Genomic DNA, 112,958 nt, shown 5'->3' with positions numbered 1-112,958 from the left:
GGCCCCTGCCAGGCCCCGCATGGATGGCAAGCAGGGCCTCGCGCTGAGCGATTTCTTTGACTTCTCCATCTACGTTGACGCCAAGACCTCCTACATCGAGGAGTGGTACGTGGACCGGTTCCGAAAGCTCCGCACCACAGCCTTCGCGCAGCCAGAGTCCTATTTCCACCGGTACGCCACGCTGTCCGACGAAGATGCGGAGTCAACAGCCCGCGGCATCTGGAAGCGCATCAACGAGCCGAACCTCGAAGAGAACGTGCTCCCCACCCGTGGCCGCGCCCAGCTGGTACTCACCAAGGACGCAGACCACTCCATCCGTCGCATGCTTTTGCGGAAGGTCTAGCGTGGACACCCAACCTCAGCTGATGCCCAGCCGCAGGGCATTCGCGGGTTTCCTCACAGCTGGCGCAGGCTTGGCTGCTCTGACTGCCTGCACTCCGGATGACCCCGCCGTCTCCCCTGCCGGGACCTCACCTGCCGGGGCTTCGGCGACACCGTCCGCCGCTGCCTCGGGCGCCACGCCAACTCAAGTCACTGCCGTTGCGCCGGCTGCGGCTACCGAGCCTTCCAGCGCTCCGCCAAGCGCTGCGCCCTCACAAGCCGCAGCCAAGCAGTTCTCGCTGACCGATCCAGCCAGCCCATGGGTGGTGGTCAACAAACATCGGCCGTTGAATCCGCAAAACTATGTCCCGGCGGATTTGGTTCAGCCAAACATCCGGCTCGCCGTCACCGGCGAAGCAACACTGATGAACAGCACGACGGCGGCTGCCGCAGAAAAGATGTTCGCCGCAGCGGCGGCCGAAGGCGTCAACATGGCATTGGCATCCGGGTACCGTTCCTATTCCACCCAGGTGGTCACGTACAACGGCTACGTCGCGAGCAGCGGCCAGGTTGCAGCCGACCGGGCCTCTGCACGCCCCGGTCATTCCGAACACCAAACAGGCTGGTCCTTTGACATAGCCGACGGCGGGGGTGCCTGCAGTTTCCAGCCCTGCTTCGCCGACCAGCCCGCGGCTATTTGGGCCAAAGCCAACGCGCACAAATTCGGTTTCATCGTCCGCTATCCATGGATGTTCCACGAAACCACCGGATACTTCTACGAGTCCTGGCACCTGCGCTATATCGGCGTCGAAGCAGCGACAGAGATGAACACGCGTGGCATCGCAACGCTTGAGGAGTACTTCGGGTTGGAAGCAGCCCCGGACTACCCGTAGCGCCGGTTCTATTAAACGCCGGTCCTTTTAAACCAACTCGGCCCGCTCTCCTGGAAACCAGTAAACCGGTCATCAGGAAAGCGGGCCGAAATTGCTTGGGTACTTATACAGCCAGCTCGCTGGGAGCGCTCAGGCGTTCCTTGACTACGGCAGCCAGGCTGCTGCAAATTCGCTCGGCCGTCTCCATATCCGCAGCTTCCACCATGACGCGGACCAGGGCCTCGGTTCCGGACGGGCGCAGCAGCACACGGCCGGTTTCGCCCAGTTCCAGTTCAGCAGCGGCTACCGCAGCGGCCACGCCTTCGTCGGTGCCCGCACGGGCCTTGTCCACGCCCTTGACGTTGATCATGAGCTGCGGGAGCTTGGTCATCGCAGTAGCGAGTTCCTTCAAGCTACGGCCAGTCAGGGCCACCTGTGCAGCAAGCTGCAGGCCGGTGAGCACTCCATCGCCAGTGGTTGCGTAGTCGGAGAAGATCACGTGGCCGGACTGTTCGCCACCCAGGTTGTAGCCGCCGTCGCGCATTTCCTCCAACACGTAACGGTCGCCAACAGCGGTTTCGCGGATGGTGATGCCGGCGTTGCGGAGGGCAATCTTGAGTCCGAGGTTGCTCATGACCGTTGCAACCAGGATGCTGTCCTTGAGCTTGCCCGCTTCATTCAGTGCCAGCGCCAGGATCGCCATGATCTGGTCGCCATCTACCTCGTTGCCTTCATGGTCTACAGCAAGGCAGCGGTCGGCGTCGCCATCGTGGGCAATTCCGAGGTTCGCGCCATGCTTGACCACGGCTTCCTTCAACGGACCCAGATGGGTGGAGCCCACGCCGTCGTTGATGTTCAGGCCGTCCGGCTCGGCGCCAATGACGACTACGTCTGCGCCGGCGTCCTTGAACACCTGCGGCGAACAACCACTAGCAGCGCCGTGAGCGCAGTCCAGGACAACCTTCAGGCCCTCGAGGCGCTTGGGGAGGGTTCCGAGCAGGTGGACAATGTAGCGGTCCTCAGCGTCGGAGAAGCGCTGGATGCGTCCGACGTCGCCGCCCACGGGGCGCTGAGGCTCTTTGCCCAACTGCGCTTCGATGGCGTCCTCGACGTCGTCCGGCAGCTTCTGGCCGCCGCGTGCGAAGAACTTGATCCCATTGTCAGGGGCCGGGTTGTGGGAGGCCGAGAGCATAACGCCGAAATCGGCGTCGAGGTCTGCCACCAGGTAAGCCGCAGCCGGGGTGGGCAGCACCCCGGCGTCATAGACATCGATGCCGGAGCTGGAAAGCCCCGCTTCGACGGCGGCGGCAAGGAACTCGCCACTCGCTCTGGGGTCCCGGGCGACTACGGCGCGAGGCCGCTTGCCATCGGTTGTGCGGTCATGGCCGAGTACGACGGCGGCGGCCTGGGCCAGCTGCATAGCCAGCTCGGCGGTGAGCAATCCGTTCGCGAGACCGCGCACGCCATCTGTTCCAAATAATCTAGACATCGGCTCAAGTTTAGACGACGACGGGACACCACCCGTCCAGCAGCGTGTCGGAACGTCATGTGCGCAGGTCAAATCCGGCCCACACCACGCCTCTTCGAACTGGGTAAAGCGAAACTTCTTAAACGGCGAAAGCCCGCCCCGCCGAAACGGCGGAACGGGCTTTCGAGCAAGCGCAGATTAACGCTTGGAGTACTGCTGAGCCTTACGTGCCTTCTTGAGACCAGCCTTCTTACGCTCGATGACGCGGGCGTCACGGCGGAGGTAACCGGCCTTCTTGAGGGTGGCGCGGTTGTTGTCGACGTCGATCTCGTTCAGCGAGCGGGCAACACCGAGGCGCAGTGCACCGGCTTGGCCGGAGATGCCACCGCCGTGGATGCGGGCGATGACGTCGTAGGCGCCTTCAAGATCAAGGATCTTGAAGGGCTCGTTGACATCCTGCTGGTGCAGCTTGTTCGGGAAGTAGTTCTCCAGCGTGCGGCCGTTGATGATCCACTTGCCGGAACCCGGGATGACGCGAACGCGTGCAACGGCTTCCTTGCGGCGGCCAACAGCTGCACCGGCAACGGTCAGTGCCGGGCGTTCCTTCTTGGGCGCATCTTCAACAGATGTGCTTTCAGAGGTGTAGCTGGTGAGGGTTTCCTCAGCCTCGACGGCTTCGGCGGTCAGTTCTTCGTTCTGAGCCACGGTTCTCCTTGTAATAAAAAGTTGTTTGGTGGCCAGGACTACTGGGCGACCTGGGTGATTTCGAAAGTCTTCGGCTGCTGTGCAGCGTGCGGGTGCTCGGGGCCTGCGTAGACCTTGAGCTTGCCCAGCTGCTGAGCGGCGAGGGAGTTCTTGGGGAGCATGCCCTTGATGGCCTTCTCAACGGCACGAACCGGGTTGGATTCCAGCAGCTCGGCGTAGTTGACGGAGGTCAGGCCGCCCGGGTAACCGGAGTGGCGGTATGCGCGCTTCTGCTCCAGCTTGGCGCCGGTGAGGGCAACCTTTTCAGCGTTGATGATGATGACGAAGTCGCCCATGTCCATGTGGGACGCAAAGGTCGGCTTGTGCTTTCCGCGCAGCAGTGTTGCGGTCTGGCTGGCAAGACGACCAAGGACAACGTCGGTGGCGTCAATGACGTGCCACTGGCGGTTGATATCGCCGGGCTTCGGGGTGTACGTACGCACGGTTTTGCCTCGTTCTTGTTCTGGCGTTCATGTTTTAGGCGACACGCAGTGAGGCGTGTACCTACTATGTATGCGTTACCGGAGCAGAGGTGAGGGCTCTATAGACCAGTCATCCCAGAATCTCGATATGCCCCTCGAGTTAGCGACCCTGCAACTGGATCCCCGAGAAGGCATGTGTCATCGAGATAGGACACGCACAACGACTATAAACAATACCTTCAACGGGCCGTCCGGGTCAAAATGGGGTATCCGCCCCTCGGGGTCGCATGCGCTTTGAGGGAGAGTACATGACCAACGGTCCCGTTTTCCTGCTCCTGCTCGCCGTTGCCGGCTTGCTGTTGAGCCCGGCCGTCGAGTTCGTGGTCGCCCGCCGCCTTCCGCGACTCGGCGGACTCCCCTCCCTTACCGTCCGGATCACGACGGCGGCAGTCACCGCGCTGCTCTTTGCCCTGCTGGGGTGGCGCTTTGGTTTTACGGCGGAATTGCCGGCGTTCCTTTTATTGGCACTTCTTGGGGTGCAGCTTTCGAGAATTGATTTCACTCTCCATTTGCTGCCAAACCCCCTCGTTTTGTTCCTGCTAGGGGGCGGTTTTGTTCTCCTTGCCACGTCCGCGGCACTGGATCCCGCCTGGCCCGAGCTGCTCCGAGCACTCGCCGGAGGCCTCATACTCTTCGTTTGCTACCTGATTCTGGGACTTATTTCGCCGAGAAGCCTCGGAATGGGCGATGTGAAGCTCGCAGCACCGGTCGGACTGTACTTGGGGTACTTGGGTTGGAAGCAAGTACTCTACGGCGGACTACTGGGATTCGTGGTGGGCGGGGTGCTCACGGTGCTGATGTTGCGCCTGAATCGCAAGGAAAAGACAGTGGAAACGGCGCACGGACCGGCCATGGTGCTTGCAGCGCTGGGCGTCACTCTCCTACTCCAGTAGGGCTGGGCCCCCTGGCATTTCCTGGGCGCTGTTTGGGCTCAAAATTATAAGGTTACTGTCGATTTCAAGTAGTCGTCCGCCTTTTTTGATCTCTGAACTAAGTACTCCGCTGCCGTTCTACGGGTGACCACGTGATACACGCTGCCGGAATTCGAGTACGACTACGCATTGTTCAGCGGCACGTCCCGGGTGAATTCTTATCTCATCGAATTCCGAACCGCTAACGCGTCATGGGGGTAGTTCGGGAATCGAGGCAAATTCCGATAATTTGCTGGACCTATATCCATTATTTACCAAACCCAAAATTCATCTGGGAAGGATTTTCCAATGTCTGCACTTATGTTCACCATCACTTCGTACATCGCCGGCGTCAAGGCCCGCCTCACCTCCGAGGAGAAGGGCGCGACGATGGTTGAATACGGCATCATGGTCGCGTTCATCGCCGTGGTTGTCATGGCCGTCGTCGTCATCCTTGGTCCACAGATCGCGGCTCTTTTCCAGTCCGTCTCCGACGCACTCCCAGCTGCCTAGCACCAGGATGGTTGGCTGCAATGGCTGGTCAGGCCGGCGCAGCCAACCATTTCTTTAACCAAAGCATTGTGTCGGCATCTGGGACAGGGAGACACCTTGAATTCGAAAAAGAAAGAACGCGGGGCCGTCGCCGTGGAAATGGCGATTTTGTTACCTCTTCTACTGCTGATCCTGATTGGAATCGTTGAGTTCGGTCGTGTTCTTAACGTGCAAGTGTCTCTGTCTGAGGCGGCGCGCGAGGGTGCCCGCTACGCAGCGGTTCACTATCAGGATGGTGGCCTGGACGTGGAAGGCACTGCCCTCGCAGCGGCACCGTCGCTCGACGGATTGGGTGTCACAGTGAGCGACAACGCCTCCAGTTGCTCCCCTGGATCCAACGTAGAAGTGACGGCCAATGTTTCGTTGCCCTCGCTGACAGGCTTCCTTGATGCCGGATTCTTCGGACAACCCGGCATTTTTCCGCTCAGCATGTCCGGAGTTGGGGTGATGAGATGCGGTGGCTAACGAAGGCTAGGGCCCGTTTCATCACGCGTCCAACTGGTACGGATGAGTCCAATGAAAGTGGGGCGGCTACCATCATGGTCGCAGGTCTCATGGTGGTGCTCCTGGGCTTCGCCGCCTTGGCTGTGGATGTCGGTGCCCTCTACGCGGAAAAGGCGCAGTTGCAAAACGGTGCTGACGCAGCCGCGTTGGCGATAGCAACCGACTGTGCCGGCGGTAGTTGTGGAAACACCACATCGACGGGAAACCAGTTCGCCAATAGCAACGCCAACGACAACACCAGCGGAGCTGTCGTCACGTTCCCTGCTGCGACCACTGTGCGCGTAGTAACGAACGCCCGGGATACGGGGGGTCAGAACAGCTTCTCGTTGTTCTTCGCCAGGGTCATGGGATTCGAGACTGCCACCGTGGATGCAGCTGCGGAAGCGTCCTGGGGCGCCCCGTCAAGCGCAACCACATTGCCTTGGACCGTCAGTGAGTGCGTCTTCAAGAAGTACCTCTCGCCAACGCAACTTGCCTCACTCAATTCGACTGGCACGTTTACAGGCGATCCAATTCCCACCCACGTCACGCTTCGCTACGACACAAACGCGCCGGCGGTTGGTGGCTGTGTAGCACAAAATGGCTATCAACCAGGCGGTTTTGGCTGGCTTGAGACGACCTCGGGGTGTTCGACGGACATAAGCATTAGCACGATAGTTCAGGGCCAGCCCGGTAACCATTTCCCTAACGCGGCAACCTGCGATTCAGTGCTTGCCCACATCATGGACGAGCCAGCCTTGATACCGCTCTTCAAAACAGCAGCGCAGAACGGCAACAAGACAAAATACACCCTCGTTGGTTTTGCAGCCTTCCAGGTCACTGGATACAAGTTCGATGGGGGCCAGCAACTGGATCCTGCAGCACCCAGCTGCACAGGCAATTGCCGAGCTCTCCAGGGCTACTTCTCCCGCTTCGTATCACTCGAAGAAGGTACTCAAATGTCGGGTGGCATTCCCAACTATGGAGCGTCCGTAGTAACGCTCACCGAATAGACGCCCGTTGGGCGTCCCCTATCAACCTCACGAAAACTCGAAGGGAGTTACAAAGTGAAAACACGCCTACTGGGAGGCATTGCAGCACTGCTACTAGCAGTCATCGGCACCGTCTTGCTGGTCACCTACGTTCAGGGGGCCGACAAACGGGCGCAGCAAGGGCTTGATCCCGTCAGCGTACTTGTGGTGAAGGAACGTATTCCGGCCGGCACCAAAGTCGAAGAAATTCAATCGAAGGTCAAGTCGGAGACGCTACCGCAATCCGCGGTTGCACCGGGCACTATCAACGCCCTCACCGACCAAAAAGGCAAAGTCACCTCAGCGGACCTGCAGCCCGGCGAACAACTATTGGGAGTCAAGCTGGTAAACCCCAAGGATCTGGCTCCTGGAACGGTGCCTGTACCGGAAGGTTTGCAGGAATCAACCTTTGTTCTGGCACCTGAACGCATTCTGGGCGGTCGGATCGAGGCCGGCGATACAGTCACGGTCTTTGCCTCATTCAAGTTGGACGACGCAGTCCCCGCAGGAGCCAACCTCCCGGCCAACATGACGGGTTGGAAGGACTTCACGGAGCTCCTTTATCACGATGTCTTGGTCACTGCAGTCCAACAGGCCGCACCTGACGCGGAAAAATCCGCCGGAGCAGACAAGGGAGTAGCCCTCCCGAACGGATCCGCCTACGTGACCGTGGCTTTGAGCGATGCTAATGCGGCCAAAATGGTCTTCGGCGCCGAATTCGGAACACTATGGCTGTCCAAGCAGACCGACAAGACCGTGAAGAGCGATCCGCCAACAACAACCTTCGGAGGGCTGGTCCAATGAGCCGCTTTGTAGCCATCACCGCAGTTCGGGATTTTGAAGCCCGTGTGCGCCAGGCCATCACCGGCGCTCTGCACGGCGATTTGCAAACGCTCTCCCCCGAAGTGCTGAAGGGCGGAACGGACGACGTCTTCAAACAACTCATCGGGGCGCCACCGGAAGTCATGATTCTGGGACCCGGCGTCAACCCTGATGACGCCTTGAAGTTGGCGACTGTTTTCGATCTGCAATTCCCCGAAATCAGCCTCTTACTTGTTGCTGAGCCCAGCCCGGACATCGTTCTCCGGGCAATGCATTCGGGCGTGCGGGATGTGGTCACCCCCGAAATCGAAATCAACGACTTACGAATTCTTCTCGAGCGGGCCTGCCTGGCTTCTGCAAGCCGCCGGCGCGGAATGCAGCCAGCCGCGGAATCTGGACAGGAAAGGGGCAGGGTCATCGCGGTCATGTCCCCAAAGGGTGGGGTAGGCAAAACGACCGTAGCCACTAACCTTGCCGTGGGCCTCGGGGCCATGGCACCGATGAGCGTCGTCATTGTTGACCTGGACCTCCAATTTGGAGATGTCGCATCGGGCCTGTTGCTGGAGCCTGAACATTCGATCACAGAAGCGGTGCATGGCGCAGCTGCTCAGGATTCTATGGTCCTGAAAGCGTTCCTGACCGTCCACCCGTCGGGTATCTACGCTCTTTGTGCCCCTAAAAAACCCTCGGAGTCGGACTACATCACAGCTGATCACGTCACGAGGTTGCTCAACCAGCTGGCCACTGAGTTCAAATATGTGGTGGTGGATACGGCTCCTGGCCTCGGGGAACACTGCCTCGCCACCCTGGAGCTAGCCACTGATGGCGTCTGGGTCTGCGGAATGGATGTCCCCAGTATTCGTGGGCTCCGAAAGTGCTTCAGCGTGCTGAGGGAGCTACAGCTCCTGCCGCAAGGAAGGCACACGGTGCTCAACTTCGCGGACAGGAAGAGTGGTATCTCAGTGCAGGACGTTGAGTCCACCATCGGTGTGCCCGTTGACACCGTCATACCGCGGTCGCGGAATCTTCCGTTTTCTACGAACCGTGGCGTTCCCGTCCTCCAAGGAACCACCCGGGACTCGGCGACCAAGGGTCTAAAGAAGCTTGTTGAGCGTTTCGATCCTCGGCTTGAAACGGTGCCTCAGAACAAGCTTCATCGAAGGGTGGTCGTGTCATGAAACTGTCCGAACGGCTCTCGAAAAATGACCCGCAAGCCGTCATAGCCGTGGCGGCTGGTGAAAGCGGGGGGCAGAACATAGCCAGCGGGACTGCATCCGCTCAGACCTTAGCGCCAATGGCTGGTCCAATCTTGGGCGGGGCCCCGTCTACCCCTGCCGTTGACGCTCTTGCCGGCCTAAAGCAGCGGGCTGCTTCCGCGTTGTTCGAACGCATGGGGAGCAGGATGGGGGATACATCGTCATCTGAAGAAGATCTTCGTTCTTTCGCCGTTGAAGAACTCTCCGCCGTCATCGACGACGAGCAAGTTCCCCTCACCCCTGAGGAACGGCGACGCCTAATACGCGAGATTGCAGACGAAGTGATGGGCTTTGGTCCCCTACAGCGCCTGCTGGAGGATCCCTCCGTGACGGAAGTCATGGTGAACCGCTTCGATCAAATCTATGTTGAACGGCATGGGCACCTCGCGCTAACAGACCTCCAGTTCAGCTCCGATGCTCACCTCAGGAAGGTCATTGAGCGCATCGTTTCCAAAGTGGGGCGGCGAATCGATGAGACGTCGCCGCTCGTCGACGCCCGTCTCGAAGATGGCTCCCGCGTCAACGCGATTATTCCGCCCCTGGCCGTGAACGGACCTTCGCTGACCATTAGAAAGTTCAGCCACGTCCCACTTACGGTTCGCAACCTTATCGAGTGGGGCTCCTTGAGCCATGAGATGGCCGAATTGCTGAGTGCTTGCGTACTGGCTCGACTCAATGTCATCGTTTCCGGTGGCACGGGCACCGGCAAGACGACCCTCCTGAATGTGTTGTCGTCATTCATTCCAGAGTCCGATCGCATTGTCACTATCGAGGACGCCGTGGAGCTCCAGCTACAGCAGCGCCATGTGGTCAGGTTGGAGAGCCGCCCACCCAACATCGAGGGTAAGGGCGCCATCAGCATTCGAGATTTGGTGCGCAACTCCCTCCGTATGCGGCCCGACCGAATAATCGTGGGCGAGGTTCGCGGCGGAGAGTCGTTGGACATGCTTCAGGCCATGAACACAGGCCACGATGGTTCACTATCGACCGTGCACGCAAACTCGCCTCGTGATGCGATCGCACGTTTGGAGACGCTCGTACTGATGGCGGGGATGGACTTGCCACTCCGGGCAATCCGGGAGCAAGTTTCCTCGGCCGTGGATGTCATCGTCCAAGTGACGCGTCTGCGCGATGGAAGTCGCAGAGTGACCCATGTGACTGAAGTCCAAGGAATGGAGGGCGACGTAGTGACTCTGCAAGATATCTTCCTCTTCGATTACTCCGCCGGACTCGATGCCCAGGGCCGGTTCTTGGGCAAGGCGCTACCCACTGGGATCCGGCCACGCTTTATTGATCGATTTGCGGAGCTGGGCATCGCGGTGTCACCAGCAGTCTTTGGAGTTGCTCCGGTTCCGACAGGGAGGCGGTGACCGTGGAGAATCCATCTTTGTTCATTGTTGCCACTGGCCTATGTATCGCCGCTCTCCTGATCGTCATCGTGGTGGTCCTGAAACCACGTAACGGAAGCATTCCTTTTGAACGGCGGCGCCTGGGCACGACGCCGGACGACTCAGCCTTGGGCCGTGTGTCTCAATCGGCGGTCCAGGTGGTTGGTTCGGCCATTGGTCAGTCAGGCGGACCCTTCAACCGGGAGGTGCTGTACAGGGCCGGCGTGAAACAGGCCCCCGCCGATTTCACCGTCATCGTGACCATTGGAGCAATCGTCGTCGGCGTGCTGGCAGCATTGTTGATCCACCCTTTCATCGGCATTTTATTTGGTCTTGCTTTCCCGTTCGGTGCCAAGCTATTACTCGTCATCAAGACTGAGAAGCGCCGGGCAAAATTCGAAGCGCAGTTAACGGACACCATTCAAATGCTGATCGGGGGCCTTCGGGTCGGGCACAGCATCATGCGCTCCTTTGAAGCCGCTGCCCAAGAATCCCAAGCCCCCGCCTCCGAGGAACTAGCCCGGATTGTCAACGAGGTAAGAATCGGCAAAGACGCTCGGCAGGCTATCGAGGACTGCTCGGAACGCATGGACAGCGAGGATTTTCGTTGGATTGGCCAGGCTATTCAGATAAACCGGGAGGTCGGCGGCGACTTGGCCGAGGTCCTGGAGCAGGTGGCCGGTACTATTCGGGAGCGCAGTGAAATAAAGGGGCATGTACGCTCCCTTAGCGCCGAAGGGCGTATGTCTGCCGTCGTCCTCATCGCTTTGCCGATCGGGGTGGGATTGGTTCTTGCGGTGATCAATCCCCGATACCTCCGGCTATTCGTCGAACATCCCGTAGGCATTGGACTAACAATCTTGAGCCTTGTCCTCATTGTCACTGGCGGGTTCTGGATGAGCCGCACCGTGAAGATCAAGTTCTAGGAGGAAGACTAATGACACTTCTTGCATGGCTAATAGTCGCCATCATTGTTCTTCCCCTCGCCTACTTTGCGTGGTCCTTGGCAACCATAGACCGAAAGGGAATAGTTGCAATCCAGTCCAATTTGGGTTCTGGTTTCGCGCAGGGAGCCGGTGTCATTGTTCGGCGTCCTCCGCTGCTCCTTGGAGTTGCGAGAAAGCTAATGCCGGGCAGCTACGAAGCCAAGCTAGACCGATGGTTGGCCCTAGCCGGCCGTCCAAAATCGATGCCACTGACCAAACTCATTGCGATCAAGCCCATCCTGGGAGTGTCGGGGGCGGTCTTTGGAGTTTTGCTCGTCGCCGGCGGCCCTAGCCCGGTAAGCATTGGCCTGGGCTTGTTTCTGACAGTCTTCTTGTACTTCATCCCGGATCTGCTGGTTTACAACACGGGGACAAAGCGCCAGGAGGCCATCAAGCTCGAATTTCCAAACACGTTGGACCAAATGCTCATCTCTGTCGAGGCAGGTCTTGGGTTTGAGTCGGCGATGGAAAGGGCCTCGCTTAATGGGGCGGGACCACTTGCCCACGAACTAATGCGGACCCTCCAGGACATCCAAGTCGGTCGTCCTCGACAGCAGGCCTACGAGGCTTTGGCAGAACGGTGCAGCGTGCCGGACGTTCGTAGCTTCGTCTTGGCAGTGATCCAGGCCGATAAGTACGGCATCGGCATCGCCAACGTGCTTCGTGCTCAAGCCAAGCAGGCCCGCGTCAAGCGGCGCCAGAGCGCTGAGGAAAAGGCGATGAAACTGCCGGTAAAGGTGCTCTTTCCCTTGATTTTCTGCATCTTTCCAGTGTTGTTCATAATCCTTCTGGGTCCCGCCGCGATCAGAACCTTTCAAGCGTTCAGCTGATCCGTAGCGCGGGAAATAGACCGGCCGTTCACGGATCCCAGACCGCGGACGGCCACAACGGCCCCCTTCCGGTACCCAGAGCCGGGAGGGGGTCCTCCAATGTCCGGACTTACTCGCGCCGTGCCCTCGTCAGCTCAGCCCGTGCCAGCAGCTCGCTGTCCGACGGGTACGCTACTTCCTCCAACACCAACGGGTGCGGTGCGGCCAAAACGGACTTCGCATCACGTTTACGTTCCAGAAGACGTTCATGCAGCCAGCCCGGTTGCTCCAGGCCTTCGCCCACACGCAGGGCCGAGCCCACCAGGGACCGGACCATGTTATGGCAGAACGCGTCGGCCTGAACAGTAGCGACAATGACCCCGTCGCTCCCCCGTTCGAACTCAAACTTCTGCAGTTCACGGATGGTCGTGGCACCTTCCCGGGGCTTGCAGTAGGAACGGAAATCCTGGAGCCCCAGCAACTGGGCGGCGCCCTCATTCAACAGCGCGACATTCAACGGCGCCTTATGCCACAGCGTGATGCCGCGCAGCACCGGATCCCAACGTTCCGTGCCATCGGCAATGCGGTAACTGTAACGACGCCACAAGGCGGAAAAGCGGGCGTCGAAACCTTCCGGCGCCAGACCGGCGTCGTGCACTTCTATGGCACCGGTAAGATCGCCGAGAATACGGCTAAGGGCACCGCGAAGGCGACGTAAAAGCGCGACGGCGGGGTCGAGTTCGTGCCCACGCGGAAGTCCAAGCCACTCCGCTTCCGTCAGATCCAGATGGACCACCTGGCCGCGGGCGTGGACACCGGCGTCGGTGCGACCAGCAACCGTGACCCGGACCGGACGCCGCACGAGGAGGGCCAATGCCTCCTCAAGTGCTCCCTGCACGGTGAGCAGACCGGGCTGGAGTGCCCAGCCGTTGAAGGGGCCTCCGTCATACGAAAGATCCATGCGGACACGCAAAAACCCGCCGCCCCCCAAAGCGGGGGCAGCGGGTTTTCGTTCGTTCATAGACTTAAGTCTACTGTGAAGAATTCAGTGAATTACTTCTTGTCCTCAGCGGCCGGAGCCTCTTCGGTCTCAGCAACTTCAGCGTCAGCAGCCTCGGCCTCAGCGGCCGGAGCCTCTTCGGTTTCAGCAGCTTCGGTCTCTACAGCCTCGGTCTCAACAACCTCTTCCTCAGCAGCCGGGGCAGCCTTGGCAGCAGCAGCGGTTGCTTCAGCAACTACGGCCTGCTTCGGGGAAACCGGCTCGAGGACGAGCTCGATGACAGCCATGGGAGCGTTGTCGCCCTTACGGTTGCCGATCTTGGTGATACGGGTGTAGCCACCATCGCGGTTGGCGACAGCGCCGGCGATGTCGGTGAACAGCTCGTGGACGATGCCCTTGTCGCTGATCAGGCCGAGAACGCGGCGGCGGGAAGAGAGGTCGCCACGCTTGGCGAAGGTGACCAAACGCTCTGCGTACGGCTTCAGGCGCTTGGCCTTGGTGACCGTGGTGGTGATGCGCTTGTGCTCAAACAGAGCAGCTGCCAGGTTCGCGAGCATCAGGCGCTCGTGAGCCGGGCCGCCTCCGAGGCGCGGACCCTTAGTGGGGGTAGGCATAATAATTTCTCCTGTTGTGTAAGCCGGTCAGATCCATTGCTGGACCTGACGGCCAAGATCTGCTTTTTAGAGCTCGTCGTCGCTGAACGCGGCGTCGTCCTCTTCGATGGCTGCGGCGCGGGCTGCGAGATCGAAACCGGGAGGGGAGTCCTTGAGGGACAGACCCAGTTCGACGAGCTTTGCCTTGACCTCGTCAATGGACTTCGCACCGAAGTTACGGATGTCCATCAGGTCAGCCTCGGAGCGGGCAACGAGTTCACCCACGGTGTGGATGCCCTCACGCTTGAGGCAGTTGTAGGAACGGACGGTAAGGTCCAGATCCTCGATCGGCAGAGCCATGTCCGCTGCCAGGGCAGCGTCCGTCGGCGACGGGCCAATCTCGATACCTTCAGCTGCGGTGTTCAGCTCACGAGCCAGACCGAACAGTTCCACCAGGGTGGTGCCTGCAGAAGCAACGGCGTCGCGCGGAGCGATTGCCTGCTTGGTCTCGACGTCGACAATGAGCTTGTCGAAGTCGGTGCGCTGCTCAACACGGGTAGCTTCCACGCGGAAGGTTACCTTCATGACCGGCGAGTAGATCGAGTCAACCGGAATACGGCCGATCTCGGAGTCGCCGGACTTGTTCTGAGCTGCCGAAACGTAGCCACGGCCGCGCTCGATGGTCAGTTCGAGTTCGAACTTGCCCTTCGAGTTCAGAGTGGCAATGTGCAGATCCGGGTTGTGGAATTCGACGCCGGCCGGCGGAGCAATGTCCGCGGCGGTGACGACTCCGGGGCCCTGCTTGCGCAGGTAAGCAACAACCGGCTCGTCGTGCTCGGAGGAAACCGAAAGGTTCTTGATGTTCAGGATGATCTCGGTGACATCTTCCTTGACACCCGGAACCGTGGTGAACTCGTGCAGCACGCCATCGATCCGGATGCTGGTTACAGCGGCACCGGGGATGGAGGAGAGCAGGGTACGGCGGAGGGAGTTTCCGAGGGTGTAGCCGAAGCCCGGCTCCAGGGGTTCAATGATGAAACGGGAGCGGTTCTCGGATACAACTTCTTCAGACAGGGTGGGGCGCTGTGCAATGAGCACTTAGGTTTCCTTTCGGCGAGCATCCGCTATATGACGCAACACAGGTGGTGGAAATCGGCTTCGGTTTCCAGCCTGACCAGCCGGGCCATGCTTGTAGATGGTCTAAACCATGTACAGCAGGCCCGGCCGGTCAGACAGGGAATACCTAATTAGACGCGGCGGCGCTTCGGCGGGCGGCAACCGTTGTGGGCGCTGGGGGTGACGTCCTGGATGGAGCCAACCTCAAGGCCAGCAGCCTGAAGCGAACGGATTGCGGTTTCGCGTCCGGATCCCGGACCCTTGACGAATACGTCAACCTTGCGCAGACCGTGCTCCTGAGCGCGCTTTGCAGCAGCTTCAGCAGCCATCTGGGCAGCGAACGGGGTGGACTTACGGGAGCCCTTGAAGCCAACCTCACCGGCGGAAGCCCAGGAGATTACAGCACCGTTCGGGTCCGTGATGGACACGATGGTGTTGTTAAAGGTGCTCTTGATGTGCGCCTGGCCAAGCGCAATATTCTTCTTATCCTTGCGACGCGGCTTACGAACCGCTCCACGAGTCTTCGGGGGCATTGTTTCTCCTACAGAAAGTTATCGGGGGAAAACCAGGTCAATCCCGAGGGATTAACGTCCGGCCTTCTTCTTGCCGGCGACGGTGCGCTTCGGGCCCTTACGGGTACGAGCGTTGGTCTTCGTACGCTGACCGCGTACGGGCAGGCCCTTGCGGTGGCGCAGGCCTTCGTAGCTGCCGATCTCAACCTTGCGGCGGATGTCAGCGGCTACCTCGCGGCGAAGGTCACCCTCAACCTTGTAGTTGCCTTCAATGTAGTCACGCAGCTGGACCAGCTCGGCGTCAGTCAGGTCCTTGACGCGAACGTCAGCGCTGATGCCGGTGGCAGCCAGGGTTTCGTGTGCACGGGTCTTGCCCACGCCGTAGATGTAAGTAAGCGCAATTTCCAACCGCTTTTCGCGGGGAATGTCTACGCCAGCGAGACGAGCCATAGTGGCGGTACTCCTTGAATAAACCGGAGGTCGTAGGCAGTACACCCACACGATCCGTGTGGCCCCAGCCTCCGACCGGGGGTACGTTGACCAGGCTCTGTAATGCAGTCCTGGCACAACTTGTGCTGCCTTTATTTACTTGCGTGGGCTAGCAACCCAGGTTTGCCCTTGCGGGCGCTGATTCCCTGAAGGGGAATTAGCCCTGGCGCTGCTTGTGGCGCGGGTTCTCGCAGATCACCATGACCCGGCCGTTACGGCGGATCACTTTGCACTTGTCGCAGATCTGCTTGACGCTCGGCTTGACCTTCATGGCGTTCCTTTGCGTGTTTTGCAGTTGATCTGCTGGAGCGGCTTGGCACTATTGCCTGGGCCGCCCAGCAATTTACTTGTAGCGGTAGACGATACGACCACGTGTGAGGTCGTATGGGCTCAGCTCCACCACTACCCGGTCCTCGGGGAGGATTCGAATGTAGTGCTGACGCATCTTCCCAGAGATGTGTGCGAGAACGACGTGCTTGTTGGTGAGCTCAACACGAAACATCGCATTGGGCAGCGCCTCAGTCACAACGCCCTCGATCTCAATGACCCCGTCCTTCTTGGCCATATCCTCCGCTAACTGTTGTTTGCCGCTGTCCTCCGGTTAGGCACCGAAAATCCAACGGACGTTTTTTGTTTGCTTGGCCCTCTTGGAACCACGACACTAAAAAGGGCGTGGCTGCACAGACAACCAACAAATAACTCTACGCCAATGGGGCCGGAAAGTTAAATCCGTCCATGGTAGCGCACGTACCGCCGCCCGTCACTCCCCTACGGTTCGGTAAGCAGGGAAGTCTCCTGCCGCCGTCGTGACACTTTCGGCTGCTTCAACACCGTCCAGGATCGCCAAACGCACGGCTTCGGCTGCGGCACTTTGGAGCGTTATGAGCGATACCTGCCGCGCCTGCTCGGTACTGCGATCAAGCCCGACGGCGCCCGTCGCCAGGGCGAAAACGGTGTCACCGTCCGCCAAAGTATGGGACGGATCCAAGGCCCGCGCCAGACCGGCATGCCCGGAGCTGGCGGTCCGCTTGCACTCGGCAACATCAAGCACAGCATTCGTAGCGATCACGACGAGCGTGGTATTGAGTCCTTGCGGAGGGGCCGGAACCCGGCCGCGCGCGTCTAAGGTGGGGCCACGACGGCCGGGGTCCCCGGCCGAGCTTGCGAGGTTGGGGACCTGTTGGGGAGGAACGACCGAGCGCGCAGAGGGTTGCTGCCCCTCCGCACGGAACAGTGGCGTCCCGAGTGCGTTCACGACGGCAAGGGCTCCAACGATCACCCCACCGTCGAGCGTGATCGAAGATGTTCCGACCCCACCTTTGTATTGCCCGCGCGCAATCACAGCGCCCGTGCCGGCACCGACGTTTCCGCGTTCGACGGCGGCATGGTCACCTGAGTCGAACGCTGCGGCGGCTGCCTGGTAACCCATGTCGGCGTCGGGCCGCGCTTTCACGTCACCACCGCGTCCGAGGTCGAAGATAGCCGCGGCCGGAACGATCGGCACCACGGTCCCGGGAACCGCAAAGCCCCGGCCCTGCTCCTCACACCAGAGTTGGGCACCAGTAGCGGAGGCCAGCCCAAAAGCACTGCCACCCGTCAGCACGATGGCGTCGACCGTGGATACCAACGTCGTCGGATCAAGAGCGTCAGTTTCGTGCGTACCGGGGCCTCCCCCGCGTACGTCCACCGACCCCACGGTTCCCACAGGCGGAAGGACGACTGTCACGCCACTGAGCCACCGGCCGTCGTTCTTCTGAACGTGACCAATACGAATGCCCGGTACATCGGTGATTTGGGACGCCATGAGGCCATTCTGCTCCACGTGAGCCCGGAAGCCTACGTACTTCATTGGCTTCCGGGCGGTCACGTCAGCGCGCGATGGCACCCTCCGCAATGCCGAGACGACCAAGAGTGGCGCGCAGGGATTGGGCCGAATCGTGGATGAATCGTTCACCGTCATACGGGATGGCACGTAGCTCGCTCAGCGGAAGTGCCCCGCCATCCTCCACCCGCGCCTGGTATTCGGCGGCCATTTCACGGATCCGGGCAACCTCCCGCTGGTCCAGATCCGGATGCACGGCCAGCCATTCGGGATCCTCCAAGCCAATTGGCAGGTGCAGGGCCGGGCCGGCGTTTTCGATAGACAGCGGAAGGCCCGGATTCGCCTCGTGCAGAATGCCCAGAATGGCATCCCAATCGATGCTGCCCTGTCCGATCGGGGCAAACACGCGCCCGAATACCCCGTCCTGGTCCCCGAGAACGAAGTCCCTGAGGTGGGTCGCCCTTGTATAGGGCGCCACGCGCCGGGCCGCGGCCACGGGATCCTCGCCGCGGACCACTACGTTGGCGGTGTCGAAGGTGACGCCCAGGACGTCCGGACCTACGGATTCCACCAGGCGAACCACCTCGTAGCTGGTGATCTCTTCATGGGTTTCAATGTTCAGATGAACCCCATGGTCCCTGGCCACGGGTGCAAGCAAGCGAAGGAATTTCTCGATCGCAACGAGCTGGTCCGGCCAGGGGGCATCCGTACGGAAACGATCGAACACGTAGTAGCCAGGCATGCCGCGCTGGTAGTTGGCGCACGCCACCCAGAGCTCGGTAACCCCGGCGGCTTCGTGTGCAGCCTCGATCATCCGGACCATACCGCGTGTGTAGTCACCGTCGCCGAGCCTGCGCACCTGCGGTGCCTCGGCGGAGGCGTAAGGATTGACCTTGGCCAAACCCATCTGCAGGTAAAGGCCCAATTCGTCGGCGCAGGCCCGCACCTCCCTGAGCACCCCACGGTCCAGTGTGGGTGAAACGTCCATCACAGTACGGAAATACACACCTTCCATGCCCATCGCGTGGGCACGTTGGAGGATACTGACCGCAGATTCATCGGCCTCGTGGGGAATCTTGCTTCCATCAACACCAATTCGCATTTTTTGTCCTTAATAAGTTCTGGATGTCTTCTCTTTGTCCGCGTACCGGCACGGCTACCTGAGGCGGGGCGCCGCTAACGTCCCCAGTTGTAGAAAGAGAAAGTCGGCGAGTAGTCGAAGTGCTTGACCGAATCCGAGAGCACCGCCGTGAACTGCGCCCGGTAGAGGATGATGGTGGGAGAATGGGCCCGCCAGGAATCCACGAGCGCATTGATATAGGGCAACTGCGATTCGAGGTCCGGTGCCCCGTTGAGTTTGTCCATGAGTTCAGGGGTTCCGGCAATGCAGATGTGCTGGTTGTTGAAGGAGCTTCCGCAGGTCATCTTCTTGCGCAGTTCGTAGGCTGCAACGGCTCCTCCGGTTTCGAACAAGAGCGCCGACTGGTATTTGCCGGTGTTGAACTTGGTGGCGAAAGCCGTGGGTGTCTGCGAGTCAATGTTCACCTGCACCCCGATTTCCTCCCACGACGACTTGAGGATCGTCGCGAGCGTGGACACTCCGGGCGACGAGGGATTGATCATGAGGTCTATCTGCGGATCCTTGAGCCCGGATTCAGCGACCAACGCCTTGGCCTTTTCTTTGTCCAAGGGCCGCGGAGCCGAGCGTGCAGCGTCGAAACCCGGAATACCGGGAACGAAGGGGCCGTAGAAGCTGTCTGCATAGCCGTAGGCCACGCTGGCTTTGATCTGCTCATACGGCACCGCATAGGTGAGTGCCTCACGCAGTTTCGGATTGGCAGTTGTGCCCGAGGAGTTGTCCAGGGAGACGGTCACCGGAGCGAAAGCAGGAGCTGTGGTGACACGGCAGCAATCCTCCTGACTCAGCTGGTGCACCACGTAAGGCGGCAGGCCGAGCGTCACGTCGGCCTCACCACGGCGGGCCTGCAGCATGAGGGTGGGGATTGACGTGATGAAATTTACCCGGACTTCAGCTTCCTTGGCCGGTTCGCCGTAGTAGTTCGGGTTCCGGGTAAGGACGGCGTAGTTGTTGGCCACATATTCGTCCAGTACGTAGGGCCCGCTGCTGCTGGCTGTGTGCGAGGCCAACCATTGGTTCGGGACGCCCTTCTTGTCCTCCCCGTGCTCCTTGATGACTTTCGGGTCATAGATCGAACCGCGGCTCTGTGCCAGTGTCACCAGGATTGCCGGATACGGTCGCGACAATTCCAGTCGTACGGTCTGGGGATCCATCACTACGACGTCGCTGATCAGCGGTGGGTCCGTCAGGCCGATCTGCAACCCCAAGGCACCGCAGCCGCCGATGGTGAGGTTACGCATGATCGAGTACCGCACGGCTTCGGCGTCCAGCGGGTTGCCGTTGGCGAACTTCGCTCCAGGGTGCAGGGAGAAGGTATACGACTTCCCATCCGGTGAGACCGTCCACGACGTCGCGAGGTCGCCGCTGACCCGCTCGGGATCGTTAATGGCCACCCGGGTTCCGTCGGCCTGGGCCTCCTGATCCAGCCTGACCAGTCGCGCATAGAAGTTGGTTGCAAAACTGTTCTCATTACCCGCACATACAAACGCAGGGTCGATGTTGGTCAAGGACGCGGCCCAGTTCACAGTGAATGGCCTGTCGGCCGCATCAGAAGGCACGCCGGGCTGCGCACAGCCGGCGAGTGCTAGCAGGCCCACGGTGGCGAGTGCCGCCGTCGTTCGCCTTATGGCCGTCGTCCATTTCGGGAATGTTTTCATGTCAGCTTCCTTCCATGGCGTTGCCCGATCCCGCCGCTGCGAGCGCCTTCGCCCGTCGGCGGGCACCCGGCACGGCATCCAGCAGTGCACGGGTGTAGGGATGGGTGGTGTTGTCAAAGACCTCTGCGGCGGTACCGGCTTCCACGATCTCCCCGGCATTCATGACGGCGATGTTGTGGCTCATGAGCCGGGCAACCGCCAGATCGTGGACGATGAAGAGGTAGGTAAGTCCGAGTTCGTCCTGCAGGTCGCTAAGGAGGTTCAGGACCTGGGCTTGAATGGAGACATCCAAGGCACTCACGGGCTCGTCCAACACCACAAGGTCCGGGTTGAGGACAAGGGCACGGGCGATCGCGATGCGCTGGCGTTGGCCGCCGGAGAACGCGAAGGGAAAACGCTGCGTCTGCTTGACGCTGATTCCCACAAGATCCAGGACTTTGGCCACCCTGCGCGAACGTTCCGCTGAATCGGAGACGCCGTGCACAATGAGTGGCTCTTCCACCAGGTCCCCCACCGTGAATCGCGGGTCAAGGGATCCGTTGGGGTCTTGGAAGACCATCTGGATCCTGCGCCGCATCTTGCGCATCCCGGGTTTGGAGAGGGTGGTGAGATCTACGCCGTCGAATTCGATCAGGCCGCTGTCGGCGTCGGTGAGGCCCATGACGCAGGCCGCCGTCGTCGATTTGCCGCTGCCCGACTCCCCCACGAGCCCGAGCGTCTGGCCGCGGAGCAGCTCGAAGGAGACATCGTGCAGGATTTGTGTCTTGTGCCGCTTCCCAATTCCTTTGGCGTAGGACTTGTTGAGCTTCTCCACCCGAAGCAGCGGGGTGGCGTTGGCGATGCTCATGCTGGGACTCCTTCAGGATCGTTGGCGAAGTGGCAGCGGACAACTGCGCCGTTGGACAAGGTGCGGGGCTCCGGCCTTTCGATGGCGCAGCGCTTTTGGTCCCGGCCGATCGGGCACCGGGGTGCGAAGGGGCAGCCGGGTTCGTCCACCGAGAGGTCCGGCGGAGACCCTGGGATGGCAGGCAAGGCGCCGCGCCGCGCGGTGGCGGGATCGATGACGCAGTCCAGGAGGGCTTTGGAGTATGGGTGGCCGGGGGCGGCGAACAACGCTTCGGTAGTGGTGGATTCGACGAATCGTCCGGCGTACATGACGTTGACGCTGTCGCAGAGTTCCTCAACGATTCCCAGATTGTGGGTGATCATCACCAAGGCATTTCCGCGCTCGTCGCAGATCTTGGCCAACAGATCCAGCACCTGCGCCTGGGTTGTTACGTCCAGGGCGGTGGTGGGTTCGTCTGCGACCACCACCGAGGGGTCATTGGCGATGGCCATGGCAATCAGGACGCGTTGCCGCATGCCCCCTGAATATTGGTGCGGATAGTCGGAGATCCGGCGGGCGGGATCGTTGACGCCCACTTCGCCCAGAAGCTCACAGGCCAACTTCCGGGCTGCCTTGGCTGAGACATCCTGATGAACTCGGATGGTCTCCACGAATTGGCTTCCGATGGTCTTCAGCGGATCCAGCGCCGCCATGGGGTCCTGGAACACCAAGCTGATGTCCTGGCCACGGACCTTGGAGATTGCGGCGTCATCGAGGCCCACAATTTCCTTGCCGTTGAGCTTTACGCTGCCGCCGACAACCCGGCCGGGTGGGGGCACAAGCCCCATGAGTGACATGGCCATGGCGGATTTTCCGGACCCCGATTCACCCACGATCGCAAGTCGTTGGCCTTTGTGCAGGTCGAAGGAAACGTCACGGACCGCGTGGACGGTCCCCAAAGCCGTCACGAAATCCGTGCGCAATCCTTGGACGCTGAGCACAGGGTCCGGGCCGCCGTTGGACGACACTTGAGGTGCGGGAAGGGACAGTGCATTACTTTGCATCAGCGTGCTCCTACTCGTGTGCGGGGATCGGCTGCGGTCATCAGAACGTCTGCCAGCAGGCTCACAACTACGTAGAGGACTGCTGCCATCAGTAGTACGGCTTGGACCACTCCGAAGTCTTTTTGGATGATGGCGTCCGCGGTCATGGACCCGATGCCGGGCCAGCCGAACACTTTCTCCACCAGCAGGCTTCCTGCGAGGAGGTCTGCGAAGAGGAGCGACGCCGCGGGCAGCAGGGACAGGAGGCCGTGGGGTGCCACGTGCCGGTTGTACACCGGGAACCGGCGGAGACCGTGGCTCTGGGAAACGGCCACGAAGGTTTCCCGCAGGGTGCCCCGCAACTGGTTACGGTAGAGCCTGCTGAGGAAGGCGAAGGGACCGAGTGCCACGATCGTTGCAGGCAGGATCAGGTGCCAGGCTGCGTTGGCGAAGGTTCCCCATTGTCCGGCCAGCAGGGCATCGACGGTGAACATTCCAGTAACGTTCGGAGGTTTGAGCATTCCTGGTGATAGCCGTCCTTCAGGTCCGGGGAAGATGCCCAGCTGGATCGAGAAAATCATCAGTGCCAGCAGCGCAATCCAGAAAGGCGGCGAACCCATGGCCAGGGAGGACGCGAAGCGGACGAGCTGGTCCGGCCACCGGCGCCTTGAGTACACCGCGAAGCTTGCCGCGAGCACCGCGGCGACGATCGCAATAATGACTGACAACAGACCAAGTTCCAGTGTTGCGGGGAGCCGCTGGCCCAGGAGTGTGCCCACGCTGTTGCCGGTGCTGTATGAGAAGCCGAAGTCGCCGCGGAGCAGGGAGCCCATGTAGTTTCCGTATTGGACCACCAGGTTCTCATCCAGGCCCATGGACTTGCGCAAGGCTGCAATGGTTTCCTCGGTTGCGGTGTCACCGGCAATGGCACGTGCGGGGTCGCCCGGAACTTTGCGGAGCAGTATGAACGTGAAGATCGAAGCGCCGAAGACGGTGGCGAGTGCCACGCCCAGGCGTTTGAGGAGTGCGCTGGTCATTGGATCCTCACTTCGCCTGGATGAATTCGCCTCGGGGATCCAGGACTTCACGGGCCCTGTCCGCGATAACTGTGGTGAGGGTGACTGCTATCAGCAGCCCCAGGCCCGGGAATCCGGCGATCCACCACTGCCCGGTCAGGAAGAACTGCTGGCCTTCGGTGATCATTTCGCCCCATTCTGCGGTGGGCGGCTGGGCCCCCAGCCCGAGGTACCCGAGAGCTGCCAGGGACAGCACGGCCGCTCCGAACACGGCAGCCATTTGCAGGATCATGATGGGTATCAGGTGGGGCAGAACATGCCGGAACAACACCCTGGCCGGGTGGGCGCCGATCGCCATTGTGGAGCGAATGAAGTCTTGCCCATAGAGGCGCATCACTTCGCCCCGGAGGGTTCGCATGTACCACGGGAAGGAGTGCAGCGAGAGCCCAATGACCGCCGCAGTGACACCGGGTTTGAGGGCCATTGCAATGGCCATGGCCAGCAGGAGCGCCGGGAAGCAGAGGATGGAATTGGTGAGCCAGGTGAAGACCGTGTCCACCCAGCCGCGCATTGAACCGGCCAGAAGCGCGGTCACGCAACCCACGATTGCACCGATCACGGCAATTGCAAGTCCGGCGAGGATCGAGGTCTGACCACCGGCCAGGAAACGGGCCAGCACGTCACGGCCCGTGTCATCGGTCCCCATGGGGTGGGCGAAACTTGGAGCTTGGAGGACCGCACCGAGGTTGATCGCGTCAGCCTGGAGCCGCCAAAGCAGCGGGCCAAGCAGCGTCACCACAACAAGGGCGGCCAAGAGGGACAGGGTGAGGGTGAGCTTCCGATCGCGCTTGAGGAAACTTCTGAAAGGCCGGCGCCTTGGCGCTGCAAGAACCTGCGGGGCGACTATAGCTGTCATGAGAGTCCTTCCTCTCCGGAAAGGATCGTGGCCGGAGACGCAATGCCGGCGCCGATCGATGTGAGGATTTGCCGCAAAGTTGCGGCGCTGATGAGCAATTGCTGGCGGCGCTCGGCGGGCGTGGGGTCCTCGTCCCAATCGGCAAGCGCTGGAATGTCCCCCCGTGCCACACGGTCGAGCGTTAGCATGCCGAGCCGGGCCAACTGTGCGACTCCTTCGGCGTCAAGGTGGGGCTCATGGCGGAACCATGAACGGTCGAAAATGGGTGTGTCGAACTTTCCGCGATGCTGTTCTACGGTGAAATCGCGCACTCCGGCGGCCAGCAGGCTTCCCAGCAGCGCCTTCCAGTCCAGGACGCCTTCGCCCACGGGGCGCAGCCGGCGGCGGTACCCGTGCGGGACCTGAAAAAGGACAACATCCTCCAGATGGGTCATCCGGATGGAGGGTCCCAGGGCTCTGGCGACTTCGTGCGGGTCTTCCGCACGCACCACGAGGTTCGCCACATCAAGTCCGATGCTGAAGACGGCCGGATCCAAGGTCTCCACCAAGGACAGGACCTCCGTTGAGGCGAGGTCCTCATGGGTCTTCACGTTGATCCGCACGTTGTTGTCCCGGGCCTGTTCTGCCAGGGACTGGAGGTTCGCCCGGATAATCCGGAGCTGTGCAGGGTGGTCAAGAAAGCGGCCCTGCTCCGCAACGCCTTCCCGCACCGACCGCGTGTACACGAAGAACTCCTTGATGCCGAGATCCAGACCACGTGCCAAGGACTTGCTCAGTTCGCGTCGGACCGCTGCAGGTTCGCCCACGGGACCGGCACAGCCGAGTCCCAGTTGGAGTTCGACGCCGGCACGCCCGGCTTCCGCTGCTACCTCGTCCAAGCAGTCCGGCATCTCGCCCGAGAGTTCCGCAGTGATGTTGTTGAGCACGACGAGTGTGAAGCCGTCCTCAATCGCCTGCCGAAGGGAAGCAAGCAGCGGGAGCTCCTCCATCCCCGGGTAGCGGGTGAACTGGACTCCGAGGCGGACGCCGCGGAAATCGCCGTCTTGTGAAGACCTCAAGCCGTGGGTTTGTTGTGTGATCTGGGTCATGCTCAACAAGGTACACTCGTAAGACGTCTTACGAAAGGGTGGATTTTAGAACTTTGATGTGAGACGCTTCGTGGACGCAGGAAAACTGAGGGGGCACCATGGCGGTGAACGGCAAACGCAGTGTGGTCGACGAGGCGATTGATGACATCCGTCATCGGATTCGCCAAGGCGAATGGGGTCTGGGCGACCGGATTCCGCCCGAACCGGAACTCGGTAGGGCCTTGGGACTGAGCCGCGCTCCTTTGCGCGAGGCTCTCCGTGCGCTGGTGCACGCGGGACTCCTCGTGACCCGGCAAGGCGACGGGACATTCGTCGCAGCAGTCGATGAGCAGGAGATCGCCCTTCGAAAAGGCTTCCAGGACGCGGACCCTTTCGAGGCGGTCGAGGTCAGGCGAAGCCTCGACGTACCGGCAGCAGCTTTGGCCGCTCAACGCCGGGACCAGACAGACCTGGACAAGCTCCAGGACGCCCTTGACCGCCGTCGCGCTGCCGCGGAATCACGGGACGATGACGGCTTCCGGGAAGCCGACATCGACTTCCACCGCGCTGTGGTTGACGCCGCACACAACCAACTTCTGGCTGGCATCTACGGTTCCCTGGCCGCCAGCATTGACGGTTCCTGGACCTCCCCCGCCGGCTTGGACCGTGCCGCAAGCACAGGACATGACCATCACGACGACCTCTTCGAAGCCATCCGCGATGGATCAGTGCAAGACGCGATGCTGGTGGCCGGAACCATCCTGGACAACCAGGCGTCCGACCTGGAGAACAAGTGATCACACGCGTCAAGGCGGCGTTCGTGATCGGCTACGCGGACGGCGACCACTGCATCATGCCTGATGCCGAACTTGTCCACGACGACGGAACCGTCCTGTTCGTGGGCCGGGACTACGCCGGGCGTGTGGACGTTGAGATCAACGCCGGGCAAGCCATTGTGTCCCCTGGTTTCATCGACCTCAACGCGCTGGCGGACATCGACCACGCAATCTTCGATTCCTGGCCGGATGCCTCCCGCCGCCTGGGCATGGTGTGGTCTGAGGAATACCTCAAGGACCACGGAGCCGTCTTTACCCGTGAGCAAGCCCGCTTCCGACGCGAATTCGCATTATCCCAACTGGTCCGCAACGGCATCACCACCCTCATGCCCATCGCCTCGGAGAGCTATCACGAGTGGTGCGAGGACTATCAGGACATGGCCGATACAGCCGAGGCTGTGGAGGCAATTGGCCTCCGCGCCTACTTGGGCCCCAGCTATCGCACAGCCGTGCCCTACACGGACGGCAGCAATGTGCTGCTCCACGAGGACGAACGGCGGGGCCTGGACGGACTTGAGGACGCCATCCGCTTCGCCCAGGATTTCGAAGGACGTGCCAGCGGGCTGATCCGCACGGCTTTGCTTCCGTCGCGGATAGAGACCCAGACCGAACAGACACTGCGTCTGACCCGCAAGGCCGCGGATGAGCTGGGCATTCCCGTCCGTCTGCATGCCGCACAGGGACTCTTCGAAATAGAAGTCATGATCGCCCGCACCGGAATGCGTTCCATGCCCTACCTCGCGGATCTGGGCTTCCTCACCGGGAAGACCTTCATTCCGCATGCATGGACGGTTCCGGGGCATCCGCTCATGCCCAAGGCCTTCGGCGCCGGGGATGACCTCCAACTGCTCGCGGAATCCGGCGCGAGTGTCCTGCTCTGCCCCATCCCGATGGCCCACTATGGCGGCATGTTGGACAACTACGACTCTTACCGCGAAAGGGGCATCCGGGTGGTGCTGGGGACGGACTCCGCCCCGCCGAACATGATCCGCGCCATGGATCTGGCCATGGGTATGACCAAGTCGATCACGGGCGACCGCACGAGCGCCCAGGCTGCGGATCTCTTCCGATCAGCCACCCTGGACCCGGCAGAAGCCCTGGACCGCACGGATCTCGGCCGCCTGGCGGCCGGAGCCCAGGCAGACTACTTTGTTCTGGATCTGGCTGGCCAGCACATTGGACCGTATGGCGACCCCATCCGCACCATGGTGATGAACGCCGACGGCCGTGACATCTCGCGTGTTGTGGTGGCTGGCCGCACCATCGTGGAGAACGGTGAAGTAGTCACCATTGACACCACCGGTTACCGGGCGCGCGCACAGGAATTCCTGGACCACTACATCGCTTCACTGAGCCTCTCGGACCATGCCAAGCGGCCAACGCAGCAACTGCTCCCGCCCAGTTTCCCACTGCGCTGAGTCGGCGCAGCACGCCTGGGCCAGGAGCCGGCCTCGCGCGGTTACGGGATCGGGACGGGCACGACGCCGAGCGGCGCCAACTGCTCGGCGCCTCCGCCTGGGGCGGACAGGACCCAGATGCCCTTTTCGTGCACGGCCACCGAGTGTTCCCACTGGCAGGACCGCTTGCCGTCGGTGGTGACAACGGTCCAGTCATCGTCCAAGGTGGCAGTCTCGATGCCACCGCGGACCAGCATGGGTTCGATCGCGAGGCACAGCCCCGGGCGGATCTTCGGGCCGCGGTGATTGGTGCGGTAATTCAGGACGTCCGGGGCCATGTGCATTTCCGAACCGATCCCGTGGCCCACGTAATCCTCCAGGATGCCCAGCGGCTTACCGGTGACGGAAGAAACGTAGTCATCAATGGCATTACCAATATCGCCCACGAACTTGCCCTTGGCCAGGGCAGCGATTCCTCGCCACATGGCGGCCTCGGTGACATCAGAGAGTCGCTGGTCCTCAGGATCTGCCGTGCCAACGATGACGGTGCGGGCGGAGTCCGAGTGCCATCCGTCAACGATGCAGCCGCCGTCGATGGAAATAATGTCGCCATCGTTGAGGACACGGTTCCCGGGGATGCCGTGGACGACTTCCTCGTTGACTGACGTGCAGATGGTGGCGGGAAAGCCGTGGTAGCCAAGGAAGTTGGACTTGGCCCCCGCGTCATTCAGGACTGCCGCGAAGACGTCGTCGAGGTCCTTGGTGGTGACGCCTGCCTTGGCCGCCGCAACGGCAGCGTCAAGGGCACGGCTGAGGACCAAACCTGCCTCGTGCATCTTGCGCATTTGCTCGTTGGTTTTGTATTCGATGCGGGGCTGACCGAACGCCATGTTCTCCTCTGGATGGTTTGCTGTAGGAGCCGATCAGGCCCCGTGCTCCAACCATTTTCCCGCATCGGAGAGCATGGTCGAAATTGGTTCGATTCCCAGCTCTTCGCGGAGGCGGTCCAAACGGTAGGTTCTGTCCCATCCGAGCTGGCTGACGGCATAGCGCGTGAGGCGTGGTGCCCGTCCGGAAACGAGGGCAGCGGCCTCGGAAATACCGGCAAGAACCATGGCAGCGGGCTCGGGGACGTACCTGATGCCCACCCCGGCATGGCCAGTGACAGCAAGCACCTGCCTGAGCACGGTGCCGAGCTCCACAGGCTTCGCGTCGGCCACGTTGATAGCCCCGCGGGCATCGGAATGGCAAGCTGCCAGCGCTGCCCTTGTCAGGTTGTCCACGTGCGTGAGTTGATGACGAATACCGGCATGGCCAACGGTGAGAAGCCGTCCGTGGCGTACATTGCTGACCAGGCGCGGCAGCAGCGTCCGGTCCCCCGGTCCGTAAACTCCGTGGGGCCGAAGAACCACGGCATTGCGATGCCGTCGGGCCTCCACGTCGGCGAGCGCCTTGCTCCTTGCGTAGGCGTTGAGGTGGCGCACAGCCACGTCTTCTTCGCCGCGGTTGGTGCAGGCCTCCCACCACGGGTAGACGCTTGAACTGGAAATGTGAACCAGTCGTGTTGTTGGGTAGGCCTCAGCCACGGCACGGGTACCCATCACATTGGTGCGGTAGAACGTGCGGGCGGGGCCCCAGTCCGCCACGTGCGCGGCGGCGTGGATCACAGCGTCCACGGCCGGCAATCGGCCAGGCGGCACACCATTTAGGTCCCAATACGTCAGGGCAGGGCCTTGGCGCCGTGCGAAACGAACAACTTCCCAGCCTTGGGCCTCGGCGGCAGCAGCGACTGCTCCCCCAATGAAACCGGTGGCCCCGGTAACCGCGATTTTCACTGCGCCCCGGATTTGTCAGCGGACTTGCGGGCAAAGTCGCGTCGAAGTGCTTCCCGGTCCGGCTTTTTGTGGCGCCCGCTATGAGGGATGGCATCAAGGATTTCGATGTGATCGGGGAGAGCGGATTCGTCAATCATCTCCGGGAGGACCTTGGTTAGCTTTGCTTTCAGCTGCCCCACTGATTGCCCCTTTGCCCTTGGGTCTCCCTGCGCCTCTGATTTCCCCTGTGCAGGCACGACCGCCAGCCACACAGCTTCATCACCGATCCCGTCCGGAACCCCCACCATGACGGCCTGCTGAACTCCGGACACGGAATGGATCAGCGGTTCATACAGTGCAGGGTAGATGTTGGTCTTGCCCCGGATGATCATGTCCTTCTTGCGCCCGATCATCACCAAGCGCGCGGGACCCGTTCCGGGGCCTCCCGCACCGTGGTCCAGCCGCACCAGGTCTCCGGTGGCGTGCTCAATCATGGCTTCCTCGCCCAGATATCCGTGACACATGTTCGGTCCCCGGGCGTACAGTTCGTGGTCTTCCCCCACCCGTATGCCGACGGCGGGCAGTGGCTCTCCGAGGAAATCACCTTCGCCGCTGCCGTCCGGCGACGTGAATTCGGCTTCAGCGCCAGACGCGAAGGCCAGCTTCTCCCTACCATCAGCGACGGCGATTGGCAGCAACTCCGTCATGCCGTAGATGAGTTTGAACTCGACGCCGGGAAGCAGCGCCGTTGCCCGTTTCAGGAACGGAGCCAGCACCGGCGCGGCTCCAAGCATTACTGTCCGCAGTGTTCCTGGGAGCCTTACGCTGCCGTCCTCGACCGCATCCAGAATGGGCGCCAACTGGGAGGGCACAAGGAAAAGGTGCGTCGCGCCGTCGTACGAGTCCTCTTTGCCAGCCACCGGCCCAAGCTCGCGTGCCAAGCGAAGAGGATCAATGTGCGCGGAGAAGCCATAGCCGGGCATGGTCCAGTGCGCGCCGGCGATGAGTGCCGGCAAGCCCATCATCAGCTGCTCGGAGTGGATGCGATCCCCCTCGCCAAAGGTACAGCGCTGGTTGAGCTGCTCGAATCCTGCCCCAAGCGAACCCCGTGTATGTACTACGCCTTTGGGCGCACCGGTGGTCCCTGACGTAAAAATGATCACGGCTTCCTGCGCGGAGGAAGCCGATGTGGAAGGCGGAACCTTATCCCTAAGAAGCGCCGCACTGGCTAGTCGCTTCACCGGCGTCGCGCCTCGGGGAACGCCAGGGAGCCAGGGGCCGGAATAGTAGTGCCGGACGTCCATGGCTCCGTAATCCGGCAGCAGCAATCCCCTCCGCCGGGCCAGCGGCCGCAATGGGCCCCTGGTACTCAGCGCGTACAGAAGGGACTCAGCGGCAGCCCAACGCGGGGCAGCCAGCCTGGCCCGATCATGGAAAAGCGATGGTCCGATTCCTGGATCGATGAACACCACAGAACCACCGGCGCGGACGGCCCCCAGGGCCAGGATGAACGCCGCTGGGCTGGGGCGGACCGAGAACAGCATCCGTTCACCGGCACCGAAGCCATCTTCATGGAGATGCCGGGCAGTAGCATCTATACCTTTGACCAGTTCCCGGTATGTGATGGTCCGTCCTGGTCGCAACCGGCCTGGGCGCCGTAGTCGCCCTGGAGCATGGTTCCAAGGGGAAAATCTGCCGGGCGCCGTGATCGCCGGGCTATCTGGCACGCGCCCAGCTGCGGCATGGACGGCCTCGATGAGATCGGTGCCGGACACGGTATCTTCCAACAATGCGTCATCAGGCATTGACCAGCTCCAGCTTCCTGTATCCGGGAATGAGCACACGCTTGCTCACTTGCCGGGACGAGACGACCCACGGATGTCGGGCATACCTGTCCAGGAGCAAAGACAGCGTCGCATTGATCTCGGCCATGGCCAACGGCATGCCGATGCAAAAGTGCGGCCCCGCACCGAACCAAAGCTGACGCGCGTGCGGCGGGGTGGGAATCCCAGGCTCGAATCCGCCCAGGCTCTTGGAGGCGTGAACAGTCGATAGCAAAAGACGGTCTCCGGCCCGGATAGCGACTCCGCCAAGGGTGCAAGGAGAAACAGCATCCCTCAGCATCATGGGGGACGGCACGGTGAACCGGAGTGCCTCGTTCACGGCCAAGGCAACACCGGACCGATCCTCAACGAGGCCCGCAATGCGTCCGCTGTCAGCGAGCAGGGCAGTCAGCCGCGGAACAAAGGACACCAACGTCTCTGTTCCCACCATCACGAACGCGCTGATGATGCCCATGGCTTCCTCCTCGGTCATGCCAAGTGCCCGCAGCCGACCGGGAAACGTTTGGGGGTCGCTCTTCCGGTACGCTTCCGTCGCCGGTCCTGCCAAAACCCCGACGGCGGATCTTCCCTTCGCGATCTGCTTCACCGTCAGCGTGGGGCGCCCCAGACGGACGAGTGAAGAGATGGAAGACCCTAAATTGAAGAGTTCCGTGTCGGGCAGCCGGCCAGGTGCATCATCCGGCACGCCCAGCAGCCTGGAGATGACTCCCCCGGCAAGCTCCTTGACGCAGTCCACCAGATCCACGTGGCCACCTGCGTCCAATCCGTGGTGTAAGCGATCATGAAGCGAAGCAGCAGCCGGCTCGACAATCGCCGCCACCGAGCCTGGAGTGAAGAGGTCGGCGAGTTTGCGCCGCAGCTCCCTGTGCTCGGTGCCGTCCATGTTCACCAGCGCCTTTGGCCCCACTACGGGAGTCCAGAGCGCACCCGAACCCGACGGTCCGTTCTTGATGAAACGCTGGCTATCCATGAGGACGTCACGCACCAAGGCGGCTTCGCTGACGAGGATCCCCAGGCCGGGCAAACGCATCACCGGCCGCATGCTGCCCAGCCCCCGGATCGCCGGGTACAGCAAAGGATGCGCCCCCAGCTGAACACGCTGTTCCCAGCGTTCGGCCTTGCTGATGACGCCACTGGACATCCTGCCGTTGGATATCACGGCGTCACCGGATGTCCACGTGCTCTGGGCGGTACCGGTGGTCCGCATACCAAGCCAGGGTGTTCTTCAAGCCCCAGGCTTTGACCCGCCGTGAGGAGCCGTACACCACAACATCCCGGCGCAACGCGTAATTGCGGGTCAGCTTTCGCACGCGGTTGGACAGTGCGCGATCCTCATGGAGGTCTTCTATGCTGGTCCGCGGGAATCCACCGGAACGGTGATACATGTCTGCCGTGATCGCCATATTGCACCCTGGAAGCATCTGATAAGGTCCCAGGTACCCGTCACCCTTATTGCCGGGGCGGATCCGGCCGAAGAAGGATGCGATCTCGACTGCGAGCAGCATCATCCTCCGCTCCCCGGTACTGATCCCTTCGTCCGCGCGGGGCACAAGCTGGCCGGCGATGAGTTCCAAACCGTCGTCGAACGCCTGAACAATTTTGGCGGTCCAATCCGGCGCAGCGAGGCAATCGGCATCCGTCCGGGCGAGCCACGTTGCGCCGTGGTCCACACCGAAGCGCATGCCCGTGTCTGCGGCCGCGCCTGTCCCCTTCCCGGCTTCATGCACAAGCCTGATATCCATGTAGGGATGAGCCGCGGCGAACTCTGCCACGATCAAACAGCTGGCGTCCGTCGATCCATTGTCGACCACCACCACCGTGAAGTCCTGATGCTCTTGGGCCGCAAGAGAGTCCAGCGTCTGACGGACCAGCTTCTCTTCGTTCAGCATGGGCACAGCGATGGACAGCGGCCGTGTAGGGGCCGTGCTTCCCAGATGGCGTTCCAGCGTCAAAGCCGCACCACCGCCATGCCCAGGCTCACGCCGCCGGCGAGTCCCACCAAGGCCACGAGATCTCCTGGGCCGCAGCGGCCACTGTCCACGGCAAGTTTCAGTTGCAGGGGCAAGCTAACGGAGGCCAAATTTCCGAAGTCCTCTACCGATGGAACCAGAAGCTCCCTCGGAACACCGGCCCGCTCCGCAAAGATTTCCCGGTATGGTGCACTCACCTGGTGCACACAAACCACGGCGAAGTCCGTCCACTGCAGTTCCAGACGATCCAATGTTTCGTCCAGGACGTCGCAGCCCAGATCCAGAAACGCGTCCTTGAGCTTCTCCCCGTCCATGGTGAAGTAGGTCGCTTCCGGATCGCGCGGATACGCAGATCCACCTGCAGCCAAGGTGCCGACCGACCAGTGGCTGCTGCGGGCAGTGAAGCCCATGCCAAGAATGCCTCCCGGACCGACCTCAAGTCGGTTCGTCTCCAGTGCCGCTGAATCCGCAGGTTCGAGCAACACTGCCGCGCCGCCGTCGCTCATGGTGTACCCGGGAAAGCTTGACGCGAAAGTGTCAAAGTCCGGAACCCTCCAACGGATCGCCCGCGACGGCGACTCCCCTGTGACCACCAGGACCTTGGCATACCGGCCCGTGGCAATCAGGGCATCGCCCACCTCCAAGCCGTTCAGGAAACTGTTGCACGCATTCTTCACGTCCATCACAGGGCAGCCGAGTCCGAGTTTGGCGGCGGCCATGTGGCCCGTGGCCGGTTCCACCATGTCCTGGCTGGCGGACGCGAAGATGAGCAGGTCTATGTCCGGAGCTTGAAGCCCGCATTCAGCAAGGAGCTTTGCCGCTGCATTGGCCGCAAGGTCCGATGCTTGCTCGGAGTCCGCCATGACGCTCCGGGAGCGGATGCCGGTAACACGGGAGATCAAGCCCTTGGGCACCCGGAACCCCGGACTCGACTCACCAATACGGCGTTCGACGGCGGAAGTGTCCAGGCGCGCAGGTGGAAGGTAGACCTCCAAACCTGCAATCCTGCTGTGTCCGGAAAGAGCTGTTTGCATGCGGTTCCCCCAAAAACTGCCGCGAAACGAAAAGGGTGTGTCCCGCACCAATGGTACGGGACACACCCTTTTGCTCCAGCGCCGATAAGCCGGCTATGTGGAAAATCCCTGCTAGACGGCCTTGGCCGACTCGATGGCGGTCAGGACGCGGTCGGTGACTTCATCGATGCCGCCGATTCCATCTACCTGCGTCAGGATTCCGCGCTCGGCATACTTGGCGACAACGGCCTCAGTCTGCTCGTGGTAGAGGTCCAGCCGGTGACGGATGACGGCCTCATTGTCGTCAGAGCGCCCGGTTTCCTTCGCACGGCCCAGAAGGCGGGACACCAGTTCTTCGTCGTCGGCAGTCAGCTGGAGCACGACGTCGAGCTCCTGCTCGCCTTCAGCGAGGATCTGGTCGAGGTAGTCAACCTGCGCGGTGGTGCGCGGGTAACCATCCAGAAGGAAGCCATTCTCGACGTCGCTCTGGCTCAGGCGGTCGCGAACCATGTTGTTCGTGACGCTGTCCGGAACGAAGTCCCCTGCGTCCATGTATTTCTTGGCTTCAATGCCCAAAGGGGTTTCGCCCTTTACGTTGGCACGGAAGATGTCGCCGGTGGAGATGGCGACTACGCCGAGGCGCTCGGAAATCCGCTCAGCCTGCGTACCCTTACCCGAACCGGGAGGTCCAATGATCAGCATTCTCGTCATCGCAAAAGCCCTTCGTAGTGACGTTGTTGTAGCTGCGCATCAATCTGCTTGACGGTTTCCAGACCGACACCCACCATGATCAGGATTGACGTGCCACCGAACGGGAAGTTCTGGTTGGCGTTGATCAGGACGAGTGCAACCAGCGGAATCAACGCCACGAAGCCCAGGTAGAAGGCTCCAGGCAAGGTGATCCTGGAAAGCACGTACTGCAGGTAGTCCGCGGTCGGTTTACCCGCCCGGATGCCCGGAATGAACCCGCCGTACTTCTTCATGTTGTCCGACACTTCTTCAGGGTTGAAGGTGATGGCCACGTAGAAGTAGGTGAAGAACACGATCATGGCGAAGTAGAGCGCCATGTAGATGGGGTGGTCGCCACGGGTGAGGTTGTTGTTGATCCACTCAACCCACGGCGCCAGCTGCTCCCCTGCCTTCGGCTGGTTGAACTGCGCAATCAGGCCCGGCAGGTACAGCATGGAGGAAGCGAAGATGACGGGCACGACGCCGGCCATGTTCACCTTGATGGGGATGTAGGTGCTTGTGCCACCCACGGTGCGGCGTCCGATCATGCGCTTGGCGTACTGGACGGGAACCCGGCGCTGGGACTGCTCCACGAAGACCACCAGGGCCACCGTGAGCAAGCCGATTGCCAGGACGATGAAGAACGTTCCCGGCCCCTTCGTCTCCCAAATGGAACCAAGCGAACGCGGGAAGCCTGCAGCAATGGAGGTGAAGATGAGCAGCGACATTCCGTTGCCCACACCCTTCTCCGTAACGAGCTCGCCCATCCACATGATGAGGCCCGTACCGGCCGTCAGCGTGATGATGATGAGCAGCGTCGTAATGATGCTGTCATCAGGAATGATCGGGAGGTTACAACCCGGAAGAAGCTGGCCGGACCGCGCCAAGGACACCAGGGTGGTGGCGTTCAAGAGTCCGAGCGCGATGGTGAGGTACCGGGTGTACTGGGTCAACTTCGACTGGCCCGAGGAGCCCTCTTCGTAGAGCTGCTGGAACCGGGGAATGACCACCCGGAGCAGCTGAACGATGATGCTCGACGTGATGTAGGGCATGATGCCCAGTGCAAAGATCGAGACCTGCAGCAACGCGCCGCCGCTGAACAAGTTAACCAGCTGGTAAATGCCCTGCGAGGTGTCACCGTTGTTCAAGCATTGCTGGACATTCTGGTAGTTCACACCAGGCGAGGGGATGAAAGCTCCCAAGCGGAAGATTGTGATGATTCCCAGCGTGAACAACAACTTGCGTCGCAAATCAGGCGTCCGAAACGCCCGGCCGAATGCGCTTAGCAAGCGTCCTCCTGAGTAGAAAGTACAAGGATGTGGATGGGCTCAATGAAACCCAACAACCGAGTCTAGCTGCTTGTGACGCCGTCGTAATAATCGAGAGTCCACTTTCACGCAAAAAATCCCGGTATACGGGGCCGAAGCCCCGCATACCGGGATCTTTTTTACAACGGGGATCAGCCCCACTGGCTCTTAGAGAGCAGTGGTGCTTCCACCTGCTGCAGCAATCTTTTCAGCAGCGCTGGAAGAGAAAGCGTGGGCGGTGACGTCAACCTTGACGGTGATGTCGCCAGTGCCCAGGACCTTGACGGGCTGGTTCTTGCGAACGGCACCCTTCTCAACCAGGGACTCAACGGTGACAGCGCCACCTTCCGGGAACAGCTCGTTGAGCTTGTCCAGGTTCACAACCTGGAACTCAACCCGGAACGGGTTCTTGAAGCCGCGCAGCTTCGGCAGGCGCATGTGCAGCGGCAGCTGGCCGCCGGCAAAGCCAGCCTTTACCTGGTAGCGGGCCTTCGTACCCTTGGTACCGCGACCAGCGGTCTTACCCTTGGAGCCTTCACCACGACCAACACGGGTCTTGGTGGTCTTGGCACCCGGGGCGGGACGCAGGTGGTGGACCTTCAGAGCGTTCTGCTTCTCAGCAGCCTCTGCGGCGGTCTTGTTCTCGGCCATTACTTCGCCTCCTCTACATTCACGAGGTGCGGAACCGTGTTGAGCATTCCAACGGTCACGGCGTCGGCGTCACGGACAACGGTGTGTCCGATGCGCTTCAGGCCGAGGGACCGGAGGGTAGCCTTCTGGTTCTGCTTGGCGCCGATGACGCCCTTGATCTGGGTGATCTCCAACTTGGCGTCGGAGGGAGTCAGGTTCTTAGCCATGACTAAACACCTGCCTTCTGGTTCTGGAGCGCGCGCACCAGAGCAGCCGGAGCAACCTCGTCCAGCGGCAGGCCACGGCGGGCAGCCACGGAAGCGGGCTCTTCGAGCTGCTTCAGAGCGGCAACGGTCGCGTGAACGATGTTGATCGCGTTGGAGGAACCGAGCGACTTGGAGAGGATGTCGTGGATACCCACGCACTCCAGTACCGCGCGGACCGGACCACCGGCGATAACACCGGTACCGGCGGAAGCCGGACGCAGCAGGACAACGCCTGCAGCAGCCTCACCCTGCACACGGTGCGGGATGGTGTTGCCAACGCGGGGAACGCGGAAGAAGGACTTCTTGGCCTCTTCAACGCCCTTTGCGATAGCAGCGGGAACTTCCTTGGCCTTGCCGTAGCCAACGCCAACCATGCCGTTGCCGTCACCGACGACGACGAGTGCGGTGAAGCTGAAGCGACGACCACCCTTGACGACCTTGGCAACGCGGTTGATGGTTACAACGCGCTCTACGAACTGGCTCTTCTCGGCTTCGCGACCGCCGTCGCGGCCACCACGGCCACCACGGTCGCCGCGGCCCTGGCCACGCTCGCCGCGCTCGCCACGACGTCCGCCGCGGCGGTCATCGGTAGCGGGTGCGGTCTCAGTTGCTTCAGCAGCTACAGCTTCAGTCACCTGAATGTCCTTTTCGTTATTTTCAACGGTCACAGTGCCAGCCCACCTTCGCGAGCACCGTCAGCGACGGCGGCGATGCGGCCGTGGTACTTGTTACCGCCACGGTCGAAGACAACAGCTTCGACGCCTGCAGCCTTGGCACGCTCGGCAACGAGCTCGCCGACGCGCTTGGCCTTGGCAGTCTTGTCTCCGTCGAGTGCGCGAAGGTCAGCTTCCAGGGTGGAAGCGTAAGCCACGGTTACACCCTTGCTGTCATCGACAACCTGGACGAAGATGTGACGGGCCGAACGGTTGACGACCAGACGAGGACGTACAGCCGTACCGGTGATGCGCTTGCGGATACGAAGCTGGCGACGGCTGCGTGCAGCAGACTTGCTCTTGTTCGTACGCTTCTTGTTAATTGCGATGGCCATGGTTTACTTACCAGCCTTTCCGACCTTGCGGCGGATGACTTCGCCGGCGTAACGGACACCCTTGCCCTTGTAGGGGTCAGGCTTGCGCAGCTTGCGAATGTTGGCAGCAACCTCGCCGACCTGCTGCTTGTTGATACCCGCAACAGAGAGCTTGGTCGGACCCTCTACTACGAAGGTGATGCCTTCGGGTGCCGAGACGTTAACCGGGTGGCTGAAGCCAAGAGCGAACTCCAGGTCAGAACCCTTTGCCTGAACGCGGTAACCAGTACCAACGATTTCAAGCTTCTTCTCGTAGCCCTCGGTAACGCCCTGGATCATGTTGGCGATCAGGGTGCGGGTCAGGCCGTGCAGCGAACGCGAGTTGCGCTCGTCGTTCGGGCGGGTGACCGTGAGAGTGTTCTCTTCCAGGGAAACCTCGATCGGGCTGGCTACAGTGTGGCTCAGCTCTCCCTTGGAACCCTTGACGCTGATGACGGAGCCATCGAGCTTGACCTCAACTCCGGCAGGAACGGTGATGGGGAGACGTCCAATACGTGACATTATTCTCTTCCTTTCCCGTTACCAGACGTACGCGAGGACTTCGCCGCCCACGCCCTTCTTGCCGGCCTGCTTGTCAGTCAGGAGGCCGGAAGAGGTGGACAGGATAGCGATACCCAGGCCACCCAGCACGTGCGGCAGGTTGGTGGACTTCGCGTAAACGCGGAGGCCCGGCTTGGAGATGCGGCGGACGCCAGCGATGGAACGCTCGCGGTTCGGACCGAACTTCAGGTCGATGGTCAGCTTCTTGCCAACCTCGGCGTCTTCTTCCTTCCAGCCGGCAATGTAGCCTTCTGCCTTCAGGATGTCAGCAACGCGTGCCTTCAGCTTGCTGTACGGCATGGTCACGGTGTCGTGGTATGCCGAGTTTGCATTGCGCAGACGCGTGAGCATGTCTGCGACAGGATCTGTCATAGTCATTTGGGCTATAGCCCTTCCTCATAACGGTTTCCGCTGCGCCTGCTCTTGCGAGCCTGCGCTGCCGGACCTGTTACGTAGTTAGTTTTCGGTCTTGAACGGGAAACCAAGCGCCTTGAGCAGCGCGCGGCCTTCGTCGTCGGTCTTGGCGGTGGTGACGACCGTGATGTCCATACCGCGAACGCGGTCGATGGAGTCCTGGTCGATTTCGTGGAACATAACCTGCTCGGTCAGACCGAAGGTGTAGTTGCCGTTGCCATCGAACTGCTTGCCGTTGAGGCCGCGGAAGTCACGGATACGCGGCAGAGCCAGCGAAACCAGACGGTCCACGAATTCCCACATGCGGTCTCCACGCAGGGTTGCGTGTGCACCGATCGGCATGCCTTCGCGCAGCTTGAACTGTGCGATCGACTTGCGGGCCTTGGTTACCTGCGGCTTCTGGCCGGTGATCAGGGTGAGGTCGCGGACAGCGCCGTCGATCAGCTTGGAGTCCTTGGCGGCATCTCCAACACCCATGTTCACAACAACCTTCACCAGACGGGGAACCTGGTTCACGTTCGCATAGCTGAACTCGTCCTGCAGGGACTTCTTGATGGTCTCTGCATACTTCGTCTTCAGACGCGGAACGATCTTTACTGGAGTCTCGAGAGTCTCAGTCATTAGATGTCCTTCCCGGTGGCCTTGGACACGCGGATACGGACGGTCTTGGTAGCGCCATCCTTCTCAACGGTGTCGAGACGGAAACCAACACGGGTCGGCTTCTTGGTCGACGGGTCAACCAGAGCAACGTTGGAAACGTGGATCGGAGCCTCAACGACCTCGATGCCACCGGTCTTGGTGCCGCGCTGCGACTGACCGACCTTGGTGTGCTTGGTGACGCGGTTGATTCCCTCTACCAGCACGCGGTTGGTGTCCGGGAATACGCGCAGGACCTTGCCCTGCTTGCCGCGGTCGCCGCCACGTTCCTGCTTGGCGCCGGTGATGACCTGAACGAGGTCACCCTTTTTGATCTTAGCCATGGACTAAAGCACCTCCGGGGCCAGCGAAACGATCTTCATGAACTTCTTGTCGCGAAGTTCACGACCAACCGGGCCGAAGATACGGGTACCGCGGGGGTCACCGTCGTTCTTCAGGATCACAGCTGCGTTTTCGTCAAACTTGATGTAGGAACCATCCGCACGGCGGCGTTCCTTCTTGGTACGAACGATGACAGCCTTGACGACGTCACCCTTCTTTACGTTGCCGCCAGGGATAGCGTCCTTGACGGTAGCGACGATGACGTCGCCAATGCCTGCGTAGCGACGACCGGATCCACCGAGAACGCGAATGGTAAGGATTTCCTTAGCACCCGTGTTGTCGGCGACCTTGAGTCGCGACTCCTGCTGAATCAATTTTTACTCCTTGCGTCGCGCCGGTTCTCAGACCGAAATCATGCATACGGAATGAGCCTTGCGGAACGGTTGATCGGGGTGTCTCTTGACCTGCCTGGATTTTGCCAGAACAGGCCTAAACGCCCGTGCCACGAGCATCAGCTTCCCTTGCAGAAAACTCTGCGCGGGGCAGTATGCAGCGGCACGATTGTTTACGAGGTAGTCGATGACGCACAAATGGCGCCATACAAACTCAATATCCTAGCATGTTTCGCTGGTCTTTCCGAAACGTGCTGGGAACGCGGAAGGGCCCGCGTTCCTTGCAGAACGCGGACCCTTCCAGTGAATCCCAACCGGGCAAGCCCGGCGTCGGATTTACTTGGCCTTTTCGAGGATCTCCACCAGGCGCCACCGCTTGGTAGCGGACAGCGGGCGGGTCTCAGAGATGAGAACGAGGTCGCCGATGCCGGCGGTGTTCTCTTCGTCGTGAGCCTTGACCTTCGAAGTGCGGCGAATAACCTTGCCGTACAGAGCGTGCTTCACGCGGTCTTCAACCTGAACAACGATGGTCTTTTCCATCTTGTCAGAGACAACGTAGCCGCGACGCGTCTTACGGTAACCGCGCTGTTCAGCGCTGGCTGCTGCTTCCGTCACAGTTTCCTTCTCGCTCACTTGGCGTCCTCTCCAGCTTCAGCTTCGGCAGTTTCAGCCTTGGCAGCCTTCTTGGACTTCTTTTCTTCCTTGGCTTCCACAACCGGTGCGGCAACCTCGGCACGAATGCCCAGCTCGCGCTCACGCAGAACGGTGTAGATGCGTGCAATGTCCTTCTTTACCGCACGCAGGCGACCGTGGTTTTCCAGCTGACCGGTGGCGGACTGGAAACGCAGGTTGAACAGCTCTTCCTTGGACTTGCGGAGTTCTTCAACGAGACGCTCGTTGTCGAAACCGTCCAGCTGTGCGGGTGCGAGATCCTTCGACCCTACTGCCATTTCTATTCACCACCTTCGCGACGCACAATGCGTGCCTTCAACGGGAGCTTGTGGATTGCCAGGCGCAGGGCCTCGCGAGCTACCTCTTCATTGACACCGGAGAGTTCGAAGAGAACCCGGCCCGGCTTGACGTTTGCGACCCACCATTCCGGAGAACCCTTACCGGAACCCATACGGGTTTCAGCAGGCTTCTTCGTCAGCGGACGGTCCGGGTAGATGTTGATCCAGACCTTACCGCCACGCTTGATGTGGCGGGTCATCGCGATACGGGCGGACTCGATCTGACGGTTCGTCACGTATGCCGGGCTCAGGGCCTGGATACCGTACTCACCGAAGCTGACCTTGGTGCCACCCGTTGCAGCGCCGGAACGACCCGGGTGGTGCTGCTTACGGTGCTTGACTCGACGTGGGATAAGCATTTAAGCCTCTCCTCCTTCTGCTGCCGGAGCAGCAGCTTCAGCGGCCGGAGCCTCTGCAGCAACCGGTGCTGCGTCAGCGGCCGGGCGGTCGTTACGACGACGGCGGTCGCCACCCGGGCGGCCCGGACGGTCTCCTGCGCGGCCACGGGACGGAGCAGCAGCTGCCTGCTGAGCCAGTTCCTTGGCGGTTACGTCACCCTTGTAGATCCAAACCTTCACACCGATGCGGCCGAAGGTGGTCTTGGCTTCGTAGAAGCCGTAGTCGATGTTCGCGCGGAGGGTGTGCAGGGGCACACGGCCTTCGCGGTAGAACTCCGAGCGGGACATTTCTGCGCCACCCAGACGACCCGAGCAAGCAACACGGATACCCTTGGCACCCGCACGCTGTGCGGACTGCATGGCCTTCTTCATCGCACGGCGGAAAGCCACGCGGGAAGTCAGCTGCTCAGCGATGCCCTGGGCAACAAGCTGTGCTTCCATCTCGGGGTTCTTGACCTCGAGGATGTTCAGCTGAACCTGCTTGCCAGTGAGCTTTTCGAGCTCGCCGCGGATGCGGTCTGCCTCGGCGCCACGGCGACCGATGACGATACCCGGGCGTGCCGTGTGGATATCCACGCGGACACGGTCACGGGTGCGCTCGATCTCAACCTTGGCGATGCCGGCGCGCTCCATGCCAGTGGACATGAGCTGACGGATCTTGATGTCCTCGCGGACGAAGTCCTTGTAGCGCTGTCCGGCCTTGTTGCTGTCAGCAAACCAGTGCGAAACGTGGTCGGTGGTGATGCCGAGTCGGAACCCGTGCGGGTTTACTTTCTGTCCCACTTAGCGAGCCTCCTCTTTCTCCGGGGTTGCGACGACCACGGTGATGTGGCTGGTCCGCTTCCTAATGCGGTAGGCGCGGCCTTGGGCACGCGGCTGGAACCGCTTCATGGTCGGGCCTTCATCAACGAATGCTTCGCTGATGAACAGGTCGCTGTCGTCGAATGCAACGCCGTCACGGTCCGCGAGGACACGTGCGTTGGCCATTGCCGACTGAAGTACCTTGAATACCGGCTCCGAAGCTGCCTGGGGGGCAAACTTCAGAATTGCCAGAGCCTCATTCGCTTGCTTACCACGAACAAGGTTGACGACGCGCCGGGCCTTCATAGGCGTTACGCGGATGTGACGCGCAATAGCCTTGGCTTCCATTGCTTTCCTTCTCTCGTCTAAGACGTAAAGTCAGGCGCCTAGCGGCGCTTGCCCTTACGGTCGTCCTTAACATGGCCGCGGAATGTCCGCGTGGGAGCGAATTCGCCGAGCTTGTGCCCGACCATCGACTCAGTGACAAACACCGGAATGTGCTTGCGTCCGTCGTGTACGGCGATCGTGTGCCCGAGCATGTCGGGGATGATCATCGAACGGCGGGACCAGGTCTTGATGACGTTCTTGGTGCCCTTATCGTTTTCCCGTGCGACCTTCACAAAGAGGTGCTGGTCAACGAAAGGACCTTTTTTCAGGCTGCGTGGCATGTGTCCAGGCTCCTATCGCTTGTTCTTGCCAGTACGGCGGCGACGAACAATAAGCTTGTCGCTCTCTTTGTTCGGACGGCGGGTACGGCCCTCGGGCTTGCCGTTCGGGTTAACCGGGTGACGTCCACCGGAAGTCTTACCTTCACCACCACCGTGCGGGTGGTCAACCGGGTTCATGGCTACACCACGGACGGTCGGGCGAACGCCCTTCCAGCGCATACGGCCGGCCTTGCCCCAGTTGATGTTCGACTGCTCGGCGTTGCCGACCTCGCCGACGGTTGCGCGGCAGCGCACGTCAACGTTGCGGATTTCGCCGGAGGGCAGACGCAGCTGGGCGAAGCGGCCTTCCTTGGCAACGAGCTGTACCGAAGCACCAGCGGAACGAGCCATCTTGGCGCCGCCACCCGGACGCAGTTCAACTGCGTGGATAACGGTACCAACCGGGATGTTGCGCAGCGGCAGGTTGTTGCCCGGCTTGATGTCAGCGTCAGGACCAGCCTCGACGAAGTCACCCTGGGACAGCTTGTTAGGAGCGATGATGTAACGCTTGGTGCCATCAACGTAGTGCAGGAGTGCGATGCGAGCCGTGCGGTTCGGGTCGTACTCGATTTCGGCAACGCGGGCGTTGATGCCGTCCTTGTCGTGACGACGGAAGTCGATCAGACGGTACTGGCGCTTGTGCCCACCACCCTTGTGACGGGTGGTGATCTTACCGGAGTTGTTACGGCCGCCAGTCTTGTGCAGCGGACGCAGCAACGACTTTTCCGGAGTCGATCGCGTGATTTCAGCAAAGTCGGCTACGCTCGAGCCACGACGGCCCGGGGTAGTCGGCTTGTATTTACGGATTCCCATAATTTATTTCCTCGTTAAAGTGGTCTCCGCTACGCGAGCGGACCGCCGAAGATGTCGATTGTGCCTTCTTTGAGGGTGACAATTGCACGCTTGGTGCTCTTGCGCTGTCCCCAGCCGAATTTGGTGCGCTTGCGCTTACCGGCACGGTTGATGGTGTTGATCGAGTCAACTTTGACCGAGAAGATCTTCTCTACGGCCAATTTGATCTCGGTCTTGTTCGAGCGAGGGTCCACCAGGAAGGTGTACTTGCCTTCGTCGATCAGACCGTAGCTCTTTTCCGATACGACGGGTGCAAGCACGACGTCGCGCGGGTCCTTGATGGTGGTTACGCTCACTTGGAGGCCTCCTCGTTCTTAGCCTTGTCAGCGACGAACGCCTCGAAAGCAGCCTTGGTGAAGACCACGTCGTCGGAAACGAGAACGTCGTAGGTGTTCAGCTGGTCTGCGTACAGAACGTGAACATCTGCGAGGTTGCGCACGGAGAGTGCAGCGACGTCGTTGGCGCGCTCGATAACAACGAGCAGGTTCTTGCGCTCGGAGACTGCACGCAGCGAAGCCAGTGCTTCCTTGGCGGACGGCTTGGTGCCGGCTACCAGTTCAGCGATGACGTGGATGCGACCGTTGCGGGCGCGGTCCGACAGGGCGCCGCGGAGAGCAGCAGCCTTCATCTTCTTGGGGGTGCGCTGGCTGTAGTCACGAGGGGTCGGACCGTGGACAACGCCACCGCCGGTCATGTGAGGAGCACGGATGGAACCCTGACGGGCGCGGCCGGTGCCCTTCTGCTTGAACGGCTTGCGACCTGCACCTGAAACCTCGGCGCGGGTCTTCGTCTTGTGGGTACCCTGACGGGCAGCAGCGAGCTGTGCGACGACGACCTGGTGCAGCAGCGGCACGTTGGTCTGGACGTCGAAGATCTCTGCAGGCAGGTCTACCTTGACAGTGCTAGTCATCTAACTAGGCTCCCTTCACGGCGGTGCGTACGAGTACGACCTGGCCGCGGGCACCGGGGACGGCACCCTTGATAAGGAGCAGCGACTTCTCAACGTCAACAGCGTGAACCGTGAGGTTCAGCGTCGTGTGACGCTCGGCGCCCATGCGGCCGGCCATTTTCAGGCCCTTGAAGACGCGGCTCGGGGTGGATGCGCCACCGATGGAGCCAGGCTTACGGTGGTTCTTGTGGGCACCGTGGGAAGCGCCAACGCCGTGGAAGCCGTGACGCTTCATAACACCGGCAAAGCCCTTACCCTTGGAGGTGCCGACGACGTCGATCTTCTGGCCGGCTTCGAAGATCTCGACAGAGAGCTCCTGGCCCAGCTCGTAGGATGCGGCGTCTGCGGTACGCAGTTCGACAACGTGGCGGCGAGGAGTTACGCCTGCCTTTTCAAAGTGACCAGCCAGCGGCTTGGTGACCTTGCGGGGGTCGATCTGGCCGTAGCCGATCTGGACGGCGACGTAGCCATCTACCTCTGCGTTGCGCAGCTGGGTGATGACGTTGGAGTCAGCCTGGACGACAGTTACCGGGATGAGCTTGTTGTTCTCGTCCCAGACCTGGGTCATGCCGAGCTTCGTGCCCAGCAGGCCCTTTACGTTACGGGTTGCGGTCATAGTCTCTCAGCACCTCCCTAGAGCTTGATTTCGATGTTCACGTCTGCAGGCAGGTCGAGACGCATAAGCGAGTCAACAGCCTTCGGCGTGGGGTCGATGATGTCGATCAGACGCTTGTGAGTACGCATTTCGAAGTGCTCACGGCTGTCCTTGTACTTGTGCGGAGAGCGGATAACGCAGTACACGTTCTTCTCCGTCGGAAGCGGCACCGGGCCGACTACCGTTGCGCCTGCGCGCGTGACCGTCTCAACGATCTTCCGCGCTGAAACATCAATGACCTCGTGGTCATATGACTTCAGCCGGATGCGGATTTTTTGTCCCGCCATGTCGCCTGACTCTCTTTCAGCTAGTGCTGCTCTAGTTAGGGCTGCTCTGTTTACTTACCTGTTGGCGTGGCCGCCGAAGCGTTTGAGGTTTTACCACCACACGCCGCACAAGCTGAATCCGGATCATTCCGGGTTCCTCAACCTGCCGGCGCACCGACCCCCGCGGTCGGGCGTGTCGCGATTTTCACGCAAACTCGACCGCATTCCATGGGGTTCAGGGTTATGTTTGGGCTTCAGCCTGGACCCTGACACCCGGCATTATCCGGATCGGGACACGAAGAAGCGCTTGAACAACTCATCCAGTATGGCGGAAATAAAGGCCAAAGGCCAATCGGGGCCCGAACGGGCATTGCCACAGCCGCCACCCGCTATGGATGATAGTGGAATGACCGCCCAGGATACGGGTTCCGTGGAAGATCTGGCCGCGCGCCTACGTCCAGGGTTCACGCTGGGAGTCGCGGCCGCCGCCTTCCAGATTGAAGGGTCTGTAACCGCTGATGGGCGGGGACCTTCGGGCTGGGATGCGTTCGCACAGAAGCCGGGAGCAATCGTCGACGCCGACTCCCCCACCATAGCCTGCGACCACTACAACCGCGCCGACGAAGATGTCACCCTGATGCAGGAACTCGGCATCGATTCGTACCGTTTCTCCCTTTCCTGGCCCAGGATCCAGCCCGGCGGCAAGGGCGGAATCAACCAGCGTGGGCTGGACTTTTACGATCGCCTGATCGACAAACTCCTTGCTGCTGGTATCTCGCCCATGGCAACCCTGTTCCATTGGGATACTCCTCTGGAACTTGAACACGCTGGCGGCTGGATGAATCGGGATACAGCGGAACGCTTTGCCGTCTATTGCAGCGCTGCAGCGGAGCGCTTTGGGGACCGCGTGGAGCACTGGGTCACCATGAACGAACCAGTTTCCGTCACGCTCCAAGGCTATGCCTTGGGCGTCCACGCGCCCGGGCGCCAGTTGTTGTTCGATGCCTTGCCGGCCGCCCATCACCAACTGCTGGGTCATGGGTTGGCAGTGCGCGCCCTGCGTGAAGCCGGGGTGAAGGGGCAGATCGGCATCTCCAACATGCACTCCCCCGTCCGCCCCGCGAGCAACAGCCTCTCGGACCGTTTGATGGCCCAGTCCTTCGATCTGCTCCTCAACCGCATATATGCTGACGCCGTCCTGCTGGGTCAGTACCCCAGGCCACCTTTGCCCATGAAACCCTGGTTCCGGTCATTGGGAACCATCAGGGATGGTGACCTTGAGTTGATCAGCCAGCCACTGGACTTCTATGGGCTCAACTACTACTACCCGGTCAAGGTTGCTGCGGGGCGCGGACCGGCGGAGATCCCCACAGGCACTGCCGTCGAAATGACGAAAGTGCCATTTCACCTGGCCGCCTACCAGGAGTACGAAACCACTGGATTCGGCTGGCCGGTGGCGCCGGAGCATTTGGCAGTGCTGCTCCGCGAGATGAAGGACCGCTACGGCGACGCCCTTCCACCGGTCTATATCACCGAAGGAGGGGCCAGTTTCCCCGAGCCTTCGCACGTGGATGGGCCTATACAGGACCATAACCGGATCAGCTACCTGGCGGAGCATCTTGGCCACGCGCTGACTGCTACAGGACCCGGCGGCATCGCCGAGGACGTCGAACTCCGCGGTTACTACGTGTGGACGCTGCTGGACAATTTCGAATGGGCGGCAGGGTACTCGCAACGCTTTGGCTTGGTGCATGTGGACTTCGACACCTTGGAGCGCACACCCAAAGACTCGTTTTACTGGTATCGGGCACTGGGGCGTGCACGCCACCGGGAACCCTAGCCCACGTGGGTTAACTCCGATCGGGCTACTTGTTTTTGTTGGCGCGGTTGATGCGCTTGGCGCGCTCAATTTCATTGCGGAAGTACTTGCGACCCCACAGCACTCCGCCGCCGATCACCGCGATGATGGCAAGGAAAATCAGGAATTCCATGGTGCTCCTCTCATTGGGTTCAACGTTAGCGGATTCCATCCCGGCTGGATGCCGCTGAGGGTTCTGGTGTTGGATTGTTGCCCTCGGCTGCCGGCGGTTTTCGGTTCAGCCGCCATACTGCCAACACGATCAGGGCCAAGGCGACGAGTGCCAGCATCGCGAATGCGTAACTGCGCAGCGCCCACATGATGCTGGCTGCCACGCCCGCAGCGCCCCACCACACAAACATTCGCTCAGCCAGGAGGAGTCCGGCCACCAGGAGCACCACATGAGCCACGAGGACGTATATCTGCTGGGACGATGTTCCCACGAAACTTGTCCCCACTGCTGTCAAGGACAGCAGCCCTGCTGTGAGGGCAAGCCGCAATTGTCCCTCGGAACGTTGCCGGCCCATGTAGCGCACCCCTGCCATAACCGCGCCGGCAACAACGTACCATTGTGCCGCCCAGAACCATTCAGGCGAGCCGCCATCCACAAACAGCAGCGCCCGCTGGAACCCCGCGAGGGTTGCCAGGGCAGCGATTTCTCCGGCCAGCCACTTGCCGTTCGTGACCTCGATAACCACCAACACTCCGGAAACCAGGATCAGTGCCGCACCCACCAGCGAGGTCTGGTCCCGTGCCAGGCCGGCGGCCGCAGCTATGACAAGCCCCGTGATCGAAGTTATCACCAGGGCGTTGCGCCGCCAGGGTTGTGAGGCAATGAAGGGGCCGCTCAGCCTGCGGACCACATACATGGCTGCCCCGGTTCCCACTGCGCCTATCAACCATGGCAGGAAGGAATCCCAGGCAGTCAGCTCCCGACCATCAAGCAAACCGTCGACGGCGGTCACGGCACCAACCAGCGCGGCGGGCGCCGCAGCGGCATAGAGGGACGGCATCCCCTCAAAGTGCGAGGCGGCGAACAGCACCGACGCCAGAACCAGGACGGCAAAACCGCTGAGCGACAGTGACGTCGTCACAGCCAACAAGCCGCCGGTAGTGGTGAACGTGAGTGCCGAAATCAACCACAGCCACCGTTCGGCCATATCTGCGGCTGAACCCTCGCCAGTCATGACCGGTCCCGCGTTCACGGGCGCGAAAACTGCCCTTGCAACGACGGCAGCCACTGCCAGCGCCAACAGCACCCAGGGCACTTGATACTTGTCCAGCAACGGCTGATACAGCCAGGTATCTGATGGGAAGCCCAAGGACGGTCCAGCCGCGATCACTCCTGCCGTGAGTCCAGCGATCCCGAAGTACTGCGCTCCCCGGGCACCAAAGGTGCCCCACGCGATCGCGGCCGTTACCGGCACGAATGCCAACTCGGCGAGGAGCACCCAACGGCCACCGCCGTCGTAATCTGCTGCGAGCAAATAAGCCAGTGGGAGAAGAAGCTGTGCGCCTGGAATTGCCCAAACCATTGCCTTTTGGAAGGGGTCGTCGCTGTGTCGCCCCTGGAGGAAGGATTGCACAAAGAACTGCACTGGCAACTGCAGGACGAGGATCAGCGCGACAGCGACAGATGTAGCCGCAGCCGACTCCGTGAAGTCGGCCACCACCAGCGTGACCAAGGCCCCGGAGAGAATGCGCACAGCCAACAGGTATCCACCGCGGGCCAGGCGCTGGCCGGTCACAGCAACCATGAAGCCGCTGTATGCCGTAAAGATGCCCAGCAGAAGTTCCAGATCCCTGACATTTCCAAGCCGGAGGGCGAAAAGCAGAACCATTGCCGCAGGAGCGAACAACCATACCAGTTTGTGGGCTCGAAGCATCGAACTGATGGCCACGGCCGCCAGAGCCGTAATGGTGGCACCCGCACCTGGCTGCCAGCCCTCCCGTACCCCGGGCGCCCCGTCCACGGTGAGGAACATACTGCACAGGACCATCCCGGCCAGCACCACTCCGGCGTCGATAATGGCAGGCCGCAGGGACTTCGCACCATAACCCGCACGCAGCGGCAGGATCAGCTGCAGGGCAAGAATGACGATGACAATCAGGCCGACGGCAACCTCTTCACCGGCAATCTGGAGGCCGGCGTCCTTCGTTGCGTCGTAGTAGGCCGAGGCAGCCAACACGGTTCCCGCGGCGCGCGCCAACCACCAGTAGCTTTGCCTATGCAGGGAAGCACGCAACCGGAGGGCTGTGGCACAGAAGTACGTGACAGCGGCCAACAGAACCACGTTGGATAGTGTCCGCGACACAGCAACCCCGGCCACGATGCCTGCCACCGTAGCGGCGGCAGGAGCCAGGAACTCCCCTGTTGTGGGACGCCAGCCGGAACTACTGCTGTCCTTACCCTGCGGGAACGCCAACCAGCCGGAGACCAAACCTGCGGCAACCACCACCCCCACAGCAACTGCCACAGTGGGCCGCCCGGATGCAGCATCGAAAATAGGCAAAGCAAGGAGTCCTGCCGTCGCCGCCCCACCGAACCCCGCTGTGGACGCGTGTCCTCCCACGGTGCGTACACCGTTGCCCTCAAGCAAGGCACTCACCAATTGCTGCACTGCACATGCCGCCACGAAAGCGAACAATGTGCAGGAAGACCTGTCCGCATGATCCGTGAAGAGGCCTGCAGCCAACGCCGTTACCGCTAGCGTAATGGCGACCCGCCCAGCCAGGACGTAGACATGTCGAAGTGGCCCCGGATTGATTCCTCCCAGAAGGAACCAATAGAGGGCCGCGACAGCGAGCAGCCCGGTCACGGGCCACGCACCCAGCAACCCAACGAACGGTGCTGCCACAACAAGTACGGCCGCGGGTGCGAACTCTGCCCCCTGGCCCAGCTTCCAGCCCAGCACCATGGCGGTCGGCATCGCGATGAACAGCGGCACAAACTCTGGCAGCTGGAAACTTCCCACGCCAAGCATGACCGTGAGCACAACCGCAGCAACAATTTGCAGCGCGAGGCACGAGAGGGCGTCGTACCACCACGTTCGTGGAACCAGGCGTTTTCCGCCGAACGCGACTCCAACCGATTGGACCCCCAGGCAGATGATTCCAGCCAGCACCACGTGGCTTGAATCCGCGGAGACATCCCACACAAGACCCAACACTGCCAAGGTGAAGGCGACGCGGGCGCCATGGAAATTGAGCAATCGGTGCTGGCCTGACTGCACAAGCGCCATCACGGCAAAGTAGAGCCCGCACATCATCATGACCATGGGGTACTCCCCCTTGGCCAGGAAGTTGGGCGTCATGCTTACCGCGAGACCCACGAACGGCACGACAAACGGATGCAGCACCGCCAGAGGACGGATAAAGAGCGGAGGGAGCCAACGGGGGCGAACCAGTGCACCCAGTGTGAAGAGAATGGCAACGCCAATCAGCGCCGTAAAGTACCAGACCAAGGCCCCGCCAAGCACTGATACTCCGGACCACGCCGTGGAAACCACGAAGGTGAGCGAGAGCAACGCCAGCACCTTGTTATCGAGGCGCAGCGCAGCGTAAACGTAAGCAGCTGTTCCCAGCAATGAAGTGACCAGCCAAGCCATGGGGCCGTGATGAAGGGCAAAGTTGTACATGGCCAAGCCTGTAACCGGGACGAGGGCCAGCCCTGTTCCTGTAAAAGCTATGGCTGCAGGGCGAAGCCGTGGCACCCTTCGCTCGATGATGAGTCCTGAAGCATAGAACAAGATGGTGATGGCCCAAATAGCCACAAAACGAAGAACCCCAGGAAGGCTGGTTCCAACAAACAGGGCACCTGCGGCAACAAGCAACAGACTCGCGACGTACAGGGTGATGTTGATGTTTTGGCGGTCGCGCTTCTCCTTCCTCGCCGCGACAGCTTCCGGGCTCTCACGCGGGGGAAGCATCGGCTGGAATTGCCGCTGTTGTGGCGAAGGAGCCACATTTCGCTGAGGAACAGGCGCGCGGCTGTACGACGGCGGCACACCCGCTGGCGCCACGATCCTCGCGGTCTGCTGAAACGCAGGAGGCATGATCGCGGGCTGGAACGGCATTGGCTGCCGTACTGCGGGCGGTTGCTGTACAGTCGCCGGTTGCTGTATTGCCGCCGGCTGCCGTGCAGCCGGCAGTTGCTGTACTGTCGGGGGTTGCTGCTGCCGCACTGTGGGCCCCTGGCTTTGCCCTCGCGCATCCTCCCAACCTGCCAAATGGCCGGCGAGGTACCCCGCACGGTAAGTGGCGGCGTCGTCGATCCTGACAGCCGGCGTCGAACGAGTTCCTTCCCGCCGGCCCCGCACCAAGCCCAGTGCGTAACCAATGACACCAATAACGGCCAAAAGCATCAGCACAAGGCCTGTTGTCAAGAATCCCAGCATGGAAGCTCCTACGGTGAAGCCGGGCGCAAGGCCTGCACGGCATTAATCCAATCGATAGATTAATGATAGCAAAGAAGAACCCCACCACATAAGCGATGGGGTTCTTCTTTAGCTCGCTACCGACGATGTCGGAACTTTGCGGATCTACAAGTAGAAACTACTTGATGATCTTGGTAACACGTCCCGAACCAACGGTGCGGCCGCCTTCGCGGATAGCGAAGCCGAGGCCCTCTTCCATAGCGATCGGCTGGATGAGCTCAACGGTCATCTCAGTGTTGTCGCCAGGCATAACCATTTCCGTGCCTTCCGGCAGGGTGATAACGCCGGTTACGTCCGTGGTACGGAAGTAGAACTGCGGGCGGTAGTTCGAGTAGAACGGGTTGTGACGTCCGCCTTCGTCCTTGGAAAGGATGTAGACGTTGGCCTCGAAGTCGGTGTGCGGGGTGATGGAACCCGGCTTGACGACAACCTGGCCACGCTCGACGTCGTCGCGCTTGAGACCGCGGAGCAGGAGGCCACAGTTCTCGCCGGCCCATGCTTCGTCGAGCTGCTTGTGGAACATCTCGATACCGGTAACCGTGGTCTTCTGGATCGGGCGGATGCCAACGATCTCGACCTCGGAGTTGATGGCGAGGGTTCCACGCTCGGCGCGGCCCGTAACAACGGTGCCACGACCGGTGATGGTGAAGACGTCTTCGATCGGCATCAGGAACGGCTTGTCGCGGTCACGTACGGGGTCCGGAACGGACTCGTCGACAGCTGCCATCAGGTCCTGGACGGACTTGACCCAAACCGGGTCGCCTTCCAGAGCCTTCAGACCGGAAACGCGAACAACCGGAGCTTCATCGCCATCGAAGCCCTGCGAGCTCAGGAGCTCACGAACTTCCATTTCGACGAGGTCGAGGAGTTCTTCGTCATCAACCATGTCCGACTTGTTCAGTGCGACCAGCAGGTAGGGAACACCAACCTGACGGGCGAGCAGAACGTGCTCACGGGTCTGGGCCATCGGACCATCGGTTGCGGCAACCACGAGGATTGCGCCGTCCATCTGGGCAGCACCGGTGATCATGTTCTTGATGTAGTCAGCGTGACCGGGGGCGTCAACGTGTGCGTAGTGACGCTTCTCGGTCTGGTACTCCACGTGGGAGATGTTGATGGTAATACCGCGCTGGCGCTCTTCCGGAGCAGAGTCGATGGACGCGAAGTCGCGCTGCTCGTTGATGTCCGGGTACTGGTCGTACAGCACCTTGGAAATGGCGGCAGTCAGCGTCGTCTTACCGTGGTCAACGTGACCAATGGTGCCGATGTTGACGTGCGGCTTAGTCCGCTCGAACTTTGCCTTTGCCACAGGTTCCTCCTAGAACGATTTCAAGTGAAGTGCTCCTCGGCCGCGCTTTTCGCGGCAGAAACTTTAGCAAGTCTACTTGGGGGCTTGGTTTTGGTGAAATTGCAGATTCAGGAACCAATACTAGTTCCTAGAGCCTGTTCGCGCAGGGGGCCGGGCCGCGACTTTCGCCGCAGCCCCGCCACTCACGCTGAGATGCCTTCCCGGAACCGGAATTGCATCCGTTACCGGGAGATTACTCGCCGCGGGTTTTCTGGATGATCTCGTCGGCTACAGCCTTCGGGACCTCCGCGTAGCTGTTGAACGTCATGGAGTACACGGCACGACCCTGCGTCTTGGAACGGAGGTCGCCAATGTAACCGAACATGCCGGACAGCGGAACGTGTGCACGGATAACCTTCACACCTGCTGCGTCCTCCATGGACTGCATCTGGCCACGGCGGGCGTTCAGGTCACCAATAACATCACCCATGTATTCCTCAGGTGTGCGGACCTCAACATCCATCAGCGGTTCGAGCAGAACAGGGTTCGCCTTGCGTGCAGCTTCCTTGAAAGCCATACGGCCGGCGATCTTGAACGCCATTTCCGAGGAGTCAACATCGTGGGACGCGCCGTCGATCAGCGTGGCCTTGATGCCAACAACCGGGTAGCCGGCCAGGACGCCGTCGTTCAGTGCATCCTGGATACCAGCGTCAACAGACGGGATGTATTCGCGCGGAACGCGGCCACCGGTGACCTTGTTCTCGAACTCGTACAGCTCGCCGGAAGAGGTGTCCATCGGCTCGATCGCGATCTGGATCTTTGCGAACTGACCCGAACCACCGGTCTGCTTCTTGTGCGTGTAGTCGTGACGCTCTACAGCGCGCTTGATGGTTTCGCGGTAAGCAACCTGCGGCTTGCCAACGTTTGCCTCAACCTTGAATTCGCGGCGCATGCGGTCCACCAGGATGTCCAGGTGGAGCTCGCCCATGCCGGCGATGATGGTCTGGCCAGTGTCTTCGTTGAGGGAGACCTGGAAGGTCGGGTCCTCAGCGGAGAGCTTCTGGATGGCCGTGGAGAGCTTCTCCTGGTCACCCTTGGTGTTCGGCTCGATGGCAACCGAGATCACGGGCTCCGGGAAGCTCATGGACTCGAGGACGATCTGGTTGTTGGCGTCACACAGGGTGTCACCCGTGGTGGTGTCCTTCAGACCGATGGCTGCGTAGATGTGGCCGGCAGTAGCGCCCTCAACGGGCATTTCCTTGTTGGCGTGCATCTGGAACAGCTTGCCGATACGTTCCTTCTTGCCCTTGGTGGAGTTAACCACCTGGGCGCCGGCCTCAACGTGACCGGAGTACACGCGGACGAAGGTCAGCTGACCGAAGAACGGGTGCGCAGCAATCTTGAAGGCGAGGGCCGAGAACGGCTCGTCAGCAGAGGGCTTGCGGGTGAGTTCCTTCTCTTCGTCGCGGGGATCGTGACCGATCATCGGCGGGACGTCGAGCGGGTTCGGCAGGAAGTCGACAACAGCGTCAAGCATGGGCTGTACGCCGCGGTTCTTGAAGGCAGAGCCACAGAACACCGGGTAGAGCTCGGAGTTGATGGTCATCTTGCGGATGCCGGCCTTCAGTTCCTCAAGGGTGAGTTCTTCACCTTCGAGGTACTTCTCCATGAGCTCTTCGGAAGCCTCGGCCACAGTCTCTACGAGCTGTGCACGGTACTCTTCAGCCTTGGCCTGGAGGTCCGCCGGAATTGCCTGCACTTCGTAGGAAGCGCCCATGGTGACGTCACCCTTTGCGTCGCCAGGCCAAACCAGGGCACGCATTTCGAGGAGGTCAACAACACCGATGAAGTCGTTCTCAGCGCCGATGGGCAGCTGCATGACCAGCGGCTTGGCACCGAGGCGGGAAATGATGGTGTCTACGGTGAAGTAGAAGTCAGCGCCCAGCTTGTCCATCTTGTTGACGAAGCAGATACGCGGAACGTTGTACTTGTCAGCCTGGCGCCAAACAGTCTCGGACTGCGGCTCCACGCCTTCCTTGCCGTCGAACACTGCAACTGCACCGTCGAGGACGCGCAGGGAGCGCTCAACCTCAACCGTGAAGTCAACGTGGCCCGGGGTGTCGATGATGTTGATCTGGTTCTTGTCCCAGAAGCAAGTCACGGCGGCAGACGTGATGGTGATGCCGCGTTCCTTTTCCTGTTCCATCCAGTCGGTCGTCGAGGCGCCGTCGTGCGTCTCGCCGATCTTGTGGTTCACACCCGTGTAGAACAGGATGCGCTCGGTAGTGGTGGTCTTGCCGGCATCGATGTGGGCCATGATGCCGATATTGCGGACCTTGTTAAGGTCGGTAAGCACGTCCTGTGCCACGGGGTCTCCCTTTCGGATGGACTACACGTTCGCCGCCGGCTCGGTTGAGCCGACGGCGCCCGGGAGGATTTACCAGCGGTAGTGTGCGAAGGCCTTGTTGGACTCGGCCATCTTGTGGGTGTCTTCGCGACGCTTGACAGCGGCACCGAGACCGTTCGAGGCATCCAGGATTTCGTTCTGGAGACGCTCGGTCATGGTCTTCTCGCGGCGGGCCTTGGAGTAGCCCACGAGCCAACGCAGGGCGAGGGCGGTGGAGCGACCCGGCTTGACCTCAACCGGAACCTGGTAGGTGGCGCCACCAACACGGCGTGAACGCACCTCGAGGGAAGGCTTGACGTTGTCCATGGCCTTCTTGAGGGCAGCAACGGGGTCGCCGCCGGACTTGGCACGTGCACCTTCGAGGGCACCGTAAACGATGCGCTCTGCGGTGGACTTCTTGCCGTCAACCAGAACCTTGTTGATCAGCTGAGTGACCAACGGGGAGCCGTAAACGGGATCGGAAACTAGCGGCCGCTTCGGGGCCGGACCCTTGCGAGGCATATTACTTCTTCTCCATCTTTGCGCCGTAACGGCTGCGGGCCTGCTTGCGGTTCTTGACACCCTGGGTGTCGAGTGCGCCGCGGACGATCTTGTAGCGGACACCCGGAAGGTCCTTCACACGACCACCACGGACGAGCACGATGGAGTGCTCCTGGAGGTTGTGGCCAACGCCGGGGATGTAAGCGGTAACTTCAACGCCACCGTTGAGGCGCACACGTGCCACCTTACGAAGAGCCGAGTTCGGCTTCTTGGGGGTGGTGGTGTAAACGCGGGTGCAAACACCGCGGCGCATCGGGCTGCCCTTCAGCGCGGGAGCCTTGGTCTTGGAGACCTTAGGCGTGCGGCCCTTGCGGACCAGCTGGTTAATCGTAGGCACTTTCGTGTTCTCCGTTGTTTGATCTCTGCCCCCACACACAGGCGCCAGCCAGTGTAAACGTGGGAACTTTGGCGTTGCTCATGCGGCCGGCCGAAACATCCGGTAGGCGTGCAAAAGTGCGGCATTCGTTGCGCATGTTGCCCGCAACCCGGAAACAGGCTCCACCCAGCACCATGAGAACAAAACCAAAATGATGCTGCGGCGGCCTTCATCCACTGCCACACAGAACAATTACCAAAATTCTAGCACGGCTTGATCTGAGGCCTTAATCGGGTGTATGGCGTTCCATTAACGGGACGGGCTCCGCACTCAAGAGTGCGGAGCCCGTCCTTCAGCCATTAACTACTGCTGGTTTCAGCGGAAGTCGTTGCCGAGATCGTAGTCATCCAGCGGGATGGCGTGGAACTCGGGAGCACCGTCGCCGCCGAGGGCGTCATAGGAGAAATCGGTGAAAGCGCTGGGGCCCGTGAACAGGCTTGCCTTTGCTTCCTCGGTCGGCTCAACCGTGACCTCCGTGTAACGGGGCAGGCCCGTTCCGGCCGGGATGAGCTTACCGATGATGACGTTCTCCTTGAGGCCGAGCAGAGGATCGCTCTTGCCTTCCATGGCCGCCTGCGTCAGGACGCGGGTGGTCTCCTGGAAGGAAGCGGCCGACAGCCACGACTCGGTTGCCAGGGACGCCTTGGTGATACCCATGAGTTCCGGACGACCCGAGGCCGGGGACTTGCCCTCGGACACGACGCGGCGGTTCTCGTCTTCGAAGCGGGAGCGCTCTGCAAGCTCACCAGGGAGCAGGTCGGAGTCGCCGGATTCGATGACGGTCACGCGGCGCAGCATCTGGCGGACGATAACCTCGACGTGCTTGTCGTGGATACCAATACCCTGGCTGCGGTAAACGCCCTGGACCTCGTCCACAAGGAACTTCTGTGCGGCACGGGGACCCATGATGCGCAGAACCTGCTTCGGGTCCACCGGACCGTTGATCAGCTTCTGGCCGACGCTGACGTGCTCGCCATCCTCAATGAGGAGACGGGAACGGCGCAGCACCGGGTAGGCAATCTCTTCGGAACCATCGTCCGGAGTGATGACCAGGCGCATCTGGCGCTCGGACTCTTCGATGGTGATGCGGCCGGCTGCTTCAGCAATCGGTGCAACACCCTTCGGAGTACGGGCTTCGAAGAGCTCCTGGATACGGGGCAGACCCTGGGTGATGTCGTCGCCACCACCAGCAGAAACAGCACCACCGGTGTGGAACGTACGCATGGTCAGCTGGGTACCGGGCTCACCGATGGACTGCGCGGCAATGATGCCCACGGCCTCGCCGATGTCCACGGTCTTGCCTGTTGCCAGCGAACGGCCGTAGCAGAGCGCACAGGTGCCGACCTTGGACTCACAGGTGAGTACGGAGCGGACCTTGACTTCAGTGATACCTGCAGCCAGCAGCTGGTCGATAACGACGTCGCCGCAGTCGGTACCACCGGCAGCCAGGACGTTGCCCTGGGCATCGACGACGTCGACAGCCAGCGTACGTGCGTAGGCGCTGTTCTCGACGTTCTCGTCCAGGACGAGCTCACCGTTGGAATCCGGCACGGCGATCGGCGTAAGCAGACCGCGTTCGGTGCCGCAGTCCTCTTCGCGGACGATGACGTCCTGCGAAACGTCCACCAGACGACGGGTCAGGTAACCCGAGTTGGCGGTACGGAGAGCGGTATCGGCCAGACCCTTACGGGCACCGTGCGTGGCGATGAAGTATTCCAACACCGACAGGCCCTCGCGGTAGGAGGACTTGATCGGGCGAGGGATGATCTCACCCTTCGGGTTGGCCACAAGACCACGGATACCCGCGATCTGGCGAACCTGCATCCAGTTACCACGTGCACCGGAGGACACCATGCGGTTGATGGTGTTCATCGGGGACAGGCTGTCACGCATCGCCTGGGCGATCTCGTTGGTGGCCTTGTTCCAGATCTCGATCAGTTCCTGGCGACGCTCGTCGTCGTCGATCAGGCCCTTGTCGTACTGGCCCTGGATCTTGGCAGCCATGTTCTCGTAACCAGCCAGGATGGCGGGCTTGGAGGTAGGCACCTCGATGTCGGAGATAGCCACGGTGACGCCCGAGCGGGTTGCCCAGTAGAAACCGGCATCCTTCAGGTTATCCAGCGTTGCGGCCGTGACAACCTTCGGGTAGCGCTCGGCGAGGTCGTTGACGATCCGGGACAGTTCGCCCTTGTCGGCAACAGCCTCAACCCACGGGTAATCCTCGGGCAGCGTCTGGTTGAAGATGACCTGGCCCAGGGAGGTCTGCACGAGAGCAGGCTGACCCGGCTCCCAACCTTCCGGAGCTTCCCAACCGGCGTAAGGCACGAAGTTGTCCAGACGGATCTTGACCTGGGAGTTCAGGTGCAGATCACGGGCGTCGTACGCCATGATGGCTTCCGAAACCGAGGAGAAGATGCGGCCCTCGCCGGCAGAGCCGACGCGCTTGGTGGTCAGGTGGTACAGGCCGATGATCATATCCTGCGAAGGCAGGGTAACCGGGCGGCCATCGGACGGCTTCAGGATGTTGTTCGAGGACAGCATCAGGATGCGGGCTTCGGCCTGGGCTTCCGGGCTCAGCGGCAGGTGCACTGCCATCTGGTCGCCGTCGAAGTCAGCGTTGAAGGCGCCACAAACCAGCGGGTGAAGCTGGATTGCCTTGCCTTCAACAAGCTGCGGTTCGAAGGCCTGGATGCCGAGGCGGTGAAGGGTAGGTGCACGGTTGAGCAGCACCGGGTGTTCGGTGATGATCTCTTCCAGCACGTCCCAAACCTGCGGACGGTAACGCTCGACCATGCGCTTTGCCGACTTGATGTTCTGTGCGTGGTTGAGGTCAACCAGGCGCTTCATCACGAACGGCTTGAAGAGCTCCAAGGCCATCTGCTTGGGCAGACCACACTGGTGCAGCTTCAGCTGCGGGCCAACGACGATGACCGAACGGCCGGAGTAGTCAACACGCTTGCCGAGGAGGTTCTGGCGGAAACGACCCTGCTTGCCCTTGAGCATGTCGCTCAGGGACTTCAGGGGACGGTTGCCCGGACCCGTAACGGGGCGGCCACGACGACCGTTGTCGAAGAGGCTGTCAACAGCTTCCTGAAGCATGCGCTTCTCGTTGTTGACGATGATCTCCGGAGCACCGAGGTCAAGCAGTCGCTTGAGTCGGTTGTTGCGGTTGATCACACGACGGTAGAGGTCGTTGAGGTCCGAGGTCGCGAAGCGGCCACCGTCCAACTGGACCATCGGGCGCAGTTCCGGCGGGATCACCGGGACGGCGTCCAGAACCATGCCGAGCGGGCTGTTGTTGGTGGTCAGGAATGCGTTGACAACCTTCAGGCGCTTCAGGGCACGCGTCTTGCGCTGGCCCTTGCCGTTCTGTATGGTGTCGCGCAGGGACTCGGCCTCAGCCTGCATGTCAAAGGTCTCAAGACGCTTCTTGATCGCCTCGGCACCCATGGAGCCTTCGAAGTACATGCCGTAGCGGTCACGCAGTTCGCGGTACAGGCCCTCGTCGCCCTCAAGGTCAGCGACCTTGAGGTTCTTGAAGCGGTCCCAGACCTGCTCAAGGCGCTCGATATCGGCGTCGGCACGCTTGCGGACGTTCGCCATCTGGCGGTCTGCGGAGTCGCGGGCCTTCTTCTTGTCGGCAGCCTTGGCGCCTTCACCTTCAAGACGGGCAAGCTCGTCTTCAAGGTCGCGGGCGATCGTGGCGATGTCGCTGTCGCGGTTGTCCACCAGCTGCTTCTTCTCGAGGTCGTGCTCGACCTGGAGGTTCGGCAGTTCAGCGTGGCGGTTTTCCGTGTCAACGCTGGTGATCATGTAGGCAGCGAAGTAGATGACCTTCTCAAGGTCCTTCGGAGCCAGGTCCAAGAGGTAGCCCAAGCGCGAGGGAACGCCCTTGAAGTACCAGATGTGGGTTACGGGCGCAGCCAGTTCGATGTGGCCCATGCGCTCACGACGCACCTTTGCGCGGGTGACTTCAACGCCACAACGCTCACAGATGATGCCCTTGAAGCGGACGCGCTTGTACTTGCCGCAGTAGCATTCCCAGTCGCGGGAAGGACCGAAGATCTTCTCGCAGAAAAGACCGTCCTTCTCAGGCTTGAGGGTGCGGTAGTTGATGGTTTCCGGCTTCTTGACCTCACCGTAAGACCAGCCACGGATGTCTTCCGCGGTGGCGAGGCCGATCTGCATGAGGCCGAAGGAGGATTCGCTGGACATATGGTCCCTGTTCTCTCTTGTTCTCTAAATTCTGAAGTCTTGGTTACGGGAAGAGGGAGCTGTTCCGGTGGACAGTGACGTACTGCTGCCCACCGGAACGGCTACTAAACCTCTTCTACGGAACTGGGCTCTGCACGAGACAGATCGATGCCCAGTTCTTCCGCAGCCGTGAAGACTGCGTCATCAGAGTCACGCATTTCGATCGTGGTTCCATCGGTGGAAAGAACTTCCACGTTCAGGCACAACGACTGCATTTCCTTGATCAAGACCTTGAAGGACTCGGGAACGCCAGGCTCAGGGATGTTCTCGCCCTTGACGATGGCTTCGTAGACCTTCACACGACCATGGATGTCATCGGACTTGATCGTGAGGAGTTCCTGAAGCGTGTAGGCAGCGCCGTAAGCTTCGAGCGCCCACACTTCCATTTCACCGAAGCGCTGGCCACCGAACTGCGCCTTACCACCCAGCGGCTGCTGCGTGATCATGGAGTACGGACCGGTGGAACGCGCGTGGATCTTGTCGTCCACCAGGTGGTGGAGCTTCAGGATGTACATGTAACCGACGGAGATCGGGTCCGGGAACGGCTCGCCGGAGCGGCCGTCGAACAGACGGGTCTTGCCGGAGGAATCGATCAGGCGGTCGCCGTCGCGGGTCACGTTGGTGGAGTCAAGCAGGCCCGTGATTTCTTCTTCGCGGGCGCCATCGAACACCGGGGTGGCAACAGTGGTCTGGCCGGTTTCACGGGGCAGGTTGGGCAGGTTCTTGACCCACTCCGGCTCGCCTTCGATCTTCCAACCGGTCTTGGCAACCCAACCGAGGTGGGTTTCCAGGACCTGGCCAACGTTCATACGACCCGGAACACCAAGCGGGTTCAGGACGATGTCCACCGGGGTACCGTCTGCAAGGAAGGGCATGTCCTCGATCGGAAGGATCTTGGAGATAACACCCTTGTTGCCGTGACGGCCGGCGAGCTTGTCGCCGTCGGTGATCTTGCGCTTGGCTGCAACGTAGACGCGGACCAGCTGGTTCACGCCCGGGGGCAGTTCGTCGTCGTTGTCGCGGTCGAAGACGCGGACGCCGATGACCGTACCGGACTCGCCGTGGGGAACCTTCAAGGAGGTGTCGCGGACTTCGCGGGACTTCTCACCGAAGATGGCGCGGAGAAGACGCTCTTCCGGAGTCAGTTCGGTTTCACCCTTGGGTGTGACCTTTCCGACCAGGATGTCTCCGGCTTCAACCTCGGCACCAATGTGGATGATGCCGCGCTCGTCCAGGCCTGCAAGGACTTCCTCGGACACGTTGGGGATGTCACGTGTGATTTCCTCGGCACCAAGCTTGGTGTCGCGGGCATCGATCTCGTGCTCCTCGATGTGGATGGAGGAAAGAACGTCCTCAGCAACAATGCGCTGGGACAGGATGATGGCGTCCTCGAAGTTGTGGCCTTCCCATGACATGAATGCCACGAGCAGGTTCTTACCGAGGGCGAGTTCACCCTGGTCCGTTGCAGGACCGTCGGCGATGATGCCGCCGACTTCCAGGCGCTGGCCTTCGTTGACCAGGACACGGTGGTTGTAGCAGTTGCCCTGGTTGGAACGGGCGAACTTGTTGATGCGGTAGTTGGTCTCCGTGCCGTCGTCATTGATCATGACAACGAGCTCAGCGGAAACCTCGGTGACCACACCTGCCTTCTTCGCGATGACAACGTCACCGGCGTCGACTGCTGCTGCGCGCTCCATGCCGGTGCCCACGAAAGGAGCCTCGGAACGGACCAGCGGCACAGCCTGGCGCTGCATGTTCGCACCCATGAGTGCACGGTTGGCATCGTCATGCTCGAGGAACGGGATCAGGGCGGTTGCCACGGACACCATCTGGCGCGGGGAAACATCCATGAACTGAACTTCGGCAGCGGGTACCAGGACCGGCTCGCCTCCACCACCACGGGCACGGACAAGGACGGTCTCTTCCGAGAACTTCTTGTCAGCGTCCAGCGGAGCGTTGGCCTGTGCGATCAGGACTTCAGCTTCGTCGTCGGCAGTGAGGTACTGGACCTCATCCGAAACGACACCCTCGGAAACGAGGCGGTAAGGCGTCTCGATGAAGCCGAACGGGTTGATGCGGCCGTAGGAAGCCAGCGAACCGATCAGACCAATGTTCGGGCCTTCAGGGGTTTCGATGGGGCACATACGTCCGTAGTGGGACGGGTGAACGTCTCGAACTTCCATGCCTGCGCGGTCACGGGAAAGACCACCCGGGCCAAGAGCCGACAGGCGGCGCTTGTGGGTCAGACCCGAAAGCGGGTTGTTCTGGTCCATGAACTGCGACAGCTGGGAGGTTCCGAAGAACTCCTTGATGGCAGCGACAACCGGACGGATGTTGATCAGCGTCTGCGGCGTGATGGCCTCGACGTCCTGCGTGGTCATGCGTTCGCGAACAACACGCTCCATGCGGGAAAGGCCGGTGCGGACCTGGTTCTCGATCAGTTCGCCAACGGCGCGGATGCGACGGTTGCCGAAGTGGTCGATGTCATCGATCTCGACGCGGAGCTCGTGGTCTTCGCCATCGCGCTTGCCCATGAGGGTCTTCTCGCCGGCATGCAGCGCAACGAGGAACTTGATCATGGCGACGATGTCTTCGACGTGCAGGACCGAAGCTTCCTTGTCACCAAGGGAGCGGTCGATACCGAGCTTGCGGTTGATCTTGTAACGGCCAACCTTGGCGAGGTCATAACGCTTGGCGTTGAAGTACAGGTTGTCCAGCAGGGACTGTGCAGCCTCGACGGTGGGCGGCTCGCCCGGACGCAGCTTGCGGTAGATGTCCAGAAGCGCGTCTTCGCGGGTTTCGGTGGCGTCCTTCTCCAGCGTTGCACGCATGGAGTCGTACTGGCCGAACTCTTCCAGGATCTGGCCTTCGGTCCAGCCGAGGGCCTTCAGCAGAACGGTGACCGACTGCTTGCGCTTGCGGTCGAGGCGAACGCCGACCTGGTCGCGCTTGTCAATTTCGAGTTCGAACCATGCACCGCGGGACGGGATGATCTTCGCAGTGAAGATGTCCTTGTCACTGGTCTTGTCCGCGGTGCGCTCGAAGTAGGCGCCCGGCGAACGGACCAGCTGGGAGACAACGACACGCTCGGTGCCGTTGACGACGAACGTTCCCTTTTCAGTCATGAGGGGGAAGTCGCCCATGAACACGGTCTGCTGCTTGATTTCGCCCGTGTTGTTGTTCATGAACTCGGCCTTGACATACAGCGGTGCCGAGTAAGTGGCGTCACGGTCTTTGCATTCGGCCATGGTGTACTTCGGATCAGCGAACTCCGGCTCGGAGAAGCTCAGGGACATAGTGCCCTGGAAGTCCTCGATGGGGGAGATCTCTTCGAAGATGTCGGCAAGTCCGGAGGTGGTGGCGACGCTGAGGTCGCCCTCCTCGACAGCCTTCGCTACCCGCGCCTGCCAGCGTTCGTTTCCGACGAGCCAGTCAAAGCTGTCCGTCTGCAGGGCGAGAAGATTCGGAACATCAAGGGGTTCGTGAATCTTTGCGAATGAGAGGCGGCGAGTGGCACCATCGGTGCTTGCCGTGTTAGCGGTTTCGTTATTAGAGGTGCTCGAGGCGACCAAGAGGGATCCTTCCACAGACCTTCAGGCGTTTTCAGATCTCCCCCGTTTGCATGATGCAGAGTGCTCCGCAGCATACTTATTCCGGTTCCGCTATATGACCCGGACCCAGTCTGCACACATGCCAGTGCACGTTGTGAACGGCACGTCAATGTTGCAGCTGAGAGGTAAAGCCCACCGCTATATGAAGGCTGAAGGTTAACAGGGAAGACGCAAATATCTACGATACGGCAAAGTAGCCTTCCTGTCTACCCCAGATTGTCCGTGAATGCAAGCACTGTTGCTGCAGGCACCTATGCGGAGGCATCGGTCTGCGTCGCGGACCAGGCTCGCACGGCGCACCAGCTCCCCTGTGAAATCTCCTGCCGTGGAACCTCCTGCTGTGGAATCTACCGACGAACGCAAGCGTTGGAAAGGATAGGCTGTCGCACGCCGCACGATAGCCTTGGCTACACCACCACGGATCGGAAGAGAGACCATGAACAACTCCGCTGACGACAATGACGTTGTCATCCTTGCTGCTTCCCGTACCCCACAGGGGCGGCTCAATGGGCAGCTGGCCGGATTCACCGCCGTCGACCTTGGCGCCCATGCCATCAGCGCTGCACTGGCGGCCAGCGGCGTAAAAGCCGAACAAGTGGACGCGGTCATCATGGGACAGGTGCTACAAGCGGGCGCTGGCCAGAACCCCGCCCGGCAGAGCGCCATCGCGGCAGGTGTTGGCTGGAACATCCCTGCCGTCACCATCAACAAGGTTTGCCTCTCCGGCCTCACGGCTGTCATTGATGCCGCCAGGATGATCCGCAGCGGGGACGCCACCGTAGTTGTGGCCGGCGGCCAGGAATCCATGACCCGCGCCCCACATCTGCTTCCCGGCTCCCGGCAGGGTTGGACCTATGGCGCAATCCAGGCGTTGGACGTTGCCGCACATGACGGACTCACGGATGCGTTCGATGGCCAGTCCATGGGCTTGTCCACGGAGACCAAGAACGTGACGCTCGGCATTGACCGCCGTGCGCAGGACGAAGTTGCTGCTGCTTCCCACCAGCGCGCTGCTGCCGCAATCGCTGAGGGAATTTTCGACGTCGAAATCGCTCCCTTGAGCGTGAAGCAGCGCAAGGGGGATCCGGTGACCCTCACCTCGGACGAGGGCGTCCGGCCGAACACCACCCTGGAAACCCTTGCCCCTTTGAAGGCCGCCTTCGCCACGGATGGCACCATTACCGCCGGCAACTCCTCTCCCCTGTCCGACGGCGCCTCCGCACTCGTGCTGACAAGTCGCCGCTTTGCCAAGGACAACGGGCTGGAATACCTTGCGGTCGTGGGCAAGCCAGGCCAGGTGGCTGGCCCGGACAACTCGCTGCACTCGCAGCCGTCCAACGCCATTTCGCAAGCATTGAAGCGGGCTGGATGGACCGCCGAGGACCTGGACTTCATAGAGATTAACGAGGCCTTTGGCTCCGTGGCCGTCCAATCATTGAAGGACCTGAGCTACCCGCTGGAGAAATGCAACATCCACGGCGGCGCAATCGCTCTCGGCCACCCTATCGGTGCTTCCGGGGCCCGGCTGGCCCTGCACGCGGCCCACGAACTCAAGCGCAGGGGAACCGGCAAGGCTGCCGTGTCCCTCTGTGGCGGCGGCGGCCAGGGCGAAGCTCTCCTGCTGTTCCGCGACTAATGGCACGGGACAACTGATGGCCCAGGACGTGGTGGAACCTCACATGAACGGGGCGGAACGGTTCCTGTCCGACGCCGCCGCGCGCGGACTGGAGGTGGACGTCGTCGAGCGTCCTGCTGCCAGAAGCCTCGAGGAGGCGGCAGGCATCCTGGGGATCAGCCCCGGGGACATCGTGAAGTCCCTCGTGGTCAAGCATCGCGACGGTAGCTTCCTCTTCGCGCTGATCCCCGGCGACCGGCAGATCTCCTGGCCCAAGCTGCGGGCGTTGGTGGGCGTAAACAAGCTCTCGCTGCCGCACGCCGATGTTGCCCTGGCCGCAACCGGCTATGAGCGCGGGACCATCACTCCCCTGGGAAGTACCACGCCCTGGCCGGTGTATGCGGATGCCACCATCACCGGACGCCGCATCTCCATGGGTGCCGGAGCCCATGGCAGGAGTGCCTTCGTGGACGCCGATCAACTCACGGCCGCACTCGGAGCAATCGTCGCCGACATCAGCGAACCCAACTAAGTAGCAGTTAAGCGCGTTTTGAGCGTTCCAAACGCGCTTAACTGCGACCTGCTTGGGTGCATTAAACGCAGGAAGCCCCGCCCGGCGAACCGGACGGGGCTTCCACAAGCAAGACGAGTTACTTGAGGGTAACCGTTGCGCCAGCTTCTTCGAGCTGAGCCTTTGCCTTCTCTGCGGCTTCCTTGGTGGCGCCTTCGAGAACAGCCTTCGGTGCGCTGTCAACCAGGTCCTTGGCTTCCTTGAGGCCGAGGGAGGTGATGGCGCGAACTTCCTTGATCACTGCGATCTTCTTGTCGCCAGCAGCTTCGAGGACGACGTCGAAGTCGGTCTTCTCTTCAGCAGCTTCAGCAGCACCGCCGGCAGCGGGGCCAGCAACTGCAACAGCAGCAGCCGTAACTTCGAAGGTCTCTTCGAAGAGCTTGACGAACTCGGAGAGCTCGATGATGGTCAGTTCCTTGAAAGCTTCAATGAGCTCTTCGTTGCTGAGCTTCGCCATGGTGGCGTCCTTCCATTAGTCGGTGCAGATCCGGACAATGCCGCTCCATGCACCTGAGTTTGATTGGGGGGAGAACTTAGTTCTCTTCGGTTGCAGCTTCAGCGGCTTCGGCCGGAGCCGCAACCTCTTCAGCAGCAGCCTCGGCGGCCGGAGCTTCGTCAGCGGCCGGTGCAGGTGCGCCGCCCTCTTCTTCAAGCTTGAGGCGCAGGGCATCGATGATGCGTGCGGCAGCGGATGCGGGGGCCTTGAGGACACCAGCAACACGTGCAAGCTGCAGCTCGCGGGACTCCAGCGCTGCCAGTGCGGCAACACCTTCTGCGTCCAATGCCTTGCCTTCGAAGTAACCGGTCTTGATAACCAGCTGCTTGTTGGTCTTGGCAAAGTCCGTCAGGCTCTTGGCAGCAGCAACAGCGTCGCCCTTGATGAAGGCGATTGCAGTGGGGCCGGCAAGCTGATCGCCGAACGCGTCGACACCAGCTTCCTTGGCTGCAATGGCGCTCAGGGTGTTCTTGACGACCGAGAACTTGGTGTCCTGGCCGAGCGCAACACGCAGTTCCTTGAGCTGTGCAACAGTGAGCCCGCGGTATTCGGTCAGGACAGCCGCGTTCGATTCCTTGAAATCGTTGGTGATCTCTGCAACAGCGGAGACCTTGCTAGGCGTTGTCATAACCCTCCTTCCGGGGAATAAAGCCGGTCTTCCGGGTCCCCGCTCACGAGAGCTAAAACTAAAAACGCCCCGCGCAGATGCACGGGGCTTGGCTCAACACAGTTTTGCACTGCGGAGACTTGCTTCGTTCACCTGCGTTGGCCGCCCTATGTTCAGGGTCCTTCGTCAAGGAATGCACTTTGTTCTCAGGGGCGTCGCTGCAGAATTGAGCTGCGCTCGAAAGAGTGGATTCCCATCAACCGACGGTCTTTGGTACTTCAAGGTTACGGGAGAGGGATCAGCAAACCAAATCGACGCCGCTGCGCCCCGATGGGATGCCCGTCTGGCTACTCCGACGACGTAACCTTCGGTCCCCGATCTGGAAGCTCCTTTTGCCAGAGTCCGGTGACTCCCGCCGTCGTGAATCCCAATTGCTTGTTCACGGTCAGGAGGTACCGGTTTTCCGGTGCGTTCCAGGTGTAAATGACCCGGGCATCGGGAAATTGCTCACTGAGCCTTTCCATGTTGGCCACCTTGATCAGCAGGCCCAGCTTATTGCCGCGATGTTCCTGCAGGACCAAAGTGTCGTCCTGGAAAACGACGTCCTGACGGTGCGCGAGGACGCTGATCGTGGTGAGGCCGGCCAGCCGCCCGCTCTCAATATGCTCGACGGCGGTAACCACCGTCTGCCGGCCCTGCGCCAAGGCGGCGTCTTCGGTTTCGCGCAAAACCGCGGCGTCAAAGACCATGCCGGTAACCTCGACAGCGGAGTCTTCTTCCTCGCCGTCCTCACCGTGGACAACCTCACCCGCAGCGTTTTCCAGCTCAGCCACGGCCTCCAACCACGCCTCAGGGCAGCGATCAGTCCAGTGGTGCAGCCTGTAGCGGCCAGCGTTCGCTTCCTCGGCCTCGGCTTGAAGATCCGCAACCAGTTTGGAATCCAGCGGCAGCACGCAGGAACTGAACTGCTCGATGTGCTGAAGGGTGTAACCGGCCCGCTGGGCAAAGTCCACTTCCCTGCTGCTGACAGGAACGAAGCCCGGGCCGCTGCCGGGAATCAACTGGTCTTCAGGTATCTCTGTTAGCGAGGTTGCCGGGTGGTTCGTGTCCACCAAAACCATGGTGCGGCCCTCTGAACGTGCCAGCTGCTCTGCGGCCTCCAGAAGCTGGCGTCCGACGCCCTGGCTCTGATACTCCGGGAGAATATCCAGGGTGAACTCCGCCAGGTCCATGTTGTCCGCGAGCGGCAGCGCAATGTCCACTGTTCCCACGATGACCCCGTCCACCTTGGCTACCAGGATGATCTGGCGCTCATAGGGGTCAGAGAACTCAAGCAGCTTCTCCAAGGGCGTGTATGCCAGGTCATCGCTCCCCCAGGTCTGCATCCGGACCCGTCGCGCCACTTCCACGGCGTCCAGGAAATCCCTAGCTTTGGGGCTGTCCAGATTGTCCGGCACCCATAGCTGCTCGACTACAACGGTCTTCGCCTCGTCTACAGTCATCCCAGCCGTTTCTGCCATTCGCCTTCAAAACCGGAAGGCTTGAATCCAAGGGCGATATTTATGGCCAGCATATGCCGGTTTTCATTGGCGTTCCATGTCATGACGCCCGTGGCGTCCGGCCAAAGATCTTCTGCACTCCGAAGATTGGCGATTTTGACCAGCATGCCAAGGCCGTGTCCCCGGTGCCCGGGAGCCACCAGTGTGTCCTCCTGGCTGACGACCGCCGGCAACGCCTCACGGTGGGTCAGAACCGTATAGGCAGCCAACTCCCCGCTCGTGTGGTGCTGGGCAGCAGCTACAACTGAGTCCACGCCACTTGCCCGCCACGTGGATTCCTCACGCCGAACCCGCACGGCGTCCCACTCTTCGCCTTCCCATCCCAGACCGGCGATGGGCACCTCCGTGCTCATGAGGCTCTTGAGCCGGGCAAAACTGTCCACGAGTTCGTCCGGGCATTCGTTCATCCAGCCAATGACGTTGTACTCCGTTGCCCGGCGCATCGCCTCCACTTCGAGTTCGATCAGGTGCGCCTCATCAGCCGGCAGGGTCAAGGTGCTGCTGGTTTCGACCTGTTCCAGGGAATAGCCATGGTGCAAGGCAAAGCGGGTCGATGCCGCGTTCAGTGGAACGCCACCCGTGCCGGACTTTGCCTCCAGCAGCGCTTCCCCGGCCAGCACGGGGGCGATCGGCTCCCCACAGTACCCGTCAAGGGAAGTGCGGTTCCGCCCCACTGCCGCTTTTTCAAGGACTTCCAGGATCCTCGTCCCTATCCCGCGCCGACGGAAAGCGGGGTCCACGAGGACGTCCACACCCGCCGTCGTCGTGTTCTCGCTCAACGGCAGCGTCAGCGATCCGCTGCCCACCACAACGCCGTCCAAGCGGGTCAGGTGGACCTGCCGCTCCTCATATTCGTTGCCCTGCCAGAACATGAACGACTCCGCCAATGTGGCCGAATGGTCCAGGTTCCCCCACAAGGCAAGCTCGTGGGCGATGCGTAACGCATGGAAGGCTTTGAAGTCCGGTGAGGCAGTGGCCTCCGGACCTTGCGGAACGGGAAGCCTCTCGATGGTGAGCCCACCGTTGGCGGAAAAGTTCGACGACGACGCCACGCCCCACAGCCTACGGCCGCCTCAGGTGGCAAACAAGTCGCGGCGAGCCTGCACGAACACATGAAAAGGGACCGCCCGGCAAATGCCGGACGGCCCCTTTCAGAGTTAGTACTCCCGAAGCTTACGCGTCGGTGAGAACCTTGGTGACGTTCGGGTCAACGGTGATGCCCGGACCGAACGTGGTGGCAACAGTAGCCTTCTGGATGTAGCGGCCCTTGGAAGCGGACGGCTTCAGGCGAAGCACCTCTTCCAGTGCAGCTGCGTAGTTCTCAGCCAGCTTCTGGGCGTCGAAGGACACCTTGCCGATGATGAAGTGCAGGTTCGAGTGCTTATCGACGCGGAAGTCGATCTTGCCGCCCTTGATGTCGTTGACAGCCTTGGTGACATCCGGGGTAACCGTACCGGTCTTCGGGTTCGGCATGAGGTTACGCGGGCCGAGGACCTTACCGAGGCGGCCGACCTTGCCCATGAGGTCAGGGGTTGCCACAGCGGCGTCGAAGTCGGTCCAGCCGGCTGCGATCTTTTCGATCAGGTCATCGGAACCAACGAAGTCGGCGCCGGCAGCGATTGCTGCCTCAGCCTTGTCGCCGGTTGCGAAAACGAGGACGCGGGCGGTCTTACCGGTGCCGTGCGGCAGGTTGACGGTGCCACGGACCATCTGGTCAGCCTTACGCGGGTCAACGCCCAGGCGGAAAGCGACCTCAACGGTTGCGTCGAACTTGGAAGGGTTGGTGTCCTTCGCGAGGGTGATTGCCTCGAACGGGGCGTAGACCTTGTCTGCCTCGATCTTGGCTACGGCTGCCTCATATGCTTTGCTGCGCTTTGCCATGCTGCTTATTTCTCCTTGTGCAGTTGTGGTCTGCGGACCGCGCTGGGCCCTGCCACAAGTCGTGGATCCGGCAAGGATCCTGCGACATTTTAATGTTTCAGATGCCGGTTGCCCGGCGGATGAAGGCTGTTATTAGCCCTCTACGGTGATACCCATGGAACGGGCGGTACCGGCGATGATCTTGGCAGCTGCCGCGATGTCGTTGGCGTTGAGGTCTTCCATCTTGGTGGAAGCAATCTCTTCGACCTGCGCCTGGGTCAGCTTGGCAACCTTGACGGTGTGCGGGGTAGCCGAACCCTTGGCAACGCCTGCAGCCTTCTTGATGAGCTCTGCAGCCGGCGGGGTCTTGGTGATGAAGGTGAAGGAACGGTCTTCGTAGACCGTGATTTCAACCGGGATAACGTTTCCGCGCTGGGATTCCGTTGCAGCGTTGTACGCCTTGCAGAATTCCATGATGTTGACACCGTGCTGGCCAAGCGCAGGACCGATCGGCGGAGCCGGGTTAGCGGCACCTGCCTGGATCTGCAGCTTGATGAGGCCGGTGACCTTCTTCTTGGGAGCCAATGTAGGGTCCTTCTCTCAATAGCTTCCTGGGACACAGGAGCGCGTCCCAGGTTGGTGGCCGCCATGGCAAGGCGGCCGGCCGCTTCCGAACCGCAAAGCAGGCGGAACGGGAGCGAAATCTTGGAATCAGCTAGATCTTGGTGACCTGGTTGAATGCGAGCGTAACCGGGGTTTCGCGCTCGAAGATCGAGACCAGGACCACGAGGGTCTGGGACTCGGGCTTGATCTCGGAGATCGTTGCCGGAAGGGTCTCGAACGGGCCTTCCTTGACGATGACGGACTCGCCGACCTCGAAGTCGACGGCCACGGGAGCCTGGTTCTGCTTGTTGACGGGCTTGCCCTTCTCGGCCTGCTCTTCTTCGAAGACCGGGGCGAGCATGGAGAAGACCTCGTCAAGGCGCAGCGGAACCGGGTTGTGGGCGTTGCCCACGAAGCCAGTGACCCCGGGGGTGTGGCGAACGGCGCCCCAGGAAGCATCGGTCAGGTCCATGCGGACCAGAACGTAACCGGGGATGCGGACGCGGTTGATCACCTTGCGCTGCGCGTTCTTGATCTCGACGACTTCTTCCATCGGGACCTGGATTTCGAAGATGTAATCTTCCATGTCCAGCGTCTGGATGCGGGTCTCAAGGTTGGCCTTCACGCGGTTTTCGTAACCGGCGTAGGAGTGAATGACGTACCAGTCACCCTCCTGGCGGCGCAGCTTGGCCTTGAATTCCTCAGCCGGATCGGCAGGGGCTGCAGCAGCAGCCGCCTCCAGCGAGACATCCGCAGCGTCCTCGTCGGACTCGTCATCAGACTCAGCGTCTACGTCGGACTCGAAATCCTCTTCGGAGTCATCGACGTCGGCAGATTCGGGCGCAGCAGAGTCAGCCTCCGACTCTTCCGCAGCCTCAGCCGCGGCGTCGTCCGTGCTTTCAGCGGGCCCATCCAGCTCAGCCTCGTTTACCTCAAGCTCCTGCTCAGACACTTGGTCTCCTGCTTCCTCATTGCCTAACATGCCTATTTAAATGGCTCAATTCCGCAAACCTCACAAAATTCCTGAAATACCAAGGAATTTCGCGCGGTTTGCGGACAGATCCGCTTAGCGGTCCGTAGCGCCTGATCCACCGAAGACCCAGCTCACTCCCGTGCCGAAGGCAAGGTCCAGCAGGGTGACGATGAGCATCATGATGGCTACGAACACCAGCACCACGACCGTGTAATTGATCAGTTCCTTGCGGGTCGGGGCAACGACCTTCTTCAGTTCGCCGATAACCTGGCGGATGAAGAGTGCAATTCGGGCAAAGAAGCCGGCATCGGCTTTCTTGGCAGGACGGCCCTTTGAGCTGCTAGCAGCCGTTTCGGTCACCTGGTCCTCACTCACCTTGCAAAGTCGTTTGACCCGGCTCTGATCAGAGCCATGGTTGCTGCGCTTGCCCCGGCGTTTCCGCCGGAACAGCTTGCGCAGGGCAGACAGGACTCGAACCTGCAACCTGCGGTTTTGGAGACCGCTGCGCTACCAATTGCGCCACTACCCTATGGATCGAATCCATGTTTCAGGCCGCACTTCAGCCTGTGGTGCTTTTCAACACCGGTGAACCAGTCTACGCAAGAACTTCGCGATAGTCGAACCGGACTAATTCCGGGCCTTCCGGCCGCTTATGAATCAATGTGAGCAGCATTATCAGTCACATTGTCCAGCAGGCGCCCGGGAGCTCCGCAGAACAGCATAAGGTAGTTTACGTCGAATCCCATCATCCAGCCCACGAGCTGCCTGCGAAGAACGGTACATAGATGTCTGCCGGAACACCTGCCGCCCGCATTTCACAACGAATCTCCGCTATTGCCGAGTCCGCCACCCTTGCCGTTGACGCCAAGGCCAAGGCACTGAAGGCCGCGGGGCGCCCCGTGATCGGTTTCGGTGCCGGCGAACCCGATTTCCCCACCCCGGACTACATCGTCAAGGCAGCAATTGAGGCTGCTGCCCAGCCGAAGTACCACCGCTACTCCCCCGCTGCCGGGCTTCCCGAGCTGAAGAAGGCCATCGCCGATAAGACCCTCCGGGACTCCGGCTACAAAGTGGACCCGTCGCAGGTCCTGGTGACCAACGGTGGCAAGCAAGCGGTCTACAACACCTTCGCCACCTTGGTTGACCCGGGCGACGAAGTCATCATCCCCACGCCCTTCTGGACCACTTATCCGGAAGCCATCCGTCTCGCAGGGGGCGTTCCGGTGGAGGTATTCGCCGGACCCGAGCAGGGCTACCTCGTCACCATCGAGCAGTTGGAAGCCGCGCTGACGGACAAGACCAAGATCTTGCTGTTCGTCTCCCCGTCCAACCCGACCGGCGCTGTATACAGCCCGGAGCAGGTTGCGGAGATCGGAAAGTGGGCCGCTTCCAAGGGCCTGTGGGTGGTCACGGATGAAATCTACGAGCACCTGACCTATGACGGCGTGGAGTTCACCTCCATCGCCACCGCCGCACCGGAGCTTGGCGACAAAGTCGTCATCCTCAACGGCGTGGCCAAGACCTACGCCATGACAGGTTGGCGCGTGGGTTGGATGATCGGTCCGGCCGATGTCATCAAGGCCGCGACCAACCTCCAGTCGCACGCGACGTCCAACGTCTCAAACATCATGCAGGTGGCCGCTGCCGCTGCCCTCACGGGTCCGCTGACCGCCGTCGACGAAATGAAGGTCGCCTTCGACCGCCGCCGCAAGGCAATTGTCGCCGGCCTGAACGCGATTGATGGCGTGGAATGCCCGACGCCGACCGGCGCCTTCTACGTGTATGCCGACGTTCGTGGACTGCTGGGTAAGGAATTCGAAACCTCCAACGGCCCGGTGCGCCCGAGCACATCCGCAGAACTTGCCACGCTCATCCTGGACGAGGTTGAAGTTGCCATCGTTCCCGGCGAAGCATTCGGCCCCTCCGGTTACGTCCGCCTTTCCTACGCACTTGGCGACGACGACCTCGCCGAGGGTGTCCGCCGGATCCAGGAATTCCTGGGCCGGGCGAAATAGCTCATTACCCGGTAGCGCTTCAGGGTTGAATGCTCCCGCACCAATATTTGGTGCGGGAGCATTTCCGTTTAAGCAGCGGGATGTGCGAGAAGGTCCGTCTAAAAGCCGACGGATGTGAGAGAAGGTCAGAGGAGGCGGCGCTCGGCGGCCCACTTGGTGAGTTCGTGGCGGCTGGAGAGCTGCAGTTTCCGGAGCACTGCGGACACGTGCGTCTCCACGGTCTTGATGGAGATGAACAGCTCCTTGGCCACTTCCTTGTAGCTGTATCCGCGAGCGATGAGTCGCATGACTTCCAGCTCACGCGCCGAGAGGCGGTCCAATTCGTCGTCCGCGATATCCGCCGGTGCTGTACCGAAGGCGTCCAGTACGAAGCCAGCCAGCCGGGGTGAGAAGACGGCGTCGCCGTCTGCCACGCGGATCACCGCATCGGATATCCCGGCGCCGGAAATCGTCTTGGTGACGTAGCCACGGGCACCAGCCCGGATCACTGCCACGACGTCCTCGGCTGCGTCCGAAACACTTAGTGCCAGGAAGCTGGTGGTGCCCAGGAGCGAGGCGGACCCCGCGATGACCTCGCGCCCTCCGCCACCAAGGCCACCGGGAAGGTGGACGTCCAGGAGGACAACCTCAGGCCGGGTTTCCGCAATGACAGCGATGGCTTCCTCAACCGTGCCTGCTTCGCCCACGACGTCCATGCGGTGATCGAGATCCGCCTTCAGCCCGGAACGGAAGATCGTGTGGTCATCCACGATCACCACCCGCACACTACGCGGCTCACCGCTTGGGGAAGTGTTGCTCATTGCTGTGGTTCTCCATTCCGTACTTCGCCGCTGCGAATATCTCCACTGCCCATATCTCCACTGCGCACATCTCCGGAGCGCGCATCTCCAATGCGCGTGTCGCCGCCATCGGCGTTTATCGAGGGGAGGGCCAGCCGGACTTCGGTGCCGTCCCGGCTGCTGTTGATGGTTGCCGTGCCTCCGTGACGCTTCATGCGGCCGATGATTGATTCCTTGACGCCCAATCTGTCATCGGGGACGGATTCAAGGTCAAATCCCGGACCGCGGTCCTTGATAAAGACCTCGGTGCTGCCTGCGGTGCTCTCCATGTAGACGGATACTGTTCCCCCGCCGTGCCGGGCCGCGTTGAGCATGGCTTCCCTGGTTGCCTGGACCAGTGCCTCGTGCCTGTCCGTCATATCGGCGTCGCCAACGGTAACCACCTCCACAGCCTGGCCGTGGGCATCCTCGACTTCGGCGGCTACGGCCTTGATCCGCTCGGCCAGCAGGCCGGCATCCTTGGCGGCATCAGTGAAGAGCCAGGACCGAAGTTCACGTTCCTGGGCCCTCGCCAGCCGGACAACGTCCTGCTCCGAGCCGGCCCTCCGCTGGATCAGCGCAAGTGTCTGCAACACCGAATCGTGCAGGTGGGCTGCGATCTCCGCGCGCTCGGTTTCCCGTACACGCCCCGCCCGTTCAGTCTCGAGGTCCTTCCAGAACTTCAGTCCCCACGGCAGCAGGACCAGTGCAACGCCGCCGAGGACAGCAACGGACGCCAGGAGCGCCAGCCAGGTCTGCTCCCAGGACCCCGATCCTGACACCATGACCAGGACGCCAGCCACCACCAACGCAAGGCCAGCAGCCAGGCGGACCCAGCCACCAGCCTGGTCGGCCTTGGTTTTGTCCACCAAACCGGCCCTGCGGGTCTCGTCGAGTTGCATCCATGCGATCGCCGCGCCGCCCAGGATGGCAGCTGCGGGAATCAGCGTTCCCAAGGGCACATCGACGCCGAACTGGCGGGCAATCAGGATCACAGCGACCAGGAGCAGGCCGGCTCCGAGCAGGATCTCCTTGCCGTACTGGATTCGTCGAAAATTGAACCGCGGGATCGGTAACGCGGGGCTTCCGGATTCGGCCCAACCGCCGGCAGGAGCCGCCGTGCTGCCGGAAGTCATCCTGCCAGACCCAGACGGTGGGCTACCAGGCAGTGGGCCACCAAGCAGTGGGCTACCAAACAGTGGACCAAAGGCAGCTGCGCCATTGGGTACCGGCGGGTTTCCACCCACCGCTGGAGAGCCGACCACCGGCGGTGCGGGTCCGGCGTCGGGCGCTTGTGGTACGGACTCAGTGGCAGGCGGAAGGCTGACTGCAGGAGCAATAGGCGACGCCGGCCGGCGGGCATTGCGGCGCGCGCTCTCGTCAGCGGTGGGAACCATGGTCCACAGCCAGGCGTAGAAGGCCAGCCCCGCTCCCCCGGCGAAGCAGGCAAGGATCATGCCCAGCCGAACGTACTTCACGGGCCAGCCCAAATGGTCGGCCAGTCCGCTGCAGACGCCGGCGATCATGCGGTCGCTGCTGCGGACCAGCGGCGGGCGTTGTACAGCGGTTGTCATGTACCAATCCAAACACGGATCAGGGTTGCCCGGACCTGAAACCGGCGTTCTTCGGGGGTCCCTCAGGGATCATTCAGGGTATCCCCCAGTAGAGGGCAGGGTACCCGGGACGGCAGGATCGAAGTATGAACGCGAACAGCACGAACCCAGAGGGATCCGGAACGCCTGGCAATGCCGGCACACCCGATCCCGACGCCAACGCCGACACCTCCGCAGGTGCCCCGGGGGAACCGTCCCCCCAGGCCTATGCGTCCTCCGAGACCGGTCCCGCCGCACCCGATATTGCACCTCAGCAGAACTTCTTCGACTGGATCCGCAGCCAGGGCGTCCGCCGTGGGCCGGACCGCTGGATCGGTGGCGTCTCCAGCGGAGTGGCGCACCGGTTCGGCATCGACCCCTTGATTGTCCGGGGGATCTTCATCGTCCTGGCACTCTTTGCCGGCATCGGCGTCCTCCTCTACGGTCTGGCGTGGGCTTTGCTGCCTGAACCTGACGGCCGCATCCACGTTCAGGAAGCAGCCGCCGGGCGTTGGTCCGGTGGCATGACAGGTGCGTTGATCACCACGATCATCGGCCTGCCTGGCTTGGGCCGCGGGTTCTGGGGCTGGGGCTGGAACGGCCTTCCCGGCCTGTTGTGGACGCTCTTCTGGGTGGGCGGCGTCATCTACCTCATCTACTACCTGGTGCAACGCAACAAAGGGCCGAAGGTCGCCCGGCCCATGAACCAGCAAAACTTTGCGGGCGCTTCTTACGGAACGGCCACTGCTTACGGAGCCCCTACGGCCTACGGAACGCCAACAGCAACGGGGACAAACACTGCCACCGGCACAAACAGCGGTGTTCCGGTGTACGGCCAAGGCCAGCCTGGCACCAAACCGCAGGGTCATGGGGCCGGCCCCTACGAGCCGTCAAGCCCGCGACCGCCCTTCGGGCCCACTCCTCCCCAGGGCGGCCAGCCTTTTGGCGGCCAGCCGGGCAATGGTGAGCCCAAGCCGCCCCGCGCCAGGCGCAGGGGCCCCGGGCCAGCGATAGTTGCGGTCACCGCGGGTGTGGCACTGCTGGTTGGGGGCACCTTGAAAGCGTTGGACGCAGGCAACATCATCGAGCTCGGCCATGGAGCCAACGCGGTGGTGTGGGCCGCGGGCGCAGCCGTTCTGGGCTTGGGCATCCTCATATCGGGATTGCGTGGACGGACCTCCGGTTTCCTCGGTTTCCTGGCGGTGGTGGCCTTGATCATCGGCGGAATCTTCAACGTTGTCCCAAGGAATGGCGATCGGTTCACCTTCCATGACGTGAACTGGGCACCACTGAGCATCGAGCAAGCCCGGCAGGGGGTCGACGTCACTGGCGGCAAGGGAACAGTGAACCTGGACGACCTGGCCCTGACGCCTCCGCTGACCACCGAAATCGTGGTCCCCGTGGACGCCACCTTCAGTAACGTCACCGTCATCATCCCGAACGACGTGCCCGTTGAGGTCAGGGCGGATATGACTTTCGGCAACCTCAACGAACACGGCTCGGACCGCGGCGGCCGCCTTCAGGACGAGCGGACGGTCTACAACGCCGAAAAGCCCGGAGCCAACCTCGTGGTGGAGATCGAAGGCACTTTCAGCAACGTCACCATCCAGGAAGGAAACTGACATGAGCACGAACGAGCCAAGCAACGCACGCGAAGCAGCGAAAAACAGCAGTGATGCCGGAAATCCCGTGGACACCACTCCGCTGACCAAGGAGCCGGCACCCTCACCGCAGCTCCAGCCGATACCGCTCACGCCACCGCTTGAGCCCAGCTATCGCGCGGAACGGACCATCGACGACGACGAACCGCAGCAGGCGCGGATCGGCACCGTGGTGTGGGGATTGATTGTGATTGCCCTGGCCGCCTTGTTGGTCATCTCCACCCTTGGTTGGGTGGTGCTGGACGGCACGTACGTGCTGATCGGCCTCATGATAGGTGCAGGCGCGGCCTTGGTCATCGGAGGACTCCTCGCCGCCCGCAAGAGTGCTGGTAAACCAAAGAGCCCTGCCAAGTAACTCCCTGCACCAATTACACCAATGAGGCAGGTACCAACGTGACAAAGCAACCACAACAAGGAAGTCTGTAGCCATGGACAAGTTCTTCAGCATCGTCAGGGGCTTCGGCCTGAAGCGTGGACCCCAGCGCTGGTTAGGTGGCGTCTGCGGTGGGATCGCTGCGAAGCTCAGGGTGGACGTGGCTTATGTTCGCGTCGCTTTCCTGCTCTTCTGCCTCTTGCCCGGGCCGGCCGTCGTGTTCTATATCCTCGCTTGGCTCATCCTGCCGGACCAGAAGAACAGGATCGCGCTGGAGTCGTTCATCAGCCAGCGTTCCCGTTAGGTCACCGACGATCAACAACTTCGACGTCAGCGACACAAAGCGCCCCGCCGCTGCGGGGCGCTTTCGTTGTTTTCAGAGAGATTTCCAATACCGCACGGCCGGGGTCGAAAGTAACCATTTGTGTCCCACCCCACATCCACGTCTACAATCGTTGGGAGCTCAGCGTGGCGCTCTACACGTATTCCTCCAAGCCATGAGTGAGCAAACATGAAAATTGGCATTCTTACCAGCGGTGGCGACTGCCCCGGACTCAACGCAGTAATCCGGGGAGCGGTCCTGAAGGGGATCGCAATCCACGGCCAGGAGTTCGTGGGTTTCAAGGACGGCTGGCGCGGCGTTGTGGAAGGTGATGTCATCGACATCCCCCGCACCTTGGTCCGCGGTATCGCCAAGCAGGGCGGCACTATCCTGGGCACCTCACGTACCAACCCGTTTGAAAATGGTGGTGGCCCGGACGTCATCAAGGCCCACATGGAACGCCTCGGCATTGACGCCATCATCGCCATTGGTGGCGAAGGCACGCTGGCGGCGGCAAAACGGCTCACCGATGCCGGACTGAAAATTGTTGGTGTTCCCAAGACCGTGGACAACGACCTCGACGCAACGGACTACACCTTCGGCTTCGATACAGCGGTTGAAATCGCCACCGAAGCAATCGACCGCCTCCGCACCACAGGTGAATCCCACCACCGCTGCATGATCGCCGAGGTCATGGGCCGCCACGTAGGCTGGATCGCCCTGCACGCCGGAATGGCCGCTGGTGCACACGCCATCCTCATCCCGGAACAGACGGTCAGCATCGAGCAGATCACCGAATGGGTCCAGGAAGCCCACGACCGCGGCCGCGCGCCCTTGGTGGTGGTAGCTGAGGGCTTCGTTCCGGACCACATGGAGTCTCCCCACTCCGAACGCGGACTGGACACTTTTGGCCGACCCCGCCTGGGTGGCATCGCAGACCAGCTCGCGCCGGAAATCGAAGCACGCACAGGCATCGAGACCCGCGCCACCATTCTTGGCCACATCCAGCGTGGCGGCGTACCAACCGCCTACGACCGCGTCCTGGCCACCCGGCTGGGCATGGCAGCCATCGATTCGGTGGTGGAGGGCCGTTGGGGCACCATGGTGGCGCTGAAGGGGACGGACATCTCCCACGTTGGTTTTGAAGAAGCACTGGGTAAGCTCAAGACCGTTCCCCAGCACCGCTACGACGAAGCGTCTGTGCTTTTCGGCTAGTCGGCTACGCTGAATCCATGACTCTTGAGCCCACGTCCGCTGCCATTATCCAGCTGGCGTGGGCTCGCCATTTGGGGTTCGACGACGACGCTTTCGCCGCCGCTGCTGCCCGGGTCACCACTTCAGCTGTGGACCCAAGCGACCCCTCAAACCGCCTCGCCCGCCTCGATGAATCGGCGCGGGCGGTTGTTTTCCTGCGCCTTTTCGGTGTCTCAGCGCTGGTGGGACCCCAATGGGTTCTCGACGCAGCCGCTGGAATTCCAGATGCCGAACTTGCCCAGCATGTCACGCTGTTGACCCTTACGCGGTCGCACGGTGGACATGGCCTTGGGTCCTCAGCCTTGTTCTTTGCCGACGACCTCCCGCTCAATCAACCCTCCGAAGACCTCACGGTCTCGCGAGGCAACCCAGAAGCGATCACGCTGGAAGGGCTGTGCCCTCCGGATGACGTCAACGAAGTGGGCCTGCAAGCCCTCGAGCACCGCTTCACCATCATGCATCCCGAAGAACAGCAGCCCACTCCCGTGGCGTGCGGCGCCTACTCCGAGTGGGAGGGGATCCTGGCAAACATGGGCGTTCTGGTAGCACCGCCTTGGCGTCGGCGGGGTCTGGGGACTCTCGCTGCATCGATTGCTGCCCACGAGGCCCTGGCCGCTGGGCTGACGCTCCAGTGGAAGGCAGATGTCAGCAACAGCAGCGCGCTGGCGATGGCGCGTAGCTTGGGATTCGCCACTGGCGGACTCCATGCGAGCGTGCTGCTCGGCTGACAAGAACCGAACCGGCCCAGCTTTGGTCTTGGCTGGCACTGGTCCTGCCCCTATGTCCGGGGCAGGACCAGCCAAAAGTGGGCTGGTCCCCGCCGTTTGCTGCCGCTACTTCCGGGCGGTTTCCTGTGGAGCCTCTTTTGCAGCAGCACCGCCCCAGCCGTCAACTGACTTCGGCTTGGCAAAGAACACAGCCACCACTGCCCCGACGAGAATCGCACAGGCGGGCAGCACGATCGACTGGCTCATCGCCGTCGAGAATCCTGCATGCAGGGCCTCGGGCAGGGCACCGTTCATGGATGCTTCGTTCGCCGGAGCTCCCGCTGGCGCCGCGGGCAACTCGGCCGCAAGCCGGGCCTGGATCAGGGCGGCAATGGCCGCCGATCCAAGGACTGCCCCAATCTGGCGGGTGGTGTTGAACACGCCCGAACCGGCGCCGGCTTGGCGTGGCTCAAGGTTGCGCGTTGTCGCATTGGATACCGGCCCCCAAATGAAGCCATTGGCAACACCCTGCAGGGCACTGGGAAGCAGGAACATCCAAATGGGAGTATCCGGCCGCAGAAGTGAAGCTGTCCAGAAGAGCGCTCCTGCGAGGCAAACCAGGCCAAAGGATGCGAACCAACGCGGGTTGGCACGGTCGATCAGCTTACCCACCACCGGCGCCAGGCCGCCGGAGATCACTGCCATGGGAATCATGAGCAACGCTGATTGGGTAGGGGTCAAACCCCGCACAACCTGGTAGTAGAAGATGGTGGGCAGCGGGAACGCCGTCACGGTGAAGCCGACCACCATGATGGTGGTGTTGCCCAGCGAGAAATTGCGGTCCTTGAACAAAGCGAGCGGCAGCAGCGGTTCCCCGCCGCGCCGGCCCAGTAGCCACTGCCAGAGAACAAAGAGAACCAGGACCACGAGCCCTGCGATGATCAAGCCCCACACGGTAACGGCACCGGTGACCGTTCCCCACTTGTAGGTTTGGCCTTCCTGGAGGCCGAAGACCAAAAGAAACATGCCGACGGCGGAGAGCACCACGCCCGCGACGTCGAATGAATGGCTGTGCGTAGTCAGCTTCGGGACGAAACGCGTGACCATGACGAAGGCGACAATTCCAATCGGGACGTTGACGAAGAAGATCCACTCCCATCCCAGTCCGTCCACCAGGACCCCGCCCAGAATGGGACCCACGAGAACAGCCATGCCGGCCGTCGCTCCCCAAAGTCCCATGGCGGCACCCCGGCGGTCCGGAGGAAAAATACGCGTGATGACAGCCATGGTCTGGGGCGTCATCATGGCCGCGCCGAGTCCTTGGACCGCGCGGGCGGCGATCAGCATGGTGATATCGCCGGACAGGCCGCACCACAGCGAAGCCAGGGTGAAGACCACCAGGCCGATCAAGTACAGATTCTTCGGCCCGAAACGGTCACCCAACCTGCCGGTGATGAGAAGGGGTACTGCATACGCCAGGAGATAGGCGCTGGTAACCCAGATGACGGCGTTGATATCCGTGTTGAGGCCCTCCATGATCCGCGGATTCGCGACCGACACGATGGTGGTGTCGATAAGGATCATGAAGAAGCCTATGACCAGTGACCACAGCGCGGGCCACGGCTTAGCTACGTTCTCCAAGGGGTTCCTTCGGCTGATATGAAAGTTCTCTGATTCCGCACTCAGCAGTGCGGTTGTCGTAGCTGCCGGGCTTTCCTGGAACCCCTCGCGCCTTAGCCGAGAAGGGCCAATATTTCGGCCCTGGCAAACATCTTGGCCGCTTCGCGCGCGGTGGGAGTTCCGGCGTCGGGGTCTGCTCCTGCGTCCAGCAGCGCCCGGGCGACGCCCGTGTATCCCTTGAACACCGCCCCGGCAAGGGGCGTCTGACCACGGTCATTGGGGGTATTCACGTCCGCGCCGTGGTGCAGAATCAACTGCACGGTTTCCTCGTGCCCGTGGTAGGCAGCAAGCATCAGCAGGGAATCACCGGAAGCGTTGGTGAGCGTGGCCGGGGCACCGGCGTTCAGGTAGCTCCGAAGCATCTCGGTGTTGCCTTCGCGGGCGGCATCGAAGAGCGCATGGGCCAAGGCAACTGCTTCGTCGTCGGCGCCCGTATCGGTGCTGGAAGACGCGGCTTCGGATCCGGTGCTGTGACTCGATTGGCTCATCGGTGGGGTCCCTTCAGGAATCCTGTTTGGCGCCCGACGACCTGGCCGGCGTCGGGGGCGACGATCACTTCCTGGGCTGCGATATAAGGCTCCTCGCCGTCCATGACTGTCAAGGTTTCATCCGCCGGAACGGAGCGCTTGATGACAGCCAAAGCCACAGGGCCCATCTCGAAGTGCTGCGCCACAGATGTCAGAGTACCCACCTTGCGCTCTCCCGCAAATACAACACTGCCAACCGCCGGAAGCGTGTGTTGCGAGCCGTCCAGCTGCAGGAAGACGAGGCGCCGCGGAGGATGGCCGAGATTGTGAACGCGTGCGATGGTCTCCTGGCCCTTGTAGCAGCCCTTGCTCAGGTGAACGGAAGTACGAATAAGGTCCAGCTCATGCGGAATGGTCCTGTCATCGGTCTCCGCACCGAGACGTGGCCGCCACGCGGCAATCCGCAGGGCGTCGGCCGCCATGGCACCAGCCAGGGGCAAGCCTGCGACCACGGATTCCAAGTCTGCCGCCGGGACGAGGTATTCGAACCATGGGCGTTCGAGCCCAGGGTGCGACTCCTCCGGGACAGTGCTGTAGGAATAGCCGCCAGGGCCTACATGCGGCCACGGATCTTCCCAAACCAAGTAACCGCCGAGCTTCTCCACAGGCCTCGTGGAACCAAGGGGAGCCCACTCCCCGGAGACATCCGTGATCTCCACGCGCAGCATGAACTTCATCTTGTTCAACCACTCGGCCAACGGCGCCGCTTCTGCGGCCTCGACGATCAGCCAGGTGGTTTCACCGTCGTCAATAACCCGCGCATCGAACTCGATGCGGCCCTGGACACTGAGCAGCAACAGTTCGCTGCCAACCCGCGGCTGGAGATTGGTCACCTGCTGGGAAGAAAGCGTGTTGAGCCAGCTGAGGCGGTCCGGTCCGGACACCGTCACCACGCCCCGGTGCGAAAGATCAACGACGGCGGTTCCGGTTGCCAGGGCGCGTTGCTCCCGCAGCGGCTCGCCGTAGTGGGCCGCGACGCCGGCATCCAGGCCAGTGTCTTCGACAGCGCCAGGGCGCGACAACAGGGGGCTCTTGTAAGTCATATGTAGTAGAAGTCCTTGCGGCTCAGTGGTATTCCGGAACTCAGAGGTATTCCGGAATCAGCGGTATTCCGGGTTCTCGAAATCGAATCGTGTACCGGCTTTCCATTCCTGCGGAAGGTTGCCATAGGCAGGGATGCCACCTGCATCCCTGAGGAGGCGGGCCATGTGCATCAGGTTCCAGGACATGAACGTGGTGTTCCTGTTAGTAAAATCACTCTCCGGACCCCCAGACCCTTCGTCAAGGTAGCTGGGCCCTGGGCCGACGGGGCCGATCCACCCGGCGTCAGCCTGCGGAGGGATAGTGAAGCCTATGTGTTGGAGGCTGTACAGCACGTTCATGGAACAGTGCTTGATGCCGTCTTCATTGCCGGTGATGAGGCATCCACCCACTTTCGGGTAGAACGCCCACTGGCCCTTGTCAGTCAATTCGCCGGAATGTGCGTACAGACGCTCAATGAGCTTCTTCGTCTGGGAAGAGTTATCGCCCAGCCAGATGGGACCTGCCACCACCACGATGTCGGCCTCAGCGACCAGCGGATAGATCTCCGGCCATTCATCGCTTTTCCAGCCGTGCTCCCGCATGTCCGGATAGACGCCGCTGGCGATATCGTGGTCCACAGTCCGGATGAGGCGGGTAGTGACGCCCTGCTTTTCCATGATGTCACGGCTGATGCGGATCAACCCATCGGTGTTGCTGCGCTGCGGCGAAGGTTTCAAGGTGCCGTTGAAGAACACCGCCTTGAGTCCCTCGTAGCCTCCCGGCTTGGGGTGGTTATTCACTAGCTGCTCCTTTTGCTGGTTGCGTGTGGAACGTTCAGTGAGACCTCGTGCCGGGCGTCAGGAAACCCTGTGAAGGAACGCCGAGGCGTGTGGTTCCAATGCCTTGCCGTTGGCGGCAACATCCCAGCGCCAGAGGAGATTACCATCCACCAGGCCAAAGATCCGTGTTGCGGCGGTGTACTCCTTGGAGTGGCTCCCGCGCATCACCATATCCGTGGTGAGCTGGATCTGCGGCCCCTTGATCTGGCCGTAGTAGAGCTCGGTAATTCCCCCGGGGTGGGCAATTGACACGGAGATATCGAAGCCGCCTTCTTTGTTGCGGCGTTCTTCAACCTCATCGGCGGTCTTGAGCACAGGAACGATGTCCGCCGGGATAAGCCCCGGACCACCGTCGCCTTCCTGGAGCTTGCGCTCCAAGGCCCAGAACCCGGTTTCAACGGTCAACGGGCGCAACTTTGCGCCGTCGTCGTCGCTGATCCAGGTCTCGGCCCTGTACTGCAGGTACGGCAAACCGTTATGGGTGAAGGAAACGTGCTGGACGAAATGCTCCGAATCCTCATCACCACTGCCAAGCCGGCCGCGGCCTTCCCACTCACCAATGAGCCAGGAAAGCGGGACGAGTTCAGGCGTCAGGTCTGTTGGAATCTCAATAGGCACAACGACTACCTCTTTTGGACTGCAGGATCAGAAGGCTTTACTTCTGGCCCTTGAAAAGGCGGTAAACAACGAAACCCGCAAACCACGCCATGGCAATGCTTGCCAGGCCAAGGAGAACGAGGAAGAAGATTTCAAATGCGAGTACAGACATGATGCAATCCTAACCGTTAGTAGATGAGTAGTTTGTCTATGAAGTAGGCCAAGGCTCCAACAGCCCAAACCGGTGCCACACCCATTCCCACTGCGGCGGGAATATTGAGCCGCCCGCGCCTGAGAGTGGTCATGCGCCGGAAGCAAACGAGGACCGACCCGACCACGACGCCCACCAAGGCAGCAGGCAGGACGGCGATATCGGAAAAAACAAGTCCGGCCAAAGGGCCCATGAGGCCGGCCATGACGATGCCAAGGGGAGCCACAATCCGGTCCGGCCATCGAATGACGCCTACCAGGAGTGCCACCGCCGCACTCAGCCCGGCAACCAGGACCATCTCCTTGACGCCATTGAACCGGGCGCCGGCAATCCAGCCTGCACCGAGGCAATTCAACAGGACGCCGGCACAACAGCCGAGCGTGGATTCCAGGCGCTGTGCTTGTCCAGTTCCCCGCACGAGCTGGATGATGAACACCGCCATGACCCCCAAGGCAATGAAGGCGGGCGTACCATCCAGGAATCCAGGAGCCGGCATGTAAGCTGCCGTCACTGCCGACCCTGCACCGGCCAAGGCAATGACGGAGGCCAGGGTTTTCTTGGCCGGGACTGCAAGGAAATGCGGCCAACCAAGCCCCAGAGCCGCGGACGCCACAATGCCAACGCCCACCATGGCTTCCCGGGAAACGAAGGTGCTGGCCACGATGGCTGCGAGCGCCACGAGTCCGAATACCCCGATGCTCCAAGACTTCACTGTGTGCCCGACCTCAATTCGATGCGCCTTACGACCTCCCGACAATCCTGCCTTATGGCGGGCGAATATGTCGTAATTCCGGGGGCAGCCCGTCACGAATCCCTGACTGGCGGGGCTCGGGTGGGTATACTCGGACTTCAACGGCGCACACTGTTTGCCTTGATCCCGTTACAACGGGCAAAGGCTTGCCAGCTGCCGTGACCGGCCGGTGAAACTCCGGTTTCGACGCCCGATGATGCGCGTACAGCCCATTGGAGGAACTATGTCGCACATCCTGCTCCTGACGAACAGCACCGGCTCTTCGGTGGACATTCTGCCTGCCCTTGAGCTGCTCAACCACCGTGTCCACATCCTCCCGGCAGAACCGACCGCGCTGCTCGAAACCGATCCCACGGACATCGTCTTCCTGGATGCCCGCAAGGACTTGGTGGGGGCACGCTCTCTGACGCAACTGCTGAAGGCCACCGGACTCAGCGCCCCGCTCATGCTGATTCTTACCGAGGGCGGCATGGCAGCCGTTTCCTCTGCATGGTCAGTGGATGACATCGTGCTGGACTCTGCCGGCCCTGCTGAGGTCGAAGCCAGAATCCGTCTGGCCATGGCCAGGGCTGTACCAGGCGAAGAGGAGACGCAGACGGAGATCCGCGCTGCCGGCGTCGTGATCGATGAAGCGAGCTACACCGCCCGGGTCAGCGGCCAACCCCTGAACCTGACGTTCAAGGAATTCGAGCTCCTCAAGTACCTCGCTCAGCACCCCGGACGCGTGTTTACCCGCCAGCAGCTGCTGACCGAAGTCTGGGGCTACGACTACTACGGTGGCACCCGAACTGTAGACGTGCACATCCGGCGCCTCCGCGCCAAGCTCGGTGTTGACCACGAGAATCTCATCAGCACGGTCCGCAACGTCGGGTATCGCCTGACGTTGGTCAGGCTCCCGGATGACGAACTCTCGGAAGCGTAAACCGCCCGTCGACTGTACAGACGAAAAGAAGAGGCCAGGATTCACGTGAATCCTGGCCTCTTCCACTTTCCGTGGAGGACATACGGGTCGAACGTATCGAGGCCACCCCACTGGTGGATCCCCCCTGTGTTGACTACAAAGCCGAACGAGATAACGAGCCTACAGCCGTTTCAGGGGGACTTCAAATTACAGTGCTTGCCCCGGACGTATAGCCTTGCATCATGAGTCACGCGCACCCCGAGAACTGGCCAGTACTGCTCGTCACCGGCGCCCTCGATCCCGAACTCCTCAAGGACTTCAGGACCCTCGCAGCGGCCGCAGAGGAATCCGACGGCAACCCTCCCCTGTCCGAACAGACACTGGTCATGTTGCGTGGCGTCGATGCCGGCGACCACTCTGTCCTGTCGCTTGCCCTTTATGCCCCTGATGAGGACTCAGATCCGGCGACTGGAGAAGATCTGGCGGGAATCGCCGTCGTCGTTGAAGCGCCCGGCCCATCAGGAACAACGGGTGTCCTCGAACTGGCTGTCCACCCCACCTATCGAAACCAAGGCGTAGCGGGCCGCCTGCTGGAGGCGCTGGAAGGCAAACGCGGTTTTGACGGCCTGAGCGCCTGGTCCCATGGCAATCACGAGGCCGCGGCGGAGCTGGCCACCCGTTTTGGCTACGGTCCCGTGCGGGAACTATGGAAAATGCGGCTGATGACCTCCACATCCGCACTCCCCGACGTCGGCCTTCCGGACGGGATCTCACTGCGGGCCTTCGTGCCGGGACAGGACGAGGATGCCTGGCTGGCGGCCAACCGCGCGGCCTTCTCGCATCATCCCGAGCAGGGTTCGATGACCCGGGCCGATCTTGAGGCCCGCAAGGCCGAAGATTGGTTTGATCCCGCCGGCTTCCTCCTGGCCGTCAATGATGCAGGTGAACTGCTGGGGTTCCACTGGACCAAGGTTCACCCACGGCAGGGACCCCATCCCGCGATCGGCGAGGTTTACGTGGTGGGGGTCACGCCCGAAGCGCAGGGCCTGGGCTTGGGCAAGGCGCTCACCGTGGCCGGAATCAGGTATCTGCAGGACAAGGACCTGCACGCCGTCATGCTTTACGTCGACGCCGACAACCGGGCTGCCGTATCCCTATACCAGAAGCTTGGCTTTATCCGCTGGGACACCGATGTGATGTATGGACCTTTAACCAAGAATTAACCTCAGCATCCCGCTGCAAGGAAAGCCCGGGACTTCTTGGATTCGGGCACTGGAATTGCTTGTAATGTGGGAGGAAACCCAGTCCTGAGCTTAGGAGAACCCCCATGCAGCCGGACCCCGTCGGCACCGCCGGATCCACTTCGAAGGGCGCCACACTGCCCCCACGCTTCGGATCATCGGAAGTGCCGGCTTCACGAGCCACCCAGGACCGCATTGATATCCCGGAATTCGCGCCGAGCCTGGAACCTGAAGGCGACATCTCGCCCGACCGTTTCCTGGACCGTGAGCTCAGCTGGCTGGCGTTCAACTCCCGGGTTTTGGAGCTCGCAGAGGATCCGGATCTTTTCCTCCTGGAACGCGTGAATTTCCTGTCGATCTTTGCCTCCAACCTCGACGAGTTCTTCATGGTCCGCGTTGCCGGTTTGAAGCGGCGCATCGCCACCGGTCTTGCTGTTCCCTCCCCTGCAGGTTTGAGCCCCATCGAGGTGCTGGAGCAGATCGGCGAGGAGGCGCACAAGCTTCAGGAACGCCACGCACGTGTCTTCGCCGAACAGATCCGTCCTGCCCTGGCCTACGAGCACATCCACATCATGCACTGGAATGAATTGGATGAAGATGCCCGTCACCGGATCAGCATTATGTTCCAGGAGAAGGTCTTCCCGATCCTGACGCCGCTGGCCGTGGATCCCGCGCACCCCTTCCCCTACATTTCAGGCCTCTCACTGAATCTTGCGGTGATTGTCAGCAACCCCATCAGCGACAAGGAACTCTTTGCCCGCGTGAAGGTTCCGGACCAGCTGCCCCGCCTGATCTCCGTGGACGGCCCTCGTGCAGGTGCCATTCCTGGCCGTGTTGCCCGCTTCATTGCGTTGGAAGAAGTCATCGCAGTCCACCTGGACAAGCTCTTCCCCGGCATGGAAGTCCTTGAGCATCACACCTTCCGCGTCACCCGCAACGAGGACCTCGAGGTAGAAGAAGACGACGCCGAGAACCTCCTGCAGGCCTTGGAGAAGGAACTCCTTCGCCGCCGCTTCGGTCCTCCTGTGCGCCTGGAAGTCACCACGGACATCAACCCGAACATCAAGGCCCTGCTTATCCGGGAACTCGGCGTTGAAGAGTCCGAGGTTTACTCCGTACCCGCGCCTCTGGACCTCCGTGGACTCTCTGCGATCAGCGCCATTGACCGCCCCGACCTCCACTACCCCAAGCATGTTCCGCACACGTCCCGGTATCTCAACGAATCCGAAACGTCCAAGGCGGCCAACGTGTTTGCCGCCATGCGCCGCCGGGACATCCTGCTCCACCACCCGTACGACTCGTTCTCCACCTCGGTTCAGGCATTCCTGGAACAGGCTGCGGCGGACCCCAAGGTCCAGGCCATCAAACAGACCCTGTACAGGACGTCCGGTGACTCCCCGATCGTTGACGCCTTGATCGATGCGGCAGAGGCGGGCAAGCAGGTCCTTGCCCTGGTGGAGATCAAGGCCCGCTTTGACGAGCAGGCAAACATCTCCTGGGCCCGGAAGCTGGAACAGGCGGGCGTGCACGTTGTGTACGGCATCGTTGGCCTGAAGACCCACTGCAAGTTGTCCCTGGTGGTGCGGCAGGAAGTGGACGGCCTGCGCCGCTATTGCCACATCGGTACCGGCAACTACCACCCACGGACCGCCCGCTACTATGAGGACCTCGGCTTGCTCACCGCCAACGAGCAAGTGGGCGAAGACCTCTCCAAGCTGTTCAACCAGCTCTCCGGATACGCCCCGAAGTCCACGTTCAAGCGGCTGCTCGTGGCGCCGCGTTCGGTGCGTGCAGGCCTGATCGAAAGGATTGAAGCGGAGATCCGCAACGCCCGCGCCGGCGTTCCTGCCCGTGTCCAGATCAAGGTCAATTCCATGGTGGACGAAGCCATCATCGATGCCCTCTACCGCGCCTCACAGGCCGGCGTGAGGGTGGACGTGGTGGTCCGTGGCATCTGCTCCCTCCGGCCCGGCGTACCGGGCCTGAGCGAAAACATCACGGTCCGGTCCATCCTCGGCCGGTTCCTGGAACACTCCCGGGTCTTTGCTTTTGCCAACGGTGGGGATCCCGTGGTGTACATCGGATCCGCGGACATGATGCACCGCAACCTGGACCGGCGTGTTGAGGCACTCGTCCAGTTGGCCAGCAAGGAAGACACAGCTACGGTCGTGGACCTCATGAACCGTTACGTGGACGACGGAACTGCGAGTTGGCATCTGGACAACCAAGGTCATTGGACCAGGCACCACCTTGACGAGGACGGAAAGCCCCTGCTGGACATGCAGTCCTGGCTTCTTGCATCCCGGTCACGCCAGCGTGCAGCGGCCCGGCGGTAAGGGAACGAGTTGAAAAGCGATACCCCCGTGGCGGATCAGACGGACCACCCCGGTGAACGGGTGGCCGTTGTTGCGGCCGGCGCCATTCCTTGGCGGGTTCAGAAGGGCGCCCTTGAGGTGCTCCTGATTCACAGGCCACGCTACGACGATTGGTCCTGGCCCAAAGGAAAGCTCGACGACGGCGAAACAGTTCCGCAGTGTGCCGTCCGTGAAGTGCATGAAGAGATCGGCCTCAACAGTTCGCTCGGCGTGCCGTTGCCACCCATTCATTACCACGTCAGTGCTGGCCTGAAAGTTGTGCACTACTGGGCTATGCGGGTCAACGGCGAACAGCTTCGGCCCGACGGCAAGGAAGTAGACAGCGTCATGTGGTGCAGCCCGGACAGGGCTGCATCCTTCCTCAGCAACCCCACGGATGTGGAGCCCCTCGAGTACCTCGAGAAGGCCCACATCCGGGGCGAACTCGATACGTGGCCGCTCGTACTGATCCGCCATGCAAAGGCAAAGCCCAGGTCCTCATGGACCAAGGCTGAAGGGGAACGTCCGCTGGCCGCCACCGGACAACGCCAGGCCGCGGCCGTCCAGCGCCTGTTGGAAGTGTGGAAGCCGCAACGCATAGTTACCAGCCCGTGGACCCGTTGCGTAGCAACCATTGCCCCCTACGCCAAGGCAAGCGGAGCGAAGGTGAAGCTGGTTGAAGCCCTCACCGAGCACAACCACAACCGGTCACCCAAGAAAACGGCCGCCACGGTGGAGGCCCTGTTCGATAAACAGGTGCCAATCGCTGTTTGCACCCATCGCCCGGCGTTGCCCACCGTGCTGAACCAACTTGGCCAGCACATGTCGGCGGCTTTGCGGGGCTTGCTGCCCACGTCCGATCCGTTCCTTTCTCCGGGCGAGGTCATCGTCTGCCAGGTGGCCCGTGGCTCTGAGCGGAAGATTGTGTCCGTGGAACAGGTCAAGCCTTTCGACGACTAGCGTTCGAGGACTAGTGTTCGACGACTAGCCACGCGGCACCTGCCCTGCCACGGTTGCCATGACAACGGCGCGCGAGGCCGGGTCGGGTGATGAGACACTCATCGGCTGCTACGGGGTGGCTTGGCTGAACGAAGTAAGCTGGACTCGTGAGCATCCCCACCCCGTATGAAGACCTCCTGCGCGACGTCATGGCCAACGGCACGCACAAGTCGGACCGCACCGGAACCGGAACGCGAAGCGTCTTCGGCCGCCAATTGCGCTTCGACCTCAACGAAAGCTTCCCGCTCATCACCACCAAGCGGGTCCACTTCAAATCAGTGGCAGTGGAGCTCCTGTGGTTCCTTCGCGGTGATTCGAACGTGAAGTGGATGCAGGACCAAGGCGTTTCCATTTGGGACGAATGGGCGGATGCCGACGGAGAACTCGGCCCCGTGTACGGTGTGCAGTGGCGCAGCTGGCCCACGCCCGACGGCGGGCATATTGACCAAATCTCCGAGCTCATGGCAAACCTGGCCGCCAACCCGGATTCCCGGCGACACATCGTGTCCGCGTGGAACGTCGCCGAGCTCAAGGACATGGCGCTGCCGCCCTGCCATGCGTTCTTCCAGTTCTATGTAGCCGATGGCAAGTTGTCCTGCCAGCTGTACCAGCGCTCTGCGGACACTTTCCTGGGAGTCCCCTTCAACATCGCCTCCTACGCTTTGCTGACGTGCATGGTCGCCCAACAGTTGGGCCTTGAGCCCGGCGAGTTTGTCTGGACAGGCGGCGACGTCCATATTTACGACAACCACGTGGAGCAAGTCACCGAGCAGCTCACCCGTGAACCGTACGAGTATCCGCAGCTGAAAATCCTGCGCAAGCCCGAGTCGATCTTCGACTACACCTTGGACGACTTCGAGGTTGTGGGCTATCGGCACCACCCCACCATCAAGGCGCCGATCGCCGTATGAGCACTCCTCCATCCGACAGTCCTTCCCAGCTTCCTGGCGTCATCTTCACCCAGGAAACCGCGGCCAAAATGACCGGCATCGGCATGATCTGGGCCCAGACCAAATCCGGTGTGATTGGCAAGGACGGCTCCATGCCGTGGCACCTCCCCGAGGACCTCAAGCACTTCAGCCAACTGACCACGGGACACCCCGTCATCATGGGCCGCAAGACCTGGGAATCGTTCCCCGACAAGTACCGGCCTCTGCCGGGGCGCACCAACATTGTGGTGACCCGCAACCCGGAGTGGGCTTCCACGCCTGAGGCCGAGGGCGCCGTCGTGGTTTCCTCGCTGGACGCAGCCCTGCTGGAATCCCAGTTCGCCCCCGGTGGCCAGAAGGTTTGGATCATCGGCGGTGGCCAGATTTTTGAACAGTCGATGGGAATTGCCAACGTTGCCGTCGTCACCATCATCGATGCCGACCCCGACGGCGATACCTTTGCGCCTGAACTCGGCGACGACTGGACCTCTGATACTGCCGCGCCGGCCGAGGGCTGGCTGACGGCCAAGAACGGCACACAATACCGGTTCACCACGTGGCGCCGGACGGAAAGCTAGGAACGCCTGCATGCTGAAGAAGCCTGAAACATTGTTCGTGCTGGGATACATGCTGCTGCCGCTTTTCGCGCTGATCTCAGCCATTGTTGGACTGACCATGATTCTTGGCGGCAACCGCATCGTCGGCATCATCGTGTTGATCGTGGTCACGCAGGTCTTCACGTTCGGCGCTTTCTTTGCCTTGCGCAAGCGCAAAGCCGTCCTACTGCAGGGTCCCGACGCCGGGAGCTAGCTGCGGCGGTCGGCTTGCGTGCCGCTGGGGCGAGTGCCGGCGTCGTGCATTGCGTGCGTGACGTAACCAACAGCGGCACTTTGCTGCAAAAGTTTAGACTGGGTAAATGACTACAGCAGCTAATCCGTCCGTAGGACTGGTCGGTTGGCGTGGCATGGTCGGCTCCGTCCTGATGCAGCGCATGCAGGACGAGAACGACTTCGCCAACATCAACCCGGTATTTTTCTCCACCTCGAACGCAGGAGGTGCCGCCCCTTCCTTTGCTGACGGGGCCGGCAAGCTCGAGGACGCGTTCGATATTGAGACGCTTGCCAAGCTGCCAATTATTGTTACCGCCCAGGGCGGTGACTACACCAAGCAGGTTCACGGCGAACTCCGCAACCGCGGCTGGGATGGCCTCTGGATCGATGCTGCCTCCACCTTGCGCATGAACGATGATTCGATCATCGTGCTGGACCCTATCAACCGCGACGTCATCGACGCCGGCCTGTCCGGCGGCGTGAAGGACTACATCGGCGGCAACTGTACGGTTTCCTGCATGCTCATGGGCCTTGGCGGACTGTTCAAGAACAACCTGGTCGAATGGGGCACCTCCATGACGTACCAGGCTGCCTCCGGTGGCGGCGCCCGCCACATGCGCGAGCTCCTGAACCAGTTCGGCACCCTCAACAACGAGGTAAGCAGCGAACTTCAGGATCCGGCCTCAGCCATCCTGGAGATCGACCACAAGGTCCTCGCAGCTCAGCGCACTGGCGTTGACGCCACGCAGTTTGGCGTTCCGCTGGCCGGTTCACTCATTCCCTGGATCGATGCCGACCTCGGCAACGGCCAGTCCAAGGAAGAGTGGAAGGCTGGAGTGGAGACCAACAAGATCCTCGGAACGGGCAAGGGCACCGCGGGCAAGGACCACATCGCCATGGACGGCCTGTGCATCCGCATCGGCGCCATGCGCTCCCACTCCCAGGCCCTCACACTCAAGCTGCGCGAAGACCTGTCCGTCACGGAGATCGAGAACCTCCTGGCCAAGGACAACGAGTGGGCCAAGGTTGTTCCGAACACCAAGGAAGCCTCCATGGCGGACCTGACTCCTGTGGCTGCCTCCGGCACCCTGGACATTCCCGTTGGCCGTATCCGCAAGCTCGAAATGGGTCCGGAGTACATCAGCGCCTTCACCGTGGGTGACCAGCTCCTCTGGGGTGCAGCTGAGCCGCTGCGCCGCATGCTGAACATCGTGACGGGCAAGCTCTAAGCACTTTCCGCGCTTTTTCGTCGTCAACCCGCTGTTCCGGTGCTGCCCAGCAACGGAACAGCGGGTTTTCTACGTTCTACCCGTGCTACGTCCAGCGCCTCCTGGAGTTTCCGGTCCACGTCCCAAGGCCGGCTGAGATCGTCCCATTCGATGCGGACCACTTTCCACCCCTGGGCCTGGAGTGCCTTCTCCCGCCTGCGCTCCTCGAAAATCACTTCCTCCGTGGCTGCGTAGTCGAAATACTTGGCACGGCCATCAAACTCCAGGATCACCTTTTGCTGCTCCCAGCCGAAGTCTCCGCGATAGTTGCCCAATGGCGTTGCGACATCCAACTGCAACACGGCGCCCACTATCCCCAACTTATCCAAAAGCACCCTCGTGCGGGTTTCCCCCACGGATTCGGACCTTGCATCCATAAACTCCAGGACACGGCGCAGGCGGCGGGTGCCCCGGGTGATCCTGCCGTTGTCCAGATAATCCTGCATCTTCCGGGGATCTGCGCCGAGCCGAAGAGCATGGTCGGCAATGACGACCGCCCGCTCAAAGTCCAACGTCCGTGCACAGTCCACCACCGTGCGCTCAAGACTCGTGGTCAGCGCAGGCCTCTGCCATGGCGTCTGCACCTGAACAATCTCGTCAGGGACCAGACATCCCGCATGGGCTGCGACGTCGCTTCCTGAACTTGCCTTGGCCGGTGAGAAGGGCGTCGTCACGTGTACCAGCGGCCCGCCTTCCCACTCGTGGCAACCGTGCAGGCGGGCGGCGCTTACGTGGCTGTAGATACTTCCACCCAGAGTGCTGCAGTAGTGGGCCTGGATCCGCAGCAGGTCCTGTTCCCAGGGTTTGCTTCGACGCCATTGATCCATGCGCACGTACGCACCCCGCCTCAGCCTGAGGAGCTTTCGATTCCGAACACCGGCCGTGAGAACGCGGTCACCAAGGCCGCCAACAAGCTCGCGAGTCGAGGCCACAGGGGTTTCCGGCCAGTATGCAGTGATCAGGGCATCGAGTTTTCGTAGTTGCATGGGACTATCGTGGCCAACGTCGGCCCGAGCTGGCAGGGCCGGGGAAGCGTATGTGGACAACTTCGTTGAGGAGCCGCTTATTCGTTGTTGGCCAACCACTTAATAGCGGGTTAGCAACGGGCTGGGGCAGGGGCCGGGCTGGGGCAGGGGCCGGGCTGGCACGGGTGTCGGGCAGGGCCGGGCCTCAGCTCGCCATGAACTTCAGGTAAGCCCGCCCCTGCGCCTGGAACGAACGCTCCGCGGCTGGCCCCAGCTGCGCTTCGAAGGGCTCAGGAACAACGCCGGGGGCCTTGCCGTTGCCGGTCCTGGCCCACGTGCCCACCACTTCTCCCCCGGCCACGATAATTCGCTTGAACACGCCGTTCTTGCCCGGCACCACCAATTCAGCATGTTCGGGCGCGAGGACGAGGCTCCGGTCCTGGTAACCGAGCAGGAATTCATCGAAGCCAGGAAGAGCCAGCAAGGCGCGCGAGCCGGGGACGCCGTCGTCGAGCAGTGCTGCTGTCTCCGGCGAAAGCCAATAGCTGGCACCGGCGAACGGCAGCTCCACCAACCGGTCCTGAACCGAGGCGAGGGCCTTGCGCGCTTCCGTGAGCGGCACTTGGCTCCACCAGGCAAAGTCCTTCACCGTCGCAGGTCCGTGGCTGCGCAGGTAACGGAAGAGGAGCTCCGCAATGCCTTCCTCGCGATCAAGGTCCCTGGAGTCCTTGATCCACTCGTCGAACGGCACAAACAACTGCTGGACGCCCACCTTGCCGCGTGCACCAGCCATGGGTCCTTGCACGAGCCACGCACGTTGGCACAGACTCCCAAGGATATGGATGCCACGCTGGGCCTTGGTGATCTGGCCAGCTTGCTCGAAGGCGTCAAAGAGTTGCTCGCGCGTGGCCCCACGTCCGCCGTCGGCCGTCTTGAGGGACTCCAAAGTCTTGAGCGCGATGTCCCGGCAATGGCTGATGTCCTCGGCGGTGATGCCAAGCTCCCGATGCCGCCCTGCCACCAGGTTCATGAGCCGCGGACTGGTGATGCGCAGGATCCAGCGAAGGTCCTCCGGTGCCAGCAGGTGCAGCGTTCCCCGCATTGGCCATGACCGGACTATGGTTCCGGCATCAAGGGCCGCGCGGGCGTCGGACGCGGCAGATCCGGGGACACGCTGCCCCACGGCCCACAGCGCGGATCCGAGGTCCTGCGCCTGCATGGCTGTCATCCAGCGAACCGCATCCGGCACTGAGGCAAAACCACCATTGAGGAGCCCCTGGCTGGCGAGCCGCAGGCGGCCCATGACTCGCGGAGTGACGGCGGCGGGACGCGGAAGGGGTGCAGGCATGCTCCATCCTAAAAGCGCCGAGCCGGCACAGGGAACCTTGCAACACCTCCCAGCAGCCTTCCAGCACAGTTTCCTAGGATGGGTACATGCTCTTTGGTGATCTTGCTCCGCTTGTGCGGCCGCTCAGCAGATGGTTGGCGGCGGCTGGCTGGTGCTGCACCGTCGTCGGGCTTGGAACGGGACTCGTTGTGGCCGTTGGTACCGGAGTCAGCCTCACGCCCGCCATGCAAGTCATCCAGATGGCGGGGCTGGTGGCGACTGCCACTGCCGCCCTGCTCATCGGTACCGCAGCCGCCATCCAACCTGTCGCCCACCCCGGGGACGACGCCCCGGAACCCTGGTTCTACCCCGCGGCCGCAGCCCAAGTACGCAGCTTCCTGCTGGGTGCCATCGTGATGCTCCTGGGCCTGGTGGGCTTCGCCATGGCAGGGCTCTTCATGCCTAGTGGCCCTTCACCCCAAAGTATTGCCTTCAGCCAGATCTTCTTGCTGGGATCGGTGAGTTGCGGGCTGACCTTCCTGCTGCTCAACAAAGTCCTGCCCATCGCGGCCCGACGTACACCCTAGGCCCGCCGCGGCCTGCTGTGCCTGGGCGCGATTCTGCGCTAGAGGGAAACGCCAATCAGCAACGGTTCGGGGTGCAGCTCAATGCCGAAGCGATTCACGACGCCGGCGCGTACTTCGCGCGCGATAGCCACCATGTCCGACGCCGAGGCCGAGCCGCGATTGGTGATCGCCAAGGTGTGCTTGGTGGACAAGGATGCCCTGCCACCGGAAACACTGGTTTCATCGAGTCCGAAACCCTTGCCGAATCCCGCGTGATCGATGAGCCAGGCAGCCGAAAGTTTTACCAAGCCGTCCTCACCTGCCGGGTACTTCGGCGCGTTCTCCGGCAACCCTGCGGCGCGTTCGGCCGGAATGATCGGGTTGGTAAAGAACGAGCCGGTGGAGTAAGTGTCCCGGTCTGCGGCGTCCAGGACCATGCCTTTGGACGCGCGGAGCCGCAGGACTTCCCGGCGGACATCGTTGGAGTAGGCACGTTTGCCAGCCTCCACGCCCAGCACGCGGGCGAGTTCACCGTACCGGATGGGGGCGCTCATTCGTCCCAGCGGCAATTGGAACTCAACAGTCAGCACCACGTAGCGCGGAGAACCCTCCACGGTTGTCTGCTTCAGGATGGAATCCCGGTAACCAAACTTGAGTTCTGAATTGGTGAAGGTCTGAACTGCATTGCGTTGCCGGTCCCACGTCCGCACGGCGGCGATGGTTTGCGAGACGTCCGCACCGTACGCGCCGACGTTCTGCACCGGCGTGGCACCTGTGGCTCCGGGGATGCCGGACAGAGCCTCAAGGCCGGACCAAGCATGCAGGACCGAGTGCTCCACCAGTGCGTCCCAATTATGGCCGGCCTGAACCACCACGGACACACCGCCACAGCTGTCTTGCGAGTTCACGGTGAAACCCTCGGACGCTATCTTCAGGACCGTGCCAGGGTAGCCGTCGTCCGAGATCAATAGGTTGGAGCCGCCACCAATGATGAGGAGTTTCTCCCCCGCAGCGTCAGCCGACCGCACGGCGTCGATGATTTCGGCCTCCGTGCGGGCCTCTTCATAGTTTTCTGCAGGACCGCCGACGGCAGCCGTGGTCAGGTTGGAAAGCAGCGTTTGGGTCACCCATCAAGCCTAACGGGGATTGAAGTGCTCACTTGATTCAGGAAACCTTCACGATTGCTTGGGACTTCATGAGGACTTTCTGCCCGGCTGCCACAACGGTGAGGTCGATGCGCACGGTGCCGGCCTCGGCGTCGAGGGCTCCCACTACACCGGTGACGTCGATAACTGCACCGGCCTCGTCCGTTCCGGTGGTGTCAGCCACCAAGACCGGCTTTGTGAAGCGCGTCTGGTAATCGACGACGGCGGCGGGGTCCCCTGCCCAGTCGCTCACAAGCTGCACTGCCGAGCCCATGGTGAACATGCCGTGGGCGATCACGCCGGGCAGCTCAACAGAGGTCGCAAAAGCTTCGTTCCAGTGGATGGGGTTGAAGTCCCCCGAAGCGCCGGCATACTTGACCAGGTCCTGACGGGTGACCTCAATGCTGCGGATGCCAATTTCCTGGCCGACCGTCAGTTCTTCAAATTTCGGGCTCATGGTTACTGTCCCTCTCCGCGGACCAGGATGGACGAGGTGGTGGTGGCTACTTTTTCACGGTCATCGTTGCCGTCGAGGGCGAAAATCTCCGAGCGCGTTGTGATCATCGCGCCGCCGCCCATGGCCCTTACTCCATCAACATGCAGTTCAGCCACGAGGCGGTCCCCGGCCACAATGGCGCGGTGATGGGTAAAGCGCTGGTCCGCGTGAACCACGCGGGAGAAGTCGATGCCGGACTCGGGGTCCTCCACAAGCTGGGCGTCGGCGCGCTGGGCAACAATGATGGCAAACGTCGGCGGGGCTACAAGATCGCTGTGGCCCATGGCCCGTGCTGTCTCAACATCGAAGTGCGCAGGATTGCTGGCCTTCACGGCCTTCGCAAATTCGCGGATCTTCTCACGGCCGACGTCGTAAACCTCTGCGGCAGGGTAGCTACGGCCCTGCAGGTCCGGATTGATACTCATGGTCCAACCCTATCGGGCCAGCGGACCCGCGGTGGTGTTGCGACTACTTCTTGTAGCTCTTGCGGATCTTCTGGCCGCGGACTACGAGCCCTGTGACGTGGAGCAGCAGCCCGACGCCGATCACGGGCAGGGAGGCAATGGCCAATCCTTGGTTGCCGGTCGTGTTCCCGGCAATGGAAAGGATGAGCCCGACGGCGATGAGCCCCATGGCGCTGAAAACCAGCGTTTTGTAGGCGGTGGACGAGGTGGCCCAGAATTCGTTCAGCACCGTCCAAGTCTACCGGTGCGCGTTGCGGGGCCCGCTTTGCGCCCCAAAACCCACAAATAGCACGCACACCAGGCCCCATAAGGAGTTAAAACAACGAATCCTGCAGGGCGGGGATTTCCGTGACGTGGGGGCCGAACTCGATCTTTCGTCCCTTCAACGCGCCTAGGTCCGCCACGAAGCTACCCTCCACCTCATTGCCCTCGGCGTCGGGGAGACCGGCCAAGGCGATGGCACCGGAAAGTGAGTGGACCCGCAGACCATGCCCGCCGCCGTCGAACGGTGCCGGGTAGGGGTGGCGCGAAGAACCGGGGGCGCGAACGGTGCAGAGCCGGTCAGCCAAAGCCGGCCGCTCCCACTCTTCCTCCACAAGGGCGAACCCGGTCATGGCAAGTCCGCCCAGCAAGCCGCGCACCTGTGCGGCATGGCGGCGATTGGTGGCCACAAGCTCGACGCCGGGACGCGGTTCAACGAGCGACGCCGCCTTCGCAGCGGAACGGACTTGCTGGACGAGCCCAAGCTCGCGGGTCACAAGATCCTCGAGCACTCGAACAACCCGGCCATCCTCGGCAAGTGCAACATAGGAAGCCTGCACGGCACCCTGCTCGGCCAACCGGTTCCACTTGCGCGGCGCCGAGGCGGTCCCCACCTTGGTTGCCCCATTGGCGAATGTTGCAACGTACAGCCAATGGGGCTGCATGAGGTAAGCGCGGAGGCCGGTGGGCACTGAGCCTCCTCGGTGGAAGTCATGCATGAGCCGGGAATCGTCCCGGGCAAAGCAGGCCCCGCACTGCTTCCCACGCTCGGCTGGGGAACCGCTGTGGCAAGGAACATGGGTGCGGTCGCCGGGCCCGTGGACCTTGGTATGGCCAAGGCACCACACGCCGGGCATGACGCGCAGGCCCAGGGTTGAACCCGGGGACAACGCAACGTCAGTAAACTCCCCGTCCGTCCGCAGCAACCTCAACGCCGGTGAAGAGGAGTCCCAAGCTATGCCGTGGACCAGCATGGCTACAGGGAGGGCTGAACCCCGAAGGCAACTGCGAGCTTCATGATCTTCTCGGCGCGGCCAAGGCGTGGGAGGTCCGAACCGTCACGGATGACCCGGCCGTTGGCTTCGAAGTCGCTCATGAAGTCGGTTGCCCAGGCAACGTCCGACGGGGTGGGGCTGATGACCTCATTGATCACGGTGGTCTGGTCGATGGCCAGGCACAGCTTGCCGGTCATGCCCATGGTTACGGTGATGCCGGTCTGCTCGCGCAGGATCGGGTGGTTGGTGCCGACCGTGGGGCCATCAATGGGGCCGGGCAGGTTGCCCACTCGGCTGGCAACGACGAGCTTGGCACGCGGGTAGGCCATGGCCTCGGGGGTAGCGGCCATGCCGGTGTCGCGGCGGAAGTCACCGGAACCGAACGCCAGGCGGAACGCACCCTGGGCCTTGGCAATGTGGTTGGCTTCCTCGATGCCGAGGGCCGACTCAACGAGTGCAATCACGGGAGTCTTGCCGTCCATGCGGTGGTAGGACTCCGTGACCTGGTCCGCGGACTCGGTCTTGGCGAGCATCACGCCGAGCAGGCCCGGAGTGCCGCGAAGGCCAGCGAGGTCATCGGCCCAGAAGGGGCTGGTGGCGTCATTGATGCGAACCCAGGCCTGCCCACCGGACCTCAGCCAGTTCACGACGTTCTCGCGCGCCGCGTCCTTCTGGGAGGGGTCAACGGCGTCTTCGATGTCAAGGATGATGGCGTCTGCCCGTGAGCCCGCGGATTCGTCAAAAAGTTCTGTCTTCATGGCGTTCACAAGGAGCCAGGAGCGGGCGATATCGGCGGGAATATTGCGGGTAGGCCGAATGGATTCGGCGGCGATGCTAGACGTCATGTATCTACCGTATCCGGCAAGCGGCCCACAGGGCGAAGAAATCCGCCCGGTTGTGAGGATCAATACGAACTAAAGCCCTTATGACTGTGCCCGCGCCCAGTATGACTGTCCGACGACGGCAAGCGCCATTCGCTTCCAGCGCACCCCGCGCGGTGAGTCATTGAACTCAATACAGTCTTCATCCGGCTCAACACAATCTTCACTGGGCTCAACACAGCCTTCATTCGGCTCAATGCTGCGACTTTGTGTCCGTCGATTGCATTTCATGGCTTTGCGTTGCGCCCGGTTGCCCGCTGTTTCACAGCATTTCCCGCAGTTTCCCACCATGACCGCGGAGCTTTCCCCCAGCGGGGCAAATGGGCTTACATCGTTCCCAAGCCGGTCAACGTACGGCTCCCCCCAACGAAACACACTCACTCGAAAGTAGCTCCCATGAAACTGCACCTGCCCCTGCTGAGCGTCGCGGCCGCCGTCGTACTAGCGCTGACGGTGTCCGGCTGCGGCGGTGCAGCCGAAGCCGGGCAAGCCAACCAACCCGGCAACGAGGTCAAGGAACTCCGCTACCAAGGCTCCGCCAACAATGTGACCTTCCCCGAGCTTGCTGCAGACCTCGGATACCTGGGCGACCTGAAGTTGAACTGGGTGGGCAACACCACCAGCGGCCCCCAGGACATCCAATCCGCAGCCACCAACCAGACGGACTTCGGTGGCGCATTCTCCGGAGCGGTGGTGAAGCTCATCGAAGCGGGCGCCCCCGTGAAGGCCGTGGTCAACTACTACGGCTCGGACGAGAAGACCTTCAACGGCTATTACGTGAAGGCGGACAGCTCCATCAAGGGACCCCGTGACCTGATCGGCAAGAAGATCGCGGTCAACACATTGGGCGCACACCACGAAGCGGTTATCAATTCGTACCTGACGCAGAACGGTCTCAGCCAGGACGAGATCAAGCAGGTCCAGCTCGTCCCCTTGGCTCCGAACGATACCGAGGAAGCCATTCGCCGCGGCCAGGTGGACGCGGGAACCCTTGGCGGAGTGCTGCAGGACAGGGCCATCGAGGCCGGCGGACTCCGTTCGCTGTTCAGCGATGTGCAGTTGTTCGGCAACTTTGCAGGCGGCCAGATCGTGCTCCGGAACGACTTCATCGAAAAGAACCCGAACACCACCCGCACCTTCACCACCGGCGTTGCCAAAGCCATCAAATGGGCAGCAGAAACACCGCGCGACGAAGTCATTGCCCGCTTCACCAAGATCATCGAAAACCGCGGACGCAATGAGAGCACAGCCAACCTGAAGTTCTGGAAGAGCCCTGGTGTTCCGGACAGCGGTGTGATCAAGGACGAGGACTTCACCCGCTGGGAGGCGTGGCTGAACTCTGCCGGGATCGTGAAGGACAAGCTCACGCCGTCCAAGTACTACACCAATGAATTCAACGATCTCGCCGGCGCCACGGACGGCACAGCTACTGACGCAGCCAAGAAGGGATAGCCATGACAGCCAAAATCAGCCTCCGCAACGTGACCAAGCAATTCACGGTCCGGGCTACGAAGTCCACTGCCGCAACAACGCTCACGGCCATCGATTCGCTGAGCCTGGACGTGCGCGACGGCGAGTTCCTCACCTTGGTAGGGCCAAGCGGTTCCGGCAAGACCACGCTGTTGGACCTGCTCGCGGGTCTCTCAACGCCCACGTCCGGGGAGGTGCTCGTTGACGGCAAGCCTGTGACGGGTCCCGGCAAGGACCGCGCTGTGGTGTTCCAGCAGTACGCATTGTTCCCTTGGCGGACAGCTTCGGCCAACGTGTCCATCGGCTTGGAAGGAGCAGGGCCGGACGGCAGGAAATTGAACCGGCGCGAACGGGCAGCGAAGGCCAAGGAGTATCTGGCATTGGTCGGGCTGGCCGGGTTCGAGGACCGGTATCCCCATGAGCTCTCCGGAGGCATGAAGCAACGCGTGGCTATTGCCCGCAGCCTGGCTTACGAGCCCGACGTCCTGCTGATGGACGAGCCTTTCGCGGCATTGGACGCCCAAACCCGCGAGCAGTTGCAGGACGAACTGCTGCGCATCTGGAAGGCCACCGGCAAGACCATCGTGTTCATCACGCACGGCATTGACGAGGCCGTTTACCTCGGCGAGCGCGTGGCTGTGCTGAGCGCCCGCCCCGGCCGGCTGAAGGAAATTGTGGACATCAACATCCCCGATCGCGACGGCGAGGACGACATCCGCTCCCACCCGGCCTTCGTCGGGCACCGGCACGAGGTATGGACGCTCCTGCACGATGAGGTCCGCCGGGCGCAGGACGCCGGGCACCGGAAGATCCTCCCGGACGGCAGCGCACCTGATGAACCGTCAACCGTCACCAAAGAGGGAACCGTCACCAGTGAAAGGACTGCGGCCTGATGAGCACCACACTGACGCAGACAGAAACCGCGGCGGCAGCGCGCAAGGCAAGCATCACGACCGAGCCGGGTAACCCCGTCGGGCCTTCCGGTGCTGCTGCCGCACCCGCGCAGGACACCACCGCCCAGGACACCACCGCGCAGCGTTCGACGCCGGTCCTCACCACCCTGCGCAGGGTTACGGCAGCAGCCGGTTCAGGCGTGTGGAAGTCCGCCGGCATCCTGGCTTTCCTGGCACTGTGGGAATTCGGCCCGACGTATCTGGCCAGTCCGTCGACCAGGGTATTCCTGCCACCGTTGCACGACGTGCTGTTGGCATGGGGCAAGCTCTTTGAAGCCGGCACCATCCAAGGCCACATCGAGGCCAGCCTCACCAGGTCAGTAACCGGTTTCGGCGCTGCGCTCGTTGCAGGTGTGTTGCTCGGACTCCTGATCGCCTGGTACGGACGGCTCAACGCCGTCCTCAACCCCCTGCTGGAACTCTTCCGCAACACGGCCGCACTGGCCCTGTTGCCTGTGTTCACGCTGCTGCTGGGCATCGGTGAGGAATCCAAGATCAGCATCGTGGCCTATGCGGCCTTCTTCCCGGTGCTGCTGAACACGATCGCGGGAGTGAAAACCGTGGATCCGCTGCTCATTCGGGCTGCGCGCTCGCTGGGACTGAACAGTTTCCGGCTCTTCCAGAAGGTCATCCTGCCATCGGCCGTACCAACGATCTTTACCGGTATCCGGATGGCCGGCACGGCGTCCATCCTGGTGCTGATCGCCGCCGAAATGGTCGGCGCCAAGGCCGGACTTGGCTACTTGATCGTGAACGCGCAGAGCAGCTTCCTGATCCCTGATATGTACGCGGGCATCCTCACAGTCTCGCTGCTGGGCCTTGGCGTGAACTTCCTGCTGGTCGCCCTGGAACGCCACTTCTCCCGCTGGCGGACCGCAGTGGGCGCGGACGCACCCTGAAAACCACCCCCGTGGCACCTGCCACAACCCATCACAAAGTAAGGAAAGAATAATGACCGTCATTACCGAAACCAAGCTTGAATTCGCCAAGCTGGGCTCCCGCATCGGCGCGGAAATCCGCGGGCTCGATATCAGTGGAGACCTCAGCGAGGACACGATCACTCAGATCCGGGGCGCACTCAACGAGCACAAGGCCCTGGTATTCCGGGAAGCCAACATTCTCACCGATGAAGCCCAGGTGAAGTTCGCCAGCCATTTCGGCCCGCTCACCAAGGCACACCCCACGGTTGCGTCCGTGGAAGGTGAAGAAAACGTCTTGCCGGTGGACAGCGAGAACGGCTCCGCGAACAACTGGCACACGGACGTGACGTTCGTGGTCAATCCGCCGCAGGCCTCCACGTTGCGGAGCATCGACCTGCCTGCCTACGGCGGGGAGACCCTCATCGCTTCCTCCGCTGGCGCCTACAAGGACCTGCCGGAGGAACTGCGCAACTTCGCGGACACCCTCTGGGCCATCCACACCAACGATTACGACTACTCGGTGCCCAAGAACCTTGAGCACTCCAACGCGGAAGAACGACGCAAGGAATTCACCCGGCTGAAGTTCGAAACCGCCCACCCCGTGGTGCGGGTCCACCCGTTGACCGGCGAGCGCGGATTGTTCATTGGGGGCTTCGCGCAGCGGCTTCGGATCGTGGGCTTGTCCAACACTGAATCCCGGGACATCATCCGGCTGCTGCAGGCTTATGTGACGCGGCCGGAGAACGTGGTCCGCGTGAATTGGGAGCCCAACCAGGTTGTCTTGTTCGATAACCGGATCACCCAGCACTACGCACCGGACAACTACGACGGGCAGCCGCGCAAGCTCAATCGCGTCACCATTGCCGGCGACATTCCTGTCAGCATCGATGGCAAGGCAAGCCAGGCCATCCAGGGTGATTCCAGCACCTACTCGGTGGTGGCCCCGGTGACCGTCGCCGCCGTTTCGTAGGGGCGCATATGTGTTGCTGTTGTAACCCATCTGAGTCGCAGTTAAGCGCGTTTTGAGACGTCATAACGCGCACAACTGCGACTCAGTTGGGTTTAACGCGCCTTAGGGGATGTTGCTTCCCCGCGCTGCCACCCACAGGCCGTACCACTCGGCCCTGGACATCGCGGCAGCCACGGACGCGGCATCAGAGCAGGCAGCGATCCGCCCGGGGTTGGTGGTTCCCAGCACGGGAGAGATCCGCGCCGGATGCCGCATCAGCCACCCCAGCAGCACCGATTCAGGCGTGGTGCCCTTCTCCCCAGCGAGTTGCTGAAGCATGTCAGCGGTCGCCGACTCGGCCGGCGACAATTCCTCCGACGGCGCCCCGGTGTAGCGCCCTTGAGCCATGGAACCGTAGGCCTGCAGCTCAATCCCCTTGGCCATGCATAGCTCCAGCGTCCCATGCGGAAAGTTAAAGCCGAGCCCGTCGGCATGGTTGACCAGCACGGTACTTTCCAGCCAGTCCCGCCGCAGCAGGCTCATCTCCAGTTGGTTGGCAATGATCGGCATCTCAAGGCAGTCCTGCAGGAACTCGATCTGCGCGCCGGACATGTTGGACACACCCAACTGCCGCACCTTGCCTTCCGTAACAAGCTGCCCGACGGCGGCCGCCACCTCACGCGGATCCATCAGGGGATCCGGGCGGTGCAGGAGAAGGACGTCCGTGTAATCCGTTTGAAGCCGCTTCAGGCTTTCATTGACCCGTTCAAGGATGGCTTCCCGGCTGAGGTCGTAGTGCGTATCCAGCCCGCGCTCCCCCAGCCTGATCCCGCATTTCGTTTGCAGCAGGATCTTCTCGCGCAGGCCCTGCGAACGGGCGAGGACTTCCCCAAAGACGGCTTCGGACTTGCCGCTGCGGTAGATGTCAGCATGATCGAACAATTCAATGCCGATACCTTGTGCTGCCTCGATGACTGCGGCAGCCTGTTCGATCTCCGCGGCACCATAGGACGTATCGTCCCAGGGACCGCCAAGGCCCATGCAGCCGTAGATGAGGCGTCCGCGCCCGTTCGCATTATTCATTCCAGTATTCAACCAGTCGATTCGCAGCCGCGTTTACGCGTCGCGGACCACCCAGGCGGTGGTGTCAGCCGGGAGCAGGCCGCCTTCCAGCGGTCCGCTGCTCACGACGACGGTGCCCGCGGGAAGCGCGAAGGGCTCACTTCCGAAGTTGGTTACCGTTTCCCAACCGCCCGGGCGGCTGAAGTGCAGGACGTCCTGGTTTCCGGTCTCGAGCCATTCGAGTTCCTCGTCGGTCTGCAGTTCCCTGCGCAGGTGCAGCGCTTTGCGGTAAAGCTCCAGCGTTGAGCCTTCACGTCCTTCCTGCTCGGACACCGCGTAGTTTGCGAACCATTCCGGCTGCGGCAAGTGTGCCTTGCCTTCTCCGAAGCCAAAGGAGGCTCCTTCTGCGGTCCACGGCAGCGGGACGCGGCAGCCATCGCGGCCGATCTCCACCCCTGGGTTGCGGTAGAAGGACGGGTCCTGCCGCTCAGAGTCCGGGATCTCAGCTACTTCCTGAAGGCCAAGCTCTTCGCCTTGGTAAAGGTAGGCGGAGCCGGGCAGGGCGAGGAGCAGCAGCGTGGCGGCGCGGGCACGACGCAAGCCGAGTTCGACGTCGAGCTCTTCCGCCGGTGCACCGGCCAGCAGCCAGCCTTTGCCGTCCTGGCCCTTTGGCTTGGTGGCCGAGACATCCTGGGCGGCGTTGGTTCCCTGTGCAACTGAACCGCCCTTGGGCAGTCCATAGCGGGTGGCGTGCCGAACGACGTCGTGGTTGGAGAACACCCAGGTGGAGGACGCCCCGGTTTCCTTGGCCGCGATGAGGTTTTCCGTGATGATCTTCCGGAAGGAAGGCGCATCGAAGTCGGCCTGCAGGAGGTCGAAGTTGAAGGCTTGGCCCAGTCCCTCGGGGCTGGCATAGCGGGCACGACGCGATTCGTGGACCCAGGCCTCGGCTACGGCGGTGCGCGGCGGGTTGTACTCGTTGAAGAGCTTGCGCCACTCCGCGTAGACCTCGTGGACTTCGTCGCGGTCCCAGAACGGGTGCGATCCGTCCACGAAACCGTCCGTGCCGTGAGCCCGGGCCTCGAGGTCTGCCTTCATCGGCAGCGGCTCGGAGAGATCCTTGGCCATGCCGTGGGCGACGTCGATGCGGAAGCCGTCCACCCCGCGGTCGGACCAGAAGCGCAGGGTCTTCAGGAAGTCCTCGCGAACCTCAGGGTTGTCCCAATTGAAGTCGGGTTGCTCCTTGGCAAAGATGTGCATGTACCACTGGCCGGGAGTGCCATCGGGCTCGGTGATGCGTTCCCAGACCGGTCCGCCGAACACGGAGTCCCAATCCGAGGGCGGAAGCTCGCCATTTTCCCCCTTGCCGTCGCGGAAGATGTAGCGTTCCCGCGCTGCAGAACCCTTGGGCGACGCCAGGGCCTCCTTGAACCATTCATGGCGGTCCGAAGAGTGGTTGGGCACGATGTCGGCTACCAGCTTGATGCCGGCGGCATGCAGTGCTGCTGCCATCTCATCAAAGTCCTCAAGCGTCCCCAGCTTGGGGTCCACATTGCGATAGTCATCGACGTCGTAGCCACCGTCCGCAAGCGCCGACGGGTAGAACGGGCTCAGCCACACGGCGTCGATCCCCAGTTCCTTCAGGTACGGGACCTTGGCAGTGATGCCCTTGAGGTCACCGATGCCGTCACCGTTGGAATCGGCGAAGCTGCGCGGGTAGATCTGGTACACAGCTGCCTGGCGCCACCAGTTCGGATCAGCCATTCGCTCTGCGTCGGTACGGTGTGCCTGAGTGGCGGAAGTGCTCACGAAACTCCTTTGATTTAGAATCTAAATTTATATCCCGGACCAGTATGAAACGCTGGGCACGGAAGGTCAACATCCACTAGCCCTTAACGGCACCTTGTGTCACGCCAGCCATGACCCACCTCTGTGTGAAGAGGTACGCGACGATCGCGGGCGCCATCGCCATCAGGTAGGAGGCGAAAGACACGTGGTAGTTGTTGCTGAACTGCGTTTGAAACAGGTTTTGCCGTACAGGCAGGGTCTGCAGTGCCGGATCGGAAATGATCAGCGACGGCATCATGAAGTCATTCCATGCATAAAGGAATGCGAAGATACCCACGGTCGCGCTCATCGGCGCCAACAGCGGGAAGATCAGCTTCCAGAATGTCTGCCATGTTGTAGCGCCATCGATCCGGGCACTCTCTTCCAGTTCCATGGGTATGGAACGCAGGAATGCGGTGAAGAGCAGCACGCTGAAGCTCAGTTGGAACATGGTGGCCAGGAGGATGACGCCGAGCGGGTTGTCCAGCCCAAGACGACCGGTGAGCTGGATCTGTGGCAGTGCAACCACCGGGAACGGAATGAACATCGCTCCAAGAAGGTAGAAGAACGAGTACCTGAACAACCGGCGTTCCCAGTTGCGCACAATCGCGTAGGAGGCGAACGCAGCAAGGACGATGGTGGCCAGGACGGTCCCCGCAGTCACCAGCAATGACATCGCGGCACCCACGGGAAAGTTCGTCAGGGTCCAGGCCTGGATGAAACCGTCGAGGCTGAAGGGGGCGGGAAATGAGAAGGCATTGCCATCCACAGCCTGCCCCTGGGTCTTGAAAGCCATGGACACCGTGACATAGAGGGGAAGCAGCACAGTCACTGCGCACAGGACGAGGACCGTGGTTGCCGGCCAGTTGACCCGCTCGATCGCCGGAGCCGACCGCCGTCGGCTGGTTGGAGCGGTGGCGGTTTCAACGTGGGAGGAGTCCTCGATTGCGAGGGTGGTTTGTTTGGTCATCAGAGTGCATTCCGTCCGCGAGTCAGCGAAAGCTGCAGGAGTGAGATAAGGATGGCGACCACGAAAAAGATCGTCGCGTTGGCCATCTGGTAGGCGTAGTCGCCGCCATTGAAGCCGGCAATGACAGTCATCGCAATGCTTCTGGTGGAGGTCCCCGGGCCACCGTTCGTCAGCCCAACGATGATGTCGTAAGCATTGAGGAAGCCCTTGAACCCGAGAATGATGTTGATGACCACGTAACCGGCCACCAACGGAAGGGTGATCTTCAGCAGCTGCTGGAATTTGCTCGCGCCGTCGATTTCCGCGGCCTCGTAAACGTCCCCGGGCACAGCAACAAGGCCCGCAATGTAGATGAGCAGCGCCCCCGGTACTGCCTGCCAGGCTGTGACAAGGACAATCGCAATCCACGCGAGGTCGGGGTTGGCCAGCAGGCTGCTCTCCAGCCACGGGATCCCTGCCGCAGCACCCGCGGCAGGCAGGGAGTTCGAAAACAGGAAGTTGAACACGTAGGCGATGATGATGCCGGAAACCACCATCGGGATAACGAAGATGGTCCGCAATGCTGACTTCATCCGGATGCGGGAGGTGAGCCCGACTGCAAGGAGGAAGGCGATCACGTTGACGGCGATCACTGTGACGATGGAGAAACCGAAGGTGAACAGGTAACTCTGCAGGATAGCGGGGTCACTGAAGATCGCTACGTAGTTTGTCAGCCCGATGAACTCCCAATCACCAATTCCGATGGAGTCCGTGAAGCTGAAGAAGATACCGATGATGCCCGGAATCGTGATGGCGAGTGTGAACAGGATGAGGCTGGGCACGAGGAAAAAGTAGAAGATCGGTTCCACACGCCGCCTGCTGCGTTGGGTTTGGGGACGCTGCTTTTGGCGCCCCTGCTTTTGTAGGCTCTGCCCGGATGTGGTTGAGGTGCTGATGCTGGACATGTTTCTGACTTCCTATGTTCTGCACTACTGGCGGAAGGCCAGGCGCGCCCAATCTGCGTCGAGTGTGCGGAGGGTGGATGCAGGGGACGCGCCGAACACGATTGCCTGCGTGTAGTTCATGATCGGGATGGTGCGCGGAACGAGTACCGAGGGGCCCTGATAAACCTGGGATTTCTCGTAGTACTCCACCATTCCCTCTATCCGGGGGTCCGGGACGTTTGCAGAGTCCTTGGTGGGTGTGAAGCCCAACTGTGATTTGTTGTAAGCATCGATCACCTCTGGCCGGTACAGGTACTCAAGGAAGTTACGGGCAGCGTCCTTGTGCTTGGACGCCTCGGGAATCCAGGCCGCGAGGTCCACATTGACACGTACGCGCAGATCCTTGGGATCCTCGGTCATCGGCAGGGGAAAGGTTCCGAGCTTGAGGTCCGGGGCGGTCTTTGCGATCTCGCTGAATGCCCACGGGCCCTGCAGATACATGGCCGCCTTCCCCTGCGAGAAAGCAAGATTACCGTCACCGTAGGCGCGGCTTGCAGCATCCTTGTTGACGTAGTTCTTTGCGAGCGTCAGCATCTTCTCGACCGGCTGGTTGAAGTCCTTCTGGAAGGACACCGAGGATTCCGGCCCAACCTCCGTGCCTT

General features: G+C 61.6%; 118 protein-coding genes and 1 tRNA gene (2 of these 119 cut by a window edge). 35 read left to right on the top strand and 84 right to left on the bottom strand.

Annotation, left to right across the window (positions count from 1 at the left end; genetic code table 11):
* Together coaA and ABIE18_RS14710 are read left to right on the top strand one after the other, a co-directional pair.
* Window positions 1–343 carry the 3' end of a type I pantothenate kinase gene (coaA, locus tag ABIE18_RS14715; RefSeq protein ID WP_223946540.1) on the top strand. Its footprint begins 623 nt before the window's first position, so only the last 343 of its 966 coding nucleotides appear in the window; the start codon falls outside the window, past its left edge; its stop codon occupies window positions 341–343.
* 22 nt (window positions 344–365) lie between these two features.
* On the top strand, window positions 366–1,214 hold the full coding sequence (locus tag ABIE18_RS14710) for a M15 family metallopeptidase (protein ID WP_499723511.1): 849 nt from the start codon (window positions 366–368) through the stop codon (window positions 1,212–1,214).
* Between the two features lie 103 nt (window positions 1,215–1,317).
* On the opposite strand, the gene glmM is transcribed toward ABIE18_RS14710, so the two are convergent.
* The 3 genes from glmM to rplM form a co-directional block, all read right to left on the bottom strand.
* Entirely contained in the window at window positions 1,318–2,682 is a 1,365-nt protein-coding gene (gene glmM, locus ABIE18_RS14705) for a phosphoglucosamine mutase (RefSeq protein WP_499723443.1), read from the bottom strand.
* Between the two features lie 177 nt (window positions 2,683–2,859).
* Entirely contained in the window at window positions 2,860–3,366 is a 507-nt protein-coding gene (gene rpsI / locus ABIE18_RS14700; protein WP_216925110.1) for a 30S ribosomal protein S9, read from the bottom strand.
* Between the two features lie 38 nt (window positions 3,367–3,404).
* Complete coding sequence (rplM, locus tag ABIE18_RS14695; protein ID WP_011775554.1) at window positions 3,405–3,848, bottom strand: 50S ribosomal protein L13; 444 nt, start codon at window positions 3,846–3,848, stop codon at window positions 3,405–3,407.
* Window positions 3,849–4,135: 287 nt separating this feature from the next.
* Here rplM and ABIE18_RS14690 point away from each other — a divergent pair, with 287 nt between their 5' ends.
* From ABIE18_RS14690 to ABIE18_RS14650, 9 genes are all read left to right on the top strand, one after another.
* A complete protein-coding gene (locus tag ABIE18_RS14690; RefSeq protein WP_499723442.1) occupies window positions 4,136–4,780 on the top strand; it encodes a prepilin peptidase in 645 nt (214 codons plus the stop codon).
* Between the two features lie 327 nt (window positions 4,781–5,107).
* A complete protein-coding gene (locus ABIE18_RS14685) occupies window positions 5,108–5,311 on the top strand; it encodes a Flp family type IVb pilin (protein WP_499723441.1) in 204 nt (67 codons plus the stop codon).
* A 96-nt stretch (window positions 5,312–5,407) separates the two neighbouring features.
* Complete coding sequence (locus ABIE18_RS14680) at window positions 5,408–5,815, top strand: TadE/TadG family type IV pilus assembly protein (protein WP_499723440.1); 408 nt, start codon at window positions 5,408–5,410, stop codon at window positions 5,813–5,815.
* Window positions 5,803–6,846: a pilus assembly protein TadG-related protein gene (locus tag ABIE18_RS14675; RefSeq protein WP_499723439.1), complete on the top strand. Its 1,044-nt coding sequence runs from the start codon at window positions 5,803–5,805 to the stop codon at window positions 6,844–6,846. Before ABIE18_RS14680 ends, ABIE18_RS14675 begins: the two co-directional genes overlap by 13 nt.
* A 54-nt stretch (window positions 6,847–6,900) precedes the next feature.
* The gene (gene cpaB / locus ABIE18_RS14670; protein WP_499723438.1) at window positions 6,901–7,668 is read left to right on the top strand and encodes a Flp pilus assembly protein CpaB; all 768 of its coding nucleotides are present in this window, start codon (window positions 6,901–6,903) and stop codon (window positions 7,666–7,668) included.
* On the top strand, window positions 7,665–8,864 hold the full coding sequence (locus ABIE18_RS14665; protein ID WP_499723437.1) for a CpaE/TadZ family protein: 1,200 nt from the start codon (window positions 7,665–7,667) through the stop codon (window positions 8,862–8,864). Before cpaB ends, ABIE18_RS14665 begins: the two co-directional genes overlap by 4 nt.
* 116 nt (window positions 8,865–8,980) lie before the next feature.
* On the top strand, window positions 8,981–10,312 hold the full coding sequence (locus tag ABIE18_RS14660; RefSeq protein ID WP_499723436.1) for a TadA family conjugal transfer-associated ATPase: 1,332 nt from the start codon (window positions 8,981–8,983) through the stop codon (window positions 10,310–10,312).
* Between the two features lie 2 nt (window positions 10,313–10,314).
* Window positions 10,315–11,256 carry a type II secretion system F family protein gene (locus ABIE18_RS14655; protein ID WP_499723435.1) on the top strand — a complete coding sequence of 314 codons (942 nt, stop codon included), beginning with the start codon at window positions 10,315–10,317 and terminating at the stop codon, window positions 11,254–11,256.
* A gap of 11 nt (window positions 11,257–11,267) precedes the next feature.
* Complete coding sequence (locus ABIE18_RS14650) at window positions 11,268–12,146, top strand: type II secretion system F family protein (protein WP_499723434.1); 879 nt, start codon at window positions 11,268–11,270, stop codon at window positions 12,144–12,146.
* 109 nt (window positions 12,147–12,255) lie between these two features.
* Here the strand turns inward: ABIE18_RS14650 and truA are convergent, their stop codons facing one another.
* From truA to ABIE18_RS14575, 15 genes are all read right to left on the bottom strand, one after another.
* On the bottom strand, window positions 12,256–13,146 hold the full coding sequence (truA, locus tag ABIE18_RS14645; protein WP_499723433.1) for a tRNA pseudouridine(38-40) synthase TruA: 891 nt from the start codon (window positions 13,144–13,146) through the stop codon (window positions 12,256–12,258).
* 32 nt (window positions 13,147–13,178) lie between these two features.
* Window positions 13,179–13,739, bottom strand: coding sequence for a 50S ribosomal protein L17 (gene rplQ, locus ABIE18_RS14640; RefSeq protein WP_216925100.1), 561 nt, complete (start codon window positions 13,737–13,739; stop codon window positions 13,179–13,181).
* A 66-nt stretch (window positions 13,740–13,805) separates the two neighbouring features.
* Entirely contained in the window at window positions 13,806–14,816 is a 1,011-nt protein-coding gene (locus ABIE18_RS14635; RefSeq protein ID WP_011775567.1) for a DNA-directed RNA polymerase subunit alpha, read from the bottom strand.
* A gap of 149 nt (window positions 14,817–14,965) precedes the next feature.
* Entirely contained in the window at window positions 14,966–15,367 is a 402-nt protein-coding gene (rpsK, locus tag ABIE18_RS14630; protein ID WP_014922380.1) for a 30S ribosomal protein S11, read from the bottom strand.
* 51 nt (window positions 15,368–15,418) lie between these two features.
* Window positions 15,419–15,796 carry a 30S ribosomal protein S13 gene (rpsM, locus tag ABIE18_RS14625; protein ID WP_011775569.1) on the bottom strand — a complete coding sequence of 126 codons (378 nt, stop codon included), beginning with the start codon at window positions 15,794–15,796 and terminating at the stop codon, window positions 15,419–15,421.
* A gap of 196 nt (window positions 15,797–15,992) precedes the next feature.
* Window positions 15,993–16,106 (bottom strand): 50S ribosomal protein L36, encoded by a 114-nt coding sequence (gene rpmJ, locus ABIE18_RS14620; RefSeq protein WP_011775570.1) that lies wholly within the window; start codon window positions 16,104–16,106, stop codon window positions 15,993–15,995.
* Between the two features lie 72 nt (window positions 16,107–16,178).
* A complete protein-coding gene (gene infA / locus ABIE18_RS14615) occupies window positions 16,179–16,400 on the bottom strand; it encodes a translation initiation factor IF-1 (RefSeq protein WP_011775571.1) in 222 nt (73 codons plus the stop codon).
* A gap of 195 nt (window positions 16,401–16,595) precedes the next feature.
* Window positions 16,596–17,639, bottom strand: coding sequence for a P1 family peptidase (locus tag ABIE18_RS14610; RefSeq protein ID WP_499723432.1), 1,044 nt, complete (start codon window positions 17,637–17,639; stop codon window positions 16,596–16,598).
* A gap of 64 nt (window positions 17,640–17,703) precedes the next feature.
* Complete coding sequence (locus ABIE18_RS14605; protein ID WP_499723431.1) at window positions 17,704–18,759, bottom strand: sugar phosphate isomerase/epimerase family protein; 1,056 nt, start codon at window positions 18,757–18,759, stop codon at window positions 17,704–17,706.
* Between the two features lie 74 nt (window positions 18,760–18,833).
* Entirely contained in the window at window positions 18,834–20,453 is a 1,620-nt protein-coding gene (locus ABIE18_RS14600; RefSeq protein ID WP_499723430.1) for an ABC transporter substrate-binding protein, read from the bottom strand.
* A 1-nt stretch (window position 20,454) separates the two neighbouring features.
* Window positions 20,455–21,300, bottom strand: coding sequence for an ATP-binding cassette domain-containing protein (locus ABIE18_RS14595; RefSeq protein WP_499723429.1), 846 nt, complete (start codon window positions 21,298–21,300; stop codon window positions 20,455–20,457).
* Entirely contained in the window at window positions 21,297–22,343 is a 1,047-nt protein-coding gene (locus ABIE18_RS14590; RefSeq protein ID WP_499723428.1) for an ABC transporter ATP-binding protein, read from the bottom strand. The genes ABIE18_RS14595 and ABIE18_RS14590 overlap by 4 nt, the downstream gene beginning before the upstream one ends.
* The gene (locus ABIE18_RS14585; RefSeq protein WP_499723427.1) at window positions 22,343–23,359 is read right to left on the bottom strand and encodes an ABC transporter permease; all 1,017 of its coding nucleotides are present in this window, start codon (window positions 23,357–23,359) and stop codon (window positions 22,343–22,345) included. The genes ABIE18_RS14590 and ABIE18_RS14585 overlap by 1 nt, the downstream gene beginning before the upstream one ends.
* A 7-nt stretch (window positions 23,360–23,366) precedes the next feature.
* Entirely contained in the window at window positions 23,367–24,254 is an 888-nt protein-coding gene (locus ABIE18_RS14580; RefSeq protein ID WP_499723426.1) for an ABC transporter permease, read from the bottom strand.
* Window positions 24,251–25,342, bottom strand: a complete 1,092-nt coding sequence (locus tag ABIE18_RS14575) for a sugar phosphate isomerase/epimerase family protein (RefSeq protein WP_499723425.1) — start codon at window positions 25,340–25,342, stop codon at window positions 24,251–24,253. The genes ABIE18_RS14580 and ABIE18_RS14575 overlap by 4 nt, the downstream gene beginning before the upstream one ends.
* 98 nt (window positions 25,343–25,440) lie before the next feature.
* On the opposite strand from ABIE18_RS14575, the gene ABIE18_RS14570 reads away from it, so the two are divergent.
* The gene (locus ABIE18_RS14570) at window positions 25,441–26,118 is read left to right on the top strand and encodes a FadR/GntR family transcriptional regulator (RefSeq protein WP_499723424.1); all 678 of its coding nucleotides are present in this window, start codon (window positions 25,441–25,443) and stop codon (window positions 26,116–26,118) included.
* The gene (locus ABIE18_RS14565) at window positions 26,115–27,575 is read left to right on the top strand and encodes a chlorohydrolase family protein (RefSeq protein ID WP_499723423.1); all 1,461 of its coding nucleotides are present in this window, start codon (window positions 26,115–26,117) and stop codon (window positions 27,573–27,575) included. Before ABIE18_RS14570 ends, ABIE18_RS14565 begins: the two co-directional genes overlap by 4 nt.
* A 41-nt stretch (window positions 27,576–27,616) precedes the next feature.
* Here the strand turns inward: ABIE18_RS14565 and map are convergent, their stop codons facing one another.
* From map to rpsJ, 28 genes are all read right to left on the bottom strand, one after another.
* Window positions 27,617–28,444: a type I methionyl aminopeptidase gene (gene map / locus ABIE18_RS14560; RefSeq protein WP_499723422.1), complete on the bottom strand. Its 828-nt coding sequence runs from the start codon at window positions 28,442–28,444 to the stop codon at window positions 27,617–27,619.
* 33 nt (window positions 28,445–28,477) lie between these two features.
* Complete coding sequence (locus ABIE18_RS14555) at window positions 28,478–29,389, bottom strand: NAD-dependent epimerase/dehydratase family protein (RefSeq protein ID WP_499723421.1); 912 nt, start codon at window positions 29,387–29,389, stop codon at window positions 28,478–28,480.
* The gene (locus tag ABIE18_RS14550) at window positions 29,386–31,173 is read right to left on the bottom strand and encodes a class I adenylate-forming enzyme family protein (protein ID WP_499723420.1); all 1,788 of its coding nucleotides are present in this window, start codon (window positions 31,171–31,173) and stop codon (window positions 29,386–29,388) included. The genes ABIE18_RS14555 and ABIE18_RS14550 overlap by 4 nt, the downstream gene beginning before the upstream one ends.
* Window positions 31,166–32,419, bottom strand: coding sequence for a cytochrome P450 (locus tag ABIE18_RS14545; protein ID WP_499723419.1), 1,254 nt, complete (start codon window positions 32,417–32,419; stop codon window positions 31,166–31,168). The genes ABIE18_RS14550 and ABIE18_RS14545 overlap by 8 nt, the downstream gene beginning before the upstream one ends.
* Entirely contained in the window at window positions 32,376–33,164 is a 789-nt protein-coding gene (locus tag ABIE18_RS14540) for a glycosyltransferase family 2 protein (RefSeq protein WP_499723418.1), read from the bottom strand. The genes ABIE18_RS14545 and ABIE18_RS14540 overlap by 44 nt, the downstream gene beginning before the upstream one ends.
* Window positions 33,161–34,216, bottom strand: coding sequence for a 3-oxoacyl-ACP synthase III family protein (locus tag ABIE18_RS14535; protein WP_499723417.1), 1,056 nt, complete (start codon window positions 34,214–34,216; stop codon window positions 33,161–33,163). The genes ABIE18_RS14540 and ABIE18_RS14535 overlap by 4 nt, the downstream gene beginning before the upstream one ends.
* A gap of 111 nt (window positions 34,217–34,327) precedes the next feature.
* Window positions 34,328–34,897: an adenylate kinase gene (locus tag ABIE18_RS14530; RefSeq protein WP_224091119.1), complete on the bottom strand. Its 570-nt coding sequence runs from the start codon at window positions 34,895–34,897 to the stop codon at window positions 34,328–34,330.
* 5 nt (window positions 34,898–34,902) lie between these two features.
* Complete coding sequence (gene secY, locus ABIE18_RS14525; protein WP_216925094.1) at window positions 34,903–36,213, bottom strand: preprotein translocase subunit SecY; 1,311 nt, start codon at window positions 36,211–36,213, stop codon at window positions 34,903–34,905.
* A 186-nt stretch (window positions 36,214–36,399) separates the two neighbouring features.
* Window positions 36,400–36,882 (bottom strand): 50S ribosomal protein L15, encoded by a 483-nt coding sequence (gene rplO, locus ABIE18_RS14520; RefSeq protein WP_224164997.1) that lies wholly within the window; start codon window positions 36,880–36,882, stop codon window positions 36,400–36,402.
* On the bottom strand, window positions 36,882–37,088 hold the full coding sequence (rpmD, locus tag ABIE18_RS14515) for a 50S ribosomal protein L30 (RefSeq protein WP_216925092.1): 207 nt from the start codon (window positions 37,086–37,088) through the stop codon (window positions 36,882–36,884). The genes rplO and rpmD overlap by 1 nt, the downstream gene beginning before the upstream one ends.
* Window positions 37,089–37,090: 2 nt before the next feature.
* Window positions 37,091–37,762, bottom strand: coding sequence for a 30S ribosomal protein S5 (gene rpsE / locus ABIE18_RS14510; RefSeq protein ID WP_431115938.1), 672 nt, complete (start codon window positions 37,760–37,762; stop codon window positions 37,091–37,093).
* A gap of 29 nt (window positions 37,763–37,791) precedes the next feature.
* The gene (rplR, locus tag ABIE18_RS14505; RefSeq protein WP_223933973.1) at window positions 37,792–38,175 is read right to left on the bottom strand and encodes a 50S ribosomal protein L18; all 384 of its coding nucleotides are present in this window, start codon (window positions 38,173–38,175) and stop codon (window positions 37,792–37,794) included.
* A 3-nt stretch (window positions 38,176–38,178) separates the two neighbouring features.
* Window positions 38,179–38,715 (bottom strand): 50S ribosomal protein L6, encoded by a 537-nt coding sequence (gene rplF, locus ABIE18_RS14500; protein ID WP_144659422.1) that lies wholly within the window; start codon window positions 38,713–38,715, stop codon window positions 38,179–38,181.
* 18 nt (window positions 38,716–38,733) lie between these two features.
* A complete protein-coding gene (gene rpsH, locus ABIE18_RS14495) occupies window positions 38,734–39,132 on the bottom strand; it encodes a 30S ribosomal protein S8 (protein WP_216925090.1) in 399 nt (132 codons plus the stop codon).
* A 78-nt stretch (window positions 39,133–39,210) separates the two neighbouring features.
* Complete coding sequence (rplE, locus tag ABIE18_RS14490) at window positions 39,211–39,789, bottom strand: 50S ribosomal protein L5 (protein WP_011775585.1); 579 nt, start codon at window positions 39,787–39,789, stop codon at window positions 39,211–39,213.
* Window positions 39,789–40,148 (bottom strand): 50S ribosomal protein L24, encoded by a 360-nt coding sequence (gene rplX, locus ABIE18_RS14485; protein ID WP_062073171.1) that lies wholly within the window; start codon window positions 40,146–40,148, stop codon window positions 39,789–39,791. The genes rplE and rplX overlap by 1 nt, the downstream gene beginning before the upstream one ends.
* Before the next feature lie 3 nt (window positions 40,149–40,151).
* Complete coding sequence (gene rplN / locus ABIE18_RS14480) at window positions 40,152–40,520, bottom strand: 50S ribosomal protein L14 (protein ID WP_003803789.1); 369 nt, start codon at window positions 40,518–40,520, stop codon at window positions 40,152–40,154.
* A 354-nt stretch (window positions 40,521–40,874) separates the two neighbouring features.
* The gene (rpsQ, locus tag ABIE18_RS14475) at window positions 40,875–41,171 is read right to left on the bottom strand and encodes a 30S ribosomal protein S17 (protein WP_142938371.1); all 297 of its coding nucleotides are present in this window, start codon (window positions 41,169–41,171) and stop codon (window positions 40,875–40,877) included.
* Complete coding sequence (rpmC, locus tag ABIE18_RS14470; protein ID WP_275959788.1) at window positions 41,168–41,488, bottom strand: 50S ribosomal protein L29; 321 nt, start codon at window positions 41,486–41,488, stop codon at window positions 41,168–41,170. The genes rpsQ and rpmC overlap by 4 nt, the downstream gene beginning before the upstream one ends.
* Window positions 41,489–41,490: 2 nt before the next feature.
* Window positions 41,491–41,907, bottom strand: coding sequence for a 50S ribosomal protein L16 (rplP, locus tag ABIE18_RS14465; protein WP_003803795.1), 417 nt, complete (start codon window positions 41,905–41,907; stop codon window positions 41,491–41,493).
* Entirely contained in the window at window positions 41,908–42,729 is an 822-nt protein-coding gene (gene rpsC / locus ABIE18_RS14460; RefSeq protein ID WP_216925088.1) for a 30S ribosomal protein S3, read from the bottom strand. It abuts the gene before it with no gap.
* Entirely contained in the window at window positions 42,730–43,095 is a 366-nt protein-coding gene (gene rplV / locus ABIE18_RS14455) for a 50S ribosomal protein L22 (RefSeq protein WP_090817766.1), read from the bottom strand.
* 38 nt (window positions 43,096–43,133) lie between these two features.
* Window positions 43,134–43,415 (bottom strand): 30S ribosomal protein S19, encoded by a 282-nt coding sequence (gene rpsS / locus ABIE18_RS14450; protein WP_011775591.1) that lies wholly within the window; start codon window positions 43,413–43,415, stop codon window positions 43,134–43,136.
* A 12-nt stretch (window positions 43,416–43,427) separates the two neighbouring features.
* Window positions 43,428–44,267, bottom strand: coding sequence for a 50S ribosomal protein L2 (gene rplB, locus ABIE18_RS14445; protein ID WP_011775592.1), 840 nt, complete (start codon window positions 44,265–44,267; stop codon window positions 43,428–43,430).
* A gap of 29 nt (window positions 44,268–44,296) precedes the next feature.
* Complete coding sequence (rplW, locus tag ABIE18_RS14440; RefSeq protein WP_011775593.1) at window positions 44,297–44,602, bottom strand: 50S ribosomal protein L23; 306 nt, start codon at window positions 44,600–44,602, stop codon at window positions 44,297–44,299.
* Window positions 44,599–45,216, bottom strand: coding sequence for a 50S ribosomal protein L4 (gene rplD / locus ABIE18_RS14435; protein WP_216925087.1), 618 nt, complete (start codon window positions 45,214–45,216; stop codon window positions 44,599–44,601). Before rplD ends, rplW begins: the two co-directional genes overlap by 4 nt.
* Before the next feature lie 4 nt (window positions 45,217–45,220).
* Window positions 45,221–45,871, bottom strand: coding sequence for a 50S ribosomal protein L3 (gene rplC, locus ABIE18_RS14430; protein ID WP_026539807.1), 651 nt, complete (start codon window positions 45,869–45,871; stop codon window positions 45,221–45,223).
* A gap of 17 nt (window positions 45,872–45,888) precedes the next feature.
* Entirely contained in the window at window positions 45,889–46,197 is a 309-nt protein-coding gene (gene rpsJ / locus ABIE18_RS14425; protein ID WP_003803825.1) for a 30S ribosomal protein S10, read from the bottom strand.
* A gap of 385 nt (window positions 46,198–46,582) precedes the next feature.
* Here rpsJ and ABIE18_RS14420 point away from each other — a divergent pair, with 385 nt between their 5' ends.
* Window positions 46,583–48,016: a GH1 family beta-glucosidase gene (locus ABIE18_RS14420; RefSeq protein ID WP_477514589.1), complete on the top strand. Its 1,434-nt coding sequence runs from the start codon at window positions 46,583–46,585 to the stop codon at window positions 48,014–48,016.
* 25 nt (window positions 48,017–48,041) lie between these two features.
* Here the strand turns inward: ABIE18_RS14420 and ABIE18_RS14415 are convergent, their stop codons facing one another.
* From ABIE18_RS14415 to rpoB, 8 genes are all read right to left on the bottom strand, one after another.
* The gene (locus ABIE18_RS14415; protein WP_263422265.1) at window positions 48,042–48,167 is read right to left on the bottom strand and encodes a hypothetical protein; all 126 of its coding nucleotides are present in this window, start codon (window positions 48,165–48,167) and stop codon (window positions 48,042–48,044) included.
* Window positions 48,168–48,192: 25 nt separating this feature from the next.
* Complete coding sequence (locus ABIE18_RS14410) at window positions 48,193–52,431, bottom strand: hypothetical protein (protein ID WP_499723416.1); 4,239 nt, start codon at window positions 52,429–52,431, stop codon at window positions 48,193–48,195.
* A gap of 157 nt (window positions 52,432–52,588) precedes the next feature.
* A complete protein-coding gene (gene tuf / locus ABIE18_RS14405) occupies window positions 52,589–53,779 on the bottom strand; it encodes an elongation factor Tu (protein WP_223933983.1) in 1,191 nt (396 codons plus the stop codon).
* Window positions 53,780–54,011: 232 nt separating this feature from the next.
* Window positions 54,012–56,126 (bottom strand): elongation factor G, encoded by a 2,115-nt coding sequence (gene fusA, locus ABIE18_RS14400; RefSeq protein WP_499723415.1) that lies wholly within the window; start codon window positions 56,124–56,126, stop codon window positions 54,012–54,014.
* 69 nt (window positions 56,127–56,195) lie between these two features.
* Window positions 56,196–56,666 (bottom strand): 30S ribosomal protein S7, encoded by a 471-nt coding sequence (rpsG, locus tag ABIE18_RS14395; RefSeq protein WP_003803829.1) that lies wholly within the window; start codon window positions 56,664–56,666, stop codon window positions 56,196–56,198.
* 1 nt (window position 56,667) lies between these two features.
* Complete coding sequence (rpsL, locus tag ABIE18_RS14390) at window positions 56,668–57,042, bottom strand: 30S ribosomal protein S12 (RefSeq protein ID WP_009358312.1); 375 nt, start codon at window positions 57,040–57,042, stop codon at window positions 56,668–56,670.
* A 354-nt stretch (window positions 57,043–57,396) separates the two neighbouring features.
* Window positions 57,397–61,296 carry a DNA-directed RNA polymerase subunit beta' gene (locus ABIE18_RS14385; RefSeq protein ID WP_224165000.1) on the bottom strand — a complete coding sequence of 1,300 codons (3,900 nt, stop codon included), beginning with the start codon at window positions 61,294–61,296 and terminating at the stop codon, window positions 57,397–57,399.
* Window positions 61,297–61,400: 104 nt separating this feature from the next.
* Entirely contained in the window at window positions 61,401–64,907 is a 3,507-nt protein-coding gene (rpoB, locus tag ABIE18_RS14380; RefSeq protein ID WP_216925082.1) for a DNA-directed RNA polymerase subunit beta, read from the bottom strand.
* 475 nt (window positions 64,908–65,382) lie between these two features.
* Here rpoB and ABIE18_RS14375 point away from each other — a divergent pair, with 475 nt between their 5' ends.
* Window positions 65,383–66,582, top strand: a complete 1,200-nt coding sequence (locus tag ABIE18_RS14375; protein WP_499723414.1) for an acetyl-CoA C-acetyltransferase — start codon at window positions 65,383–65,385, stop codon at window positions 66,580–66,582.
* Window positions 66,583–66,625: 43 nt separating this feature from the next.
* Window positions 66,626–67,093: an aminoacyl-tRNA deacylase gene (locus tag ABIE18_RS14370; protein WP_477514593.1), complete on the top strand. Its 468-nt coding sequence runs from the start codon at window positions 66,626–66,628 to the stop codon at window positions 67,091–67,093.
* A gap of 118 nt (window positions 67,094–67,211) precedes the next feature.
* Here the strand turns inward: ABIE18_RS14370 and rplL are convergent, their stop codons facing one another.
* From rplL to ABIE18_RS14325, 9 genes are all read right to left on the bottom strand, one after another.
* Window positions 67,212–67,589: a 50S ribosomal protein L7/L12 gene (gene rplL / locus ABIE18_RS14365; RefSeq protein ID WP_189013656.1), complete on the bottom strand. Its 378-nt coding sequence runs from the start codon at window positions 67,587–67,589 to the stop codon at window positions 67,212–67,214.
* Window positions 67,590–67,665: 76 nt separating this feature from the next.
* Window positions 67,666–68,256: a 50S ribosomal protein L10 gene (gene rplJ, locus ABIE18_RS14360; protein ID WP_477514594.1), complete on the bottom strand. Its 591-nt coding sequence runs from the start codon at window positions 68,254–68,256 to the stop codon at window positions 67,666–67,668.
* Window positions 68,257–68,582: 326 nt separating this feature from the next.
* Window positions 68,583–69,755, bottom strand: a complete 1,173-nt coding sequence (locus tag ABIE18_RS14355; RefSeq protein ID WP_499723413.1) for a GNAT family N-acetyltransferase — start codon at window positions 69,753–69,755, stop codon at window positions 68,583–68,585.
* Window positions 69,734–70,846 (bottom strand): GNAT family N-acetyltransferase, encoded by a 1,113-nt coding sequence (locus tag ABIE18_RS14350; RefSeq protein ID WP_499723412.1) that lies wholly within the window; start codon window positions 70,844–70,846, stop codon window positions 69,734–69,736. The genes ABIE18_RS14355 and ABIE18_RS14350 overlap by 22 nt, the downstream gene beginning before the upstream one ends.
* Window positions 70,847–70,967: 121 nt before the next feature.
* Window positions 70,968–71,675, bottom strand: coding sequence for a 50S ribosomal protein L1 (rplA, locus tag ABIE18_RS14345; protein ID WP_281450716.1), 708 nt, complete (start codon window positions 71,673–71,675; stop codon window positions 70,968–70,970).
* 132 nt (window positions 71,676–71,807) lie between these two features.
* The gene (gene rplK / locus ABIE18_RS14340) at window positions 71,808–72,239 is read right to left on the bottom strand and encodes a 50S ribosomal protein L11 (RefSeq protein WP_166183617.1); all 432 of its coding nucleotides are present in this window, start codon (window positions 72,237–72,239) and stop codon (window positions 71,808–71,810) included.
* Between the two features lie 130 nt (window positions 72,240–72,369).
* Window positions 72,370–73,209, bottom strand: coding sequence for a transcription termination/antitermination protein NusG (gene nusG / locus ABIE18_RS14335; RefSeq protein WP_377650720.1), 840 nt, complete (start codon window positions 73,207–73,209; stop codon window positions 72,370–72,372).
* Between the two features lie 114 nt (window positions 73,210–73,323).
* Complete coding sequence (gene secE, locus ABIE18_RS14330; RefSeq protein WP_216925074.1) at window positions 73,324–73,605, bottom strand: preprotein translocase subunit SecE; 282 nt, start codon at window positions 73,603–73,605, stop codon at window positions 73,324–73,326.
* Between the two features lie 81 nt (window positions 73,606–73,686).
* Window positions 73,687–73,759: transfer RNA gene (locus ABIE18_RS14325), tRNA-Trp, on the bottom strand.
* A gap of 256 nt (window positions 73,760–74,015) precedes the next feature.
* Here ABIE18_RS14325 and ABIE18_RS14320 point away from each other — a divergent pair.
* Window positions 74,016–75,245, top strand: coding sequence for a pyridoxal phosphate-dependent aminotransferase (locus ABIE18_RS14320; RefSeq protein WP_498699747.1), 1,230 nt, complete (start codon window positions 74,016–74,018; stop codon window positions 75,243–75,245).
* Window positions 75,246–75,370: 125 nt separating this feature from the next.
* On the opposite strand, the gene ABIE18_RS14315 is transcribed toward ABIE18_RS14320, so the two are convergent.
* The gene (locus tag ABIE18_RS14315) at window positions 75,371–76,045 is read right to left on the bottom strand and encodes a LuxR C-terminal-related transcriptional regulator (RefSeq protein WP_499723411.1); all 675 of its coding nucleotides are present in this window, start codon (window positions 76,043–76,045) and stop codon (window positions 75,371–75,373) included.
* Entirely contained in the window at window positions 76,042–77,637 is a 1,596-nt protein-coding gene (locus tag ABIE18_RS14310) for an ATP-binding protein (RefSeq protein WP_499723410.1), read from the bottom strand. The genes ABIE18_RS14315 and ABIE18_RS14310 overlap by 4 nt, the downstream gene beginning before the upstream one ends.
* Before the next feature lie 125 nt (window positions 77,638–77,762).
* Between ABIE18_RS14310 and ABIE18_RS14305 the strand changes: the two genes are divergently transcribed.
* From ABIE18_RS14305 to ABIE18_RS14285, 5 genes are all read left to right on the top strand, one after another.
* Window positions 77,763–79,277 carry a PspC domain-containing protein gene (locus ABIE18_RS14305; protein WP_499723409.1) on the top strand — a complete coding sequence of 505 codons (1,515 nt, stop codon included), beginning with the start codon at window positions 77,763–77,765 and terminating at the stop codon, window positions 79,275–79,277.
* Between the two features lies 1 nt (window position 79,278).
* Complete coding sequence (locus ABIE18_RS14300; RefSeq protein WP_499723408.1) at window positions 79,279–79,671, top strand: hypothetical protein; 393 nt, start codon at window positions 79,279–79,281, stop codon at window positions 79,669–79,671.
* Window positions 79,672–79,744: 73 nt separating this feature from the next.
* Complete coding sequence (locus ABIE18_RS14295; protein WP_499723407.1) at window positions 79,745–79,993, top strand: PspC domain-containing protein; 249 nt, start codon at window positions 79,745–79,747, stop codon at window positions 79,991–79,993.
* Window positions 79,994–80,200: 207 nt separating this feature from the next.
* Entirely contained in the window at window positions 80,201–81,226 is a 1,026-nt protein-coding gene (locus ABIE18_RS14290; protein WP_223934019.1) for an ATP-dependent 6-phosphofructokinase, read from the top strand.
* 17 nt (window positions 81,227–81,243) lie between these two features.
* Window positions 81,244–81,993, top strand: a complete 750-nt coding sequence (locus ABIE18_RS14285) for a GNAT family N-acetyltransferase (RefSeq protein WP_499723406.1) — start codon at window positions 81,244–81,246, stop codon at window positions 81,991–81,993.
* Between the two features lie 105 nt (window positions 81,994–82,098).
* On the opposite strand, the gene ABIE18_RS14280 is transcribed toward ABIE18_RS14285, so the two are convergent.
* The 6 genes from ABIE18_RS14280 to ABIE18_RS14255 form a co-directional block, all read right to left on the bottom strand.
* A complete protein-coding gene (locus ABIE18_RS14280; RefSeq protein ID WP_499723405.1) occupies window positions 82,099–83,613 on the bottom strand; it encodes a DHA2 family efflux MFS transporter permease subunit in 1,515 nt (504 codons plus the stop codon).
* A gap of 92 nt (window positions 83,614–83,705) precedes the next feature.
* Window positions 83,706–84,140, bottom strand: a complete 435-nt coding sequence (locus ABIE18_RS14275) for an ankyrin repeat domain-containing protein (RefSeq protein ID WP_499723404.1) — start codon at window positions 84,138–84,140, stop codon at window positions 83,706–83,708.
* A complete protein-coding gene (gene ygfZ, locus ABIE18_RS14270) occupies window positions 84,137–85,222 on the bottom strand; it encodes a CAF17-like 4Fe-4S cluster assembly/insertion protein YgfZ (protein ID WP_499723403.1) in 1,086 nt (361 codons plus the stop codon). Before ygfZ ends, ABIE18_RS14275 begins: the two co-directional genes overlap by 4 nt.
* Before the next feature lie 57 nt (window positions 85,223–85,279).
* Window positions 85,280–86,002: a flavodoxin family protein gene (locus tag ABIE18_RS14265; RefSeq protein WP_499723402.1), complete on the bottom strand. Its 723-nt coding sequence runs from the start codon at window positions 86,000–86,002 to the stop codon at window positions 85,280–85,282.
* Window positions 86,003–86,059: 57 nt separating this feature from the next.
* Complete coding sequence (locus tag ABIE18_RS14260) at window positions 86,060–86,659, bottom strand: nitrobindin family protein (RefSeq protein ID WP_431115972.1); 600 nt, start codon at window positions 86,657–86,659, stop codon at window positions 86,060–86,062.
* Between the two features lie 167 nt (window positions 86,660–86,826).
* Entirely contained in the window at window positions 86,827–87,561 is a 735-nt protein-coding gene (locus tag ABIE18_RS14255) for a permease (protein WP_499723401.1), read from the bottom strand.
* A 262-nt stretch (window positions 87,562–87,823) separates the two neighbouring features.
* On the opposite strand from ABIE18_RS14255, the gene ABIE18_RS14250 reads away from it, so the two are divergent.
* The 8 genes from ABIE18_RS14250 to asd all read left to right on the top strand — a co-directional run bounded on the left by ABIE18_RS14250 (window position 87,824) and on the right by asd (window position 96,083).
* Entirely contained in the window at window positions 87,824–88,522 is a 699-nt protein-coding gene (locus tag ABIE18_RS14250) for a winged helix-turn-helix transcriptional regulator (RefSeq protein ID WP_216925061.1), read from the top strand.
* A 221-nt stretch (window positions 88,523–88,743) separates the two neighbouring features.
* Complete coding sequence (mshD, locus tag ABIE18_RS14245) at window positions 88,744–89,724, top strand: mycothiol synthase (RefSeq protein ID WP_499723400.1); 981 nt, start codon at window positions 88,744–88,746, stop codon at window positions 89,722–89,724.
* A gap of 104 nt (window positions 89,725–89,828) precedes the next feature.
* Window positions 89,829–92,078, top strand: coding sequence for an RNA degradosome polyphosphate kinase (locus ABIE18_RS14240; protein WP_499723399.1), 2,250 nt, complete (start codon window positions 89,829–89,831; stop codon window positions 92,076–92,078).
* Between the two features lie 9 nt (window positions 92,079–92,087).
* On the top strand, window positions 92,088–93,056 hold the full coding sequence (locus tag ABIE18_RS14235) for an NUDIX hydrolase (RefSeq protein ID WP_309925749.1): 969 nt from the start codon (window positions 92,088–92,090) through the stop codon (window positions 93,054–93,056).
* Window positions 93,057–93,202: 146 nt separating this feature from the next.
* Complete coding sequence (locus ABIE18_RS14230) at window positions 93,203–94,006, top strand: thymidylate synthase (RefSeq protein WP_499723398.1); 804 nt, start codon at window positions 93,203–93,205, stop codon at window positions 94,004–94,006.
* Window positions 94,003–94,602, top strand: a complete 600-nt coding sequence (locus tag ABIE18_RS14225) for a dihydrofolate reductase (protein ID WP_499723397.1) — start codon at window positions 94,003–94,005, stop codon at window positions 94,600–94,602. Before ABIE18_RS14230 ends, ABIE18_RS14225 begins: the two co-directional genes overlap by 4 nt.
* 10 nt (window positions 94,603–94,612) lie before the next feature.
* Window positions 94,613–94,834, top strand: coding sequence for an NF038396 family protein (locus ABIE18_RS14220; RefSeq protein ID WP_216925055.1), 222 nt, complete (start codon window positions 94,613–94,615; stop codon window positions 94,832–94,834).
* A gap of 106 nt (window positions 94,835–94,940) precedes the next feature.
* The gene (gene asd, locus ABIE18_RS14215; protein ID WP_416416594.1) at window positions 94,941–96,083 is read left to right on the top strand and encodes an aspartate-semialdehyde dehydrogenase; all 1,143 of its coding nucleotides are present in this window, start codon (window positions 94,941–94,943) and stop codon (window positions 96,081–96,083) included.
* Between the two features lie 23 nt (window positions 96,084–96,106).
* On the opposite strand, the gene ABIE18_RS14210 is transcribed toward asd, so the two are convergent.
* Window positions 96,107–97,108 carry a DUF559 domain-containing protein gene (locus ABIE18_RS14210; RefSeq protein ID WP_499723396.1) on the bottom strand — a complete coding sequence of 334 codons (1,002 nt, stop codon included), beginning with the start codon at window positions 97,106–97,108 and terminating at the stop codon, window positions 96,107–96,109.
* Window positions 97,109–97,292: 184 nt separating this feature from the next.
* Complete coding sequence (locus ABIE18_RS14205) at window positions 97,293–98,435, bottom strand: winged helix DNA-binding domain-containing protein (RefSeq protein WP_499723395.1); 1,143 nt, start codon at window positions 98,433–98,435, stop codon at window positions 97,293–97,295.
* An 86-nt stretch (window positions 98,436–98,521) separates the two neighbouring features.
* Here ABIE18_RS14205 and ABIE18_RS14200 point away from each other — a divergent pair, with 86 nt between their 5' ends.
* Window positions 98,522–99,001: a hypothetical protein gene (locus tag ABIE18_RS14200; protein WP_499723394.1), complete on the top strand. Its 480-nt coding sequence runs from the start codon at window positions 98,522–98,524 to the stop codon at window positions 98,999–99,001.
* 38 nt (window positions 99,002–99,039) lie between these two features.
* On the opposite strand, the gene ABIE18_RS14195 is transcribed toward ABIE18_RS14200, so the two are convergent.
* The 6 genes from ABIE18_RS14195 to ABIE18_RS14170 form a co-directional block, all read right to left on the bottom strand.
* Window positions 99,040–100,107 carry a UDP-N-acetylmuramate dehydrogenase gene (locus ABIE18_RS14195; RefSeq protein WP_499723393.1) on the bottom strand — a complete coding sequence of 356 codons (1,068 nt, stop codon included), beginning with the start codon at window positions 100,105–100,107 and terminating at the stop codon, window positions 99,040–99,042.
* A gap of 37 nt (window positions 100,108–100,144) precedes the next feature.
* On the bottom strand, window positions 100,145–100,582 hold the full coding sequence (locus ABIE18_RS14190) for a MaoC family dehydratase (protein ID WP_499723392.1): 438 nt from the start codon (window positions 100,580–100,582) through the stop codon (window positions 100,145–100,147).
* 2 nt (window positions 100,583–100,584) lie between these two features.
* A complete protein-coding gene (locus tag ABIE18_RS14185; RefSeq protein ID WP_224088363.1) occupies window positions 100,585–101,046 on the bottom strand; it encodes an FAS1-like dehydratase domain-containing protein in 462 nt (153 codons plus the stop codon).
* A 43-nt stretch (window positions 101,047–101,089) separates the two neighbouring features.
* Window positions 101,090–101,314, bottom strand: a complete 225-nt coding sequence (locus ABIE18_RS14180; protein ID WP_216925047.1) for a DUF3188 domain-containing protein — start codon at window positions 101,312–101,314, stop codon at window positions 101,090–101,092.
* An 85-nt stretch (window positions 101,315–101,399) separates the two neighbouring features.
* Window positions 101,400–102,320: a DUF2797 domain-containing protein gene (locus ABIE18_RS14175; RefSeq protein WP_499723391.1), complete on the bottom strand. Its 921-nt coding sequence runs from the start codon at window positions 102,318–102,320 to the stop codon at window positions 101,400–101,402.
* A gap of 2 nt (window positions 102,321–102,322) precedes the next feature.
* On the bottom strand, window positions 102,323–103,186 hold the full coding sequence (locus ABIE18_RS14170; RefSeq protein ID WP_431115995.1) for an HpcH/HpaI aldolase/citrate lyase family protein: 864 nt from the start codon (window positions 103,184–103,186) through the stop codon (window positions 102,323–102,325).
* 432 nt (window positions 103,187–103,618) lie between these two features.
* Between ABIE18_RS14170 and ABIE18_RS14165 the strand changes: the two genes are divergently transcribed.
* Genes ABIE18_RS14165 through ABIE18_RS14150 form a run of 4 tightly spaced genes read left to right on the top strand, consistent with a single transcriptional unit; the run spans window position 103,619 to window position 107,535 of the window.
* Window positions 103,619–104,674 carry an ABC transporter substrate-binding protein gene (locus ABIE18_RS14165; RefSeq protein WP_499723390.1) on the top strand — a complete coding sequence of 352 codons (1,056 nt, stop codon included), beginning with the start codon at window positions 103,619–103,621 and terminating at the stop codon, window positions 104,672–104,674.
* Between the two features lie 2 nt (window positions 104,675–104,676).
* A complete protein-coding gene (locus ABIE18_RS14160) occupies window positions 104,677–105,585 on the top strand; it encodes an ABC transporter ATP-binding protein (RefSeq protein ID WP_499723389.1) in 909 nt (302 codons plus the stop codon).
* Window positions 105,585–106,544, top strand: a complete 960-nt coding sequence (locus ABIE18_RS14155) for an ABC transporter permease (RefSeq protein WP_499723388.1) — start codon at window positions 105,585–105,587, stop codon at window positions 106,542–106,544. The genes ABIE18_RS14160 and ABIE18_RS14155 overlap by 1 nt, the downstream gene beginning before the upstream one ends.
* 52 nt (window positions 106,545–106,596) lie before the next feature.
* Window positions 106,597–107,535: a TauD/TfdA dioxygenase family protein gene (locus tag ABIE18_RS14150; RefSeq protein ID WP_499723387.1), complete on the top strand. Its 939-nt coding sequence runs from the start codon at window positions 106,597–106,599 to the stop codon at window positions 107,533–107,535.
* 102 nt (window positions 107,536–107,637) lie between these two features.
* Here ABIE18_RS14150 and ABIE18_RS14145 read toward each other — a convergent pair whose 3' ends face one another.
* From ABIE18_RS14145 to ABIE18_RS14125, 5 genes are all read right to left on the bottom strand, one after another.
* Entirely contained in the window at window positions 107,638–108,597 is a 960-nt protein-coding gene (locus tag ABIE18_RS14145) for an aldo/keto reductase (RefSeq protein WP_499723386.1), read from the bottom strand.
* 33 nt (window positions 108,598–108,630) lie between these two features.
* Window positions 108,631–110,385, bottom strand: coding sequence for a glycoside hydrolase family 13 protein (locus ABIE18_RS14140; RefSeq protein ID WP_499723385.1), 1,755 nt, complete (start codon window positions 110,383–110,385; stop codon window positions 108,631–108,633).
* A 76-nt stretch (window positions 110,386–110,461) separates the two neighbouring features.
* Window positions 110,462–111,373 carry a carbohydrate ABC transporter permease gene (locus ABIE18_RS14135; RefSeq protein WP_499723384.1) on the bottom strand — a complete coding sequence of 304 codons (912 nt, stop codon included), beginning with the start codon at window positions 111,371–111,373 and terminating at the stop codon, window positions 110,462–110,464.
* Entirely contained in the window at window positions 111,373–112,317 is a 945-nt protein-coding gene (locus ABIE18_RS14130) for a carbohydrate ABC transporter permease (RefSeq protein ID WP_499723383.1), read from the bottom strand. The genes ABIE18_RS14135 and ABIE18_RS14130 overlap by 1 nt, the downstream gene beginning before the upstream one ends.
* A 24-nt stretch (window positions 112,318–112,341) precedes the next feature.
* Window positions 112,342–112,958, bottom strand: the final stretch of a protein-coding gene (locus ABIE18_RS14125) for an ABC transporter substrate-binding protein (protein WP_499723382.1). 658 nt of this gene lie beyond the right edge of the window; only the last 617 of its 1,275 coding nucleotides appear in the window; its start codon lies off the right edge, out of view — the gene reads right to left on this strand; it ends in the stop codon at window positions 112,342–112,344.

It is taken from the genome of Arthrobacter sp. 2762, from assembly GCF_040548745.1.
Taxonomy (GTDB): Bacteria; Actinomycetota; Actinomycetes; order Actinomycetales; family Micrococcaceae; genus Arthrobacter.
Note: the sequence above shows the minus strand (reverse complement) of the source record. Positions and strands in the feature narration are given on the sequence as shown.

What these genes read in the sequence shown, in the direction of transcription:
- ABIE18_RS14375 (WP_499723414.1), top strand. Translation starts at nt 65,383, where the DNA reads ATGAACAACTCCGCTGACGACAATGACGTTGTCATCCTTGCTGCTTCC.
- ABIE18_RS14315 (WP_499723411.1), bottom strand. Translation starts at nt 76,045, where the DNA reads ATGAGCAACACTTCCCCAAGCGGTGAGCCGCGTAGTGTGCGGGTGGTG.
- ABIE18_RS14675 (WP_499723439.1), top strand. Translation starts at nt 5,803, where the DNA reads ATGCGGTGGCTAACGAAGGCTAGGGCCCGTTTCATCACGCGTCCAACT.
- ABIE18_RS14385 (WP_224165000.1), bottom strand. Translation starts at nt 61,296, where the DNA reads ATGTCCAGCGAATCCTCCTTCGGCCTCATGCAGATCGGCCTCGCCACC.
- ABIE18_RS14135 (WP_499723384.1), bottom strand. Translation starts at nt 111,373, where the DNA reads ATGACCAAACAAACCACCCTCGCAATCGAGGACTCCTCCCACGTTGAA.
- rplE (WP_011775585.1), bottom strand. Translation starts at nt 39,789, where the DNA reads ATGACTGAGACTCTCGAGACTCCAGTAAAGATCGTTCCGCGTCTGAAG.
- rplV (WP_090817766.1), bottom strand. Translation starts at nt 43,095, where the DNA reads ATGGAAGCCAAGGCTATTGCGCGTCACATCCGCGTAACGCCTATGAAG.
- rplO (WP_224164997.1), bottom strand. Translation starts at nt 36,882, where the DNA reads ATGGCCGAGAACAAGACCGCCGCAGAGGCTGCTGAGAAGCAGAACGCT.
- rplJ (WP_477514594.1), bottom strand. Translation starts at nt 68,256, where the DNA reads ATGACAACGCCTAGCAAGGTCTCCGCTGTTGCAGAGATCACCAACGAT.
- rpmC (WP_275959788.1), bottom strand. Translation starts at nt 41,488, where the DNA reads ATGGCAGTAGGGTCGAAGGATCTCGCACCCGCACAGCTGGACGGTTTC.
- rpmJ (WP_011775570.1), bottom strand. Translation starts at nt 16,106, where the DNA reads ATGAAGGTCAAGCCGAGCGTCAAGCAGATCTGCGACAAGTGCAAAGTG.
- rplX (WP_062073171.1), bottom strand. Translation starts at nt 40,148, where the DNA reads ATGGCTAAGATCAAAAAGGGTGACCTCGTTCAGGTCATCACCGGCGCC.
- ABIE18_RS14190 (WP_499723392.1), bottom strand. Translation starts at nt 100,582, where the DNA reads ATGAGCCCGAAATTTGAAGAACTGACGGTCGGCCAGGAAATTGGCATC.
- ABIE18_RS14600 (WP_499723430.1), bottom strand. Translation starts at nt 20,453, where the DNA reads ATGAAAACATTCCCGAAATGGACGACGGCCATAAGGCGAACGACGGCG.
- rplA (WP_281450716.1), bottom strand. Translation starts at nt 71,675, where the DNA reads ATGGCAAAGCGCAGCAAAGCATATGAGGCAGCCGTAGCCAAGATCGAG.
- ABIE18_RS14240 (WP_499723399.1), top strand. Translation starts at nt 89,829, where the DNA reads ATGCAGCCGGACCCCGTCGGCACCGCCGGATCCACTTCGAAGGGCGCC.
- ABIE18_RS14545 (WP_499723419.1), bottom strand. Translation starts at nt 32,419, where the DNA reads ATGCGGACCACCGGTACCGCCCAGAGCACGTGGACATCCGGTGACGCC.
- ygfZ (WP_499723403.1), bottom strand. Translation starts at nt 85,222, where the DNA reads ATGACTTACAAGAGCCCCCTGTTGTCGCGCCCTGGCGCTGTCGAAGAC.
- rpsS (WP_011775591.1), bottom strand. Translation starts at nt 43,415, where the DNA reads ATGCCACGCAGCCTGAAAAAAGGTCCTTTCGTTGACCAGCACCTCTTT.
- ABIE18_RS14665 (WP_499723437.1), top strand. Translation starts at nt 7,665, where the DNA reads ATGAGCCGCTTTGTAGCCATCACCGCAGTTCGGGATTTTGAAGCCCGT.
- rplC (WP_026539807.1), bottom strand. Translation starts at nt 45,871, where the DNA reads ATGACCGCAACCCGTAACGTAAAGGGCCTGCTGGGCACGAAGCTCGGC.
- rplB (WP_011775592.1), bottom strand. Translation starts at nt 44,267, where the DNA reads ATGGGAATCCGTAAATACAAGCCGACTACCCCGGGCCGTCGTGGCTCG.
- ABIE18_RS14590 (WP_499723428.1), bottom strand. Translation starts at nt 22,343, where the DNA reads ATGCAAAGTAATGCACTGTCCCTTCCCGCACCTCAAGTGTCGTCCAAC.
- ABIE18_RS14530 (WP_224091119.1), bottom strand. Translation starts at nt 34,897, where the DNA reads ATGCTGATCATTGGACCTCCCGGTTCGGGTAAGGGTACGCAGGCTGAG.
- ABIE18_RS14300 (WP_499723408.1), top strand. Translation starts at nt 79,279, where the DNA reads ATGAGCACGAACGAGCCAAGCAACGCACGCGAAGCAGCGAAAAACAGC.
- ABIE18_RS14595 (WP_499723429.1), bottom strand. Translation starts at nt 21,300, where the DNA reads ATGAGCATCGCCAACGCCACCCCGCTGCTTCGGGTGGAGAAGCTCAAC.
- rpsG (WP_003803829.1), bottom strand. Translation starts at nt 56,666, where the DNA reads ATGCCTCGCAAGGGTCCGGCCCCGAAGCGGCCGCTAGTTTCCGATCCC.
- ABIE18_RS14220 (WP_216925055.1), top strand. Translation starts at nt 94,613, where the DNA reads ATGCTGAAGAAGCCTGAAACATTGTTCGTGCTGGGATACATGCTGCTG.
- rplQ (WP_216925100.1), bottom strand. Translation starts at nt 13,739, where the DNA reads ATGCCTACCCCCACTAAGGGTCCGCGCCTCGGAGGCGGCCCGGCTCAC.
- ABIE18_RS14275 (WP_499723404.1), bottom strand. Translation starts at nt 84,140, where the DNA reads ATGAGCCAATCGAGTCACAGCACCGGATCCGAAGCCGCGTCTTCCAGC.
- ABIE18_RS14310 (WP_499723410.1), bottom strand. Translation starts at nt 77,637, where the DNA reads ATGACAACCGCTGTACAACGCCCGCCGCTGGTCCGCAGCAGCGACCGC.
- ABIE18_RS14155 (WP_499723388.1), top strand. Translation starts at nt 105,585, where the DNA reads ATGAGCACCACACTGACGCAGACAGAAACCGCGGCGGCAGCGCGCAAG.
- ABIE18_RS14285 (WP_499723406.1), top strand. Translation starts at nt 81,244, where the DNA reads ATGACTCTTGAGCCCACGTCCGCTGCCATTATCCAGCTGGCGTGGGCT.
- rpsJ (WP_003803825.1), bottom strand. Translation starts at nt 46,197, where the DNA reads ATGGCGGGACAAAAAATCCGCATCCGGCTGAAGTCATATGACCACGAG.
- ABIE18_RS14175 (WP_499723391.1), bottom strand. Translation starts at nt 102,320, where the DNA reads ATGCTGGTCCACGGCATAGCTTGGGACTCCTCTTCACCGGCGTTGAGG.
- rplL (WP_189013656.1), bottom strand. Translation starts at nt 67,589, where the DNA reads ATGGCGAAGCTCAGCAACGAAGAGCTCATTGAAGCTTTCAAGGAACTG.
- ABIE18_RS14575 (WP_499723425.1), bottom strand. Translation starts at nt 25,342, where the DNA reads ATGACCCAGATCACACAACAAACCCACGGCTTGAGGTCTTCACAAGAC.
- ABIE18_RS14605 (WP_499723431.1), bottom strand. Translation starts at nt 18,759, where the DNA reads ATGCGAATTGGTGTTGATGGAAGCAAGATTCCCCACGAGGCCGATGAA.
- ABIE18_RS14170 (WP_431115995.1), bottom strand. Translation starts at nt 103,186, where the DNA reads ATGACGTCTAGCATCGCCGCCGAATCCATTCGGCCTACCCGCAATATT.
- ABIE18_RS14210 (WP_499723396.1), bottom strand. Translation starts at nt 97,108, where the DNA reads ATGCAACTACGAAAACTCGATGCCCTGATCACTGCATACTGGCCGGAA.
- rpsK (WP_014922380.1), bottom strand. Translation starts at nt 15,367, where the DNA reads ATGCCCCCGAAGACTCGTGGAGCGGTTCGTAAGCCGCGTCGCAAGGAT.
- ABIE18_RS14580 (WP_499723426.1), bottom strand. Translation starts at nt 24,254, where the DNA reads ATGACAGCTATAGTCGCCCCGCAGGTTCTTGCAGCGCCAAGGCGCCGG.
- map (WP_499723422.1), bottom strand. Translation starts at nt 28,444, where the DNA reads ATGGCGTTCGGTCAGCCCCGCATCGAATACAAAACCAACGAGCAAATG.
- ABIE18_RS14305 (WP_499723409.1), top strand. Translation starts at nt 77,763, where the DNA reads ATGAACGCGAACAGCACGAACCCAGAGGGATCCGGAACGCCTGGCAAT.
- ABIE18_RS14290 (WP_223934019.1), top strand. Translation starts at nt 80,201, where the DNA reads ATGAAAATTGGCATTCTTACCAGCGGTGGCGACTGCCCCGGACTCAAC.
- glmM (WP_499723443.1), bottom strand. Translation starts at nt 2,682, where the DNA reads ATGTCTAGATTATTTGGAACAGATGGCGTGCGCGGTCTCGCGAACGGA.
- ABIE18_RS14320 (WP_498699747.1), top strand. Translation starts at nt 74,016, where the DNA reads ATGTCTGCCGGAACACCTGCCGCCCGCATTTCACAACGAATCTCCGCT.
- ABIE18_RS14160 (WP_499723389.1), top strand. Translation starts at nt 104,677, where the DNA reads ATGACAGCCAAAATCAGCCTCCGCAACGTGACCAAGCAATTCACGGTC.
- ABIE18_RS14225 (WP_499723397.1), top strand. Translation starts at nt 94,003, where the DNA reads ATGAGCACTCCTCCATCCGACAGTCCTTCCCAGCTTCCTGGCGTCATC.
- ABIE18_RS14585 (WP_499723427.1), bottom strand. Translation starts at nt 23,359, where the DNA reads ATGACCAGCGCACTCCTCAAACGCCTGGGCGTGGCACTCGCCACCGTC.
- ABIE18_RS14295 (WP_499723407.1), top strand. Translation starts at nt 79,745, where the DNA reads ATGGACAAGTTCTTCAGCATCGTCAGGGGCTTCGGCCTGAAGCGTGGA.
- truA (WP_499723433.1), bottom strand. Translation starts at nt 13,146, where the DNA reads ATGAACGAACGAAAACCCGCTGCCCCCGCTTTGGGGGGCGGCGGGTTT.
- ABIE18_RS14200 (WP_499723394.1), top strand. Translation starts at nt 98,522, where the DNA reads ATGCTCTTTGGTGATCTTGCTCCGCTTGTGCGGCCGCTCAGCAGATGG.
- ABIE18_RS14165 (WP_499723390.1), top strand. Translation starts at nt 103,619, where the DNA reads ATGAAACTGCACCTGCCCCTGCTGAGCGTCGCGGCCGCCGTCGTACTA.
- ABIE18_RS14550 (WP_499723420.1), bottom strand. Translation starts at nt 31,173, where the DNA reads ATGCCTGATGACGCATTGTTGGAAGATACCGTGTCCGGCACCGATCTC.
- mshD (WP_499723400.1), top strand. Translation starts at nt 88,744, where the DNA reads ATGAGTCACGCGCACCCCGAGAACTGGCCAGTACTGCTCGTCACCGGC.
- rpsH (WP_216925090.1), bottom strand. Translation starts at nt 39,132, where the DNA reads ATGACTATGACAGATCCTGTCGCAGACATGCTCACGCGTCTGCGCAAT.
- rpmD (WP_216925092.1), bottom strand. Translation starts at nt 37,088, where the DNA reads ATGGCTAAGAACCTGACTCCCTCCGACGCCAAGTTGGAGATCACCCAG.
- ABIE18_RS14535 (WP_499723417.1), bottom strand. Translation starts at nt 34,216, where the DNA reads ATGCAAACAGCTCTTTCCGGACACAGCAGGATTGCAGGTTTGGAGGTC.
- rplD (WP_216925087.1), bottom strand. Translation starts at nt 45,216, where the DNA reads ATGACTAGCACTGTCAAGGTAGACCTGCCTGCAGAGATCTTCGACGTC.
- ABIE18_RS14420 (WP_477514589.1), top strand. Translation starts at nt 46,583, where the DNA reads ATGACCGCCCAGGATACGGGTTCCGTGGAAGATCTGGCCGCGCGCCTA.
- ABIE18_RS14415 (WP_263422265.1), bottom strand. Translation starts at nt 48,167, where the DNA reads ATGGAATTCCTGATTTTCCTTGCCATCATCGCGGTGATCGGCGGCGGA.
- ABIE18_RS14570 (WP_499723424.1), top strand. Translation starts at nt 25,441, where the DNA reads ATGGCGGTGAACGGCAAACGCAGTGTGGTCGACGAGGCGATTGATGAC.
- rplR (WP_223933973.1), bottom strand. Translation starts at nt 38,175, where the DNA reads ATGGCCATCGCAATTAACAAGAAGCGTACGAACAAGAGCAAGTCTGCT.
- ABIE18_RS14610 (WP_499723432.1), bottom strand. Translation starts at nt 17,639, where the DNA reads ATGGCGTCCCAAATCACCGATGTACCGGGCATTCGTATTGGTCACGTT.
- ABIE18_RS14355 (WP_499723413.1), bottom strand. Translation starts at nt 69,755, where the DNA reads ATGGCAGAAACGGCTGGGATGACTGTAGACGAGGCGAAGACCGTTGTA.
- ABIE18_RS14685 (WP_499723441.1), top strand. Translation starts at nt 5,108, where the DNA reads ATGTCTGCACTTATGTTCACCATCACTTCGTACATCGCCGGCGTCAAG.
- infA (WP_011775571.1), bottom strand. Translation starts at nt 16,400, where the DNA reads ATGGCCAAGAAGGACGGGGTCATTGAGATCGAGGGCGTTGTGACTGAG.
- ABIE18_RS14145 (WP_499723386.1), bottom strand. Translation starts at nt 108,597, where the DNA reads ATGAATAATGCGAACGGGCGCGGACGCCTCATCTACGGCTGCATGGGC.
- ABIE18_RS14185 (WP_224088363.1), bottom strand. Translation starts at nt 101,046, where the DNA reads ATGAGTATCAATCCGGACCTGCAGGGCCGTAGCTACCCTGCCGCAGAG.
- asd (WP_416416594.1), top strand. Translation starts at nt 94,941, where the DNA reads ATGACTACAGCAGCTAATCCGTCCGTAGGACTGGTCGGTTGGCGTGGC.
- ABIE18_RS14650 (WP_499723434.1), top strand. Translation starts at nt 11,268, where the DNA reads ATGACACTTCTTGCATGGCTAATAGTCGCCATCATTGTTCTTCCCCTC.
- ABIE18_RS14370 (WP_477514593.1), top strand. Translation starts at nt 66,626, where the DNA reads ATGAACGGGGCGGAACGGTTCCTGTCCGACGCCGCCGCGCGCGGACTG.
- ABIE18_RS14205 (WP_499723395.1), bottom strand. Translation starts at nt 98,435, where the DNA reads ATGCCTGCACCCCTTCCGCGTCCCGCCGCCGTCACTCCGCGAGTCATG.
- ABIE18_RS14660 (WP_499723436.1), top strand. Translation starts at nt 8,981, where the DNA reads ATGGCTGGTCCAATCTTGGGCGGGGCCCCGTCTACCCCTGCCGTTGAC.
- rplP (WP_003803795.1), bottom strand. Translation starts at nt 41,907, where the DNA reads ATGCTTATCCCACGTCGAGTCAAGCACCGTAAGCAGCACCACCCGGGT.
- ABIE18_RS14410 (WP_499723416.1), bottom strand. Translation starts at nt 52,431, where the DNA reads ATGCTGGGATTCTTGACAACAGGCCTTGTGCTGATGCTTTTGGCCGTT.
- ABIE18_RS14710 (WP_499723511.1), top strand. Translation starts at nt 366, where the DNA reads ATGCCCAGCCGCAGGGCATTCGCGGGTTTCCTCACAGCTGGCGCAGGC.
- rplF (WP_144659422.1), bottom strand. Translation starts at nt 38,715, where the DNA reads ATGTCACGTATTGGACGTCTCCCCATCACCGTTCCTGCCGGAGTTGAG.
- ABIE18_RS14130 (WP_499723383.1), bottom strand. Translation starts at nt 112,317, where the DNA reads ATGTCCAGCATCAGCACCTCAACCACATCCGGGCAGAGCCTACAAAAG.
- ABIE18_RS14250 (WP_216925061.1), top strand. Translation starts at nt 87,824, where the DNA reads ATGTCGCACATCCTGCTCCTGACGAACAGCACCGGCTCTTCGGTGGAC.
- rpsM (WP_011775569.1), bottom strand. Translation starts at nt 15,796, where the DNA reads ATGGCTCGTCTCGCTGGCGTAGACATTCCCCGCGAAAAGCGGTTGGAA.
- ABIE18_RS14150 (WP_499723387.1), top strand. Translation starts at nt 106,597, where the DNA reads ATGACCGTCATTACCGAAACCAAGCTTGAATTCGCCAAGCTGGGCTCC.
- ABIE18_RS14690 (WP_499723442.1), top strand. Translation starts at nt 4,136, where the DNA reads ATGACCAACGGTCCCGTTTTCCTGCTCCTGCTCGCCGTTGCCGGCTTG.